The following is a 108,938-nucleotide window of genomic DNA, read 5'->3' on the forward strand; positions in this document are numbered from 1 at the left end:
TTCTCCTTGTCCGCGCGCCCACTCAGGCGTTCCACCCCGCGTAGCAGGGCGCTGTGATCGAGTCCGCCGTCACCGTTCGCCTTGGCGGCGGCCACCAGCTGGGCGACCAAGGCGCCCAACGGAACCACGACCCCGGCTTCGCGGGCCGCGGCTGTGACGATGCCCATGTCCTTGTGGTGCAGGTCGATTCGGAAGCCGGGCTGGAAGGTGCGCGAAAGCATGTTGTCCTTCTTCTGCTCGAGCACCTTCGACCCGGCCAGCCCGCCGCCGAGTACGCGCAGCGCTGCCTCGGTGTCCACGCCGTACGCCTCGAGGAAGAGGACGGCCTCGGACAGGGCCTGGATGTTGGCGGCGACGATCAGCTGATTGGCCGCCTTCACGGTCTGGCCGGAGCCACTGGGGCCCACGTGCACGACAGTCTTGCCGACCACGTCGAAGATCGGTCGTGCCGCCGCGAAATCCGCTGCGTCGCCGCCGACCATGATGGACAGCGTGGCGCCGACGGCACCCGCTTCGCCGCCGGAGACGGGCGCGTCCAGCAGCCGGAAGCCCCGCTGCGCCGCCTGTTTCGCGAGTTCGACCGTGACATCGGGCCGGATGCTGGAGAAGTCGATGATCAGCGCGCCGCGTTCGGCGCTGTCGAACACGCCCTTTTCCCCGGCCAGCACGTCTTGCACATCGGGGGAGTCGGGCACCATCACGCAGATCACCTCGGCGCCGTGTACGGCGTCGGCGATCGAGGTGGTGGCGCGTCCGCCCGCCGCGACCAGCGGTGCGGCCTTGTTGGTGCTGTGGTCGTAAGCGGTCACCGAGTGACCGGCGGTGGCGAGGTGAACGGCCATGGGACTGCCCATGATGCCGAGTCCGATGAAAGCGATTGTGCTCATGCGATATCCCTGAAGTTGTTGCGTGACAGTGGTTATGCGGTGGCCCCGCGACGTTCGCGGGGCAGCCAGGCGAAGCTGTCGGCGGAGTCGCCCGACGGCTTGTATTCGAGTCCGACCCAGCCGCGGTAGCCGCCGGCCTCGAGCGCACCGAGTTGCTGGTCGAGCGGCAGGTCACCGGTGCCCGGTTCGTGCCTGCCGTTGTTGTCGGCGATCTGCACGTGGGCGATGCGGGCGGTGTGCGCGGCGATCACCTTGTCCACGTCGTCACCGTTGACCGCCAGGTGGTAGAGGTCGGCGAGCAGGGCGATATTCGGTGCGCCGGTGGCGGTTTGCACCCGGTCTAGTACCGCGAGCGCATCCGCCGCGGTGCGCAGCGGGTACCGGGTCGCGCCGCTGACCGGCTCGATCAGCACGGTGCCGTCGATCCGGGCCGCGGCCGCGGCGGCCAGCGCGAGGTTCTCGGTCGCCACCGCGTCCTGTGCTTCGGCGGACGCCTCGTCGAGGCGATTGCCATAGAGCGCGTTGAACATTCGGCAGCCGAGTCGCTCGCCGATCGCGAGGGTGGCGTCGATGTTGTCGCGGAACTCGGCGGACCTGGCTGGCCAGGACACCAGGCCGCGGTCGCCGAGCGGCATGTTGCCGGCCGCGAAGTTCAAGCCGACCAGTGCCACGCCCGCGTCGGCGATCGCGGCGACGAACGCGTCGGCTTCCCGGTCGCCGGGTACGGCGCTGTCGAACGGCCACCAGAACTCGACCGCGTCGAACCCGGCGGCCCGGACCGCCGCGGGCCGTTCGAGCAGGGGCAGTTCGGTGAACAGGAGTGAGCAGTTGACGGCGTAGCGCAGCGAATGACCCACGGGGTACCTCCCGAGTAAATTCCGCTATACGGAAAAGAACATCTGTTATGTGGAATATGCTAGGAGTCCGGCGCACGCCTAGTCAAGGAAATGCGCAGCGTTCGGCGGGTCTCGGTCGGCCAGGCGGCCTCGGTAGACTTCCGCCATCCGGAAAGATGGAGGTGGCCCGGTGACCGCAGCGAGCGAAGCCAAAGGACGGACCGGCGGCGTCCAATCGATCGAGCGCGCTTTCGGCCTGCTCGAGACCATGGCCGACGAGGGCGGGATGATGGGCCTCTCACAACTCGCCACGGCGTCCGGTCTGCCGCTGCCGACCATTCATCGCCTGGTGCGCACGCTCGTCGACCTGGGCTATCTGCGCCAGGAACCGTCGCGCCAGTACGTCCTCGGTCCGAAGTTGATCAAGCTCGGCGAGAGCTCGGCGCACATGCTGAGCGTCCGGGCGCGCCCGCAGTTGGCCCGGCTCGTGGACGAACTCGGCGAGTCCGCCAACATGGCCATGCTCGACGGCGATCAGATCGTGTACGTCGCGCAGGTGCCGTCGCGGCATTCGATGCGCATGTTCACCGAGGTGGGTCGCCGGGTGCTGCCGCACTGCACGGCGGTCGGCAAGGTGCTGCTGGCCGGCATGCCCGCCGAGCAGACCCGAGAACTGTTGCAGCGCACCGGCATGCCGCGCTACACCGAGCACACCATCACCGATCCGGTCGAGTTCGCCGCGCAACTGGCGACCGCCGCGCAGCACGGCTACGCCATGGACGAGGGCGAACAGGAACTCGGCGTGCGGTGCGTCGCCGTCGCGGTCCCCGACGCGCCCGCCCCGTTGGCCATCTCCATTTCCGGTCCGGTGGGCCGGATGTCCGAGGAACTCGTCGAGCGGGCGGTGCCGCTGCTCACCGAGGTGAGCCGGGCGCTCTCGGCCGACCTGAGCTGAATATCGGGTGCCCGCGCGCGACGGTCGTTGTTAGCCTGCTTGCCTCAGCTTGCCTGTCCGAGCACGAACCCTAGGAGTCCTCGGTGGTCCACGACGATCGGCCCGCGTCACCGTTCAGCGTCCTGCCGACGCGCATCGACCTGCCCGCGGCCGAATCGTCGATCATCGAATGGTGGCGGGCGCAGCGCATTTTCGCGCGCAGCCTGGAACGCACCGCGGACGGGCCACGGTGGGGGTTCTACGAGGGCCCGCCCACGGCCAACGGGTCGCCGGGCGTGCATCACGTCGAAGCCAGGGTTTTCAAGGACGTCTTCCCGCGGTTCAAGACCATGAAGGGCTATTCGGTGCCGCGGCAAGCGGGTTGGGACTGCCACGGGCTGCCGGTCGAGCTGGCGGTGGAGAAGGAACTGGGCCTCAACGGGAAGCCGGAGATCGAGAAGTTCGGTGTCGCCGAATTCAACGCGCGGTGCCGGGAATCGGTGATGCGCCATGTCGGCGAGTTCGAGCGGATGACCGAACGCATGGGGTACTGGATCGATCTGGCACATCCGTACACCACCATGTCGCCGGAATACGTCGACAGCGTGTGGTGGTCGTTGCAGCGGATCTTCGAGCGCGGACTGCTTACCGAGGACTTCCGGGTGGCGCCGTACTGTCCCCGGTGCGGTACCACGCTCTCGGATCACGAACTGGCGCAAGGGTATGAGACCGTCACCGATCCGTCGGTCTACGTGCGCCTGCCGCTGGTGGATCCGGTGGCCGGCCTCGGCGGTGTCGATCTGCTGATCTGGACCACGACGTCGTGGACGCTGCCCGCCAATACCGCCGTCGCCGTCCATCCGGCGGTGAACTACGTCGTCGCGCGCACCGACGCCGGGACATTCCTTGTCGCCGAGGCCCTTTCGGCTGCCGTGCTGGGCGAGGGCGCGCAGCGGCTGGCCGAGGTGCCCGGCGCGGAGCTGGCCGGCCTGCGCTACCGCCCCGCCTTCGACCTGGTCGATATCCCGAACGCGCATCGGATCGTGCTCGCCGACTACGTGACCACCGCCGACGGTACCGGCCTGGTGCATCAGGCCCCGGCGTTCGGCGCCGACGACCTCGTCGTCTGCCAGGCCAACGGGCTGCCACTGGTCAATCCGATCGAATCCGACGGCCGGTTCTTCGGCGACCTGCCACTGATCGGCGGGCTGTTCTTCAAAGACGCCGATCCGGTGCTGATCCAGGAACTCCAGCGACGCGGATTGCTGTTCCGCCGCACCGATTTCGAGCACAGCTACCCGCACTGCTGGCGCTGCCACACCCGGCTCATGTACTACGCGCAGCCGTCCTGGTACATCCGGACCACCGCGGTACGTGAGCAATTGCGGCACGAGAACCAGCGGACCAACTGGTTCCCCGAGACCATCAAGCACGGCCGCTTCGGCAACTGGCTCGACAACAACATCGACTGGGCACTGTCCCGCAGTCGCTACTGGGGCACGCCACTTCCGTTGTGGCGCTGCGAGAACGGGCACGTCACGGCGGTCGGTTCGCGCGCCGAACTCGGCACTCTGGCGGGCACCGACACGGCGAGCATCGATCCGCACCGTCCGTACATCGACGCCGTGACCTTCGCCTGTCCGCAGTGCGCGACCACCGCCATCCGCGTGCCCGAGGTGATCGACGCCTGGTACGACTCGGGGTCGATGCCGTTCGCCGCCCTGGGCTATCCGCACGTCGAAGGGAGCGTCGCGGCGTTCCAGCGCAACTATCCGGCGCAGTACATCTGCGAGGCCATCGACCAGACGCGCGGCTGGTTCTACACCATGATGGCGGTGGGCACGGTGGTGTTCGATCGCTCCGCGTACGAGAACGTCGTGTGCCTCGGGCTCATCCTGGCCGAAGACGGCCGCAAGATGAGCAAGCATCTCGGCAACGTGCTCGCCCCGGTCCCGCTGATGGACGCGCACGGCGCCGACGCACTGCGCTGGTTCATGGCCTGCTCGGGTTCGCCGTGGTCGGCGCGCCGGGTCGGCCCGGGCCCGCTCGACGAGATCACGCGGCGCCTGCTGATGACCTACTGGAGTACCGCGTCCTTCTTCGCGCTCTACGCGAGTAACTCGGCGTGGCAACCGGATTCGGCACATCCGGTGGCCGAGCGTCCCGTGCTCGACCGGTGGATTCTGGGTGAACTGCACACGCTCGCCGTGGAAGTGGATGTGCGGCTCGAGTCCTACGACACGACCGGCGCCGGTCGGCTGCTCGCGGAATTCGTCGACGCGCTGTCGAACTGGTACGTGCGGCGCTCACGGCAACGATTCTGGGACGGCGAACAGGACGCTTTGTCCACGCTGTTCGAATGCCTCGAAGTCGGCACGCGGCTGCTGGCTCCGTTCATCCCGTTCCTCACCGAACGCGTGTGGCAGGACGTTGTGCGACCGGGTCTGCCGTCGGCCCCGGATTCGGTGCACCTCGCCGAATGGCCCGGTGCCGACCGGGCTTTGATTGATCCGGTGCTGGCCGAGCAGGTGCGTACCGCGCAGGCGCTCGCGGAGGCCGGCCGGGCGGCGCGTAAGGCGAGCAAGGTGCGGGTGCGGCAGCCGCTGGCGCGGGCGTTCGTCGGCCTGCCGCCCGGCACCGAGCTGCCGCGCGAGCTGCTCGACGACGTAGCGGACGAACTGAACGTCAAGAGCCTGCAACGGTTGCAGTCCGCGGCGACGGTGCTCGACATCGGCGTGAAGGCGAACTTCCGGGCGCTGGGCAAGCGTTTCGGTAAGCAGACCCAGGCCCTCGCCGACGCGATCCACCGCGCGGACGCGGCCGATCTGGTCACTCAGCTGCGCGACAACGGCTCCGCGACAGTGGACTTCGACGGCGCACCGGTCGTGCTCACCGCGGGTGATGTGCTCGTCTCCGAGCTGCCGCGCAGCGGCTGGGTGGTCGAATCCCAGCGTGGTGTCACCATCGCACTGGACACCGAGATCACCCCGGAACTCGCGGCCGAGGGCAGCGCCCGGGATGTGGTGCGCGTCGTCCAGAACGCCCGGCGCGAAGCGGGACTGGCGGTCGCCGACCGCATCGTGCTCACCGTCGCCGCGGCCGCCGAGGTGGCGCAGATCGTGCGACAGCACGAAAGCTTCATCGCGCAGGAGACGCTCGCGACCACGGTGGTGTACGCAGATTCGGTCGAGGACGGATTCACCGGCACCGTAGGCACTTCCGCCGAGATCGCGGTACGGGTCGAACGGGCCTGAGCTAGAGGCGCGCCTCCTGCCGCAGCTGCACGAACCACGCCACCTCGTCGGCCGAGGCCATGTTCGGGTCCGCGAGGCGATGGCGGACACCGGCTACGAAGCCGGCGGCGACCGCCTCGTCACCCGCCGCCAGCAGCAGGGCGTAGCGGATGACGTGGGTGCGCTGGGGAGCGCGGCCGAAGCGGATATCGAAACCGTACTGCTCGCCCAACTCGTCGGCGTGCTGCACGATATCGCGCCAATCGGCGTCGATCATCGGATAGTTCGAGCGCTGTGGACCGCTCAGGCTGCCGATCAACTGGCGGTCGTACAGGGACGCGACGACCTCGGCGGCGTCGATCACCGTGGCGAGACCGCACAGGTCGGCCACCGTGTCCACGGCATGCCCCCGATAGGTGAGTGCGGCGGTGGGGGCGAGTTTGGCGGTGAAATAGGTGGCGAGTTCTTCCGGCCCCCAGCCGTCGCCGTAGGACTTCAGCTCGGAATACGAATCACCGGTGCGGACATCATCGATCAGCCAGTTGAGCAGGGCGGCACGTCCGCGACCGGCCAGCGCGCGGGCGGCGGGCTCCGGATAACCGGCCATCGCGGCGCCGAGCGAGGCGCTGTCGTGAAACGTGCCGACGCCGGGCAGCGCGAACGGCGTCAGGGCCCGCCGCCCGCGGCCGGCGGATTCCTCGGCGCTCGGCGCTGCGCGGTGCACGGCCGGGGCCCTCCCGGCGAGCCACGCCTCGACCTCGGTGAATCCCCAGCGCCGCAGCGGATCTCGGGTCAGCAGGCCGTTCAGCAGCCGCTGCCACCGGCTGCGCATCGCGGGCCGCAGCGCCAGGTCGTCCAGGGCGGCCAAGGAGATGTCGCGGGTGTTCACCTCGGCGTCGATGGTGCTGTCCGCCAGCTGCCTGCCCGCGTCGTCCTCGAAGTAGCCGCGGCCGACGAGCACCCGGTAGAGCACCATGCCGACACTCCACCAGTCGTCCTCGACCCGCCAGCGTTGCGGCGCACCCGGTGCGCTGTAGGCGGCGGTGCCCTGGCCGGTGTTGGTGATCTTCGACCGGCCGCCCAGATCCACCGCGAGGCCGAAATCGGCGAGCACCAACTCCAGCGGTAGATCCGAACGCACCAGAATGTTGCGGGGATTCACGTCCCCGTGCACGAGCGTGCTGCCGTCCGGCCGCTGCAACGCGTGCAGCTTCGTCGCGAGCTGGCGCAGCACCTCCACCGCGAGATCCGCTGCGCCACCGTGCGGATCACGCTGCCGCAAGAAGCTGTCGAGCGAGCCGAAGCGGCAGTACTCCATCACCTCGAAATGGATGTCCAGGTCGCTGCCGCGCTCGAAGACGCGCACCGAATGTTCGGCCCGGAAGCTGTCCCGATACTGCGGCGCCTCGAAATCCACGCGGTAGCGGGGCACCTGGTGGAAGAGCTTGATCGCGAAGTCGTGCCCGTTGGTGGCCCGGCACAGCCACACCGTCGCCTCTCCGCCGCTGCCGAGCTTGCGCTGCACGGTGAATCGGGAAGCCAGCGTGGGCGGCAGGGGCTGGAACGCGTCATGCGGACTGCTGTCGATCCGGGTCTGCGGCGCGGGTGGGCGCGGGGCGGTCTCGCTGTGCGCGGCGCCGCCGGGATGATCGAGCCGGGTCGGCGGCGCACTGGTGCCGGTGCGATCCAGTCGTGTCTCGGGCGCCGCGCGCCGACCGGAACCGGGGGCGTCCATGCGTGTTTCGTCAGCCATCGTCGTCTCCTTCGCCGTCGCAGGCCATGACCTGCAGGACGGTCACGTTGTCGCCACCGCCGCCCGCGAGGGCCAGATCGCGGAGTTGTGCGGGCAGGTCGGCCGCGCCTCCCGCGAAGAGCCGTTCGATCGCTTCGGTTTTCGCGTAGTCGTCGAGGCCGTCCGTGCACAGCAGCAGGCCGGGGTCCGGGGGCAGGCGGCAGTCGAAGAACGCCGGATCGAGCAGGGTGCGCCGGCCGCCGCCGAGTGCCTGCTGCAGCCGATTCGAGTGGGCCGCACGGTGGTCCAGCGTCAGCTGGGCCAGATAGCGGCCCTCCAGCCGATAAGCGCGCGAGTCACCGACATTGAACACCAGCGCGGACCCGTCCGGGTGCACGGTCACCCCCGCTACGGTGCAGCCCATGCCGCGCAGTTCGGCTCGTTGCTCGCCGAGGTCGTCGAGGTCATCCGAGATCCGTTGCAGCAGTGCGCCGATGACGGCTCTGGTCTGTTCGGGACCGGCCGCCGCGGCGACCGTCCCAGGCGCGGTGAGGGATTCGCAGGCCAATCGGCTGGCGGTCGCGCCCCCGGCATGGCCGCCGAGCCCATCGCAGACCACGAGTGTGGTGGACCGGTCGATGCTCAACTCGGTGGCGAGCGTCGCGGGCATCGCGCCCTGCAACGCCCAACCGCCCCAGCCCAGCGCGTCCTCGTTGTGCGCGCGGGTCAGTCCGCGGTGGGTCACCGCGGCGATCCGGATCCGCATCAGGGCTCCCATTCGATCGTGACAAGCACGTCGGCGGCGAGCCGCAGGGTGTCGCCGCGGTCGATCGGATGCTCTTCGTGCTGTGGTATCCGGACGTCGTTCACGAACGTGCCGTTGGTGGAGGTGTCGGTGAAATACAGGCGATCGCCGTCGTAGCGCAGCTCGCCGTGGAAGCGCGAGACATTGGTGTAGTTCTCGAAAACCACTGCGGCGGGGAAACCTTCGTCACGGCCGATGCCCACGAGCTGACCGGGCAGTATCCGCAGTCGCGCGCCCGAGGCGAGGACGAGTTCGAGCGGCCCGCCGCGCGAGGGGGTTTCGGGCTCCGGTGGTGTCGACGTATCCGGCAGGTCGTGGCCGCAGTTCGGGCACATCAGCGTCGGTGCGCCGCGGCTGCCGCAGGCGGGACAGGTGACCTCCTCGCCGGTCAGATCAGCCATGACGCGTCGCCCAGTTCGATGTCCTGTTCGGACAGCGCCGCGGTCAAGGCCGCCATATGGCCCGGCAACGGAATGCCCACCAGCCGAATGGTTCCGCTGTCCACGTGCACGCCGAGTTCCCGGCGTTGCGCGGCATAACTCGTGAAGTCCGGTCCGAGGTAGCGTTCGCGGCCGAGGTCTGTCAGCACGTGTACATGCTGGTTCGACGAGCCGCGCAGCGGCTCGCACCCCGCTTTCGCGGCGACGAACGGCTCGCTCACCAGGACGTCGACGGCGTCGAACACCCACCCGCATTTCGCGCGCAACCATTTCGCCGAGCGACCGGAGAACAGCAGGACGTCTAGCGGCGCACCGGTTTCGGCGTCCCGGCGCTCGATTCCGGCCAAGAGGGCACGCAATGGCTCGGGTTGGTCGGTGGGTTCGCCGCCGGAAATGGTCACGCCGTCCAGCGGTCCCGGAGTGTGCCGCAACCACTCGAGGACCCGCCGCACGTCGCAGCGCGTCGCTTCGTCGGATGGCCAGGTATCGCGGGCGAGGCAGCCACGACAGCCGATCGTGCAGCCTTGGAACCAGACACCCGCGCGGGTGCCGAAGCCCAGATTGCGCACCGGATAGTGCAAGCGTGACAACAACATCGATGTCATCCCAGGGTCACCGTCCATCCGTCGTCCGACTCGGCAAGGTCCGTCACCGTCGCCGCGTCGGTACCGGGCGGCAGGTCGAACAGCGCCCGCGCGAGCGGATTGACCAGCAGCGCCTCCACCGCGGCGGCCACCCCGCCACCGCCGAAGTCGAGCCGGGTCAGCGCCGCGGCCAGCAGCTGCTTGCGGACCGCGTCCTCGACCGTCACCGTGATGCCGGTGGTGGCGTGCACCCGGTCGATGACATTCGAGACGAACTGCGGAACCAGCTGCGCGGCGGTCTCGTCGGAGATGAAATCGAAGATCACCACGTCGTCGCCGATCCGGCGCAGCAACTCCGGCCGGCCGATCTCTTTGGTGAGGTAGTCGGCGATCGCCGCTCGGATGGTCGATTCGACCGTGGTGTACGGCGTGCCACGGGCCACGATCGGCACCCGCTGCCCGGTCGAATCCGTCCGGTACACACCGAGATTCGAGGTGAACACGATGAGCGTCTCGGAGAAATACACGGTCGACCCGCTGCCATCGGTCAGCCTGCCGTCGCCCAGGATCTGCAGGAACTTGTCCAGAATCCGCGGCGCCGCCTTTTCGATCTCGTCGAACAGGATCAGCCGGAAAGGCTGCTGGCGCACCGCGTTCGTCAGTTCGCCGCCGGCGCTGTGCCCGGTGTATCCCGGTGGCGCGCCGATCAGCCTGGCCTCGGTGTGCTCGGCGGAGAACTCGCTCATATCGAACCGGACGAACGCGTCGGCGCGGCCGAAGACGAGTTCGGCGATCGACTTGGCCAATTCGGTCTTGCCGACTCCGGTCGGTCCGGCGAAGAACAGCACGCCTTGCGGGCGGGTGCCGCTGCCCGCCGTGTGGGCGCCGGTCAGTCCCATCGCCGAGCGGATCAGGATGTCGACCGACTTGCGGACGGCGACCGGCTGGCCGAGCACCTTCGCGCCGAGCAGTTTGGTGCCCATCCGGATCCGCTGCTTGAGCGCGGCGTCCTGCCAAGGGTTTTCGGGTATGCCGACGCGGAAGGTGCGGATGGCGTCCTCGATCCGCTCGGCCGGGATCCGCCGATCGATGGCCAGGCGGTTGATCTCCTTGATCGAGCGCAGTGTCAAACCACTGGTCTGCCCGGCGTAGCTGTCGACGACGGCCTGGTACTGCACCGAATCCCGCACGGGCGCTTCCGGAAGCGACGAGAGGAGCAGCGAGACCACCGCGCGCCGTTGCGCGAGCCCGGCCGCCGGAATGGAGACCACGCGGGCGAGCTGGCCGCTGATCATCCAGTGCGGCAGGTCGTTTTCCCGGTCCAGCAGCCAGAAGACCGTGTTGTACAGCGATGTCCGGTGCGGTCCCGGCACGGTGCGCCGGGGCGCGCCGGTCATCAGCCGCTCCGCGGTGATGAAGACGCGGTGCAGTTCCGCACTGCCCAGATCCGCTGCGGGCACCAGCCGGGAGGCCGAGTCGATGATCAGGCAGCAGGGGCGTTCGGAGAGCACGACATCGTGCAACACCCGGCGCAGCAGCGGTAGCGGATCGGTCGGTGTCCGGGAATTCGACGAGGCGGCGGCGCCGACGATCGCGGCGGCCACGCCGCCGTCGTCCATCATGACGCGCGCGCCGTCCACTGGATCGAGTGCGATCACCGACCGATGTCCCGCCTCCGCCAGCACGCTGCGCAGCGCCTCCGGCACGCTGACCAGCCTGGTCGGCGTGCCGTCGGGACCGGGCAGCAGCACCAGATCGCGCAGCGCGCCGGTGACCATGATCTGCGGGTTCGCGGCCAGGGCCACATCGATCTCACGCAGCCAGGACGGTAGCGCCTCGACCCCGGGGGAATTCATTGTTCGGCACTCCGTTCCACGGCGGATCGGCGGACGGTCGCCGTCGCTGCAGGCACGACCTCGACGGCGGCCAGTCCCGCCCCCGATTGCCGGAATCGGTCGGGTACGACGCCGTGGGCGCGTAGCCGATCCGGCAGCGCGCGCAGGTCGGCACAGATCTCGGCTTGCGCGGGCAACGTGACTTGCTGGGGCTCCGCGCCGGTGTGCACGGTGCGAATGTCGATCTCCCCGTCGACGATCCGCGCCCGCACGCCCAACGTCGCCGATCCGGGCGCGCTGAGCACGATCGATCCGGCGGTGTCCATGGCGACGGGCGTGACCGCGTAACCGAGGTCAGTCAGCGCCTGCTGTACCGCGTCGAGTACGAATCGGCGCTCGCGCGTGGCGTCTTCGAGTGCGATCCGTGCAGCGACGAGTGTGCGGGCCTGTTCCAGCTCGGCCGTCGGGTCGAGCCCACGGTCGAGCCGGTCTTCGGCGCTGTCCAGTAGCCCGGAGACGGTGCTCGCGTCGGCCAGTTCTGTTGCGGCGGTGCGCAGTTCCGCAAGTTGCTCGCGGTCGGCCATTGTTCTGCGGGTTGCCGCGTTCGCGGCGGCGATACGCGAATCGAGGTCGCTGAGCAGCATTTCGGCCCGCGTTGGGTCGGTGCATCGGAGCACGTCCGCGCCCGCCCGCGACAGCTCGGGTGCCGGGGCGAGCAGCGTGGTGAGCAGCCGTTCGACACGGGCGGACAGTCGAGGGCGGGTGGGCGTATCCGGCTCGGCTCGCTCGATTTCCGGCTCCACGGGCTGAGTTCGAGCCAAGTCGGCGAGCGCTGCCGCCACGTCACGGCCGATCTGGTCGGCCCGCTGCCGGGTCTGTGCCTGCTGGATCGCGGGTTCCGCCGCGACGAGGGCGGACTCCCATTGTTCGCACGCCGCGTTGATCTCCGCGGACGTCGTGTACCGGCCGGTGGGTGCTTGCGGCGCGGGAAGGCCGACCGCGGTGCACCGTTCGGACACCCGGGCGGCGCGCGCGCCGAGCACGCGCAGCCGCCGCTGCGCCTGCGCGCACAGGATGTGTTCGGGCACCACCTGATAGCGGATGGCGGCACTGCTCATCGGCTACCCGCTCGCTCGCGTGCCACGGTAGATCCCGTAGGCCAGGTGCCCCACCACGGCGAACGCCGACGGTAGCCACCAGGCCCCGGCCCCCGCGCCGCTGAGCGCCTGCAAGACGAAGAGCACCGCGCCCGCGGCGAAACCCCATGTGGCGAACGGAGATACGACCTCCTGACCGACCGGATACGGGAACTGGAACGCGAGCACCGAGAGGGCGGCCACGGCGCTCAGGAGTGCGATCGACACGTACAGCCAGAGGGAGCCGAAATCGCCGAATGAGACCCTGCGAACGTCGTAGGCTGCGAACCACACCGTCTCGGCGATGTGCTCGCTGAACGCGGCCGCCATGGCCCCGAACGCGGAGACCAGGAACGCCGTGATCACCGCCCGGATCGCGAGCCGACCGGCCCTGATCAGGACGCGGCGGCGCAGGTCCCCGGCGTGACGCTGCCGGGCTCGCAACTGCTCGGTGACCCGCGCGGCACGGCGCTGCTGTTCGGCCGTCGCCTCGTCCCGTGCGGTATCGGCTGCGGCGTCCACCAGCAGGACGAGCGCGAGCATTCGATTCGACAGCATGGAAACGGCTAACCGTGCGGGGGAGTGGTGCGCGAGTACTGCATGGCTCGGCCTTTCGTCGGCGGCGAACGGTCGCCACGGGGCGTTGCCGTCGATTCTCCCGCTGCGCAAGGGGCGTCGTCAGTCGTGCGATCGACCGACAGCGGCGTCGTGCGCCTGGCTCGGCTCCGCGGGTTCGCGCGCGGGCGCGACGGTACTGGTGAGTGCCGCCCAGACGATCGGCGAACAGGACGCCGCACCGGTGTCGCGCCAGGCGCGCAACTGGTCACGCTGCCAACGCGTCAGTGCGGCAACGGGATCGGGGCCGTTGTGCGCGTCGTCGACGCGCAGTGCGAGTTCCGTGGTCGGGCGTCGCGTGGGCGGCAGACCGAGACAGGCGCGGAAGGCGGCATCGGTGGGCAGCACCCAGCGGGTGGTGGTGACCAATTCCGCGCCCGCGTCCAGTGCGGCCATGATCAAACCGAAGGTCTCGGCGGACCGGAAGTCGACGCCGCCTTCGCACGCGATGATCGCGACCCGGCTCGGCATCGGCCAGATCTCGTGGCCGAACTGCGGGCGGGTCGCCCCGTAGCGGGCCCACACCTCGGGGTCGTCGGAACGGGTTGTGCCCAAGAGGAAATCGAGTGCGCAGAGCGGGAGATGCGCGCCGCGTGTGTCACCGGGGGCGCCGCCCCGCGGCGTGGCCAGGCCCCATACCCCGCCCGGCTCATCGGGCGGTCCGACGACATCACCGAGATGGATTGCCGCGGAACCCGGTTCGTTCGGCTTCGCCGAGACATGGCCGAAGTACAGGAATCTGGAGCAACCCTTGATCAGTGCCGCACTGAGTTGCACCCGGGTGACTTCGCCCTGCACCGGCACCAGGGCAGGCACAGGTCGCGGGGCGCGGTCCTGCCCGCGGCGGCGGTGCGTATCACGGCCGGGCGTGCGGCGCTCGCGCACGGCCCGGCCCCCGAACGCGCCCAGCGCACCGAGGTCGTCCGGGTGGCGGAAGACGTTGTGCAGCGCGGGTTGCGCGCTGGTGGGCAAGATGGGGTCGATCACGTGCAGTGGCGGCAGCTGCCGCTGCTGTGCCCACGGCACCGGCGGCCTGCTGCGGGCGACATGCAGCGTCGCGGGCGGGTCGTAGACGATCTCCGCGATATCCAGCAGCCGCCGGTCACCGTCGAGCACGAGCAGTTCCCACGGCACCTGGGCGAGCCGGGCACTCGGAGCGACCCTGATCCGGATGCGCCGACCGCCGGCGTATCCGGCCAGCCGGGTGCGCACATCGCGAGGTAGCAGCGCGTCGGCGAGGCGCGTCGACAGATCGTGTTCGGTGGCATGCGCGGCGAAGGCGCCGACGGTGAGCGCACGCCGCACGGCCTCGGGCTCGGACTCTTGCCGAGCCTCGCTGCCGTTCCCCGTCGCGAGCGGGCGCGGGTGTGGCAGTGCGTCTTCCAGGGTGCCGAGGACCCTTTCCCGTTGTCGTGCATCGAGTCGGCAGACGGTGGGCGTGCGCGTCGCGTCCAACCAGGTCCACGACAGGTAGGTGTCGCCCGCATCGGCGGCGCGTACGAGCAGTTCGATCTCCGCGGCCGGGTCGTTCACGCGTGCCCGTCCTGCGGATCGTCGGCCGGAACCTGCTCGGCCAGTAGCGGTTCGGTCCCGGGCGCGAGAGGCAGCGCTCTGCCTTCCAGTGTCGAGATATAGCCATCGATGGCATCGAGGCGTGCGTCGAGCTGGTCACCGAGCAGTTCGTCGTCCGAAGAGATGCGCGCGGCCAGTACTTCCAGCCGATCCAGCGCGTTGTTGGTCAGCGATCTGGCGCGTACGAGCAGACCCTCGGCGCGTCCCCGCAGTTGTTCCTGTACCGCGTCCGGCGCGTCGGGATCGGTGGCCGCGGCCGCCGCGACGGCCCCGCGGTGGGTGGACCACGCGTCGATCATCAGACGGTCGATCGAGCGCAACGCGCGCCCGGTGGGCGTGCAGCGCAGGACGCCCGGCCCCAGGTCCGCCGAGAAGACACCGAAGACAGGGGCGTCGCCGTGTCGTCGGTGAAATTTGAGTTCGGCCACCAGCATTCGTTCCCGCACCTGCATCGTGGCGGTGCACAGCAGTCGGCCGCTGTGCCCGTCGGCGGCATACGCGCGCAGGACCCCCGCCTCGCGGCACAGCGGGTCCACCTGATCCGCGAGGGGCGCGTGCACGCGGACCGTCTCGTGGCCCCCGTCTCCGGTGCGCGTCGTGGTCCGCACCCGGATCTCCGGTTCGCGCGATCCGGACCAGCCCAGGATTCGCGCGGGCACCGCGAGCAGATCCACTTCCGCCGGCGACTGCGCCGGTGTCACGTCGGGCTCGGTGCCGCCGCCCAAGGTGAATGCCGGAGCTGAATCACCGCTTCGCGCAAGCCATTCGAGCAATGGACCCAGTCGCCGCGCCGCATCGATGGTTTGTCGGCGCGCGAGCCGTTCGGCGATCGCGGTCACATCCGTGCCGACATCGATACCCGCGGCCGCTCGTTCGCACTGCTGCGCAACGTCGTTGAGGGTGGCCGCGGCGGCCGCGGTGAGTTCGCCTGCCAGGCTCGCGGTGGCGAGCGCGTCGAGCACCGGCGCGGCCCAGCCCAGCGTGGCTGCCGCCAGCGCCGTATCGCCGACGCCTTGATCGGCCGCGGCGGCATCGAGCAGCAGCGCTCCCTCGTGCAGCGGTGCCGGAAACCGTTGCGACACAGCGGCTACCAGCGCGCGGCGGGTCCATGCCGGACCGAGCCGCAACGGGGTGTCCGCGGCGGCGCCGATCCCGGCGCGGACCTGCGCGACGAGCGCGGTCACGTCCTCCGTGCAGGCGGTAGCGAGCGGGGCCGGATCCGCCTGTGCGGCAACGGACCAGGCGAGGACCGTCCCCGGGGCGGCGGCGTCCACCGTCACGGACACGCCGGGCCCGACCGCGACCGTGACCTCGGCGACCGCCGCCACCGAGGTGGACCGCCACACCGCGGGCGGTGGTCCGAGCGGTATCGGGACGCCGCCGACACGGATCGTCGGGGGTGGTCTGTCCGGTCCGGTCATGCCCCGTCCCTCGACTGTTCGACCGCCCACCGGACGGCATGCAGGAGCACATCCGCGGCGGCGGCGGGGTCCATTGCCAGCGCGTGATCCGGGCGTTGCGGTGCCCAGGCCGCGGCGCACCAGGCGGTGAGTGCGGCGGTGTCACCGATCAGGAGTTCGGCTTCGAGGCCGGGCAGTCCCAGCAGCCGCAGCACGAGGTCGTACTCCGCCGCCGCACCGATACCGAGCGGGATCTCGGCACGGTGCCGGACCAGATACGTCCGCAGCGCAATGAGCAATTCGTCCCGGGCCGTGCCGTGATCGGCCGTGTCCGCGGCCGCATGATCGTCGAACTGCCCGTGTGACTTCATTTTCGCCTCGCCGCGCAGGAGCCAGCCCAGGCGCGCGTAGAACATGCGCCGAGCATCCTCGTCGGTCATGGCGCAGCCGCGGCGGATCGCCCGCAGCAGCGCGCGGTGGGTGCGTGCCCTGGCCTCGGTCAGGTGTTCCGACCGGCGTTCGAGGTGGACGGGCGGTGGTACGCCGGCCAGGGTGTGCCGCCGGATCGCCGCGACGACATCCTCGTACTCCCCGTCGACGAACCGGAGCAGGTCCTCGGTGCGCGCCGACGCCTGCGGTGCGGTAGGCAGATCCCGGTCGTACTCCGCGATGAGGCGGTCGGCACTGTCGATCAGCTGTGCGATGAGCGGTTCGACCGCGTCGAACGGCAGCCCGAAGCGATCGGCGACGGCGACATGGTCACGGTCGAGCATTCGCGCTTGATCCAGTACGCCGTCGGCGAAGGCGAGGACCGCCGACTGCCGGTGCGCGGCACGGTGTTCGACGGCGTCCGCGGCGACCTGCGTCACGAACGACGTGGCCACCTGTTCGGTGCCGAGCACGCCGGGTTCCGCGGCGGAGCCACGCACGAGGCGGAGGTGGACCGCGGTGCAGGCCGTCGAGCGGGCTTGTTCCCGGAAAGGATCGCGCAGCTTGTTCGGAATTCCGGCCGGACGCAGCGCCCAGGTCGCGTAGTAGTACGAGACGACGTAGCGCGCGAGCGGATCGGCGAAGTCGCCGTACAGGTTTCGGACGCGCCGCCACCCGGTCAACTCGCTCGTCGGTGGCGCACCCGCGCAGGCGGTGGCCGCTCGGCCGTAGCGGCGTGCGACCCAGGCGGGTTTCGACAGATCCAGCGACCAGGCGTTCACCTGATGGGTCAAGCACTTTCGGTCCACGGGGACCCGCGCGGCCGATGCGCGCACCCAACGGTCTACGAAGGCACGCCGCGTGTCGAATTCGTCGGTTTCGGTGGTGGTTGCGGGCAATTCGGCTACCACACCGCCACCTCCCCCGGACGCTCGATGGGCGCATAGGCGGCGTCGGCGGCCGCCAGGTATGGGGCGAGCGCCACATGCCCATCGGGCATGCGCAGCCGCGGTGGCGGTCGCATCGGCAGGATCGCGCCGGAGATCAGCGCGGCCGCACCGCTGATGCCGGATGCGGCCAGGTTCTGGTCGATCGTCGTATCCGACATGTCGGTGCCCGAGACTGCGAGCGCGGCGAGGGTGGTCTGCAGGTCGCCACCGTCGTCGGCCGAAGGATGCTCGGCCACATGGGTTCCGGAATTGATCGTGGTCTCGATCAGATCGGCCAGGAGTGTGGTGTCGCCGAGTTGGTCCGCCCAGTGGAATATTCCGGCGAGGAGCACCGCGTTCATCTCGCGCCAGGAGATGCGAGCTGTGGCGGAGGCGAAACCGAAGCGCTGGGCGTCGACGAAAACGGCTGCGGGCAAGCCTTGTTCGAGCGCTGCGCGCACGTCGCCGGATTCTGCGGCGGCCGCCGCGCCGATCAGATCGCATTTGGCGGCGGTGACCACGTCACCGATGTCGAGGGTGACCTGTCGCGCAGCTCGCGCACGCGCGAGCGCGGCGTCGTAGTGTCCGGAGATCAGTTCGGCGCAGCCGAGATTGAGCAGCCCGACGGCGTGGTAGCGACGATTGGCGGGATCGGCGTCGAACACCGTGAGAACGGATTCGGTCAGCTCGGCGCCGATGCGGTGGTCGCCCTGCATGATGAGGGCGCCACCCAGACTCAGCCGGGCGACCGCGGCCTGGAACAGCAGCCCCGAGCGAGTCAGCTCCGCCGCGGCCGTGCGGAACGCGTCCGCTGCCTGCCGATAGCGACCGGCCCGCATGTGCAAGCCGCCGATGAGTGTTTCGGTATTAGCGGTGTAGGGGTGGTTTTCGAATTCACGCAAACCGGCACGGCCGCGCTCGAGTACTTCTTCCGCTTCGACGCTTCGTCCGGTCTGGTAATACACGAGACCGAGGTGCAGATCGGCGGTGGCGATCTCGGTGCGGAGCCCGAGCAGGACATAGGCCTTGCGGGCGCGGATCAGCAGATCCTCCGCCGCAGCGTAGTGGCTCAGATGGTATCGGCAGAGACCGCTGAATTCCAGACACTGGGCGGCCAGCGCCCACTCCTGCGCTTGCTCGGCACCGGTTCGGGCCTCGTCCAGCATCGTCAGCGCCGCGGTGAAATCACCACCGCCGTGCACGATCAGCCGACTTTCCTCCATGAGACAGGAGCGGAGCAGTTCCTCCGAGTCGGCGTAGTGGCGTGCCTGCGCGAACAGGCGCCGGGCTTCCGGGATGCGCCCGCGATGACCCTGCACCACACCGGTATTCAGGAGGCACTGGGCGTAACGCGGGTCGTCGCGATGATTCTCGAAGACCGCGGTCGCGTGGTGGAGCAACTCCGTGGCCTCGACGAAATCGCCCATCGAGATTCGCACCGTGGCGAGGTGCATATCGCATTCGGCGACGTCGAGCAGTTCGCCTGCCGCCGTATGGTGTTCTCGTGCACGCCGATAGGCTGCCGTGGCGTCCTCGTAGTCGCCGCAATTCTGCAACACCATCCCTGACATCACCTCGGCGGCTGCGGCGAGGCCGGGCTCATCCGCCGCCACCCACTGCGCGCGCACGCCGGTGAATTCGAGGATCGCCGCGCGCAACCGGCCCGCGCGCAAGTGGAGTTCGCCTGCCCGGAAACGGGACTGCCCCGCCTGCAAATGCCTGCCCGCCGCCGCATACCCCGCGCCGGCCGCGCTGAACGCGGCGGCCGCATCCTCCTTGCGTCCGTCCGCGAGGTACAGCTCGGCGAGTTCCTCATCGCAGTTCGCGGCCCCAGCAGCATTCCCCTCGACTGTTGCTGAGGCCTTCGCGCGAACGAATTCCTGCTCCGCCGTGGCGGTCTCGCCCAACTCCCGGCACGCCAGCCCGATGGCGTAGGAGCAGGCGCCGGTCCGCGACAGCTCCCCGGCGCGTTCGTAAAGCTCTCGGGCGGTGCGATGTTCGTCGCGGACCCGGTGCGCGTCCTCGATTTCCATCGCCGCCTCACCGCAGGACTCCCGGCATTCGGCGGCCTCGACGATCCGATCGACGGCGAGGTAGCGCTCGGCGGCGCGCCGCCACACGATCATGGCTTCGTGGAACTGGCCCGTGTCGGCGAGCGCGCTGCCGAGGATCGCGTCGCAATCGGCCTGCTCTTCGAGATCGCCGAAACATTCGAGCCCGGTGGCGGCCCGGCGCAGATACGGCACCGCGCGCTCGGGCTGTTCGAGCACATCGAAGCCGCGGCCGGCCATTTCGGCGCATTCGACAGACAATTCTGTGAGCGGACCCTCGGCGAGCAGATCCGCGGCCCGCGCATACGCGTCGGTTGCCTGCTCGACCTGTTCCGATTCCGCATGCGCGGCGCCGATACCGTAGAGGCATTCGGCGATGCGTTCAAACTGCTGCGTGCCGTCGCATTCGGCCAGCGCGGCGGTGAACGCGCCGATCGCGTCGGCGGCTTTCCCGTCGTCGAGGAGAGCGAGACCGTGCAGGAAAACGGCGCTCGGCCATGGTGGTTCGAGCGAAGGACCGGTCATCGCTTCCAGTAGCCGCCGTGCGAGTTGCAGACCAGCCCGGTGTTCTTGCAGGTGTCACAGTTCATATGGCCGAACACGTTGGAGCCGCCGCCGCGACCTTTACACGACTGGCAATCGTTCAAGTGTTTCGAGCATTTCTCGCACTGCATGACGGTGTCTTTCTCGTTGCTCCGAGCCGGATTCGGCGAATATCGAGAACGATACGGAGCAGGTACGGCAGGCAGTATCCGCCGAACAGATGAATCGGCCGAATCAACCAGTGCCGCCGCAAGATCCGGGCGCTACCCGTAAGGGCGCACCACGTCGGCGTTGCCGTGGCGGCGGCACCAGCTGACGATGTAGCGCATGTGCAGTCCGCACCAGCGGGCGACGGCGGGCAGCGTCATCGGCACGAGCGGATCGTGTTCGTTTCGCGCCCGGATGATCGGCCCCAGATAGTGATTGGTGACCTTGTTCGCGGTGTTGAGGCCGACACCGGCGACGTCGGCCAGGGAGGCGAGGTCGACCGCGCCGCCCGCGGCAATCGCGCCCGCGAGGCGGGCGGCGGTGTTGCCGCGCCTGCCCTCGAACATTTCACACAGTGGGTGCGGCAGGGTCGTCGCGCCCGGCGGCGGTGGGCGGCGGCCGAGGGCGGCCGTGCGGATCGCGGCGAGCAACGGCTCGACGCCGGCCGACTTCTGGCACACCGCGGCCACTTCCGGACGCCTGCGGGCCTCCTCCAGATGCTCGCGTTCCATGCTGTGGCCCTGGGCGGCCAGTATCACCGGGGCGACCCGGTCGGCCTCGTGCATCGTGCTGAGCACGTCGAGGCCGTCGAAGGCGAGTTCGAGGGCCAGTTCGGGGCGGTTCCACACCAGGTCGGTGAGCACGACGTCGAAGCGGACATTGTCCATGATGTGCCGGCGGACGTCGTCTTTGTCGACCGCGACCGCCACGGTCGAGCGGGGGAACACCGAGCCGATCACGGGCTCGATCACCCGACCCAACGGCGATGCCACCAGGATGCGGTAATCCATGCCGGCGATCATCGCGCGCGCTCCCGGATCGAGCAAGAAGTTGCCGGTATGTCGCGCGCAGTGGTGTGTCCATGCTCGAAATCGCCACAGGCAGGCAGTATTACCCGCTGTATCCGCCGCGAGTTTCGCGCATTGTTGACGGGCGTCGATGACATCGTTTCGGTGACATCGCCACCGCCACAACCTCATCCGTTCGTCGCAGCCTCGGGAGCATGCGACGCGCGGCCCTCTGCAGGGAGCACCGATGTCCGAACCGCTCGGCTACCCGGCCTACGAATGCCCGGCCCTGAGCCCGCGCGAAAAACAGGTCTTGCTCGTCTGGCTGCGCTGCGACTCCAAAGCCGCCGCGGCCCGCACCCTCTACCTCTCCGTAGCGACGGTCAACACCCACATCGCCCGCATCCGAGCCAAATACGCCGCCGCCGCCCGCCCCGCCCCCACCAAAGCCGCCCTCTTCGCCCGCGCCATCCAGGACGACCTCGTCACCCTCTCCGAATGGTGAACCCCCGTTGGCCCTTAGCGGGTGCGTTGGACGCGGGGTTCGGTCCAGATGGGGGTGGGGGATTCGTAGACGGTGCCGTCGGAGCCGAAGACCAGGAAGCGGTCGAATTGGCGGGCGAACCAGCGGTCGTGGGTGACGGTGACCACGGTGCCCGCGAAATCGGCGATGCCTTGTTCGAGGGCTTCGGCGGAATGCAGGTCCAGGTTGTCGGTGGGTTCGTCGAGCAGCAGCATGGTGACGCCGGACAGTTCGAGCAGCAGGATCTGCAGCCGCGCTTGCTGACCGCCGGACAGGTCGTCGAAGCGTTGTTCGGCGGCCTGCACGAGGCCGTAGCGGTCGAGCACGCGGCTCGCGACTTCGCGGCCCATACCGTCGCGATGCTCGTTGCCGGTGTGCAGGATTTCCAGCAGGGTGCGATCGGCCAGGTCCGGCCGGGCATGGGTCTGCGCGAAATATCCTGGCCGGACGCGCGCGCCGAGGGCGGCGACGCCGGTGTGCGGTACCGGCGCGAGGTCGAGATCGCCGACCGGACGATGTCCGGCATCGGGATCCGTACCGCCGGTCGCGAGCAGGCGCAGGAAGTGTGATTTGCCGGATCCGTTGGCGCCGAGCACCGCAACGCGGTCGCCGTACCAGATCTCCGCGTCGAACGGCCGCATCAACCCGGTGAGCTCCAGCTGTGTGCACACCAGTGCCCGCTTGCCCGTCCGCCCGCCACGCAGACGTACGGAGACGTTCTGCCGCAACGGAATCGCCTCCGGCGGCCCGGCCGCCTCGAACTTGGCCAACCTGGTCTGCGCGGCGTGGTAGCGCGCCGCCACGCCGTCGTTGTACTTCGCCTTCTCCCGTAACCGCAGCACCAGAGCCCGCAGCTTCGCGTGGTCTTCGTCCCAGCGCCGGCGCAGTTCGGCCAGGCGCGCCGTACGATCTTCGCGCGCTTGGTGATAGCTGGCGAAGCCACCGCCGTGGATCCACGAGCTCGCCCCGCTGACCCCGGGTTCGAGGGTGACGATCCGGGTGGCCGCGTTCGCGATCAGCTCCCGGTCGTGACTGACGAACAGCACGGACTTCGGCGACGCGGCGATCGTGCGTTCCAGCCACTGCTTGCCCGGCACGTCCAGGTAGTTGTCCGGCTCGTCGAGCAGCAGCACCTCGTCTGGGCCCGCGAACAACGCCTCCAGCACCAGGCGTTTCTGCTCGCCGCCGCTCAGCGTGCGCACCGCCCGCCATTTGGCGCGGTCGAAGGCGACGCCGAGCGCGGTGGTGGTCACGTTGTCCCAGAACGCCTCGATCTCGTAGCCGCCGATGTCACCCCAACCGGTCAGCGCATGCGCGTAGGCCAATTGCGTTGTCTCGTCGTCGGTTTCGATCAACGCGTCCTCGGCGGCGTCGAGCGCCCGTGCGGCGGCCCGCACCGGCGGCGCGGCCACCGAGAGGAGCAGGTCGCGGACCGTCGATTCGTCGTCGATCTGTCCGATGAACTGCCGCATGACGCCCAGCGATCCGGACCGGGTCACCGCGCCCTCGTCGGCCGCGACATCGCCGGCGATGATCCGCACCAGCGTCGTCTTACCGGTCCCGTTCGGCCCGATCAACGCGGCCTTCACGCCCTCACCGATACGAAAGTTCACCCCGTCGAGGAGCTGGCGTCCATCCGGGAGGAAATATTCGACATCGGAAACGTCTACGTGGGCCACGGGGTTCCAGACAACCCTTTCCCTCCGATCGCCGCAACCGAATTTCGCAATGCGCGCCGGTACCGGGCATCGTGTGACACCGTCTGAAGATGGGATCGAAAATGCGGGTGCTCGCGGTGGCGGTGAGCGTCGGTGTGTCCTTGACGGGGGTGACGGCCTGCGGGTCGGACAGCGACGGCGATTCGCTGACGATCACCGCGAACGCGATCAATTCCGCCGGCGGAAAGAACGCGGCCGAGGCGAAGTGGATCGAAGACTGGGTCATCCCGGAATTCGTGGCACAGCAGCGAGCCAAGGGCGTCACCGTGCGGGTGAAGTTCCAGGCGACGGGGGTGCCCGACGAGGACTACAAGAGCCGCATCGCCAAGGATCTGAAAACCGGCACCGGCGCGGATGTCGTTTCGCTGGACGGGATCTGGGTCGGTGAGTTCGCCGAGGGCGAGCAGATCGCGCCGCTGGACGAACTGGTCGGCGCCGACAAGGTCAAGGCCTGGGACGGCTGGCGGCAGATGCCGGAATCGGTGCAGCGGTTGCTGTCCTACAACGGTGCGCAGTACGGCATCCCGCAGGAGACCGACGGGCGGGTGCTGTTCTTCAACCGAAAGCTGTTCGAGCAGGCAGGTTTACCGGCGGACTGGCAGCCGGCCAGTTGGGACGACGTGCTCGCGGCGGGCCGCAAGCTGAAAACGGTGCCGGGTGTGATCCCGGTGCAACTCGACGCGGGCACGAGTTTCGGCGAGGCGACGACGACACAGGGCGTGCTGCCTTTGCTGGCCGGCGCGGGCAGCGAGTTGTACGAGGACGGCAAGTGGGTGGGCAACACCGCGAAATTCCGTCGGGTGCTGGAGTTCTACCGAACACTGTACGGTGAGAAACTGGGCGACGCGCAATTGCAGCAGGACGCCAAGGGCCGGGAGAAGAGTTTCGAGAAGTTCGCCGCGGGACAGGTCGGCATCCTGTTGGAGAGCGACTATTTCTGGCGCGGTGTGCTGAACCCGGCCGGGGGCAGCGTCCCGATGGCAGACCGTGACACCGCGGTCGGCTGGGCGCGCATTCCGGCGAGCACGCCGGGTGCCGGGGTGCATCGGCAGGACTTCGTGAGCATGTCCGGTGGCGGCGGCCGGGTGCTCAATCCGAAGAGCAAGAACATCGAACTCGCCTGGGAGCTGTTGCAATTCATGAACTCGCCGGCGGCGTTCGCGCAACTGCTTGCCGCGGGCGGTCCCCGGATCACCGCGCGCCAGGACGTGAATGCCGATGTGCTGAGCAGTGATCCGCTGCTGAGCTTCGTGTCCCAACAGGTCTTGCCGACCACGTCGCTGCGCCCCGCCCTACCGGAATACACCCGGGTGTCGAAGGCGATGCAGCAGGCGACGTTGGATGTGATCACCGGAACGAGCCCCGCCGACGCCGCCGCCGAGTACGGCGCCGCGGTGGCCGAGGCGGTGGGCAGGGACAAGGTGGCCGGTGACTGACAGGGCCGCAACCGATTCCGATGTGGCGGGACTGGGACGCTGGAAGGCGAGCGCGTTCGTCACACCGGCACTGCTGCTGATCGCGGCGTTCCTGGTATTCCCGGCGCTGTGGCTGCTGTGGATCGGGCTGACCGACCTCACCGTGTCCGGGCGCACCTCCGTGCACGTCTCGGTGGTGGGACTGGACAACTACGGAAAGGCGCTGACCGACCCGCTGTTCGGCAACAGCGTCTGGATCACCCTGCTTTTCGTGTTCGGCTCGGCGATCATCGGACAGAACTTCCTCGGCTTCACCCTGGCCTGGTCGCTGCGCGACGTGCCGCGCTGGCTGCGTGCGGTGGTGGAGAGCCTGGTGCTGCTGGCGTGGATCCTGCCCGCCAGTGTGGTTGCGGTGCTGTGGATTGCGATGCTGGACCGCGACGAAGGAACGGTGAACCGGCTGCTGGACAGTCCCGGTTACGCCTGGATGATCGAGCACCCGCTGGTCGTCATCATCGTGTTCAACATCTGGCGCGGCACGGCGTTTTCCATGCTGCTCTATTCGGCCGCGCTGTCCACCGTGCCGCCGTCGCAGTTGGAGACCGCGCGCCTGGCCGGGGCCTCCGGCCCACAGGTGTTGCGGGACGCGGTGTTTCCGCACGTGCGCGGGCACGTCCTGACCAACACCCTGCTGATCAGCCTGTGGACGTTCAACGATTTCACCCCGTACCTGCTGACCCGTGGCGAACCGAACCATCGCAGCGAAACCCTGCCGATCTTCCTGTATCGGCAGGGCATCGATGACGGCGCACTGGGTTACGGCGCCGCTGCCTCGGTGCTGATGCTGCTGATCAATCTGGTGCTCGCGCTGTTCTACCTGCGACTGCTGCGGCGGAGGCCGACATGAACCCCGGCCGGATCGTCGCCCGGATCGGCTTCTACACCTTCGTCGCGGTCGTGACCGGCTGCTTCGCGCTGCCGATGCTGTGGCTGGCGTCCGCCCCGTTCGACGCGACTCCCGGCTATGCCCCGCGGCTGCCGGAAGAGCCGACCCTGGAACACTTTTCGGCGCTGTTCGACAACGACCTGACGATGGGATCGTTGTGGAACTCGGTGCTGCTGTCCGGTGCCTGCATGGTGCTCGTCGTGGCCGCCGCGGCGCTGGCGGCCTACGCACTGTCACGCGTGCGGATTCCGGGCCGGGACGCGCTGCTGTACCTGCTGCTACTGCTGTCCAGCGTGGTGACGGGCACGGCGGCGATGGTGCCGATCTTCCTGATGATCTGGAAGGTCGGGCTGCTGGACCGCCAACTCGGCGTGGTGCTGGTGTTGTCCGGGGGCCTGCTGCCCGCGGCGATTTTCATCCTGAAGGACTTCATGGACTCGGTGCCCCGGTCCTACGAGGAATCGGCGCGGGTGTTCGGCGCCGGTCCGCTCCGGATACTGCGCGACATCGTGATTCCGGTGGCGCGGCCCGGCCTCGCCACGATCGCGGTGTGGACCGTCGTGAACGTGTGGGGGAGCTACCTGGTGCCGTTCCTGCTGCTGCGCGATCAGGACAAGCAGCCTGCCGCCGTGGTGGTGCGCACCTTCTACGACGAGGGTGGTGCGGCGCAGCTCGGGCCGATTTCCGCGTTCTCGCTGTTGTATTCGATTCCGGTTGTGCTGATGTATCTGTTCGTCAACCGGCGCTACGGCTTTCGGCTGCACGGAGGGATCAAGGCTTGATGGCGCAGATCGAACTGGTGGAGCTGACCAAGGAATTCGCCGGTGGTGTGCGAGCGCTCGACGGCTTGTCCTGCACGATCGAGGACGGCGAGTTCTTCGCACTGCTCGGCCCTTCCGGGTGCGGCAAGACCACCTTGCTGCGCACCATCGCCGGACTGGAAACCCCGACCAGCGGCCAGATCCGGATCGGCGACCGGGATGTCACCCGGCTCGCGCCCGGCCGCCGCGATGTGGCCATGGTGTTCCAGGACTACGCGTTGTTCCCGCACATGTCGGTGGCGGACAACATCGCCTACCCGTTGAAGGTGCGCGGCGCCGACCGGCGCAGCCGGGTCGCGAAGGCGAGCGAGACCGCGGATCAGCTGTCCCTGCAGGGGTTGCTGGCGCGGCGGCCCGCCGAACTGTCCGGCGGACAGCAGCAGCGGGTCGCGCTGGCCCGGGCGATGGCCTGCCATCCGAAGGTGTTCCTGTTCGACGAACCGCTGTCCAACCTGGACGCGCGGCTGCGGCTGGAAGCGCGGACCTTCCTCAAGAAACTGCAACGCGAGCTCGGCGTGACCACGGTGTTCGTCACCCACGATCAGGCCGAGGCGCTGGCACTGGCCGATCGGATCGCGGTGCTCGCGGCCGGGCGGATCCGGCAGCTCGGCACGGCCCGCGAGGTATTCCGCAGGCCCGCGGACACTTTCGTGGCCAACTTCATCGGGTCCACGCCGATGAACCTGATCCCCGGCGAGCTGATCGGGTTGGCCGATTCGGTCATCTGGGGTGCGCGGCCCGAGTACCTCGACTTCTCCGGCACCGAGGTGGCCGGGGCACTGCACGGACAGGTGTCGACGGTCGAGCATCTCGGTGCGACCGCACTGGTCACCTTGACCGGGGACGGCTACACCGTGGGCGTGACGGTGCCGGAGGCGGCGGAGCCGGAGCCGGGTATCGAAGGCTGGGTTGTTCCGCAGGCCGATCGAGTGCTGCTGTACGACGCGGAATCGGGGCTGTTGCTGCCGTGACGCCGAAATTCTGTGGGGTGTCCGGCGATCGGGCCGCTAGTCTCGGGACATTATGACAACGCAAGCCCCGGTGGGTGCCGAGCCGCCCATCGATGATCGGTACGACGAATTCCTGGACGGGGTGCGGCGGACGTTCGAAGCGAAAACCGCCGACAGCGCCGCGCTGTTCACGGTCGACACCGGTGATCTGTTCGACGTATTCCTCGGCGCGCTCACCCCGGAACTCGCCGCGGCGAACACCTGCGGCGCCTGCCGGGCGTTCCTGCGCCGCTACGGCGGATTGGTCTGCGTCGGTACGGACGGAACCGCGAAATCCGTGCTGTGGTCGGCGAACGATATTCCGCCGAGCTATGCCCGCGCCGTGGCCGCGCTCGCCGATACGGTCGAGGGCAGGCCGATCACGTCGCTGTTCCGGTCCAGTGCGTCGAGTTGGGGCTGCGCCGAGCGCGGTTCGTGGGCACATCTCGCGCTCACCCCCGCCGAGCACCTGGTGCATCGGCCGACGGCGCTCGTCTCGACGGGCCAGTATGTCGCGGCGAAGAACGCCGACCGGGAAACACTCGGACGCGCCCTCGTCGAGTTCCCGGCTCCGGTCGTGAAAAAGGCGGTGGCACTGCTGCGCACCGAACAGCTCTACCGCTCGGACGCGATACTCGGTGCCGGTCAATGGCTTTCGGCAGTGCACAAGCAACTCGACGCGGTCCGGGGGCACGGCGCGGATGGGCACCGGCAGCGCGACAATCTGGTCTGGCTCGCCGCCGCGACGGCACCTGCGGGGTTCTGTCATGTCAAGAGCGGCATGATCGGCACGCTGCTCAGCGATCTCGCGGCGGGTCTGCCGTACGAGCGCGTCGAGCGGCGTTTCGCGGAAAAGATGAACCCGCTGCAATACCGCAGGCCCACCGCGGCCCCGACGGCGGCGATGATCGCGCGCGCCGAAAAGGTCATCGGCGAACTCGAGGCCGCCGGATCGCTGGCCCGTCGTTTCGCGAAACTCGCCGATGTGCGCCCGATCTGGACGGTGCGAACCCATCGTTCCGATGGGGTTTTCGGGCATCTCGTGCCTGCCGAAAAGCGCCGGGGTGGCGCAGATCTCGACGTCGGTCCGGTGGTGCTCACCTGGACGAAGTTCGCGCGCACCGTGCTGCCGGACGCGGATCGGATCGAGTACGAAGTACCCGGTGCGGCAACCAGTTACGGTGCGATGGTGACCGCGGCGGATCCGGCCGCGCCGCCGATCGTGCAGTGGGATTCGCCGGGCCGCCGCAACCCGGTGACCTGGTACGTCTACGTGAACGGTTCCCCGCCGAAGCAGTGGGGACTGCGCCCCGGCGAGCACCGCGACGTGACCGCCGTGGTCCCGCACCCCGCTACCTGGTATGTCGAAGACGACCGCACGGCTCGCGAACAATCCGTGCTGTTCGCCCTCGCCGGTGCCACCGACACCGGCTACACCAACGGCGCGGGGTTCTTCCCGGAGTTCCTCCAGAGTGAACTACACGAGATTCGTAAGACTTTGGAGGCGCATACGCAGCAGGCGGTCGTCGCGGGCAAGGACGACGCCGAGGTCTGCGGTCTGCTGATGTCGAAAGGCGGCAGCCTCGGGCACACCTTCCGGGTCACCAGCGCCGGAATCCGCACGCGCTACACCATCGATCGCTGGGACTGAGCCGACGCGGAAATCGCTCGTTCAGTCGCTGGCGTGTCCGCTGCGGGCCGGGCAGGCCGGCGCCTCCTGCGCGTCGAGATCGGCGAAGTACCGGGCACAGGGGCGTAGGCGGCGGGCGTCGAGCACCATCCAGGTGCCGAGCACGAGCTGGGTGAGGCCGCGCCAGACGTCCTCGAACCGATCGCGCGCCCGCAGCCCGATCAGCATGGTGCGCAACATGATCGGTGCCGGTGGCCGTTCGGCGGCCAGCAGCAGGCACGGGGCACGGTGCGGGATGGAGCGGGTGTGCGAGACCGACGAGTGCAGGCGGTAGTCGTCCAGCACCGTGCGCGCGACCGCGCGCATCGCGATCGGTGACAACCGCCAGGCCGGGCACGGGCGATTGGCGGCGACGCCGAACGGGATGTGGTGAGTGTCCTTGGCGCGGTGCGTGGTCCACCGATCGGGATCGAAGCGGTCGGGGTCGAGGTGGCCGGTGCGCTCGAACTGCTGATAGTTGAAGCACAGCACCGTGCCCGCGGGGATCGTGCTCCCGTCGCCCACCGCGATATCGTCGGTGGTGATCCGGTGCGCGATGCCGAAAAGCGGGAACTGGCGCAGGGTTTCGTCGAGCACATGCTCCAGGTACGAGCTGCCGGGCTCGGCCAGGATGCGGCGCTGCACGTCCTGGTGCCGGGCGACGGCGAGTAGCAGATGCGCCATGCCCTCCGACATCTGGACGACGGCGGTGTTGAAGAACGCGCCCTGCAGGTAATACGCGTGCTCCCGCGGGCTGAACAGGGCGGGCAGTCGATGCGGCACCTCGCCCGCCTCGATCCGGGCGAGCAGGTAGCGGGTGAGCCGGTCGCGCCGGCGCAGATGCCGTAGCCCGGTGCATTTCAGCGACGTCACCACATCGTCGGCATTGCCGACGATGAGGTCCCGGGCGGCCCGCGGGCACGGTTCGCGAAAGACCAACTCGTAGAAGAACTCCGCCCAGATCGGCATCATCAGGTCACGCAGGCGCACCAGTGTCACCGGTCCGGTGGGCAGCTCTGCGAGGATCCGGCGGGCGCAGCGTGCGGCGAGCTGCTCTATCTCGGCGGTCGGCAGGGAGAGCACCGCCCTGGTGGTGCGTGCCGCCTCGGTGTAGCGGGGGCCGTCCTCCAAATGTTCCTGATGTACTTCGGGACCCGGTGCCAGCCAGTACCAGAACAGATCCGAGAGGGCCGCACCTCTGCTGCGACCGTTGGCCGCCGGATGCTCGTACAAGCGCTGGAACAGCTCCGGGCCGCCGCGCTCACCGGGGAGGGTGATCTCGTTGCCGCCGTTGACTTTCGCGAAGATCCAGACCCGTAGGGCCACCACCGCCTGTGGCAGCCGACGGGATACCGCCCAGAGTGCGCCGGTCGTCGCGAGTAGTAACGTCGTTCGCCTCAGCACCGCGCCGCCGCCCCTCGGACCGTCACCAGGTCGGTGTCCAGTTCGGACAGCGCCGCCACGCCGCACAGGGTCAATGTCTGCTCGACTTCCGTGCGCAGGGTGTCCAGCACCTCCGCGACGCCTTTGTCGCCGCCGACGGTCAAGCCCCACAGCACCGGTCGCCCGAGGCCCACCGCTTTCGCGCCCAGCGCGAGCGCCAGCACGACATCCGAGCCGCGGCGGACGCCACCGTCCAGAAAAATCGGGATCCGGTCGGCCACACCGGCGGCGATCGCGGGCAAGGCGTCCAACGTCGCGGGCGCGGCATCGAGTTGGCGGCCACCGTGATTGGACACCAGGATCGCGTCGGCGCCGAACTCGATCGCCAGCCGCGCGTCTTCGGGGTGCATGATCCCTTTGAGCACCAACGGAAGTGCCGTCACCTCGCGCAGCCACTCCAGGTGGTCCCAGGTGAAGGTGGGTGACATCGCGATACGCCGGAGCCCGTTCGCCCCCGTGCCGGGCAGGCCGCGCATGTTCTCGGCACAGAGCCCGGCGGGCAGGTCGTGGAAGCCGTTCCGATCGTCTCTGGTGCGCAGCCCCAGAGCAGGGGAGTCGACGGTCACCACCAGTGCCGTACAGCCGGCGCGCTCCGCTCGCCGCACGAGTTCGGTGGTCACCTCCGGCTCGGGCTGCAGGTACAGCTGGAACCACACCCGCGCGTCCCGGTCGATCTCGCGGGCCGCGGCGGTGATCGCGCCGATGGCCACGGTCGCGGCCATGCTGGCGATCAGCACGAGCCCGGCCGCGGCGACCGCCCTGGCGGTCGCGCGTTCGCCCTCGGGATGGGCCAGGCGATGAAACGCGGTGGGCGAGACGAACACCGGCATCGCGCTCGGATCGCCGAGCAGGGTAGTCGCGATCGACCGGCCGCTGGTGTCCCGCAACACCCGCGGCAGCAGTGCCAGGCGGCGAAAGGCCTGTTCGTTGTCGGCCAGCGCGATCTCCTCGCCCGCGCCGCCCGCGAAGAAGTCGTAGTGCGCGGGCTCGAGCAACTCCTTCGCCCGCTGCTCGAGCGCGGCAGGCGGGCAGGTCACCGCGTCGGCTCCGGGGCGGGCAGCGCGGTCGCCAAGAAGTCGAACAGCGGCTTGCGGTGCACCGTTTCGTGCGTCCACTCGTTTTCGAGGTTCTCCGTGATGTGGTGTTCGGCGATCTGGCGCCCGTCGCGATACTGCCGGACGACCGGGTGCAGGTACCGGCCGTCGAGGGCGTGTTCGGCGTCGGACTGGGCGATGCGCCGCGCGTTGATGTCGAACGGATCGAAGCGGTCGTGATCCTTGCCGTACTCGAGGGTGATCGCCAAGTAGGTCTCCACCTCGCCGAAATCTCCTGTCGCGATGGCTGTTCCGAGGTAGTCGACCGGTAATTCCGGCCAGTACCGCGCCTGCGCGCCGGGGCCGACCGTGACCAGATCGCCGAGGAAGCCGAACATCTGCCACAGCGCCGAGGTCCGGTTCACCCGCTCGAGGATCGCCTCGCCGACGTCGGCCGCGGTCGTGCCGAGTTCACGGTGCGGCCAGATCTGCTGGTGGTGTCGCTGTTCCAGGATTCGGTGCAATGCCCGTGTCCCATAACGGAACCCGTGAATGAAGCCGCTGGTGGACTGCTTGAAATCGCGCTCCTGCGTGATCGTGCCCGCGAAGTACAGCCCCGGTACCGTGGTCGACTCCCACGCCGGGGTCTGGGCCGGGAACCGATCGTTGATCGCCAGTTCCGGCCAGCACTCCGGGGCGAAGATCGAGGCGTCGAACCGGAACCCGGTCGCCACGATCACCCGGTCGTAGCGGATGCCCTTGGTGACCTCGTCGGCCCGGGAGAAACTCACCGTCACCAGATACGACCCGTCCGACTGGCGCGCGATATCGACCACGTTGCCGTCCAGGATAGCGTTCTGCGACTTGAGCTGATAGGTATCGAGGAAGTTGTTGTTGACCGCGCGCAGATGGCCGACGAAGTGGGTCTGCCAGGCCAGCCGCACCGAATGCGGTCCGGCGACATGGATCAGCGCGGTGGTCTCGGTGAGGTTGTCGGCGGTCTCGAAGGCCGAGTTGCCTTTTCCGATGATCAATACCCGCTGATCGGTGAAATCCGCCGGGTCGACCGATACTTCGCTGTACAGCTCTGCCGTCTCGATACCAGGGATATCGGGCACATAGGGTTTCGAGACGCCGGTGGCCACGATCAGCCGGTGTGCGCGCAACACCTCGCCGTGCTGATCGGCGACCTCGAACAGATCCGGTCGGCTGATCCGTGCCACCCGGGTGTCGTAGCGGATCGATAATCCTTGTCGCACAGCGTAATCACGGAGATAGCGGACCATATCGTCCGCCGCCGGGAAGAAGCGTCGCGAGTAGTCCTTGAACGGCGGGCCCGGCAGCAGCGAATTCCAGTCCATCCGCAGGTTCAGCTCCGGATCGTCCCAGCCCGTGTGCACCTTGTTGATCGAGATCAGCCGGCGGTGCCGGGGATACCTGGTGAAGAACGTGCCCGCCGCGGGCCCGCCCTCCACGATCAGGTAGTCGCGGCCCGCCTGCTGTAGGTGGTGACCCATTTGGAGACCCGCCGGTCCCGCGCCGATGATCAGGTAGTCGAGTTCGGACAACGTCTCCTCCAAAATGTCTGGCGTTACCGTGGATACAGCTCCAGTAAGGCCTTCTTGTCCGGCTTTCCGCTGGCCGCGGTCGGGGCTTCTGGTACCACCGTGTAGGACTGCGGCACACTCGATTCCCCGAGTTCGGCGCGCACCAGGGCGGACAGTGCGATCGAATCCGGCGTACGGCCCGGACGCGGTACCACGAAGGCGTGCACCGCTTCACCGCGACGGTCGTCCGGCGCACCGACGACGTAGGCCTGGTCGATATCCGGGTGCCCGGCCAGCAGCCGTTCGATCGGACCCGCGTACACCGGCAGCGCGTCCACGATGATCACGTCCCGTGCCCGGCCGGTCAGATAGAGGTAGCCGTCCGCGAGGTAACCCAGGTCTCGGGTGCGCACCCAGCCGTCGACGAGGACGTCGGCGGTTTCGGCCGGGTCGCCGAGGTATTCGGACATCATGTACTCGTTGCGGACATAGATCTCGCCGTCCCGGATGTCCACCGCGACGCCGGGGAGCGGGCGACCGACCGAAGCGAGTACGCCGCTGTCGATTTCGGCGGGTGTCAACGCGGTCAAGCCGCCGGTCTCGGTCTGCCCGTAGGCCTGATGCACCACTGGGCCGAGCGCCCGCGCCGCGTCCGCGAGGCGATGCGGGGCCAGCGGCGAACCCGCCACCACCATGGCGCGCAGGCTGCTCGTGTCCCTCGGGGTTGTGCGCAATGCGTCCAGCATCTGGTAGAGGCGGGGCACGTTCATGATCGTGGCGGTGATCCGCAGTCGCTCGATCACCTCTGGAAACAGTTCGGTATCAACAGGTTCCGGGATAACCGCGGTGCCGCCACCCAATAGGCACAGGGCGAGATAGTCCTGCACCACCGCGCCGGCCAGGGTGCCGAACAGCAGGTAGCGCTCGGCGCAGGCGGCGAGTGCGGCCGTCTCCGGGCTCCAGGTCGGCTTGCCCCACGACCAATGCGCGGACATCGCCCGGTAGGTCTGCGCGCAGCCCTTCGGCAGGCCGGTGGTGCCGCTGGTGTAGGCGACACGGGCGATGTCATCGGAGCGCGCCTCGACCGTCACCGGCTGCGCCGGGCCCGCCAGCAGCGCGCGCACCTGCTCGTCGTCCAAGACCGCGTCCACCCCATTGCTCAGCACATGCTGTAACTGCCGCGCACTGAGCCCCGGACGCACGCCGACGACGCGGCAGCCGAGGGTATAGGCCGCCAAATATGCCGCCAGCGATTCGGCGCTGACATCCACCCGCATCGCCACGCCGCGACCAGGACCGAGCCCCCGCTCCCGCAACCCGTTCGCGACACTGCCGATCATCGTGAGCAGCTGTCCTCTGGTTACGGTGCGCGCACCGTGCTCGACCACGACTTTCCCCGGCTCCACCTGCAATGCCCGCACGATCGACCCGGGAAAGCTCACCCGACCATGATAAGAACTGCACGGTCGGAATAGTTTGATATTCAACAAGTTTGGCCACTTCGACAAGGGAACCTGACCGTCGGCGCATAATGTGGTCCGCCCTGTCCGATGAGTTTCGCGCGTCCGGGAGGTCTGTTCAGTTATGCGAAAACTGATCTATTCGTTCACCGTCTCCCTGGACGGTTTCGTCAACGACCGGGACGGCAAGATCGACTGGTCGGATCCCGACGACGAGCTGCACCAGTTCCACAACGACCGGTATCGCGAGATCGAGATCTCGCTGCACGGTCGTCGCCTGTACGAGTTGATGGCCGAATACTGGCCGCACGTTCCCGCGGACGCGTCGCCCATCGAGCGCGAGTTCGGCCGGCTCTGGACGGACAAGCCGAAGGTGGTCTTCTCCAGGACGCTCACCGAGGTCCAGTGGAACAGCAGGTTGGTGCGGGAGCACGCGGTCGAGGAAGTCCGCAGGTTGAAAGCCGAGGGCGACGGGGTGATGGAGGTCGGCGGCGCGGAGCTGGGCGCCGCGCTGATCCCGCACGGCCTCGTGGACGAGTACTGGCTGTTCGTCAGCCCGGTGGTCCTCGGCGGTGGCACACCGCTGTTCCCCTTGCTGGACAAGCGAATCCAGCTCCGTCTGGCCGAAACGAAGCAATTCGACAAGGTGTTGCTGCAGCGCTACGTGCTCGACTGACGCGACCACGCGGCACCGAACCGCCTCAGCTGCGAGTGTCGCGCAGCCAGCCCCGTACCTCGGCCAGCGCGGTGCCGCCGCTGTCGTCATCGATGCCCGCGGCCAAGTCGGCGACGGAGACCTCGGCGAGCGCGCGCGACCACGCCTGCTGGGCGGCGGCCATGGTGCGCGCGATCGCGCACGGACGCGCACACTGCCCGGCGGGAATACCCAGTGGTCCACGCTGCCGGATCTCCGCGCAGCGGTAGGCCGGTTCGGTCCCGTCGATCGCCTGCGTGATGTCGAGCACGCTGATCTGCGCCGCCGGTCGGGTGAGGGTGTACCCGCCGACCTGACCGGCGGTGGACCGGACGATACCCGCTCGGGACAACGCCTGAAGCTGCTTGGCCGTGTAAGCCGGTGGGGTGCCGTGCAATTCGGCCAGCCGGGCCGCCGGTACCGGCTCCTGGCTCTGGCTGAGCGTGACACAGCTGTGCAAGGCCCACTCCACACCGTTCGACATCTTCACGACCCCATCCTACCGATCTCGGACATGAGATATCCGAGATGTGATAGAACTCGGATAGAAAATGTCCGAGATCAACCTGGGGTACCTCATGACAGGGATTGCATCCCGCACCGCGCTGGGAGCCGCCGCAGTCGCGTTGTTCGCCGCCGCCGCGAACCTGCGCCCGGCCATCGCGGCCGTCGCGCCGCTGGTGGACCGCATCCAGACCGACCTGGATCTGTCCGCGACCGGCGTGGCCTTGCTGACCACCGTTCCCACACTGGCGATGGGCGTGTGCGCACCGCTGGGCGCATACGTGGGGCGTCGCTTCGGATTGCAGCGTGGAGTGCTGCTCGGGCTCGCGATCATCGCGATCGCCACGGCGGCCCGTTCGGCCGGCGCCTCCACCTGGCTGCAATTGAGCAGTGCGGCGATCGTGGGGGCCGGTATCGCGATCGCGCAGACCCTGTTGCCTGCCGTGGTCAAGACGCGTTTCGCCGATCGGGCCACGCTGGTGACGGGCATCTACACCGCCGGTCTCGGGCTCGGCGGAGCGGTCGCGGCCGGTGTCAGCGCGCCGTTGGCCGACCTGCTGGGCTCCTGGCCGGCAGCGCTGGCCTCATGGGCGGTCCTCGCGGTCGCCGGGTTGGTGCTGTGGTCCGGTGCGAAAGGCGCGCTGGGACTGGAAGGCGTTGCTGCCCTTGCGGGTCCGGCGACCCGGGGACTGCCGTGGCGCAGCGGTCCGGCGTGGCGAATCACCATACTGTCGGCGGTCAACTCGGCGTTGTACTACTGCGAATTGGCTTGGGTCGCACCGCTGCTGCACAACAGTGGGGGCTACAGCGCGGCCGCATCCGGCGTCATGCTGACGGTCATGATCGCCATTCAGGTCGTCGCGATGCCGGCCGTGCCGATGCTGCTCGGCGAGCGAGCGGACAAGCGTGGCGGCCTCGCGGTCACCATGATCGTCACTGCCGCAGGCTTTCTGGGCTTGGCCCTCGCGCCGGACACGGCGACGTGGGTGTGGATCGTCGCCCTCGGCGTCGGGCACGGCGGCCTCTTCACGCTCGTGCTGACCATGCCGGTGCTGATGGGCCGCGATCCCGGTGAAGCCGGACGGATCAGTGCGCTGGCGTTCTTCGTCGGCTACGGCAGTGCCGCGGCGGCTCCCGTGCTGGTGGGCGTACTACGGGACAGCACAGGCGATTTCCGGCTCGCATTCGCCCTGCTGGGCGGGCTCGGCCTGCTCACCCTGCTGCCTATTCGCCGGCTACGACCCGCCCTGAATCGAAAGGCTTGAACGATGGAATTCACCGAAGTATTGCGCGGCCGCCGGATGGTGCGGCACTACCGGCCCGATCCGGTGCCGGTGGAGACACTGCGGCAGGTGGTGCGGGTCGTCCGCCGTGCCCCCAGCGCCGGATACAGCCAAGGCCATCGACTGGTGGTGATCACCGATCCGGTGCTGCGCGGACAACTGGCGGCGGTCGCGGAGCCCTGGTATCTCGAACACGGTCATCAACCGTGGATCTCGCAAGCCCCGGTGCACATCGCCCTGGGGATCCGAGAAGCGTCCTATCACGAGCGCTACACCGAACCCGACAAACTCACCGACCACACCGAAATCCCTTGGCCCGTCCCGTTCTGGTGGTTCGATGCCGGCGCACTGTTCACCCTGCTGCAACTCGCCGCGATCGACGCGGGACTGACCACCGGCTTCTACAGCCCCGCCCCGCCCGACGAACTCGACGCCCTGGCGAAGATCGCCCAACTACCAGACGACGTCGCCCTCGTCGGCATCCTCACCCTCGGCTACCCCGCAGACCCGCACGCCGCACCCGACCGTCGCCTCGCCGACCGCCGCAAACCGCTCGAAGAATTGGTCGTCTGGCGGGACTGACAGAATCAGGAGGGGTGATGGGCGGCGATCGCGAGATCACCGAGCGGGCGCGTAGGCCGTGGTTACCGTTTGGCTGAGATCGCCATGAAGCTGTCGTGGCCGCCGCTGCCTGCTGGATGCATGATCGCGTCATGCCTGTCGATCCGGTGATCCTGTGACTGCCCTGCCCGACCTCGACCGTCTCGGCGGCCTGCGGTGGGCTGAGCGCACCCGCGGTGTGCTGACCTGGCGTGAGCAGCGTCAGTTCCTCGGCGCAGCCACCAAGATGATGGCGACCGCTCTATCGGGTCGAATGAAGCTCGCGACCCGGGGAGCGCCCAACACCGCAAGCGCGCTGGACACTGTGGACTTTCGACCGCCGGACAGCAAATTCGCTCGTGCGGTCATGGCGGCGTGCGCCGAGCAGAGCCCGACAGTGTCCGCGCACTCGTACCGAACCTGGATATTCGGCAGCGCGTTGAGCGCAATCGACGCCACGCCCATGGATTCCGAGTTGTTCTTCGCGGCGGCGCTGCTGCACGATCACGGAATCGAGCAACCCGTCCTGGGCGAGGATTTCACGTTGCGAAGCGCCGCCCGTGCGCGCTCCTGTGCGCACGGCGCGGGATTGCCGGAGCGGTCGGCCGTTGAATTGGCCGATGCCATCACAGCGCATGTCATGCCGGGTCTGACGAGTGATCGCGACGGAGCGCCGGCGACCTACGTCGGCCAGGGGGCGATGCTCGATCTCGCGGGTTTGCGTGCCGAGTACCTGACTCGGGACTTCCGGGCAAAGGTCGCCCGCGCCTACCCGCGAGACCGATCGGTGGCGAACGAGATCGCGCTGATTCGCAACGAGAGCCGGCTCAATCCACGTAGTCGAATGGGACTCGCTTACCGTCTGGGAATAGCTACGGCACTGCGCATGTCCCCGATGAGACGTGATTGATCCGGTAGGTCAGTGCGCCGCGCCGCGGCGGCCGGTGACGAGGCCGACCAGGAACAGCAAGATCACCGCGCCGCCCAGGCAGGTGAAGAAGCTGAACCACAAGCCACCGCCCGCCAGGTCGACCCCCAGCAGTTTCAGCAGGAAACCGCCGAGTAGCCCACCGACGACGCCGACCACGATATTGAGCAGGATGCCTTGCTGAGCATCGGTTTTCATGATCTTGCCACCGATCCATCCGGCCAGTCCGCCTAGGACGATCCAGCCGATGATGCCGAGTCCGAGCATCGCGAAATCCTTTCTCTTTCCGGGTAACGGTTAGTTCTGGCCCCAGTGTGTCGCCTCGGTCATGTATGCGTATACGGCGGCGGCGTTGTGGCAGAGGGCGAATGCGTTGGATTGGATATCCGGGTACGCGTTCATGCAATTGATCCGAAGTTCATGATAGAAAGCCGCGTTACACGGGCCGTATCCGACGTCACGCCACCCCTCGGCGCGCTTCTGGTCGACCACGTCGTAGCACATGTCGTGCCGTGCGCACGGTCCGGCGAAGTTCGCGCTGCCGAACTGGTCGAACGACGAGGTGCAGTAGTCATGTCGGGCAACCGGTTCCAGGGTTGGGTTGTAGACGTAGTCGGCCGGTATATCGATGTAGGGCAGCGCGGGGTCCGGATCACGCTTGTCCCGGGACGGCTCCGGCTGGGACGACCAGAGCGTGCCCAGCCGGGCATCCAGCGGATATTGCTGCGTGGGTGTCGCGTTCGCGGTGGACGTGGCGGACGTGATCAGCACTGCCGCGAACCCGGTGAGGGCGAGAATGCGTCTGATCCTGGAAGTGTTTCTTTTGCTCATCGATACCCCTCTGTCTGTGCCGGGCGCGGAATGCGCAATCGCATCGCCGAATGGGATGCGGACTCACCTTCACCCGCGCCCTGTTATTCGACAACCAGGCGGATTCGACAATGCCGAACCGGCTCGTCTACGTGCGAATTCCTCTCGATATCGGGAGAAATGAACAGTCCCCGAAAAATTGCGACAGTGCAGGGGGTGTTTCGGTCCAGGGGCGAAAGGCCTTTGTTCCTGGGGAAATTGCCTCGATCGAAGCCGGAAATTGTCCTATCGCACCGTGCGGGTCGGTGACGGCAAAGGCGCGGCCCATCGCAGGGTCGTGCCGCCTTCGGCTCGCCGCTCCAGTCGGCAACTGCCGCCGTGCTTTTCGGCCCGCACCGCGAGGTTCGCCAGCCCACTGCGATGCGTGATCTCGGCGGGTAAACCGATTCCGTCGTCGGAGACCTCGATGGTGATGTCGTCACGCACGCCGAGTTCGACCGAAATCGTCGTGGCCGACGCGTGCCGGACCGCATTGCTGAGCGCCTCGCGCAGCACGGCTTCGACATCGTCGGACAACGGTGGCGTAAGAACGGTGACCGGTCCGGCCAAGTGCACTCGCGTCCGTATTCCGGTGTCCTTGGTCATCTCCGAGACGATGCTGTGCAGCCGTTTTCGGTAGGTGGACGAATCAGCGGCGGTGTTGGTCTGCAGGTCGAAGATCGAGTGCCGGATATCGTGCACGATCGTCTGGATATCGTCGACGCTTTCCGCGAGGCGGGCCTGGGTTTGCGCCGACTCGGTGCGCCGGATCGTGTTCTGCAACGAGAGTCCGACGGCGAACAGTCGTTGAATGACCTGATCGTGCAGGTCGCGCGCGATCCGATCACGGTCGGACAAGACGTCGAGTTCGCGCATGCGCCGTTGCGTATCCGCCAGCTGCAGAGCGAGCGCTGCTTGATCGGCGACGGCCGCCATCATCGACTGGGCGGCGGTGTCCAACTGCGGCAGGCCCGCGGGTCGGACCGTCGCCAATACGCCGACGACCGAAGGGCCGGCCTGGAGCGGAAGTATCAGTGCCGGTCCGAGTTTCGCGACGTTGCCGAGGGCCGTCTCGCCGGCCAGCGTGTCCACGGCGACTGCCAGGCCCTCGCGAAAGGACCGGCCGACCGCGGTCGTACGCACGGGTTCGCGCCGGCCGATCAACCGCTGAGCACAGCTTCCGGCCGCGGCAACCACGACCAGCTCGGTCTCCTCCGCGACTGTGCTCGAGTCGGCCGCCAAGGCCAGGAGGGTGCATGCCGATTCGGTGAGCGCGAGCGTGCGCTCGGCGACCAGTTTCAACACTTCGTGATTCGCCCCGCCCGAGAGGAGTTCGGTGGCCACATCGCGGGTGGCTTCCAGCCACTGCTGTCGTATCCGAGCCTCTTCATAAAGGCGCGAGTTCGCGATGGCGATGCCCGCCGCGGCGGCCAGCGCCTGTACGACGACTTCGTCGTCTTCGGTGAACTCGCCGTCACCCACCTTCTCGGTGAGATACAGGTTTCCGAATACTTCGTTGCGCACCTGGATCGGTACGCCGAGGAAGGACCGCATCGGCGGATGATTCGCGGGGAAACCGACCGAGGCGGGATGTTCGGAAAGATCGGCGAGCCGGATCGGTCTCGGTTGTTTGATCAGCAGTCCGAGTACTCCGTGACCATGCGGCAGATCACCGATCATGACGCGGGTGCGATCGTCTATGCCTTCGTAAACGAATTCGGTGAGCCTGGCGGCGGGCTGATCGGATTCGAGCACGCCGAGTGCGCCGTAGCGGGCGTCCACCAACTCCAGGGCCGCGTGCACGATCGAACGGAGTGTGTCATCGATATCGAGTCCCGAGGTGACGATCAGCATCGCTTCGATGAGCCGATCCATCCGATCTCGGGTATCGACGATCTGCGCGATGCGCTCCTGCACCTCTTCGAGCAGTTCGTGTAATCGGAGCTGGGACAGCGTCTCGGTGACCGGAGGCAACCCGCTCGTCGCTGGTTCGGTGAACCGCATCGGCACGTTCTGGCTCCTTCGCGGTCGGGCTCGACTGATCAGCCCGGTCTCTTGTCTTGGACGTTCAATTGCGAGGCGAGTACGGCCGCCTGCGTGCGCCGTTCGAATCCGAGCTTGGTCAAAAGCCGTGAGACATAGTTCTTCACCGTCTTCTCGGCCAGGAACATGCGGCCGGCGATCTGCCGGTTGGTCAGTCCCTCGCCGAGCAGCGACAGCAGGGCCAGTTCCTGCTCGGTCAGGTCGGCCAGCGGTCCGGATCGTTCTTCGGCATCGGCGCGGAGTTTCGCCATCAGGGTGGCGGCGGCGCGGTTGTCGAGTAGCGATTTGCCCGAACCCACGTCGCGGATCGCGCTGATCAGTTCGAAGCCCTTGATGTCCTTGACGACGTAGCCGCCCGCGCCTGCCAAGATCGCATCCAACATCGCTTGCTCGTCGGTGAAGGAAGTGAGGATGAGACAACGGAGTTCGGGATCCGCGGACAGCAGTTCCCGGCACAGTTCGATGCCGTTGCCGTCCGGTAGGCGCAGATCCAGCACGACCACATCGGGTCGCTGCGCCGGAATCCGAGCGAGGGCCTGGGAGTAGGTTCCCGCCTCGCCGGTGACTTCCATGTCGGGCTGTTGACCGATGAGATCGCCCACGCCGTGTCGCACGATTTCGTGATCGTCGACCAAAAACACACTGATCATGATCGAACTCTCCCTTCGCCTTCGAGCCTTACGCACGCCGCGCGCCCGGGAAATGTGAATAGTGCCCTTGGTTCGAGGGCCAAAGACCCTCGATCGGCGCGACCAGAGTCGTTCGGCGGCCGAATCCGATCGAACGCGCAGCCGAGGTCCTCGCTATGAGGGTCGTCGGACCCTTCTTCGCGGCACGACCGTATGCGACCGTCATGGCACCCGAACATAAAGGAAGTCGGTATGGATCATGGAATGCCGGACGCGGAAACCGTACGAGCGGCACTGAGACTCGCGGTACGGGCACCGTCGGTGCACAACATTCAACCGTGGCGGTGGCGGATCGGGGACAGGTCGGTGCATCTGTTCCTGGATCCGGACCGGGCGATACCGTCGACCGACCCGGATCAGCGCGATCTGCTGCTGAGTTGCGGTGCGGCACTGCATCATCTGCGTATCGCGTTCGCGGCGCTGGGCTGGTCGGCGATCGTGCATCGCCTGCCGAATCCGGACGAACTGAATCATCTGGCGGCGATCGATCTGGTCGCGCATCGTCCGACGGCCCAGGATGTCGAACTCTCGGCGGCGATTTCGCGGCGGCAGAGCGACCGCAGGCAATTCAGTTCCTGGCCGATTCCGGTCGGATACTTCGGCTTGCTGATCGAACGCGCCGCGGGCCTGGGTGTGCTCGTGCGCCGGGTCACCGACCGGTCGCGGGACCGGCTGCTCGAGGCCATGCGGATCGCGGCCGCCGAACATGCGCTGGATCCCGACTACCGTTTCGAACTCGCGAGCTGGAGCGGACGACACGGGTCCGCGGATGGCGTGCCGGCCAGGAGCACTCCGCGTCCGCGGCCCGACGCCGAGGTCCCGGCAAGGGATTTCACCGAACCGCGGCTGCTCGACCAGGCTCGAACGCCGGACACCGCCGACCTGCTGGTGCTGGCGACGTCGGCCGACGATCGAGTCTCGCGCCTGCGGGCCGGCGAAGCCATGAGCGCAGTCCTGTTGACCGCGGCGAACATCGGGCTGGCCACCTGCCCGCTCAGCGAGCCGCTCGAACTTCCGTTGCTGCGCAGCCGGGTTCGGCTCGAAGTGCTCGACGACAGTGCGCACGCGCAGGTCGTGATCAGAGTCGGTTGGGCGCCGACGAGCGCGGACGCGTTGCCCGTCACGCCGCGTCGCGCCATCGACGAAGTGGTGGATCCGTTCGACGTTCGGTGAGTGCTCCCCGGCAACGGCGTTATCGGTGGGTTGGTGTGCGTGTCTTGGCATCCTCGTGCCTTGCCCCGGCAGGCAGGGACGATTCCGGCTGGCGTGGGTAACGCCTACGGCGGGTTCCTGTTTCGTGGCCGAGTGCCGGGACGGGTCCCGGCCGCGAGTCGGCTCCACAGGCGTTTCTGCTCTCCGCCTGCCCAGCGGCGAGAATTGTGCGGGCGGCACGGTCGGGGTGGTGCGGACCGGGCCCGGGTGACGGCGAAACTTTGCCGAAGCGCCGACCGTAGCGAGCGGCCTTCTGACATAGCATACGGGTGAAGACGATCCAGCTGTCGTCGTCGGTCGAGCGGGTTCGGCGCGACGGAGCCTTGGCGCGGTAGGGCAGTCCCTCGATGTACACCGCTTGGTTTTCACGGATGATCGCTGTCGACTGCTTGTGCGCCCAGTCGCGCCGGGTGTCGTGCAGTGCCGCAAGGGCTTTGGCGACCCCCAGCCGAGCCTTGACCTGATTCTTGCTGCCCGGCTGCTTTCTGGACAGTGTTCGCTGTGCCCGGTCCAGTCTGCGTTGCGCCCGCCGGAGGAATTCCGGGTGCGCGATCGTGGTGCCGTTGCTCAGCACCGCTACGGTGCACGTCCCCCGGGCGATGCCGACCTGAGCTGACTGTTCGGGCAGCGGGTCGGCGGCGGATTCGACCACGAAGGAGACGAAATAGCGGCCTGCGGTGTCTCTGATCACCGTCACCGACGTCGGTTCCGCGGGCAGCGGCCGTGACCAGACCACTTTCAGCGCACCGATTTTGGGCAGCCGTAGCCGACCTCCTGCGGTGACCGCGAAGTGAGCGTTGCGGGTGAATCTGATGGATTGCCGATCATGGCGGGACCGGAACCTGGGGAGTCCGACGGTGGGGCCCAGTCGCCGACCGGTCGCCGAGGCGAAGAAGTTCCGGTAGGCCGTGTTCAGGTCTGCGAGAGCTTGCTGAAGGACCACCGCCGACACGTCTGCGAGCCATGCACGTTCGGCGGTCCGCTTGGCCGCCGTCAGTCGTCGTGACAACTCCGCGTCCGATATCCAGCGACCGGCCGCGGAGGCCCGTAGGCGCGCGTCGAGGGCATCGTTGAAAACTACTCGGGCACAACCGAAAGCCCGGGCGAGCGCGGCCTGCTGCGGCTCGTCCGGATAGCAACGGAAATTGTAACGCAGTTGGACGGAGCGCATCGGTCACCTCCCTCTGACTGATGTCTGGGCCGGTGGCAACCATGAAATTCGCGCACCGTGGATCGACGTTCTCACGATAGGCAAACGTTGCGTCGTAGGAAAAGGGGGAATGGTCCATCACGCGGGGACTTTCTGTCCTGACCGCGTGGGCCGTACGCCTCTGCCGATAACCGTTGGGTAAAGCCAACATGAATGCCATGGGAATGCCAGGTACTCGCATCGCAGTGATATTCGCTACGGCCCAGGGGTCCACCCGCGACATCGCGGAATACTTCGGCCAGGACCTGTCTGCCCGCGGCGCCGAGGTCGTCGTCGCGGGCGTCAACCACGCGCCGCAGCTCACCGGGTTCGATGCGATCATCCTGGGCAGTGCGATTCATCATCGTGAATTCCTCCCACCGGCAGCGTCGTTCATCCGCGCGCACGCGGATATTCTTGCCGCGAAACGGGTCTGGCTGTTCAGTGTCGGCCTCGGGCCCGCGCTCGTCGGGCCGATAGGCCGGCGGCTGGGCCGGAAGGTGCCCAAGGAAATCGCCGCACTGCGCGCTTTGATCGCACCCGAGGACTATCACGCTTTCGCCGGTCACTACGAACGGGCCGGGGTCGACTTCAAGGCCCGCACGATCTATCGGGTCCTCGGCGGCATGCGGTACGGGGACTTGCGCGACTGGGCCGAGATAGCCGCATGGTCGGCGAGAATCGGGGAGTCGCTCGGGCTGCCGCAGACCGCGGTAACCATTGTTCGCCCCTGAATTCGTGCGCCGAGTCGTGTCCGCGGCCGGCGCCGCCGACGGCAGAGCGGTGCTCACGGTCCGGCTCTGTGTGAGCACCGCGCCGCCTCGGCTACCGCACCAACTGGAACTGCTCGGTGACGGAATCGATTGCCGCGCTGACATCGGTCAGGCCTTGCTGTAGCTGCCTGGCCACCGGCTCGACTGCGGCCGAGACGGGTGCCGCGGCGTCCTGGCGCTGCGTGTACGCGAACCCTTCGAGGTCGTTCAGGTTCTGCTGAGCGAGACCCTGATTGGCTTGCGACGCCGCGGTCGCCGCACCGATCGCGGCACCGAGACCGGCGCCGATCGCCGCGCCGACGGGTGCGGCAACGGCCGCGGTGCCCAGCCCCACGGCGGTCGCGACCCCCGCACCGGCGCCTGCGCCGATAGCGGTGCCCGCCAGTGGTCCGACGACAGCTCCGGCGATGGTTCCGGCCACACCGCCGACGATGCCGCCGATCACCGCGCCGGGGATGCACCCGACGATCACGGCCGGCAGCCCGACGACGCAGCCGAGTGCCATGCCGGTGAGTGTGCCGATCGTGGCGGCGCCGACGCCGCCGATCACCAGACCGGCGCCGGCACCGATGCCCGCGCCGATCGGCACCGCGGCCAGGCCGGTACCGAGTCCGGTGATCGCTCCGACGGTCGCGCCGACCGCGGCGCCGCCGATCCCGCCGATCGCCGCACCGTCGGCCGCGCCGTCGAGCGTGGCCGCCGACAACAGTTCCCGCCGGCGCTGGTCTACCAGTGGAAAGTATTCGGGCTTGATGACGGTATCGCTCAGGACCCCATTTGTTCCCGGTTCGAAATCGGTGCCCCGGCCCTGGCCGACGTTGTCCCAGGGGGCGACGACGGGCTGTGCGACGTCTGCTGCGGCGGTACGGAGGAGCGGGTCGGCAATGTGCGCCCCGGGCTCGGCGGAAGCAAAGCACTGGCCTGACGCAATTCCTGCCGTTGCTACGACAGACACGATTCCCATTCGCGCAAAGCCATGTCTCGCGGACATACGTTCTCCTTTGGTTCGATCATTCGACTGCTAAGCGACACCGAGAATTCGCGTAGCCTGTGCGGCATCACGGACGATCGTTGGAATTCTCGAATGAAATTCCGAGAACTGATGCCGAGTGACAAGCGAACCATCGGGACTGTTCCTTGAACAGAAGTCGCGAGTCATGTGAAACCGGGACATCACGTCCACGCACTTGTGACCCCCGTCCCATCCTGATATTGCTCGGCGGTGTTGCGTTGCGCCGCTCGGAGGTGGGTTAAGCACAGTCGAGGTCGGGACGATGTGGGACAAAAGTCACGAATACTTTGCCCTTCGGCCGGACACCGTCGTGACCTTTGCCCGCAGGATAATTCATCGAATTCCGATACGTTAGGTAGCGAGTAGACTCGGGCAGCTCGTGGCTCAACCAGTTCGGATCGGGATCTGTGCAGAATCCGTCGCGGAATGCGAGACCTGTTGTCCGGCTGTGCATCGGGTGCAGTGCTGGCTGTCGGGAATTACTGCCGACGGAGGGGTTTGTGGCGTGACTAGAGTGTTCCTGGTCGATGGGCATCACATCGTCCGGCGCGGGATTGCCGACCTGATCGGAGCCGAACCCGACCTCGAGCTGGTCGGGGAGGCAGAGACGGTGTCCCGGGCCATCGAAGACATCCTGCGGCTGCGTCCTGATGTGGTCGTGCTCGAAATCCGGCTGCCCGATGGTGACGGCATAGCGCTATGCCGTGAACTGCAGAATCACGGGCTGGGCGCGCAGTTGCTGATCCTCACCGCGTTCATCGACGAGAAGTCGATGCTGAACGCCATCCGGGCTGGGGTCAGCGGCTACGTCATCAAGGACATCGGCACCGTGGAGTTGGTCGACGCCATTCGTGAGGTCGGGTCGGGCAAATCGTTGCTCGACAACCGCGCCGCCGCCGCGCTCATGTCCAAGCTGCGCGCGGACGGCGCCGCGCGGCGCGGTCCCTTCGCGCATCTCACCGCTCAGGAGCGAACGCTGCTCGAACTGCTCGGCGAAGGACTGTCGAATCGCCAGATAGCGGAACGAATGTCGCTGGCGGAGAAGACGATCAGGAACTACGTTTCGCGCCTGCTGACCAAACTGGGGGTCGAGCGGCGAAGTCAGGCAGCGGTGCTCGCCCTCGAGCTGCGGCCTTCCAACAGTGTGCGATGAACGGTCGCCTCGCGATCTACTTGGCTGCCTGCGGAGTTCGCTATGAGCAGCTGCGGCCGGGCTCGCCCGGTGTACCGACGGTGTCGATCGTTCCGCCGTCGCCCTGGACGCAGGTGGATCATGGATATTTCCGTGACGTCTATTCGATGTGGGCCCGACCGCCGATCGAAGGCTACAGCTGGGTCGACAACGCGGTGCTCGTACTCGTGCGACTGACCCCTGGCGTCGATCATGTCGAGCTGCTCACGCACGCGGTGTCCGACGCGCGCCGGCTACCCGAGTGGGTCGAGATCTATGTCGACGAAGCGCGGTACGAGGGTTTTCCGTCTTGTCTCGTCGCGGGCACCTATGTTGCCGAGTCGCTACGACTGCGGGCCGACACCCGATACATCGTCATAGGTGACAGCGGTTGTCAGTATCTGGTGCAGCTCACCGTCACCAGCCGATTGCCCTCGACTGCCGAGGCTGCTCGGTGGGCATCGAAAGATTTCGATCAATTCAAAGGTTGGTGGGTCGCCCTGCCTCGACAGCGGGCGTCGTAATTGTCGCCGCGGTGATCGCGCCGGCTCGTCATGTAGGAGATAACACGTTGACGAATACCATTGTCGCCGAAACACGCGCTCCCGGTGCCGCCGAGGCGAGCGGCATGAACGTTTTGATAGTCGTGGAGTCTTGTTTCGGAAACACCGCGCGGATCGCGGAGGCTGTCGCCGAGGGGATTCGGGGGCGCGGCGGGAGCGTCACGGTGGTCGGCACGCAGACCATGCCTGCGCTCGACGACGTCGATCTGTTGCTGGTGGGAGCGCCTACGCACAATGCGGGTCTGTCGACGCCGACGTCACGTCGTCAAGCGGAAACCCACGGTGCGGCCAGGGCCGTGACCGGTGTGCGGGAGTGGCTCGATGCGCTGCCCGCGCGGCTGAATGTCCGTGCCGCGGCGTTCGATACCGTCGCAGGCCGAAGCATTTTCACCGGGTCTGCGGCGAGACGGATCGTGCAGCGACTGCAAGGGCACGCCTGCGATATCGTTGGGCGCGAGAGCTTCCTGGTCGTCTCCCGGGTGGGGCCGTTGGCGGGCAACGAGTCCGCTCGGGCCGAGCGCTGGGGTAGCGAGCTGGCCGACAGATTGTCGCGCTTCGGAATGCGCTGAGCAGCCGGACCCGTTGTGGCACAGCGGCAGTCGAGTTCGTGCTCGGTTGCCGCTGTCGCTGTTTCAGGTGGTCGAGGCGCGGCTGGAACCTGAGCTCGGCACGCCACCGGCCACTGCGCACACCGCGTTGAGCACGACCGCCTGAATCGGAAGGGTGGTGACGTAGCCGGGTTCGACCACCCACACCGGCGACCAGCCGAGTTGCCGATCCGAATGCGGGAGCATGATTCGGTTTCCGCGCGCCACGATCATGACGCCGAGTTCGTCCAGTCGCCGGACGAGGTCCGGCTCTAGTGTGTCGGCCGGGTAGCGGACGAGGAACCCGACCCGATTCGACCTGGTGTGCAACATGACCGGGGCGGTGTGCACTGCCGCGGAGACCTCGTACCCGAGTATTCGTGGCATGGTGACCATCCCGAACCGGTCGTCGGTGAGCAGACACGGATGGGATCCGAGCAGGGTCACCGGTAGGCCCCGGTCGCGATATGTCGTGCAGATCCGCTGTGGGGTAGTGCAGTTCGCGAACATCCAGTCGGTATCCCTCGAATCGTAATGCCCGTCGGTCCGCCGGCACGGTTCAGCGCGTGACCTCGTCGTTCAGCCGGAACTGCCGGCCGGTGATCGCATGCGCGTCGATGCGGACGTATTCGTATTTCGGCGTGGAGATCCACGGTCGGATCGCCAGCGTGTCCGCATGGTGCACATCGCGCGCGATGCTGATCTGCTCGGCGTGCCCTCTGATCACAACACTCCAGGCCAGTTGGGCCTCGGGGAGTATCTGGTCCGCCTCGAACAGCACCGACGAGTTGATGGTGAGTTTGAGCAGTTTGCTGCCGGGGGCGGTCCGGAAATAGATTTTCCCGCTGTCGACGGCGTAGTTCACCGGGAAGATGTCCAGTTCGCCGGACGTGTTCACGACGATCCGGCCGAGCTGGGTCTCGTCCAATTTGTCCCAGCACTCAGCGACCGTCAGCTCCTGCACCAGATCTGAGGTACGGACAAGTTCGGCCATCGGCTCGCCTCTTTCTGCTCGATCAGCAGTCCACTCGAGAAGCTATCTCCTTATCCGCTTGTTGGGCAGAGTAATTCGGCTCTATTGGACCGGCTTACCAACAGCGTTTTACAGGACATAAGTCCTGTCCGGCATGACGAGAATCACAGACTTGAAAATGTGGGAGTTTCGGCCCTGCCGAGGTGTGCCATTCGGCTCTCGATGTGGGAATGGCGATATCCAATTCTACGGGTATGAGATCTTCGGTGGTGCGGTGTTGAAACAGTCGGCACAGCTACTCGAGCGCGAGGCGGGAGAGTGGGCGGGGAGCGGGAGTTGTGCACAGAGCGATCCGGAAGAATTCTTCCCCGAGGCCGGTGAGACCTCGCTGCTTGCGGTACGCATTTGCAGCCGGTGTGAGGTGCGCGAATCCTGCCTCGAGTACGCGCTGGAGCACAGCGAGGTCCTGGGTATCTGGGGCGGGCTCACCCGTCGGCAGCGGATCAAGCTGTCGCGCCTGCGCGCGAGTCCGGATCGATCGCGCGCGGCGGGAACGGAAAAGGGGGTCGGCCGTTCTCGTGCGATCGAGATCGTAGTGACTTCGATGGATGGCGCCGGTCGTCATACCGTTGTCGATTGCCGGTGACGATCGGCCTGTATTAGGTGGCACAAAGGCCCTGGTGCCACGACTATCGTTGCGGATAATCGGGTTACATGAGCCTTGCCGAACCGACCCGGATCGAAGTGGCCGCCGTGGCATCGGTAGCGGAGCCACGCCGGTTGTCCGTCGCTTGTTCGAGCAGCGCGTGGGGGCTGCTGCTGGCCGCCTCGGCGGGTTGGCTGGCCTCGTTCACGCTGACGGTGGAGCGGTTCAAACTCTTTGTCGATTCGGACTATCGGCCGTCGTGCAGTATCAACCCGATTCTGTCGTGTGGGTCGGTGATGGCGACACCACAGGCGGCCGTTCTCGGTTTCCCCAATCCGATCATCGGCGTCGTCGCGTTCTCGGTAGTAATCCCGCTTGCGCTGCTGAGCGTGGCCAGAATCGCGCTGCCACAGTGGATCTGGATCGGCCTGTGGGTCGGCACGGCCTGCGGTGTCGGGTTCGTGTGCTGGCTCATCTTCCAGACGCTCTATCGGATTCACGCGCTCTGCCCCTACTGCATGGTGGTGTGGGCGGTAGTCACCCCCATGCTGGCCGTACTGAGCAATCAGCTCAGCGAAGCGCTGCCTCGCCCGATACGTGCAATAGTCGACTGGCGCTGGACTGTGGTCGCGCTTTTCTGCACAGCCGTTGTGCTGCAAGTCTTTCTAGCGTTTCAGGACTACTGGCTGTCGCTCATCTGAAGGTGCCGTTCCGCCGGCGCCCTCCGCGTGCCGGAGATTCCGTTCCTGGTCAATAGGACGGCGGTTGGTAGGGAAGGGTGGGTGCCAACAGGGTGAGCAGGCCCAGGACGATGGGCAGGAGAGCCGCGAGGTAAATGAACGTGTAGCCGACGATGTCGCGTGCCTTGAGGGACAGTACGCCGAGGAGCGGGAGCATCCAGAACGGGTTGATCAGGTTCGGCAGCGCCTCCGCGGCGTTGTAGATCTGGACGGTCCAGCCGAGGTTGACGTGTGTGTCGTTCGCTGCCTGCATCACATACGGTGCCTCGATGATCCACTTGCCGCCGCCGGAGGGGATGAGGAAGCCGAGGACGACGGAGTAGGCGCCGATGAGCAGTGGGAAGGTGGTCGCGTTGCCCGTGGCGGTGAACAACGAGGCGAGGTGGTGGGAGATGGAGGTGCCGGAGCTGTCGGTGGCCCTGGTGAGAATGGCCGCGGTCCCGGCGTAGAAGGGAAATTGAATGAGGACACCGCCGGTGGCAGGCACGGCTTTGGTGACTGCGGCGAGAAATCGGCGGGGGCGCCAGTGCAGCAGCATGCCGAGGCCGAGGAACAGCAGGTTGTAGGTGTTGAGCCCGGAGATCGCGACCAGCGGGTCCTTGGCGGCGAATTCCTGGATCGCCCACCCGCCGACCAGGACGACGACCACGATGGTGAGCAGTGGGCTGTATTCGAGCCATTCGCCGGGACGCGTGCGCGGCACGTCGTCTTCGACCGGGTCGCGGGGATCGATGCCGAGATCGGTGGCGGTAACGGCGGTGTCGGCGCGGGGTGCGGTCAGAAACGCGATGGCCACACAAACCGTGACGACGACCGCGGCCACAACGAGTGACTGCCAGGTGAAAATGGTGTCCCGGAACGGGATGACGCCGGTGATGGGCAGCAGCGACTGCGGGATGCTGGCGGGGTTGGCCTGTAGTTGCGCGGCCGACGAGCTGAGGCCGAGCGCCCAGCTCCCGCCGAGGCCGAGGTAGGCCGCCGCCGACGCGGCCCGATAGTCCATGCGCAGCTCGCGGCGCTCGGCGAGCCGCCGGACCAGCAGCGCGCTGAAGATGAGACTGAAGCCCCAATTGAGCAACGCCGACAGCAGGCTGACCGCAGCGACGACGGCGATCGCCGCCCGCGGATTGCGAGGCACGCGGGCGAGCCCGGTGATGGCCCGCTGGACCGGCCGGGCGGTGGCGACGACGTAGCCGCCGATGGCGACCATCGCCATCTGCATCGTGAACGGGATGAGGTCCCAGAAGCCGTTGCCGAAGACCGAGGCGACCTCGGCGGGTGCGGAGCCGATCGCCACCGCGGCGATGGCGACCACCGCGACGATGAGCAGTGCGAAGACGAGGGTGTTGGGGAACCACTTCTCCGACCAGGCCGCACTGCGGGTGGCGAATCGGGCGAGCCGGCCGGCCGGTGGGTCGGCGGCGAGCTGGGAATCGGGCACAGACATGCGAACTCCTGAGTGGTCAACCGGCGTGCCGGAGGACGTGGTGGTGGACCAGCGTCGCGGCGGTCAGGTCGGCCAGGGCCGTGCCGACTGCTTTGAACACGGTGATCTCTTGGTCGTTTCGGCGACCGGGCGCCTCATTTCGACAGAGCTGGGGCAGCGTGGCGGTCACGTCGTCCCGGGTGATGACGCCGGTGGCGAGTGGCTGGGTGAGGTCGCCCGATTCGTCGAGCGCGTTGTCGCTGTCGACGTAGACGACGCCGCGGGTCAGGCAGGCGTCGTCGGCTTCGCGCATCTCCGGCCGGAAACTGCCGACCAGGTCGAGATGCGTGCCGGGACGCAGTAACTCACCGCGGATGATCGGGCTGGTGGCGAGCGTCGCGCAGGAGATCACGTCGGCGTCGGGCACCGCGGCGTCGAGGTCGACGGCGACGTGAGCGTCCGTTCCGGCGGCCCGCAGCCGTGCGACCAGGGCTGCTGCGGACGCGCGGTGTTGATCGTGGACGAGCACGGTGGGGATGTCGAGGACCGCGGCGTGTGCTGCGGCGAGGAGCGAGCCGATGTGCCCGGCTCCGACGACGAGATGGACTCGGCTGTCGGGGCGGGCCAGATAGGACGAGGCCAGCGCCGCGGTGGCGACGGTGCGCCGCCGAGTGAGTTCGTTCCCATCGATGACCGCCAGGTGTTCGCCGGTGTCCGCCCGGGCCAGGACGTAGGCGGAGGACAGGGCCGGGCGACCGTGCGCATTGTTCTCGGGGAAGACGTTCACGAGTTTGACGCCCAGCAGCCCGTCGGCCTGCCAGGAGGGCATCAGGAGCAACGTCGACCCGGTGGTCTCGTCGATCTGATGATGGTGGCGCGGTGGGGTGGTGGCGCCGCGGGCGAAACCCGCGCGCAGGGCTGGGATCAAAGTGTCGAACGGCAATGCGGCGACGGTTTCGGCGGCGGAGACGATGAGCACGGTCGAACCTTTCGGAATCAGGCGTCGAGCACGACGTCGGAGGTCGGCATGGACTGGCAGGTGAGGCAGTGATCGTCGGGCAGCTCGCTGCCGATGGCGACGAGGTGTGCCACTGTGCCGTCGAGCACCCGGACCGCGCAGCTCTCGCATTGGCCGACGCGGCACCCGCTGGGCACGGACAGACCCGACTGCTCGGCGAGCTGCAAGAGGGTGCCGTCCGATTTGCGCCACGTCACGTCCCGGCCGGAGCGGGCGAACCGAACGGTCGCGGTCGCGTCGTCGCAGATGCGCACCGGCACAGGTGCCGCGTGGAACTTCTCGGCGAAAATGTCGAATCGGGGAACACCTCGGGCCACCAGACCGGCGGTCAGTTCGTCGAGCATGTCCTCGGGGCCGCACAGGTAGAAACGCGCTCGCCGGTCGATCAGGGCGGGGTCGACGTCGGACGCCGATACCCGCCCTTGCCGGTGGTAACGGTCGTCCGCGCCCGGCCGGCTGTAGTGGTCGATCACGCGCAAGGACGGCAGATGCGCGGCGAGGGCGGCGATCCGGTCTCGGAAGGGGTGGCGCACACCGTCCCGGTTGCCGTAGTGGAGCACGACCTCCGGGGTGGCGGACGGGGCGAGAACGAGTGTTTCGAGGTAGCTGAGGAACGGAGTGATCCCGATGCCTGCGGCCAGGAGCACGATCGGGCGGGAGTGGACGAGGGGCACGGCGAAGCCACCGGTAGGAGGGGTGACGAGCAGGCGGGTGCCGGGCCGGAGCCGCTCGTGCACGGCAGTGGAGAAACGGCCGCCGGACACCCGACGCACCGCTATCGTGTACCTCTCCTGAGCAGCCGGTCCGCCGGGTCCGGTCAGCGAGTAACTGCGGGTCAGGTCGGGTTGATCGGGCCATGCGACGGTGACGTGCTGCCCGGCGCGGAACGCGGGTAACTGTGCCCGGTCTACGGGCCGCAACTGCACCGCCAGGATCTCCTCGGTTTCGAGTTCACAGTGGTCGATCAGGAACTCCCGTTGCGAACGCCACCGTTTCGAATGCGCGAGCTGGACGTCGCAGGGCACCGCGCGCAGGCCGACGGAGCCACTGATCGGATCGCGGCTTCCGTCACCGACCAGGAGGTTGTAGTTGGTGCCGTCACCGGCGAGCGGATCCGCACCGGGCAGGGCGAGGTCCGAAGCGGCCTGCCACCAGCCGTATTCGGCGACGACGACGTCGCGGTGCAGGTCCGAGTCGATCCGTGCGCGCATACCGACGGTGCCCCGCGATGTCCTGATCCGCACCCAGTCGCCGTCGCAGATCCCACGAGCGTCGGCGAGTTCGGCGCTCAGCTCGACGATCGGATCGGGGAAGCGTCTACGCAGCGAGGAGATTCCGCGGTGCTGGCTGTGACAGAAATAGCCGTTCTTCGCGCAGGTGAGCACCAGCGGATAGGACGCGTCCGGTGTCGGCTGCTCGGCCACCGGTACTGCGGATTGCCCGTGCTGGGCGAGCATTTCGGAGTAGAGCTCGACCCGGCGGGTCGGGGTCGCAAACCCGGTGACCGTTCCGTCGGCGGACTCCTCGGCGTATTTGCGGTAGCGGCCGGGTAATGGCAGATCCCTCCCGCCGGGGCTTTCGCGCAGCTCGGCCGCGGTGACCGCGAGCGGAGCAAGCTGATGGTTCCAGCCGTCCTCGATGCGTCCGTGGAAGAAATCCGCGCCGTGCCCCAACCGGACGGCCAGGTCGAACACGATCTCGGTGTCCGAACGCGACTCGCCCACGGGTTCGACCATCCGCGGCCGCAACTGCACTCGCTGCTGAGCGGCGACGCTGATCTCGAACCCGGCTCTGATCGCCTCGCGCTCCCAAGGGGTGTTGACCGGCAGCAACAGGTCGGCGAAGCGCGCGGTCGGGTTCTCGAACAGGTCGAGATGAACCGCGAAGTCCAAGCTGCGCAAGGCGTCTGCGGTCCGCCGCGGATCAGGCTGAGTCAGCAGCAGATTCCCGCCGAAGGACACCAGCGCCCGTACCGGATATGGCTCACCCTGGAGCACCGCTTGGCAGAAGTCGCGGGCATTGATCCAGCCCTGCGCCGGCGGTCCCAGCGGGAAGCTTTCGAGGCCAAGGGCTTTCGCGCGCTGGGCGGCGGCGAGCTGGTCGGGGCCGGTGACCGGATTGACCGGCAGTTTGGGCAGCAACACGTTGCCGCCGGGGGCGTCGTAGCTGCCCGTGAGCGCGTAGAGGGTGGCGATCGCTCGCTCGGTCTGGGTCGCGTTGACATGCTGACCGACCCCGGACCACGCCGCGTACGACACCGATCGCGCCGCACCGAGTTCCGCGGCGAAGGTCTCGATCGCTGCCGGGGCGACCGTGGTCACCGCCGCGGCCCGGTCGACAGGCCAGGCGGCGCAGGCAGCGGCGTAGCGGTCGAAGGCGGGCGCACAGTCGACCGGTCCGCCTCGGGTGACCACCCGCCATCGGCCGCGCAGGGCGAACCGTTCCACACCGCTCGGCGCGTGGGTGGTGTCCAACGGCTCCGCCCGCCCGGACACCTCGTCCCACACCACATATCCCGGCACCCCTGGATACAGGTCCGAAGCTCGCAGGAACTCGCCGGTGTCGAGCCGGACCAGCAGCGGCGCATTCGTCCACGATCGGACGAATTCCTCGTCGTGGCCGCGTCGGGCGAGTAGTCGGCCGGCCACACTCAACGCGAGCGCGCCGTCGGTACCGGGGCGCACCCGAAGCCAGTGGTCGGCCTGCAACGCGCTGGTCGAGCGGCGCGGGTCGACGACCACGAGCCGTGCCCCTCGGGCTCGCGCCCGGGCGAGTGCCGCGGACTGCGCCAGCCAGGATTTGGCCGGGTTGTGGCCCCACAAGACGGCGAGGTCGGTGTTCGCGTAGTCCGGACCCGGCAGTCCGCTCCCGAAGGTGAAGGCGTGTGCGAAATCCTTGTGCCAATTACAGATCTCGGTCGAATACAGCGTGTTCGGGCTGCCGAACACCCGAATGAATCGCTCGACCCAGTCGATGGAATCCGACATCGGCGTGCCACTCGGGGAGGTCACCGAGAACGCGACCGCTTCGGCGCCGCTTTCCGCACGGATACGGTCCAGGTTTTCAGCGACCTCGGTCAAGGCTTCGTCCCAGCCGATCTCTCGCCAGCGCGGGTCGGGATCGGATTTGGGCGTGGTCCGTCGTAGCGGCCGCCGCAAGCGCTCGGGGGAGTACACCAACTCGGGAGCGGCCCGGCCCTTCGGGCACATCGCCGCACCGGTGGGATGTTCCGAATCCGGTCGGACATCGCGCAATACGCCGTTCTCGACCGTGTAGACAGCGCCACACCGGGAGCGGCACAGCGTGCAGTAGCCGCGCACCTCAGCCATCATGTTACTCCTTAGTAACCGGCTACCGGTTACCGATTGCCGGTGACAAGTAAGATGCGGGAAAGGGGCGGGGAAGTCAAGGCCGAGCGTCGAAAGGCAGGTAGTTGACCGAGGACGGAGCAGTGCGACTGCAGCACACCAACTTGCGGGACCAAGTGCTCGAAGTCGTGCGGCAAGCGATGGTGTCCGGTGAGCTCCGGCCAGGAGACATCTACTCGGCCGCGGCGCTCGCGACCCGGCTGGGGGTATCCAGCAGTCCGGTCCGGGAAGCGATGCTGACGCTGGTCACGCAGGGCTTGATGGAGCCGGTGCGCAACCGGGGTTACCGCATTGTCGCAATGACCGAGCAGGATCTGGACGAGATCTACGAGCTGCGTCAGTTGCTGGAGATCCCGGCCACGCTCGCCGCGGGCGCGAAGATCGAACCCGAGGACCTGGACCGGCTCGCCGGTTTGGCCGGGGATATCGAAAGCGCGGCCCGGGCCGGTGATGTCGCCGGCTTCCTCGAGGCAGACCGGCGGTTCCATCTGGACCTGCTGGCACACGGCGGAAATCGCCGGCTGGTGGACAGCATCGCCACCCTGCGGGATCAAACGCGTCTGTACGGATTGGACAAACTAGCCGAGGGCGGGCGGCTGATCGGGGCAGCGGTCGAACATCGAGAAATCCTCGCCGCCATCTCGTCGCGCGATTGGCCCGAGCTGGAAAGCCTGATGCATACGCATCTGCGCCACACCCGCGCGGACTGGGCGAGCGGCTGAAAGGAGCTGAAAGCAACGTGGCCGCAACGCTTTTAGTGCAACATTGAGCGTGTGGTACCCGGCTGCGGAGTTCGGTACCACCTAGTCGGCGCAGGAGACGGTCATGGTTGAAATCAATCTCGTTCTATCCGCCCGAGACCTGCCGGACACCGACACGATAGGTGAGACGGATCCCTACCTGAAACTCTATGTTCAGCGCGCCGGAGCTTGGGTGCTGGCCACCATGACCGAGATCCACAAAAACGACTTGAATCCTCGCTACGCGCCCTGCGTCATCGAGGTGGACGATAGTGAACGGTCCGCCCTGCGCATCGAGGTGTGGGACCACGATCGGATGGGCAGCGACGAATTGGTCGGCAAAGTCGAACTCTCGGTGGCCGAGTTCCTGCGCGCCGGAGGAAACGTCACCCTGGCATTGCCTGGCGGAGGACAACTCAACGTCCTGAAGCGGTGATGGGGCGACGGCGCGGCGTCCGTTCGCTGCGGTGGCTCAGCGGCTCGCGGGCGGTTGGCGGTCGGTCGGGGTGAGGAGGTCTGAGCGCACGTCGAAGACGAACGGTACGTTGTCGGGGCCGCCGGACAACCACCATGTGCTGATCCCCGGCTGCGGATCGTCGCTGAGCCGATGGACAGCCCTGGCGGGCAGCTCACAACCATCGCCCTTACCCAAACTCTGTTGCACCGCAGCACCTTATCGAGATGACGTAAACCGCCGCGGGACAGCGCAGTCGATCGACCTGCGGTCACAAATGCGGTTGGCGAAGATTCGGTCGGCGAGAAGAATCGAGCCGTGACGAAGACTGTGACGCTGATCAGATCCGGCAAGCTGGCCACTGTTGCCGAATATGCTTATGCCGCTACGGCTCAGGCGGAGGCGCGGCTGATCTTTCTCGCCGGTGCGTGCCCGCTGAACGCCGACGGCAGCACCGCGGCGGTGGGAGATTACGCGGGACAGGCTGCGAAGGCGATCGAGAACCTGAAGATCGCGTTGCACGAGGCCGGTGCCGAACTCGAGAACGTGATCAACACGCGGGTGCTCGTCGCCAGTTCCCGGCAGGGAGATTTGGTCACGGCCTGGGAGGTCGTGCGGGACGCGTTCGCCGAACACGATGTGCCGAGCACACTGCTGGGTGTCACGGTGCTCGGCTACGACGACCAGCTGGTGGAGATCGAAGCGGTGGCTGCCGTCGTGGATTAGTAGGTAATGGTACTATTCCGAGAATTGACTAGTACCATTTTTGCCTCGGAGGGTGGATGGCGCTCAAACACGCTGTGCTGGCGGTGCTTTCACGGGGTGATTCCTCGGGGTATGAGCTGTCGAAGGCCTTCGAAGTCGGCGTGACGAATTTCTGGCACGCGACGCCGCAGCAGGTCTATGCGGAGCTGACCAAGCTGGAAGAGTCGGGGTTGATCAGCGGTCGGGACGTGATCGGGCGCGGGCGGCAGACCAAGCGGGTCTTCACGGTGACCGACAGCGGTCGGGACGAGCTGTCCGCGTTTGTCGCTGTGTCGTCGAAACCGGGCGCGATCCGGGAAGATCTGGTCGTCAAGGTGTATGCGTCGGAATTCGCGGAGGCCGAGGTGCTGGCCGTCGAACTCGAGGAGCGGGCCGAACGTTCCCGGACCAAAATGGTGGTGCTCGACGCCATTTTGGCCGACCTGTTGGGCGACGACGACGAGCAGACCCATTTGAGTACCTCCGAGCATCCCGGCCGATACCTCACCGCGATTCGTGGCCGTGGCTTCGAGGCGGAGAACTACGCGTGGTTCCGTTGGGCCGCTGCGGTTTTGCGTGCCCGTGCGGCGGGTGAGCCGGTGCCCGCGCGTTCGGACCCGCAGGCGATATCACGGCTCGTCGGGGATCCAGGAGGCGTGGAATCCGTAGGGCACCCGGGTCGGTAGCGTGATCCGGGCGACCGGTGGGCCCGAGAAGTCGGTGGCGTCGAGCACCACCAGTTGTGATGGGGCGGTACCGATTCCGGTGACGAGCGAGAGCAGCCAGCCCTCGTCTTCGCCGTATCCGCCTGGGGCGGCGACGAAGTCGGCTTCACCGGGCACCTGCGTGGTGCCGAACCGGTGGGAGCTGCTGGTGCCCGCCACCGTGTCGTATTTGACGAGTTCGTAGCCGTCGGGGCCGTTTCGGCGCGGGTAGCCCACCGCGTAGACGTCACGACTCGCGCGACCGGTGTGATCTGCGTTGATGGTCGGGAACTCGACCGCGCGATCGTCGAGTTGATCTTCGCGCACGATCCGGGTCGCGGGATCGAGGGTCCAGCGATGCAGGAACGCCTCGGGCAGTGGGTTGCGGTCATCCAGATTGCCCGGAACATGCTGGACGTAGCCGCCGAGCCGAGCCCAGCTGACGTCCCAGCCCTGCGGTACAACGCGGTTGCCTTCCAACACGATTCGACCGTTGTCGTCTTCCCGCGCGTTCGCGGTGTGGATGATCCAGCACGGGTCGACGGTGATCCAGACGATGTCGGCACTGGCACCGTGCTTGGGCATGATCCCGATGCGCGGTTCGTGGGTCTCGCTCCAGTGCATCGGCAGCGGATTGCGTCCGACCTGATCCGGGTCACCGACCACCGGCAGGTCGAACCAGATCACATAGTTCTGCGTGATCGCGAAATCGTGCATCAACGTCACGGCCGGGACCTCGATCGGCACGCTGCGCAACAGCTCGCCGTCGGGGGAGGCCACGTGATAGACCAGGTGTGGCGGTGTAGGGCGATACGCGTCGAAGAAGTGCAGTTCGCCGGTGGCCGGGTCCACTTTCGGATGCGCGGTCATCCCGGTGGCCAGCCGCCCGCCGAAGTCGTACGGGCCGACGGTATCGAGTTCGGCGTCGACCTCGTAGGGGAGCATGCCCTCCTGAAGTGCGAGTATCCGCCCGGCGTACGGCACGACGTGCGTGTTGGCCGTGCCGACCGACAGATCCCGGGCGGGGTCGAACAAGTCGTAGCCGTCGGGTGGCGGTGTGGTGCGAATCCACCGATTGCGGTACCACTCGGCGCGGCCGTCGCGGATCCGGATGCCGTGCAGCATGCCGGGGCCGGCCCACAAATGGCCGGGATCGGCGCCGGGCGCGGGATTCGGGCCGTTGCGCAGGTAGCGGCCGCACAGTTCCGGCGGTAGGGCCCCGGTGACCTCCAGATTCCGTGCTTCGGTCGCGACGGCCACGGGCTCGAGGATGCCGGACAAGTAGCGAGGGGTATCGAGCGATGTCATAGTCCACTCTCCTACTACTCAAGGAGTTGATTAGTAGTATGTGATAGTAGACGTCGACTTGCTTATTCGACAAGGGGTGTGAGTCTCGCTACGGCGATGACTTTCGCTCTGCCGGTGCTGGCGACCGAGCCGGTGGCGATGCCGGCATTCGACCTTTGTCTGAAGTGCGGAGCGGGGCCCGGTCGGTTGGCAGATCCGGCGGGACCCCGCTCATCGGGTGCGCAGTCGAGGTGCTCGAATTGATCATGGGCCACGGGCTCCGCCGGGCAAGGGGCGTCGGAAATGTGCCCGTGACTGCGGGCATCACCTCCTCTATCGCCTCGTAAAGTGGTTGCATCATGCTGCCATTACGCCACATATTGCTTCATATATGGAACGGGTATCGCAAGGGCGGGCGGGTCGGGATGTGGCATGGATCGAGGATCCGGGGGCGTGGCCAGGTCCCCGTTAGGCCTGGCCACGCCCTCCATCACCCTTTCGGGGGCGCGCACTCCGATTCGCGCTCCCGAAGGCTCGGGAATTCTGTTCAGATGTGGAGCATGCTGATTCAATATCGCATTGTGTACGGGTGCCCGGCGATATCACCTCTCGGGAGTGGGCCTTGGGCGCTCCCGTCTGCGATCGCCCGCAGGAGCTGCTTCGCTTCGCTTTGTCGGCGATCGGATGGATCGCTGAGATCTACGGAAGCCACGATGCCGTGTGTGATGCCGATGCGTAGTGCGTCGTGGGCGCACGACCGCAAGGCTGGGCAGCTCGTACAGATCACCTGTGCAAGCAATACGTGAGCCGGGCGATCGTTTCCTTCTGGGAAGAAGACTTCGGGGTCAACGCTCTGGCAGAGACGTTTTGAGAGGGTATTCTGCTCCACTATCGCCGACCCGGATAAAACGCCGATTTGCTGCGCGGGGCAGATCTCGTGGTCTGTGGGTAGGCGATTGCAGCTTTGCCCGACTTCTCTATCAGAGAATCGAGGGAAAGGGTGCCCTTCGGTGCCGTGAACAGGAGGAGGAAGGCAAAGCAGTAGACAGCGGCGAACGCACCGCCGTTTTCCATCGGGCGCCAGTTGAACATGTCTGGCGACAATATGTGCATATGCTCGAACAGGTATGCATAAGCCATCGTGCCCGCGCCGAGCAGGGCGGAAGCGCGTGTCAGCAGGCCTGTTGTGACCGTGATTCCCAGCACGAGTTCGAAGATGCCGGCCCACCAGTAAGGCCAATTCAAGAAGGGTTCGGGGTGTCCGGAACCGGTGGGCGAGCCGGACCACCAGCCGAACAGCTTCTGGGTCGCTTCGAACAGGAAGACGACGCCGAGTCCGACGCGTGCGGTGGTGACGATCGCGCTGGTGGGACTGTGGACACTCGTGGTCCGGAAGCTGTGGGACAAGGCGCACTCCTGATTCGAGTCGGCGACATGTGATGCGAGCCCGTAGAAGGGGACCCCGGCGGCGATCCCCGCGAGGACGCGATGGGGAGGGAATCGCACCGTTCGAAGGCGGTCGTTGCAACTGTAGTTCGTATTGAACCGAAAATGCAACACGTACGACGCGCTCTCGGCGGTGCGCGTGCACGTCATCGCATCTGGGCCGCCTTAGGCAAGGTTCGGGAGCCATCCTTCGGGGGTGGCCATGGACCGATGCTAATGCATCGAATATGGCATATTATGGTGCGTATTTGAAACAAGCCTCGCTGCGCCGAATCGGGCGAGTAGGAACGAGGAGGTCGCCGCATGAAGATCAGAAATACTCGGCTGCTCACACGTCGGAGTGCTCCGCTGTTGACGGCCGTGCTCGGGCTGGTCGTCGGCTGCGGGCCGGAGAAAACCATCGAGCACGATTCGCCGTATTCGTTTACCGTGTCCGGCACGCTCCGAGTACATGACGACGCCACCGAACCGTGGCGGACTCGGCTACGGTCGGGCTGCCTGCACGCTGGAGAGCTGTTGTGGGTGACGACCGGCTCCGGTGACCGGGTCCTCGCCCTTTCCCAGCTGGGCACGGGAGCGCCGGTACCTGGTCAACACGTGTGTGAATACGCGCTGACGGTCCATCAGGTGCCCATCGGCGTCGGGGTGTATCAGATCTCGCTCCCGGCGATAGCGGCGTCGAAACTGTTCACCGAACCGGAACTGCGCACCGGGGTCGATATCGATTTCCATCAGGACAGCCGGAACTGACTATCTCGCGTCGGTGCTGGTGACAAGCTCGGGCGTAGTACCCCGCGGCGGAGCTTGTTCTTTGTGAGGCTGCCGGCCCGACGGCCACCAGTTGATTCGGCCCATCCATTGGACCAGCCCCGGGACCAGCAGCATTCGGACCAGTGTTGCGTCGATGAGTAGGGCGACGATCATCCCGATGCCGAGGAAGCGCATGGGGGTCAGGGGCGAAAGGGTGAACGCGCCGGTGATGACGACGAGCAGGGTCGCCGCGGCGGTGATCACCCGCGCGGTCTTCACGACGCCGGTGCGCACCGCGCTCGCGGTATCGGCGCCCGCGTGGTGCGCTTCGGCCATCCGGGAGAGCAGGAAGACCTCGTAGTCGGTCGACAAGCCGAATACGACAGCGATGATCAACACCATCATGCCTCCGGACAGCGGCCCGGTGCTCACGCCGAGGACGCCGGATAGATTGCCGTGATAGAAGATCCAGCTCAGCACCCCGAAGGTGGCGGCCAGGCTGAGTGCGGCCATCAACACCGCCTTGATCGGCAACATGACCGAGCGAAATGCGAGCAACAGCAGCGCCATGGTCGCGGTGACCATGGCCGCGATCATGAGCGGCAGTCGAGCGACGATGGCATCGACGCCGTCGACGACCGTTGCGGATCCACCACCCACCAGCAACTCGGTGCCCACGGGAACGTCGACTTGTCTTATCCGGGTAACCGTTTCGTTGGCTGCCGGCGTGCGATCGGGAGCCTCCAGGGCGGCGTGCAAGATGACCGCGTCGCTGTCGCCGCTCATCCGTAGCACCTGACGGACACCCGGCACGGTGCCGATCTGCTCGGATATTGCGGCCGATGCGGAGACATCACCGCGAATGAGAACGGTCGCGCCGCTGTTGGCGAAGGGGAAGCGCGTCGTCAGGTCGTCGACGGCGTCGCGCATGGAGTTTCCCGCAGGCAGCGCGGTGTGATCGACCTCGCCGAGCCGTACGCCCGCCAAGGGCGCGGCCAATACCAGCAGCACGGCGGTGACTGCGACGACAACGAGCCGCGGGCGCTTCAGTACCGCACCGACCACACGATCCCAGAAGCGTGCGGCACGCTGTTCGCCTCGTTCGAACGCGTCGGCGCGCCAAGTCCAGCGCGTGATCCTCGGTCCGAGTATCAGCAGTGCGGCGGGCAATACGATCAGGGACAACAGAGCAGCGAGGAGTACCGCGGATATGGCGCCGAATCCGAGCGAACGCAACGCGGCCTGCGGGAACACGAATGTCCCCGCGAACGCGCAGGCCAGCAGCAACGCCGAGAACGTGATGGTTCGCCCGGCGGTAGCCATCGCTCGGCCCACCGCAGCGGGCACCGAGCAGCCCGTCGCGAGTTCTTCTCGATACCTGCTGACGAGAAAAAGGCCATAGTCGATGGCCAGTCCGAGCCCGAGAAGGGAAACGACGTTGACTGCGAACACGCTGACCTCGGTGTAGCGCGCGATTAGCCCGATCGCGCCCAAAGAACCGAGCACGGTGAGTATTCCGATCGCTACTGGCAAAGCGGCTGCGACCACCCCGCCGAAGACCAAGACCAGAATGGCGAGCGTCACCGGCAGCGAGAGGGATTCGGCGCGAATCAGGTCATGACGGGATTGCTTGCTGATTTCGTCCGCGAGTGCGCTGTAGCCGGCGAATCGAGTTTCTACGCCCGGAACCCGCAGCGCTGCCGCGATGTCAGGGTATGCAGTGATGCGCTGTGTATCGTCCCCTGCCAGGAACACCACAGCGAGGGCCTGGGCGCCGTCCGCGGAGCGGAGCGCGCCTTGCCGTGGCGGGACGTTGTTCCAATAGGTTTCGACCCGTCGGGCGAGATGCTCGGGGGCGATGCGGTCGACTGACTGCGCGACCCGGGGGCCGAGGTCTGCCAGTGTCTGCCCCTCCGGCACCGTGTAGACGGCGATCACATCGGGGTTCTGCGAACCTGATTTCGCCCGAACGACCTGGTCTACCAGAGCGGATTCGCTACCGGGGTCATCGAAACCGCCGATGCTCACTGTGTTCTGCAGGTTCAGTCCGAATAGTCCGAACAGCATCGTGCAACAGACCGTGACGGCGAGCGCGAGTTTCGGGCTCGCCGTCACGGCGCGCGTCAACGTGTTCATGCGGAGGAGGAAGCGCGCTGCAGGACACCTTCCTCCAGCGCCACGGTGATTCGGTCGAGCAATGCCTCCAACCGACTCTCGATGCCGCGCCCGTTGCGCGCCGACACCGTCAGCTCTGTCAGACCACCCGCTTCGGTCATCGCGAACAGCAGCGGCATCGCCACACTGTGTTGCGGCAGGGCTCGTACAGTTGTCGCAACGAATTCCGGTGTGCTCAGTTCTTCCAGATCGAACCGCCCTAGATGAGATACGGCCGCGGAGACCAGGTTTCGACCGAATCGTGCGCCTAGCCAATTGCTGGCGCGCAGGATGGTGCGCGCGACCGGAGCGGGTGCGGCGGCGATCGAACTGTTGCCGATCTGATCGAGTTCTCGGCGCTCGGCGAGCCCGGCGCGCTTGTCCGCGTTGATCTGGACCCAACTCTGACCGGGCGCGACGTCGAGGAACAGGGGAAGCGCCAGATTGGCGGTCGAACGCAGTTCGGGGGCGTGTCTGCGGAGGTCGACCGGCATCATGATGCGCTGTGTCGACCCCGCCTCCGTGGCGAGGACCTGAGCGACGCGCGCCAGGGCCCCTGACCCGGCTACTTTGATGGAGCGGTGCCGCAGTAGGTGTTTCGCTCGATCGCGGTTCTGGCGTCCGTGCCCGACGGGGGAGCGGAAGCGCGGAATCAGCAGGGTCGGCTTGCCGGTCGGACCCAACTCACGCACGAGTCCTTCGTCGCTGATCGGATCCGCCATCGCCAGTGGCGGTTGTCCACGCAACGCGCGGAAGACATTGGTGGCCCACAGCACTACGCCTCTGCCGTCCATTACGCCGTGAAATGCTCGGAAGATAACGGTCACCGGTCGAGCGGTCAGCAAGAGGATCTCGCACGTGGATTCGGGGCGCGGTCCGATGGGGCTGGTCAGCACCGGATCTTCCTCCAGCCGCGCACCATTGAGCTTGTGCCCGGAGACTTCGCGGACTGCCGGGGGCACACCGCTGTCCACCCAGTAATCGCCGTCGCGTACCAGCCGTGCACCGGGGCAAGCATCGGCGGCGATCTCGACGGCCGCACGTAACTGCGCCGCATCGATCGTGCCTTCCCCCTTGATCTCCAGCTGCATGAGAAACGGTGGCGCCATCTCGCGCATCGGAAAGTACATACGCTCGATGGAGGAGATAGGGCGGCAAAAGGTGGTGCTCATGTCGGACTCCTCTTGGTTCGATCACCGCAGTCGATGATTGAGTTGGTTTATCCCGCCCGCGTTGTCGAGCCATTCCAAGAATTCGGTAAGGCCTCGATCGCGGCCGACGAGGGGGCGGTAGCCGAAATCTCTTGCTGCGGCGCTGGTGTCGTAGGTAGCAGTGCGGGTGAGTAACGCCACTGTGTAGCGCGAGAGCGGGGGTGACCAGCGGCGAGCGACCGTAGGGACGCACCGTAGCGCCTCTATTGCCACCACGGCGGCTCGCACGAGGCGAGGGTCCGGGGTTCGGCTCGGCGGTGGATAGCCGAGGCGCCCAGCGACCTCGGCGAGAAATCGCCACACGTCGGTCTTTTCCCGGTCCGCTATGAAATAGGCTCTGCCGCCGACATTTTCCGAGTTCGCCGCCTCGAGGCAGGCGTCGACGATATTGTCGATATGGCACATCGAGGCGTATACGTCGCGGCCGAAGGACAGGTCGGGGAGTTTCCCCGCTGCCGTACGCTCGAGTAGCCGGATGATCGGGCCGGACCGGTCGCCCGCGCCCCAGATCGCGCGCGGCCGCAGCGCGCAGGTGCGGAAACCCGGTGTGTCGGCGGACAGTACGGCTCGCTCCGCGGCGGCTTTTGTCTCCGAGTACAGGTTCAGGTATCGCTTCGGGTATGGCACCGACTCGTCGATGTCGATTTGATCGCCGTCGTCCCGGTCCATCAGCGCGCTCGGACTCGAGATGAAGACGAACCGGGTGGTGCCGCTTCGGCGCGCTGCGGACAACAATCGTTCGGTGCCACGGACATTTTCGTCCCAGAACTGGGCACGTGTGCCACGTTCGTCCACTCGTGCCGCGGCATGGAGGACGATATCGGCACCGCTGATCGCTCGCGCGATTGACGAGGCATCGCCGAGATCGCCGAGCACGACATCGATTTCATCGCGACAGGTGATATCGCGTAGATCGCTCGTCGGTCGAGCGAGTATCGAGACGTCGTGCTCGCCGTTCTGAACCAGCTTGTGCACCAGTGCGCCGCCCAGGAATCCAGAGGCGCCGGTCACCAAGACTTTCACCGTGCCCTCCGATGTTGTCGCCGGGTCATGCCGAAAATTTGCGTCATTACGGCGATTTCGAGTCGAGAGTGATCGCTCGAGGCGGTCGCTCGTAACGCCGACGGGATTTGGGCTGCGTGCACCACGATGCTGAGAAACGCGTCTGCCGACCACAGTGCGCGCAATGCTCGGCTCTCGGGCGTGTGCCCGGCGACTGCGGCAATCGCGCCGATCAGCAGGAATCCCCAGCCGAGTAGTGGGATGGCCTGGAGCGCATGCTTTTTCATCGTCCGTCGGCCGATCGCCGCCGGGCCGCCCAGTGGGCCAGTTGTTCGCGCCCGATCTTGGCGTTGTGTCGTATATCGACCGGAAAGGACGGGTGGAAGCGAAACTCGGTGATCGGCGTGGTGAGGTCGAATTGTGCTCTTCTGGCTCGTAGGGCTGCTTCCACGGCCGGTCGGTTGGCGCCGGCCTCCAGCTCGACGCACAACACGGGATGCTGAGCGCCGACGCGGCCGATCCCCACCAACGCGGTCCGTGCTACGCCGGGGACCACATTGAATATCTGTTCTACCTGTACCGTGAACATCGGCCCCGCCGAGGTCTCCACGCGCTGGCTCTTGCGGCCACAGAACCAGATCCGGCTGTCGCCATCGATCCAGGCCAGATCGCCGGTGCGGTGCCAGATTTCCGAGCCGTCGGTGATCTTTCCGGTCGTGTTCGCGGCCGGCGGCCAGTAATAGCGGGTGCTGACGTTCGGCCCGGACACCACCAGCTCGCCGATGCCGCGAGTCGCCGCCAGTTCGCTCGCCCGAGCCTGCGCGTCCGCCCACGTGGGGATAGGGTCGTCGGTGACCGCGACGATCCGTGCCCGCACGCCGCTGGCAGGCCTGCCGAGACAGGTGCCGTAGCCGATGTGCGCATGATCTGAAGGGCCGCTGAACAGTTCGCGCGACTCGATGGTGGCCATGGGCAGGGCTTCCGTCGAGCCGTAACCTGCGAACACCTGAGCGTGCGGCTCCAGGACCGCTCGCAATCCGGCGACGCACCAATCCGGCACCGGTGCGCCGCCGGAGAAAACGCTCCAGAGCGACGGCAGCCGTGCGCGGCTTCGACGAAGATGCGCCAGCAGCGGAATCAACACCGCGGGTGAGGCGAACAGGGTGCGAACGCCGAATCGAGTGATCGCGTCCACCACATGCGCCGGGTCGGTGCAGCCGACGCGGCCGGGCACCAATGGTGGGAGCACGCATCGGGATCCGAGTAAGAGATCCAGCAGCCCGACCAAGGGCAGGGTGATCAAAGACGTGTCCGGGGGCACTCGATCACGAGCGTCGTGGACTTGATCGACCATCGCGGTCAGGTTGCCGTGGGTGAGCTCGACGGCTTTCGCCGGACCGGTGCTACCGGTGGTGAACGCCACCAACAAGGGTGCGTGGTCGGGGGCCGGTAGTCGCGGGTGCGGTCTGCTCGCCGCAGGCGTTCTGCCCCACTGCGACAGCGTTTCCCCAGTCCAGATCCAGCGTCGTCCCACCGTCACCAGTACACGCACGCTCCGGAAATAGTGGCGAAACGCCACCCGCGCAGCGTGCGCGCGGGGCATGCCGATAAAGACCTCTGCGTCAGCACATCGCAGGCAGCGGAGCATTCTGCGTACCCCCATGCCCGGATCTATGACGACCGGCACCGCGCCGATCTTGAACAAGCCGAGCATGATCGCGTACAGCTCGGGGCCGGGCAGTACGAGCACGATGACTCGGGTGCCGCTGGAAACCCTTGCCGCGGTGAGTCGTTCGGCGACGACATCGGACCAGTTGTCGAGTTCGCGGTAGGTGAGGGCCCGGTAGTTCGGCAGCGCCCGGCTGCCTCTGCTGGTCGCGAAGAGGAGAGCTTCTCGCTGCGGGTCGGCCGAGGCGGTGGCACGGAAGTTGTCGACCGTGCGCCAGTAGGTGCCCGCCGTCACGCGTGCGCCTCGATCCGATCCGGTAATCGGTACCGTACCGCCGCCGCCGTCGGCCCGGCGCCGGCCGCGACGAACAATACCTCGCTGAAACCGTTCAGCGATTCGTCTTGCACCGCACTGTCATAGGCCAGCGGCAGCGCCGAGGTGTGCGGATCACCCGCGGAGATGTCCGGAGTGCGGGTTTCCGTTATTCCGAGCCGCTCGGCCAGTCGATGTGGGAATTCGGCGGTAGGCGTCGAGGCGATCAATACCGTCGTCGCCGGATCGATCGCCGGCCCCTGGGCGAGCGCGGTACGTGCGACCTCGTCGGCTACGCGCAGCAGACGTTCCTCGAAGTCGGGTGCATGCTCGACCGTCATCCGGCTGCGACCGCTCCGGCCCATGGTGTCGACGTCGACGTAGGACTCGACCGCAGGGTCGCCTCGGCCCACCACGGTATGGACATGGCCGAAAGCTTCAGGACCGTCGGAGAGTTCGAGCAGTAACGCTGCCCCCGCCGTGGCATAGGGGAATTCGTCGTCGCCCACCGACCTGGACAGTGACGGATGGGTGTCGCCGGAAACGATCAGCACGTACTCGGCGCTGCGGGTTTCCAGGATGGACTGCGCCACCTGCACGGCATCGAGGACGCCGACCGCGCCGTTCATCAGATCGAACGAAAAGGTCCGTGGGTCGCCGTATGCGTAGTCGAGACCGATACCGGCTGCCTTCTGGATCAACGCCGACATGGCCGGCTCGACAGTATTGAAATCACGGAAGACCCCGACATTGATCAGGACGCCGACTTGGTCGGGCCGCAATTCCGCTCGCTCCAGGCTCTGTCGCGCCGCCCACCCGCTCTGACCGATACTGCTGAAAGTGTCGCTGCCTTTGCCGGTTCCAGTCGACTTGATGCGTACGCCCATGGCTGCGACCTCAGACTTTCAGAGAAGAGATGGTGGTGGACAGGAACCCTCCGACGACCCCGGAGGCGGCGGGTACCATCAACAACCTCGAGCCAGCGGGAATCTCGCCTCGGCTCAAGTAGTCGTGCAGCACGATGAAATGTGAAGTAGTAGAGGTGTTTCCGTACTTGGAGAGGACGTTGAGGTCCGTCGGCATCGGGGCGCCGAACTCACGCTCGGCTATCGCGTTCATGAAAGGAACCGCAGCGGCACCGAATTGGTGATGGATGAGGAAGTCGAACTTCTCCGCTGCGAAGGTGGTGCGCTGAGCCGAGTAGTAGGCGCGTTGTGTATCGGTCCACAGCAGGAACCGTGCCTCGTTGTGCATCTGCCGGTTGTCGGTGTAGAGGGCGATACCCTGGGACTTGTCACTGGGCATGCCGAGGCACAGGTGGGAGAACTGCGCGGCGGTTGCCAGTTCGATGTATTCGATGCGATCCCCGTCATCGACCGCGCGGTCCAGAACGACCGCGGCCCCGGAGTCGCCGACCGTCAAAGAAGCGAATTGGAGATCGTATTGCTCGGAGATCTCTTCGACGGCGGTGTCGGAGATCGGAGTGATCGCTTCGCCGCTGACGACCATCCCATTGCGAACGAGCCCGGCACGGATCATTCGGTCCAGAATGTACGTACCGGTCATCATCCCCGCGCAGGCATTGGACACGTCGAAGGTGGTCGCCGTGGTGGCACCGATGCTCTCGGCGATCGTCGAGGCCAGAGAAGGCTGCATGTACATTCGGGTGGCGTGTCTGCTGCGCGTGATCGAGGTCGAGATCACTACGTCCAGCTCGTCGGCGGCATACCGCGATCGGGACAAGCAATCGTCGGCAGCCTTGACCGCGAGGGCACAGGAATCCTCGTAGGAGTCCGGACTCGTGTCGTGCACCCGACGCTCCGCGATGCCCGTGACCTTTTCGAGGTCGAACGCCGGCGGCGTCTTCAGCCGGGAGAGCAGTTCTGTCGTCGTGACGCGCTTGTCGGGCAGGTAAGCGCCGAGCGATTCGAATCGAGAATGGGGCACGGGTGCTCCTTGAAGTTCGAGAGGTATGTGGCGGGCTGGTGCCTCAGTCCGAGCCGTCTGGGGCTAGGCGTGACAGTGACATGATTATGCAACATACTGTCCCAAATTCACCACGGTCAAGCTGATTGCGCTTCGATGTGATCCGAGCTACTCGACAGTCTCGGGGGTGAGATGCTTGGCGAAGCAGCCGCCTTGACCTGCTAATTTATTCCCTATGTCGCCCGCCGCTGCGAAAATGATCCCAGGCGTGCGCTGTCGCTTCGAGACTGTTGATGCAGTTATGAAACATAAATTACTGCTACCGTGGCTGCGTCACGCAGGGTCATCGGAGGTCGCGCGTCGTGAGCAGCAGGTGGTCGAAGCGAGTGCGGGTAGTCGGCGCGGCCCCACCGAAGCGGGCCAATGAGGCGACGAGCTCTTCGGCCAGGATGCGCAGTTTGGTGTTGGTCTCCTGGGAGCGCCAGATCAGCACCCGAAAAGCGTGCTCGGCGGAGAGCCCGTAGACGAGCATGAGTGCACCCTTGGCTTGTTCGATCGCCTGTCGGCCGGCGACCAGACGTGGCAGGGTTTTGTCGAGGGTCTCTCTGCGGGTCTCTTCGAGAGTTCTCGTGACATCTATGTAGTAGCCGGCGGTGCCGACGGCGGTGCCGTTGTCGTCGTCCCATCGCTCGCCGACGACGAGGACATGGTGTACATCGCCGGCGGTGTCGATGATCCGGTGCACGCGACTCAGCGCCCGACCGGTTTCGAGCATCGCCGCCAAGGTGTCGGCGACCGCGGTGTGGTCGTCGGGATGGTTGTGCGTCAGCAAAAGTTCGGTGGGCGGCGCCATCGTTTCGGCTGGGTATCCGTAAAGTGCGGCTACCTCGCGCGACCATTCCCATCGTTGCTCGCGCAGCCGGAATCGGAACCTGCCTGTCGGGGCCATCGAACGATTCCACATGGAACACCTCCGCGTGGTCGTCGGTTTCGGTGACTCGCCTGCTGGTCGAAATGTGCGGGAGTGCACCATGCGGTGGGGGGTGCACTCCCGCACATCGTCGACCGTCGCGCTATCTCAGATGCGGGAGCCAGGCGGAGAGGTAGGGCACCTGGCGGCGGGTCGATGGGGAGGTCGGCCCTGTCCGGCAACTGTGCTGCGACGGTCGCTGCGCCGATCCCCGGGTGATGGGAGCTGTCGCCCGGGGATCGGGCATGCCTTGGAGCATGAGTGTCATTGCGATCGAGCGGGTCTCGCGCAGTGTGCGAGATGTTCCGACAACGAAATCTAGTGTTGCGAAATTGGGTCGCACTGTCAAGTCGGATGCTGGGGGTACAACCATGATGATGCGTTCTCCCGCATGGAATCTGCGCGGTACGGCGTAGGGGGCGTGTTTTCTTCGTGGTGCAATGTGAATCACAATCGACCCGGTGTGCTCGGCTTCTCGGGTTTCAATGCACGCACGGAATCGTCGCACTGCCCAGTTGTGTGCCGAAGGCGTCGCCTATGTCGGGGGCCCGGGCGGTCGGCCCAGGGTCGGCTCGGGGCCGCAGGCCGGTGGGCATCTCGAAGTCGTCGTCCAGCACGATCTCGACATGGCCTGCTCCGACGTGATCGGCCTCGGTTACCGGTAATTCGCCCAGCAGCTCGGCCAGCTGACGGGCATCCGACGAATTGCCGGGGGGATGGAGGACCCCTGATCTGTGGCCCACTCCGTTGCTGGTCGTGCCGACCTTGTAACCGTGTGCAGAGAGTGCCGCGGCCAGTGCTGCGGCTGCTCCTTGCGTCTGTCCGGCGTTGATCACGTCGACGGTGCTCGTCGGCTTCGGTTCCGACGTCTCGATCTCACCGAATGCTTCGCGAACATCCCGGCGGATCTCGGCCGCATCCACGATGTTGACGTCCTGGCCGTCGATGACGTCGTATCGCAGGATCGGGAGGGTGCGGAACTCCACTGTTTCTGCCTTGTCGCTGAGCGCGGTCAGGAACTCGGTCACGTCCCAGCCGTGGGACAGCACGATATTGCGGTGGGCTACCTGCATAAGTGCCGATAGCTTTGCGATATCGGTGAAGGTTCCTGTGCGGCGCAGGTCCAGGGCGACAGAAGTGAGAAAGGCCTGTTGTCGATGCGTGCGGTCCAGATCCCCGTTCGGCAGGCCGTGCCGCTGCCGGACGAAAGCCAGGGATTGGGCGGCGTCGAGCCGTTGCCTGCCTGCGGGAAAATCGGCACCCGAGAACGCGGTGTCGTGTGCTGGACTGCGTAAGCAGACCTCGACGCCGCCTAATGCCTTTGCCAGGTCGTAGAAGCCGGCGAGGGTCACTTCGGCGAATCGATCGATCGGCACTCCGGTCAGGTCGCGGACGGTTCTGACGATGGATGCTCGTCCGGCCTCGCGACCGGCGCGCTCGAGCCTGCGTTCATCGTGCTCGCCCTCGGCTCGCATCCGTGCTTGGACGGCTGCCTTTTTCAGCCCGTATGCTTCCTTGATCTTCGCCTTCCGATAACCCGGAATGTCATGAACCGGGACGAAGTCATCGCGCGGAATGGAGAAGGCGGTGATCTTCTTCAGATCGGCGGGTAGGTGAATCAAGATCAGTGTGTTGGCGTTGTACCCCCCGTTGTCGCCGTCGCCCGCATGTAGGGGAGCCAGGATCTCCGGGGCCAGATCGGAGCCGTCCTGATCCTTGCGGGTATCCAGGCCGATGAGGAGGATGTTCGTGGCACCGTCGAACGAGCGAGGTGCGTCCGCGGTGATGGCCGCCGACCGCGCGAAGCCGTTGGCGAACCGATGGGCGATCGTCCAGCCGATTCCGGTCGCCGTGAACACGGTCGCTGCCAACACCGCCGCTATCGCTTTCGAGGTGAGACGGATCTTGCGCGCTCGCTCGGCGCGTTGACGGATCAGCCGTGCGCGACGCGCTCGCGCGCGAGGTCCGGCCATGGGGCTCACGTCGGCCGCAGGGCCGGCGGAGCGCGGTGACCGGCGTGTCGATCGAGAGCCGGGCACTCGCGCGTTCGTGCTGTCGGATATGGCATCACAGTGCTTGCGGGGCCTCGTTGGCCGCATTGTCCAGGGGCCTCCTTCGTCGTGGCCGAATACGTCCAGAGCGACGCGCGTGTCACGACAGACGGGTCGTGGTGAGGTCCGAGGGACGGCACGACGTGCGAAAGGCTCGGCACCCCAGTCGGTTTCGAACGGGATGCATTCCCGTAGGGATTTCGGAACGTATTCGGCCAACAAGCTAGCAAGATCGTTGCGATGATGCAACGAAGTGTTTCCCTATAGGTTTAGGGGTGGCGCAGATGGCGGCGGGGTTGGTGCTGTTCGACACGCGTGGACGTCGGCTTCTCCGAACTTGCAAGTTGCCTGAGTTGACATACTGTTCGTAATTTGAAACAGTACGTGTCAATATTGCAACCTGCGCTGTAGCGAAGGTGTCGGCGACAGCTCGGCCGCGGAAACGCCGGCCGGATGATTGAGGGGTGAGCGGATGCAAAATCGGATCTCCATCACGCGCGACGAGTTGGCTGCCCGCGGAGTGGATCTGGCATTGGAGACAGGCGCCAACCGGGTCGCCGTCTACGACCTTCTGGCGCGATTCCGTATTTCGCGGGAGGTCTTCTACTTCCATTTCAAGAGTATGGACGAGTTGTACGACTTCGCCGTCGACGCCAGTCGCGACGAAGTGGCAGGATTGATCGAGCGTCGGGAAAGTCTTCGCGGGCCCGCCGCCGCCGCGCTCGTCGACATCTGGTTGGCAGTGCTGTTCGGCACCGATAGGCATCGTTTGATTGTGTTAGGCGAACCGGAAACGGAAATTCCGTCGGCGCAAAATGTGTACGGACAGTTACTGGTCACCTCGCATCGTCTGCTGCTTCGGGCGATTCGCGAAGGAGACCTGCGATGTGCGGAAGATGCCTATAACGCCGCAGTGCTCATGACCCGGATAATGCTGATGCCTTCGATCGTGACCGAGGGGAGGGGCGTCCCCTCGGCGGCGGCACTGGAGCGTGCGATCTCGATCACCGCCCACGATATCGGTATCCGAACGCGGCAACCATACCTACGCGAATATCTTGTGCGCCGTCTGTTGCTCTTACGTGGTGAGCGCTGGAGAATCGCCCATCTCGATCGCAGATCCGCTACGGCCACGGCGAGAGTGGCCGGCCCTTTCGGCGAGCGCATCCATGGCAAGGGCCTGACCGCGAAGACGCGGACGGATTGTTGAGGGGCGGGTCGATGCAGAGCAGAATTTACATCACGCGCGAGGAGTTGGCTGCGCGTGGAGTCGGCTTGGCGTTGGAAGCGGGCGTCGGCCAAGTCGCGGTCCGTGACTTACTGGCGAGGTTTCATATTTCGCGAGAGGTCTTTCACTTCCACTTCAAGGATATGGATGATCTGTTTGACTTCGCTATTCTCTCCAGCTGCGACGATGTCGCCGACTTGATTGAACGTAGAGAAAGCCTCCGAGGCCCTGCTGCGATTGTCTTGATCGATATCTGGCTGGCGGTGTTGTTCGGTACCGCTGCGCAAAAATTGATCGTATTCCGCGGTGATCCCGGGTCGGAGTTGCCGTCGGCGCGTCGCAATGTCTACGGGCAACTCATCGCCGCCTCGCATCGCTTGTTGCTGCGTGCGATCCGCGAAGGGGACCTGCGATGCGTTGCAGATGCCTACAGTGCCGCTGAGCTTGTGCAACGGATAGTCTTGAAGCCTGCGATCACCGTCCAGGGGAGGAGTCTCCCCTCGGCGCCGGCGCTGCGGCGAGCTATGTCGATCACCGCTCGCGATATCGGCATCGCCGCATGTCAGCCGTATTTGACGGAGTACCTCGCGCGCCGATTGATGCTCGTGCACGGCGAGCGATGGAGGGTGGTGCAGCTCGATCGTTGATCACCGCGGTAGCAGTCGATGTCCTGGACCGTTTCGTGCACGAAATCGAGGATTTGGATGGTCATCAAAAAACTCGACGATAAGCGAATGTATCGGGCCGGGTGATCGCACTCGACCTGGCAAGTTCTGTAAGCCACCGTGTCGCTCAGGTGGGCCGTTTCAGCTCTCGCGTGTCGTAAGGAACTATCTTGGTAATGTGCTACAAAGGCGGCATGATGCGCCCTCGCTTCATTGCACCGCTCATCGCCGCCCTGGCGGTGAGTGCTGGTTTGGTCGGTTTGCCGTCCAGTGCCGCGCAGTCCGGATCGGTGCCGTACCCGGTAGATGACCCATTCTATACGCAACCGCCGTCGCTGGCGGATGCGGAAATGGGCGCGGTGGTCGACAGTCGTGAAGTAGCTCTGGATGGGTTCCTGGCCAAGCGAAACTACACTGCTTGGCAGCTGAAATATGTCAGCCAGGACACGCAGGGCAACCCCTGGACGGCGGTGGCCACCATTATCAAGCCGCAGGACGCCATCCGTGGCAGGCTGTTCACCTACATACCCTGGATCGACGCACTGGATTCCCGCTGCAATCCGTCCTATCAACTTCGCGCTGGACTGCCATACCAGAGCACCACCGGCATGATCACGGAACTCATGAATGTCGCGAATCTGGTCGATCGCGGCCTCACGGTAATGATCCCGGATAATTTAGGTCCCTTCAACCAGTTCGCGGCGGGTTACGTGGAGGGCCGGAGTGTCCTCGATGGAATCCGAGCTGCCGAGAATTTCGGCCCCGCACAGCTTCCGGGTTCCGATACCCCCGTTGGAATATTCGGCTACTCGGGCGGAGCGCGCGGAGCGGAGTTCGCGGCGGAGCTGGCACCGGAGTATGCGCCCGAACTGAACTTGATCGGCACTGTCGCGGGTGGGTTGCCGGTGGATATGGCCAGTGCGGCTGCATTGATGAACGGCGGACCGTTCGCGGGTATCAATCTGTCGTCTTCGTTCGGCATCGACCGCGCATATCCAGAACTGAACATCCCCGCGCTGTATGCGGATCCAGGTCTCGGCGCACGGTTGGGCGGGCTCTGCGCGGCAGAAGTTCTGGCCGGCCATGCTTTCACCTCGGTGCAGGACTATTCGGTGAATCGTGCCTGGCCGCTCGCGGAGCCGGGCGTCGCCCGCGTGCTCGAGACGTTGCGCGCAGGCAATTACGGTACGCCGACGACGCCGGTCTACCTCTTCATGGCGATCGATGACGAGATCGCCCCCATCCAAGATGCCGACGACCTGGTTTCCCGCTACTGCGGTAAAGGCGTGGATGTGACGTATGTGAGATACCCGGTGGTCGAGCATGTTGCCGCCGAGCTTGTCGGCCTCGATACCGCGATGCGTTGGTTGGATGATCGGTTCGCCGGCTTGCCCGCCGCCAATACCTGCGGTGCTCCCGGCCAGGCGCTCACCGGCTGATCCGGCCGGGCGCGGGAATTGGGCGGCGGCGGTGTGTCGGCGCCGCCCGAACCTCTTACGCGTCCCGAGTCTGGAACACTATGATCCGTGAGCGAGCGCATGGAACGATTTCTCGAATGGCGTAACAGTGTTGCGGGCGGTGATAGTGAGCGAGCTATTGCAGCAAGGATGGGAATCGGCAACAACCGGGTCGGCAGGCACTTGCGCGAAAGCGACCCGCCCGTGGCCGAAACGGTCATCGATTTTGCCAGAGCTTATGGTGTCAACCCGGTAGACGGCCTGGTAGCGGCGGGTCTCATCGATGAGGGCGAAGCGTTGCGCGCCGCGGCCAGTGCGCCGTTGCGGTCTGCTACACATCTGCAACTGCTCGAGGAGTTGGTTCGCCGCGAAAAGGAGCGATTGCGGTCCGACGCCGAGAACGACAGCAGCAGCGAATCGGGCGCCCAGCGCAGGCGTTGGCGGCGTGACACCAGTATCGCGGAAGGGTTGCTTACTTGAGCGCAGTCGAGATCGGTTGTTTCGCCCTCGCGGCGACGATGGTGGTGCTGCGACTCACCAGGTGGCGCAGTGTCCCGCAATCCCGTCCGTTCACTGTCGCATTGACCTTGCTCGTACTCGGCGTCGCGCTCCGTCGCCCGGAGATGTTGGACAGCAGCTGGCTGGACTCTCAGACCGCCGCTGACATCCATCTCGCCAACTTCACCGATCTGCTCGGCGACCTCCTGGTCGCCACTGCCGCCTGCTACATCGGAATCCTGGTCGCCCGTGCGTGGGGCCTGGATCATGTGGTGCCCTGGATCGCGAGAGGGGTGGCCGGGGCCGTATTGCTCATGGTGGTTCTGTGGTCGATTTCGAATGCGCCGACCACTCCGGTCAAATTCGTCGGTAACCTCGGCGGGCCGGCAACAGCGTATTCGTACGTGGCCGCGACAACCGGGCTGCTCGCCCATCTCGCCATTGTGTTGACCATCGTCGTGGTACGAGTACCAGCCAAGATGCGCGTAGCGCTGCTGGCGCTCGGCTCGGCCGCATTGCTCGGCGTCGTCAGCAATGCGCTGCGCATCGCGAGTCACCTCGCCCAAGGTGAAGTGGCGGCGGCGCGAGAGCGGGTGGATTGGCCGATTTCCCTCACCGTCATCGTGTTGTATTCAGTGGCGGGCCTCATCGGGTACCTCATGACCGCGCCCAAACGTGCGCGCCGCGGGGGGCACGATCGTCCGGGTCACGGTCCGGCGCCCGCGACGCCCTGAGTGGCTGCTGAGGCGCCTGTGCGGGGGAGTCGGGACGACGTTCATGGGAGCGATGCCGCACCCGGCTCAGGAAACCGTGCCCAGTAGAGGACTGCATGCTCACACGGCACGGGTTGCTGATGGTTGGGGTCGAGCGCGTTGGACACCAAAATCGCCGCGCGCCGGGAGCCGGCAAGATGGGCATGATCGACCACATGAGTCGGACAGCCTTCCTGGACAACGACATTGCGGGTATCCGGCGCGGTCGGCATTTCGCCGACGAACGGATCATCCAGGCGGGTGATGATATTCACGTACTCGATGCCCGGAACATACGGCCCTCCGTTCGCATTTATCGCGGCGATGAACTCGGAATCCGGCGCGAGCTGTCCGCAGGCGGCGCAGATCGGCAGTTCTCCATCGGGGATGCCGAGGCCGCGGGCGAACTGCGTGAGCACGTCGTAGCCGAGTAGACCCGCGCCCTGCCAGACCGGTCCGAGCGCGATGTATTTGTCGATCTTGGCCGCGCCACCGAGATATTTGGCATAGTAGTTCGGCATCAGGGTGCCTTGAGAGTGTCCGATGATATCGACCTTGCGGGCGCCGGTCGCGGCGAGTACGCGGTCTACGAATGTGGCCAACTGGGCTGCACTGTCCTCCATCCGGAGCATGCCGCCCAGCGAACTGAGCGGCCACTGGCCGGGTAGCGTCCCATAGGTGAGCGCGAACACGCAGTATCCCTGGTTTTTCAACATCGGAGCGTAAGCGGACCAATTGGTCTGTCGAGAGCCGCCTGTGCCGTGCACGAGTACTACCGGGTTAGGGTGCGCGGGTGCCGGGGTGCAGTCGAAATCATTGGTGCCCGGTTGTGATCCGCCCGGGTTCGCGAGCTCGTCGCCGATCCCGGCGAAGAACTGATACCGCTCTGGCAGCGCAGTAGCCGCCGCGGTCGGCGCTGCGGTGGTACCCATCAGTGCGACCGCCGCCGCGACCCCGAGAGCTCGGCTCATACGGCGCAGCGTGGTGGCTGCGGAGAAGGGTGTCATCGAGACGACTTCCTTTCGATGTGGCGTATTCTGCTGGTAGCCAATGTGTTTCGTATTCCGATGCTGCGCGGGGTGATCGCTTGGTGGCGCTGGAATACGGAGGTGAGATTCGTGGTCGCCTATGAGTGTTTCGGTAATGGGATAATGCTGCGCCGGTGCAATGTCGGCTGGCTGGGCCGGGCGGGATGTGCGTATATGCTGTCAACCAAGGGTTTCGCTCGAATCTTGCACCGGAAACCGACTGTAGTATTGTTTCGATTATGAATCAAGTGATGCCAATCATGGAACACGCCATCCACGCTCTTTCTGGCGTGGCGAGTTATGGAATCGACCCGGTTGCGGACACGATGAGTCCAGGCTTGGACGTCCCGCGAACCTCTGCGGGGTATCTGTACTGAGCAGTTCGATCGAGATGCGACCTGGATCGTCACAGACACGACGAGCGAGTGTGAACGGTGCCGATCGAGGCGTATGTGCGGCAACCCGCGAGTCGTCGCCGTTACCGTGTCGCCCACCTACCGGGCCGGGACGGGCATGGGTGTACGGGCGATGCCCTGGGATGTTCTGTCACATATGGCTGTTCGAAACAGGCGTGACGGAGGTCCCGGGCAGTGGCGGCGCTGCCGCGCGGCACGAGGCGTCGAATCGCGCGGGCGGCGCACACAATCGGCCGGGCCGCCGCAGCCTCGAACTCAGGCCGGCGTTCTGTCGTGACAGGGCAAGGTCTGCGGCCTCCCGCCGACCCTCGTGGCCGGGTTATCGGTGGGGATCCCAGTCCATCCACGCTTCGACGATCGCACCGTCGTGGATACGGAAAATGTCGATGTGACGTTCGGGATGGTTTTCGGGGTCAGGAGCTCCGGTGGCGGTCAATGCCGCGAGGAGGCTCCCGCTGACCACAGAGTCGATCTCGTAATACTGTCCGGCGGTTTTGGCATGTTTGCGGCGAATCATCGCGAGTACTTCCTGTCGGCCGCGGTATTTGCCTGCGAGCAGGTTGTCGTCGAGTTCGTAGCCGATGACATCCGCGGCAAGGGTGTCGGCGAAGGGGGAGAGATCGTTGGTCACGAGTGCGGTGCGGTAAGTGGCAAACACTGTCTGCGGTGACATCGTGTGCTCCTTGGCATCGAGGGGAGACGATCGTTGAAGAAGCCGACGCTCGGCGTCGGGGCAGTGCGCCGAGATTTCTGGAGGCAACGTACGGAGCCGCGTCGATGACCGCGGCTCGCCGCTATTCGTTTCGTACGTGATCGAATTGCTCGTTGATGCAGTGATTGCTTCGACGGATCGGATAACCCGTCGGTCCTGTCAGGTGGGCGGTCATGACGTAACCGATGAGGCCGGACACCGAGTACAGCAGGATCATCGCAGCCGAAAGGGGAGCGTCCAATCGGTCCCGCAAAGTGAGGAACACACCCCCGACGCCATGGGTAGCGATTCGCAGCAGATTGTCGACCATGCCGATGAGCGCTGCCGTGGCGAGCGGCATCAGTGCGAGGCGGATTCTACGATCGGCGCGGACCACGAGGATTGAGACGAGTACAGCGCAGTTGGCTGTCAGGAGGGTAGTGGCGGCGACATAGGTGTAGATCAACGCGGGCCCGCCGAGATCGCCGACATATTTGGTCGGGGTGCGCGGCGCGTTCGAGATAGCCCACAGGATGGTCATGGCCAGGGCTGTCGCGATGATGCCGTATAGGAGCCAGGGCCGCACCCGGCTCAGACCCCACGCTTGCAGGACCACACTGCCGATGTATCCGGCTGCGGCCGCGAGCAGAAGATCGCCGAGCAAGTCGGTGAAGTTCGCCAGATGGATATCGGCGGTATGGGTCGTCTGCAGACACTCGGCGGCCAGCAGGGCCGGATGCCGCAAGGCAGCACCGATCAGAAGTAGCGTCAATGCGACGGTGAAGGGCCGCGATTGCGGAAGCGACCGCCAGCGGGTCGACCGCAGCGCGATCGTTGCCACTGCGATGAGGCAGCAGCCCAAATAGATTGTGAGACCCGCACTCACGTTGCCAGCCCTTTCGTCACAGCGGCGGCGTCCCAGCGCTCGATGCCCGCATCCGGTGATGGACAAATCCTCGACTGGTCCGCATGCCTCTCGGCTCGGATGTCGATCGTTATGGTCAGACGACCAGCACGTCGAGGGTGGTGAGGGTCATCTGTCCGATCCAGCCGCAACAGTATGCCGAAGCTCATCCCGATAATGCAACATGATGTGTCGAACGCAGCATCATTCGAGCGTGGGGAATCTCGGCCTTCGTGGCGGGTGGATGTCCATCATGGTGTCGTTTCGGGTATGCGACGAGATCGCGGAGCGCGGCGAGTTAGGCAAATGTGCTGCTAGAAGCGATGTGTGAGGTGTCCTTTGTTGGGTTGAGTGTCCATGGTCACCCGCTGCCGTCTTGACCTTGTGTTTCGAATATGGAACAGTCTGTTGTAGATCAGGCGCAATTATCTCGCCTGCTGCGGGTCGATTTCGGCGCGGTTGCACCTCGTCGAGCCTGCTGCCGGTCCCGATGACACGGCAGCGGCGATCTGCCTGGAATGCAAGGAATGTGAAGACGCAGTGAGATACGAAATTCCCCGCGGGGCGAGCTCGGGGCAGGGTGTACGCAAGGTGTTGGTCTCGGGCACGGCGGCCGTGCTTGTGTCGTTGACCGGCGGTGGGCTTGCTCTCGCCGCGGAGGCCCCGATCGCAGGCGGCGGTGGAGTCGGTGTCTCCCAATTGCAGTCTGCCAACGGCTCGCGAATCGTAGACGTGGCTTCGGATAATGGCCGGAACTTCCGGGTGACCGTGTACTCCGCGGCGATGAATCGAAACATTCCTGTCGAGGTGCAGCACTCCCCGGCCCCTGGCAAAGCTCCTACGCTCTACCTGCTGAATGGCGGTGGCGGAGGAGAAGATGCTGCGACTTGGCAGCGGCAGACCGATGTGCTGGATTTTCTTGCGAGGCGTCACGTGAACGTCGTCCAGCCGGTCGGTGGAAAATTTTCCTACTACACGGACTGGGACCGGCCTGACCCGGTACTCGGTGTCAACAAATGGCGCACTTTTCTGACTGAAGAGCTGCCGCCGCTTGTCGATGATCAGTTCCGCGGCAGCGGGGTCAACGCGATCGCGGGTCTGTCGATGGCGGCAACCTCGGTGCTCCAGCTGGCCACCGCTCGGCCCGATCTCTATAAGTCGGTCGCGGCGTACAGCGGGGCGCCCGGGATCAGCGATCCAGTCGGGCGTTCGCTGGTCGAGACGGTAGTCAGTGCGGGCGGAGGTGACGTGACCAACATGTACGGCCCCCCCGGCAGCCCGGGGTGGGCGGCCAATGATCCGTGTGTGCAGGCGGAGAAATTGCGTGGAAAGCACATATTCATATCTGCGGGAACCGGCATGCCGGGAATTCACGACCAGCTCGGCGATCCCCATTTGATCGCTCCCGGACCGATAGCCCTCAGTAATCAGATCATTGTGGGCGGACTGATCGAGACGGAAGTCCATAAAAGCACCATCAAGTTCCGCAACCGTCTCGAGAGCCTCGGTATATCGGCGACCTATGACGTGGATAGGAGCGGTTCACACTCCTGGGGTTACTGGCAGGACATGTTCAAGGAGTCCTGGCCGGTACTCGCCGCAGGTCTCGGTGTGCCCAGGTGATTCGTCGGCGGGCTGAAGGGGATATTCCGGCAGCGTCGGAGTGCTCGACGTCCAATGTATTCGTCATTTAATTTTAGATAGTCGCAACTATGTTGCCAATTTGAATGCGCTCGATTCGAACCTGTAGGACATCGTCGAATCGAGCTCGAATGGAGGAGAAAAAATGATAGGTAGCCTCGCAGCACTGGCCTCTCTGCCGCTGGTCGGTAGCGCATTGGGATCCGTAGGGGCAGGCATGCTGGCCAGTTTGGTCCCGCTCGGTTCGGCGCTCGCGCTGGGCACGCTCTTCTGAGCAATCTTCACGAGTAGGTTCCCGCACGATTGGAATCGGGCCGTACTTTCGGCACTCTGCCGGTGTTTCCCGTGATAATCGCAACTTCTGTTGCATTTCGAATAGAACGCTCATTTCCGGCACTGCTGTGGTGGCATTGAGCTCGAATGAAGGAGATTCTGATGGGTAGTCTGGGATCCATGATCGGGCTTCCGTTGTTGGGTAGCGTGGGCTCTGCGGCGCTCGCTGCGATTCCGCTGAGCGCTATGCCGTCCTGAGGGTAGTTCGGCTGCTGTACTGAAGGACGCGTTGTCCCATCCGGCCGGGCTGCCGGGTGGGACAACGTCGTTTGGCCTGTTGCGATATCTATGTGCCGAGGAGCTGCCTGAGGATCGATCAGCCGGATTTGCGGACGCCGCGTGGCACGTAGCCTGCGGCGATTGCTTCTAATTGGCTTTGCCGCGAGCGATCCACTCGATCCGAAAGGTATCCCAGGTCGACGGATGCGACAATGCCGTGCGTGATGCCGAGGCGAAGCGCATCAGCCGCACAGATCCGAAGCGCAGGGCATTTTCGGCATATTGCTTGGGCAACTTCTACGCGCTCGTCCCGATTTCCTCTTCCGTCTGGGAAGAAGATCTCCGGATCTTCACCTTCGCAGAGGCGTTGTGTGAACATTGCGTGGTCCTTCTGTCTGAAGGGGAAAGGCGGCCTTGCGTCAGGTCGAATACCGTCTGACAAAAAAGTAGCTGTCGGAGTCGATCTCGGCGGCCTGTCTCGGACGCACGGTGCCTACGGGATCGCGGTCCTCGGAGTGAGTCAAGGATAGTTCATAGTGAACCGATAATGCAACAGCATATGTCCACTGGCTCCTGGCAGGGCTATCGATTCCGGCAGTTATGCGGTGGAGTCGGGGTAAGTGCGATGTACATGTGCAACATCGTGTTGCTGTATCGTAGAACCTTTGAGGGGGTGGGGGAGGCGACTCTCGCCGTATGTCGGTGCGGGTACTCGCCCGCCTACTTGATTAGTCGCATTCGTGCGCCGGAGGGGTGCCCCGCGACCTCGAGACATCGGATGGTAGTCCTATTGTATTTCGTGGATGCAAAGCTTGTGATTTTCCTCACGACATTTAGCAGATGCGCGACTTTCAGCGCTTCCCAAATGGCCGGACTTGTTGTCAGGTAGAAGGTTTCAACCCTGAAATGTCGTCCGACATATCTCGCTGCCCAGGCTGTGTGATACAGACTTCTGCTGTTTTATCGAAACTCCTCAGGGCCGTCTAAGGTAGATCTGTTTTCCTTGAGTTGCGCCGCGCTCCGGCGCAGTAGAAGGAAGGAGATTGCATGCAACTCGAGAATAGGAAGACGCGTGGAAAGATCGCCGCGGCAACGCTGGCAGCGGCCGTTGCCATCGGTCCTGCCATAATGGCGATCCCGGCCACTCCCGCACACGCCGCGCCGACCGCCGGTACGTCAAGTGAATCCTCTCCTGGGGTGACTACCGCGCCTAAAAAAGATCCGAGTCCGAAGACTGATCGGGATCCCAAGAAGGATCCGACTCCGAAGACTGGACCAACCCGCGAGAAGGAGATCCCCAAGCCGGACCGGGAGCGGCCGAAGGGTGATGCGCCGAAGTTGGGTGGGATCGATGAACCCAGGAAAGATCGTTTCGGTAAGAATGGTTACGACGCGTTCGGGCGCGACCGTAACGGTTTCGATCGCAGCGGTTACGATCGCGACGGCTACGACCGATTCGGGCGCGATTGGCGAGGCTTCGATCGTAAAGGCTTCGATCGATTCGGGCGCGATGGGCGTGGTTTTGATAGCAGAGGTTACGATCGCGACGGCTTCGATCGATTCGGGCGCGATTGGCGCGGCTTCGATCGTAAAGGCTTCGATCGATTCGGGCGCGATGGGCGCGGCTTCGATCGTAAAGGCTTCGATCGATTCGGATACGATCGGGGTGGCTTCAACCGCGACGGCTATAACAAATTCGGCGTCGATCGCTTCGGCCGCACGAAGGCCGAAAATGAGCAGTCGGCCCAGAGTCGGCGCGCTCCGCGCCCGCCGGCGGGCCCTGCCGTCCCGCCAGTTCAGAAGCCGCTGCCCGCGCACGTGGAGCAACTCTTGAGCCAGCTGCCGGAACCCGTGCAGCAAGTGGTCCGTCCACCGGTGCAGCAGCTGTTCCAGGTGCTGCCGTTCTGAGTGGGTATCTCGGCAGGAGGCTACGTCCGCGGCCTGGACGTCCGCCCGTGCGGCGACTCAGCTCGGCCCCGTTGTCATGTCGAGCTGAGTTCGCGGTACGGCGAGTTTCGATTTATTGTAGAAAGTCATCCGCGGTTCGTGGATCGCACGTCGAATTCAATGGAGATCGGTCCTCGATAAAAAGATTTGTTGCCGAGGGGGCCGTCGGGTAGCTTCAGGGGACAATAGGCGGGTCGTTGAACGATGCCGCTCGGTGCAGTGAGCAGTGTCGAAACCCCGGGGCCGGCGTGGATAAAAGTGGCAGAGCTGGACTTCTGGATGCCGAAAGGGTTGAAAGATGTTGTGCAGCGAACGATCTCGGACGGCCTTGGCATCGCTTGTGATTGCCGTACTCGCTACCGGCATGGTGCTGAATGGCCCGATTGCAGGTATCGCGAAGGCTCAGGGCGGAGCCGGCGTTTTGCCCGACGCTGACACGCTGTTCGCGGCGCGGGCCGCGGACGGGTCCAGCATCGTGGACGCCACTGTGCTGCATGATCGCCACATTCGCCTGCGGATCTATTCCGCTGCGATGGACAGTGAAGTGGTCCTCGATGTGCAGCGGCCCGCCGACACGGCTACCCCTGCGCCAGTACTGTATCTCTTCAATGGATCGGACAGCGGCGATCGTACGAATACCTGGACCGATAAGACCGATATTCTGGACTTCCTGGCCGATGCGCACGTCAACGTAGTTCAGCCCGTCGGCGGAAATTTCTCTTACTACACGGACTGGCGCGCTCCCGATCCGGTACTGGGAGTGAACAAATGGAGGACGTTCTTTCTCGACGAAGCGCCGGCGCTACTGAGCGATATCTTCAGTGTGACTGGAAAGAACGCAGCGGCCGGGATCTCCATGTCTGGCACTTCGGTTCTGCAGCTGGCGACTGCACGACCGGGCCTCTACAGCGCCGTGGCGTCCTACAGCGCGTGCGCTCAGATCAGTGACCCGATCGGCTACAACTTCGTCCGGACCGTCGTCGACGGCTACGGGCGAAGCAACACGCTGAATATGTATGGCCCAGAGGGTGACGAGATGTGGGCCGAGAACGATCCGCTACTGCATGCTGAACTGCTTCGAGGTACCGGACTGTTCATTTCCTCGGGCAACGGTGCGCCTGGTCAGTACGATTTTCCAGGCGACGATTTTGTCGGGAGCGACGGCCCGGACGGTCCGCTGCGGCAACTCACTATCGGTACGAGCCTGGAAGCGATCACAGCCTGGTGTACGCGGAATCTGAGCGACCGTCTCGAACAGCTCGCGATCCCTGCTGTTACCGATCTCGACCCTGATGGCACTCACTCATGGGGCTATTGGCAGGACGCTTTCAAGAAGTCTTGGCCGACGCTCGCAGCCGGGCTCGGTATTTCGCACTGACACCCGAAATAAACGGTAAGAGGCCGTCGCCGTGGGGTCGGGGCGTGTTGCCGGGCCGGGATCACCGGCCCGGCAACACTTCCCTTCACCACCCTCGGAGGCCTGTTTGTGCCTTCGAAGGGATGCTGGATAACTCGTGGACGGAGAAGCTATCGGTGCGCGGCCGCGGACGGTTCGGTACCGGCGCCGATACCCCAGCCGGTCAATGCGCCCAGCCCGGCGCCGGGAATGGCGATGACGGGGCCGCCGACTGCCGAGCCGGTCGCGCCGCCGAGCAACGCGCCGACAATGGCGAAAAGGGTGCGCCGGTCGTGCAGCTCGGGAGTGGGGGCCTGCATGAAATCACCGACAGGCTGGGCGTGCTGACCGACCGCCGCAGTATCCGGGGTGGCAAGGCTGTTCGGGCTCGCGAAGGCTGTGGCGGCTCCTGCCACGACACCGGTGGTCATCGTCGCGCCGATCAGCGTGCTGGCGAGGATCTTCCTCATAGTTGTATCCTTAGTGTGAAGGGAATTGTTCCTGACCGCCTGCGAGTTGCAGCTCCTTGGGCGGTCTTCTGCTCAGGCCCTGTGAGCCGGAGCAGCTTTTCGGCTGGCCACGTCGTACATCTGGCCAAGAGTCCGCACACGAGGTGGAGCGGAGCTCTGATTCAAATACACCACAATGTGTTGCATATGAGCAACGTGATCTGCGCGATACATGACTGTTCATAGCGGCATATTCGCAGTTCAAAGCCCATTTTTGCACAGCTGCTTGTTGCGGACTCGTGACGGACTGTCGTATGTAGGAGTGGCTAGGTGCCGATTTTGAGACGGTGACCACGCCGTCCGAGGATGCGACCAGGCTCGGCGTTGGATTGCGGCGGGCTCGGGGATGTAGCTCGCGCGCTCGGAAGGGGGTCTCCGATCTCTGTCGGCCTGGTCGTGTAGTGCGGTCCGCCACACTGCTGGGAAATAAATACGTACACTTGTATTGTTAGTTGGGTCGGTCGGCGACAAGGAGCGGTGATGCTCAGTCGGAGAACGGCGCTTTGCGGACTGCTCGGTGTCGGTGTGACTGCCGGGGCGATCTTCGAAGGCCGAAACCTTACGTCCAATGACAGGAGAATCATGAGTCCAGAGACCAAAATGCCAGTCACCGTGCTGGGCTTGGATGCGGTAGGAATCGCTATCGCGCGAGCGTTCGGCGACCTGGGACACGAAGTGACCGTGTGGGACGATGCGGACGGGGCTGCCGAGGTGACCGGTGTCAAACGAGCGGCAACTGTCGACGACGCCCTCGCCGCGGGGGGAATCATCGTGTTGTCCGTGCTCGACTACGACAAGGTCCGGGAAATCCTCTGTGCGCCTGGACACCAGCGAGCGCCGGGCTGCGTGATAGATATCGTCTCCGGCACCTCGGCCGACGCCGGCGACGCGGCCGCGCTGGCCTCCCAGCGTGGGTTGGAATACCTCAACGCAGCAGTGTTGGCATCTCCGCACGAGTTCGACACCGGGGGCACGCGTGCGGAGGCGTTGATTCTGTTCAGCGGTGGGTCTCGAGCGGTATTCGACGCGTACCGGGACACTCTGGTGAGTCTGGCCGGCCAGAGCAGCTATCTGGGTTCCGACCCCGCGGCTGCGTCGGTTTACAACCTCGCTCTGCTGACGGTGATGTGGGGCACCTTGCACGGCTATCTGCACGCACAAGCAATGTTGAGCAGCATCGGTGTCGATGCCGCCACTTTCGCGCCGCTTGCTACCGGCTGGATTGCCTCGCTGCCGCCGGTGATCGACGACTTCGCAGCCGACATCGATTCGAAGGCTTATCCGCCGACGCACGGCGAGGTCTCCTTTCACCTGAACAGCATTCGTCACGTTGTTCAGGAGGGGGAGTTGCGCAATGTCTCCGCCTCACTTCCGGCGCATTTGCAGCAGATGGCTGAGGCCGCCATGGCGGCCGGTCGGGCAGACGACGGTTACGCGAGCCTGATAGAACAATTCCGTACGCGGTGAAGAGGCCGGGTGCGGGTCGATCCGACGGAGCATCGCTGCGGTCGGGCATATGCCCAGCGGGCGATGGATTCGGAAGGTAGTTGGTGGAACGCGAGGACGGTCGACGCCAACGCGGTCGCCAACGCTATGAGCTGGTGATGGAGGCGGCTCTCGGCATCATTCGCCGTGGGCTCGCCACCCTCACCATCCGTGCCGTCGCAGATGCCGCCGGCGTATCGATCGCGTCGGTGACTTACCACTTCCCCTCCCGGGATGAACTAGTCCAGGCGGTGTGCGCTGAAGCGATGGCACGTGACGTAGCCGCGACAGGTCGTGTGATGGACGAGCTGCGGGCAGACCGGAACCTGTTGACCATGAGCGCCGAAGATTTCGCGGACTGGTTGGTAGACCTCATCTATGATCCGGCGAGTTGGGCGGTGCCGATGTTCGGCATCTACCTGGAAATCAGCCGCCAACCTGAGCTCGCGGGAGTCTGTCGGGCGTGGGAGCAAGCGATAGTGGATTTGCTGTCCGGTCTGCTGTCGGACGCGGGAGCACCGAATCCGGTCCAGGGCGCGCGAATACTTGCCGCGAGCTTGGACGGCATACGGTTGCCGATGCTGGCGGACGCCGGCGAGGCATCGCGCCTCCTCGATGCGGCAGACCTCGCCTACCTTTTGACATTCTTGCTGGCTCGTTGAGGGGCCATGCCGCCTCCGCGTAACACACGATTCGCTCCCAGCGTGTGTCAGCCGCCGAGCTTCATGGGCAGGTGACACAGCGAACTGCATTTGCGATGTTCTGGTTTGTGATAGTCCAGGACCGGTGTTGCCCCCGCTCAACCAAGCGGGGGCAATCTTTGGCGGGGCTTCGATATAAGGATCGCGGGCCGACGCCCAAGGTGTCGCGAAAGCGGGTGCCATGGCCACCCCACGATGCCGGGCAGTTTTCAGGGACGGCTACCTCGCCGAGTGAATCTACCTGAAGGAACCTACGGTAGTGAAGGTGGTTTGGCCGGGTGAAACGGACCGAGACATTCCTTTACAATTCTTCTCTTTGTAGACCCGCACGGTTCTTGTGGTGTCGTTCTCCACCTTCTTCAGTCCCGTCACGATGGGAGTCCGGCAAAGGCCCGAGCCTGAGTAGGACATGCCGCCGATGTAGACCTTGTTGCTGACGGGCTTCGCCGTGGCCAGTGGAGCTGCGACGATCAAAGTCGCCAAAGCTGACACGCCAGACAATACGATGGCTTTACGTCTCATGGATTATTCCTTTCCTGTCATGGGGTATGAGTGCGGCGGGCATCGTCCTGTGGCGCTTGGAGGCTTTCCCCTCGCCACGCTGATGGGGCAGGACTGCATCCGTAAGCGCTCTCCGCTTGGCGAAGCACGCTTCCGCAGGTATGATTCAAATATGCCACGGATATGTGCAGATCTGCAACGTAATCTGTGTCATATCGCGGTCTAGCGCCTGGTAGCGATAGAACATCACCTTTGGGGCCGGACTGGATCTGTATCAGACTTGCGACGGATGTCGGGACCGGCACCGGGGGGCGGCCGCTGCGCACTGGAGTTCGTGCGGGTCCGTTGGCCACGCCATACAAGACCGTCCAGTTTCTTACTTTAGGCTCCATCGAGATGTGCCCGAATCGAGTCGAGGAGGAGAAGAATTGCTTACGAACTGGCGTCCTGGAGCGCTCATGGCAGCCTGTGCTTTTGCTGTGCTGGCGGTGAGCATGCCGTCACTGCTTGCGCACGCTGCGCCCGGCCCTGGCTTCGATGACGTCAGGGGGAACCGGTCGGGTGTTCAGGATCGACAGCAGGTGTTGAACTTCTGGACTGAGGAGAAAATCGAAGTCGCTCGAAAGATTCGAGACGTCGGCTCCACGCATGGCGTTGTGGAAAATACTGTCACCACGCAATTCAAACCGGGTGTGAGTTTCGAGGACACTTTCCGTGCGCGAGCGACGGGTCTGCTCGTCTTCGATACCCCAGAAGGCCCCAGTCACTGTACTGCGTCACTGTTGAACACCCCCGCAGGAAATGTACTTGTCACCGCGGCGCACTGCATCGCGACTTACGCCGACAATCCCGGCGATCCCGCGCGGCCGCAGAGACTCGTCTGGGTCAAGAACCTGATGTTCATACCAGGCTACGATGCTCGACCGAATCGCCCGGCGGGTGTGCAGCAGGAGCCCTTCGGGAGATGGGTGATCGAACGCGCCCTGATTCCCACGCAGATGGTCGAGGCCGGCCCCGCACCCTACGACCCGGATCTTGATGTCGCTGTCTTGACCGTACACAAGGATTCAGACGGTCGCCGATTGGGCGAAAAGATTGCGGGTGTCAGATATCGAATCGCGGAGAAGGCCGAGCAAGGCCTTCGCTTGACCTCTCTCGGCTATCCCGGCACCGGAAAGTACAACGGTACACATCAGTACGCATGCAGCGGTCCGGCTGTGGCAGCTAGAGGTGCTTATGTGCTGAAGGACTGCCTGCTGGCGGGTGGAATGAGTGGTGGTCCCGCATTCATCGACAGCTCGGACAATTACCCGACGCAAAGGACGCAGATAGTCGTCGCGGTCACCCATGGGGAGCATCAGGAATCACGCTCCGGAAAGGACACTTTGGTTACCCGCTTGCGGCCCGCGACGTTCGGTGCGCTGCTCGGGGAAGCCGACCCGAAGGCGTCGGTCGACTGATTCGGTTCGTATACACCGAAACCGGTGGTGCCCCAACATCACGGCGGCACCACCGGTTGACCACTCGGCGGTGACCATCATGGATGGTTCAATCGCCGCTTCGGCATCAACTGGACAGCACGTATCCCCAGGGGCCACCGAGAAGCGCGCCGATGCCCGCTCCGAGAGCGAGGCCTGCACCCGCAGCCAGCGGGAGCAAGGGGAACAGGGCTCCGCCTGTGGCGACGGTCAGTGCGCTGCCGAGCAAAGCGCCCGCCGCTCCGCCCACGATCGAGCCGGATCCTGCGCCCATCAGTCCACCGAGCTGGGAAGACCCGGCCACAGTACTGACCCGTGCGTTCTGGGCCTGACCGCTGATGTCATGGGCACGGGCGGACTTCGCGTCACCTTCGGCAGCACGTGCGGGAATGCTCGCGACGGCAGTCCGGTCGGCAGCAACTGCCGTGGCCCTATGTGCCGTCGAATTCCCCGGGCCAGTCGTGAGGCCGGTCGTTGTCTGGTTCGAATCGAGGGTGATGCTGTGAGCGGTCCGACTGGGCTGCTCTGGTGCGGCCTGCGCGGTCGTGTAGGTCAAGGTGGTGGCCGCGGCTGCCATGAGCGTCATTGCCGCAAGGCTTCGGGTTCGCATCGGTGCTGTTCTCCTTGTGCGTGAATGTCGCGGCGGCGGTAGCGGCTGCCGCTCGCGAGGTGGCGGTTCGGTCGGGTCTCCGTCGCGAGTTACGTCATCCGGGTTCACCTGCTTCCGTGGTGAGTGCGCGGCTCGATCCGCGCCACTGGATCCCACGGTAACGCAACATTCTGTGTCAGAAATGAGACGATTGTCTCTCGATACGAGCCAAGCTGAACGCGCTCCGGTCGGGCGGTGCGCCTTCATTACGATGGGCCGAGGCCAGGGGGTACGCCGAGATTCGCCGTTCGGCTTGCTGCAGTCGGGTGGCGGCGGGGTGCTGGTACTGACGGCGGCGCTGTGGACAGTCTGAAAATGATCAGTGTCTTATATTTGGAAGATCGTGTTCCAGATTTAAAACCTACGAGAAGAGTGCTGTGCTGCTATTGCAATGTTTTGACCAGCAGTTCGACGTTGCGATCCTGTGCGCTCCCCATCAAACTCGTGGACCTGTGGATGTCGTTGAACGACAGCTCGCGGTACAGCGAAGCCAACCCCGCCGGAGAGAAGTCGCTGTAGTCGACCGCGTAGGGGCTCATCGCCTCGAAGAGTGTGGACAGCAGCGAAACCGTCCCGTTGCTGTTATCGGTCACTTCGATAATCCGCCCCAGCTGAGGAAAGTCTATGTGCGAGGCTGTATTGATCTCCCAGAAGCCCTGTTCGGGGGTAGGGCCAGGCCAGGGAGTTATCTGGTTCCGGTGAGTGTGACCGTTGATCCAGGCAAGAACATTCGGGAAACGCTGCAGAAGTTCGATCAAATGTGTCCCGCTGAACCGGATCTCGTCAGGACGCTCGGGATCCGGCGTCAAGTTCGCCATCGTGTCACTCGTGTGGTGGCTGAAGACGACGAAGTACGTATCGGTCGTGGACTCGTGGACGAATTCACCTCTGGCGTCGTAGAACCGGCTGCTGCCGGCCCGCAGCGTATCTTCGAGCCATCGAAATTGTGCCTGCCCGAGCGAGCCGTCGACGAACCCTGCTCGGTTGGTCGAGTCCAGGCTGATGCCGACGACCCGCGGTGCGATCTCGAAGGAGTAGTAGCCGATGCCCGTCTTGCCGGCGTCTGCGGCGAATCCGTGCCCTACCGGCCCGGGGCCCGTATGGACCGGGTTCAGATGCGCGGCGATGTATTCACGAGGTGTGAGCGGTCGCCGGCGAGGATCCGAAGTGACCAGTCGAGGCGGAATGGACAGAGTCGACAGCGCCGACACCAGAGCCGCGGGATCGGTGTTGATTCCATCGGCTACGGCACGGGTTGCGGCCGCACCCGGTGATGCATATTTGAAGTTGCCGGTGTACATCTGATCCAGTGGTGGAATGCCGTACCGCGCGACGCCGCTGACGGAATTGTCATGGTTGCCGAAGACGCTGTACCACGGCGTTTCGAGGCCTGGACTGGTTACCGGTTGAACGGCCGCCTCGAGCAGGCCGGGTATGGCGGGGAAACCCGCAGCTTTGTACTGATCGGTGAGGGATGTTTCGGGGTTCCAGTACAGCTCGCTGCCGAAATTCTGTACACCTTCATAAATGCCGGGAACGCCGGTATTCGCGGCTACACTGCCACCGTTCAGAACGGTCAGATACCACTCGAGTTCGGCGAGTTCCATATTGTCTGTGTTGTCGCCGGTCGAGACCACTGCGTCGAACGCCCTGCCGGTATGGGGCCCGAATCGCAGGGAATTCACTCGGCGCACGAGGGCGATGAGCCCTTGCACCGTCAACGTCTCGTGCGGTCGAAAGGCTGACCCGTTGATCGGATGAAGGTACTCGAAACGCGCGGGGCACTGAGCATCGATGATATGGACATCGGTCATCTGCACAATCGATGCCAGGGGAGTGCGGCGAATTTCGCGGCCGACCTCAGCAGGAGCGAGTTCGTGTCGGACGATTGTCGGCCAGCCGGGGCCGGTGCCGAGTCGTTGATATCCAACGTCACCGAGCGCCGTGGCCGCCGCGTCGATTGTCGTCCCGACGCCGCCGTTCAGCGGTGGCGCAGCCGCAGCATATGCCAGCGCGGGCAGCTTGCTCATCGCCACCGCACCGACAAGGCCGGTGAACTTGAATATGTCCCTGCGGCTGTACCGTTCCATCGCTGAACCTCCAGGCGAGTAGCAAGCGAATTCTTCTTCGTCGGCTTCGGGGATCGAACGGAGCGGGTGAATCCATTGTGGAAAGCAGGATGTTGTACCTTAACAAGTCATGCCACCGGCCGCGCACCCGGCCGGTGAGCGTTGCGTGACTCGGCTGTGGTGTCATGCTCAGAGTTCCACGCTATCGATCAGTGCCGCCCTGCCGCCTATCCCACCCGCTCGCCGCGGAACGGCCGTAGATATGTGAAGGTAATCCCAGGCTCTGGGGGAGCCAGGCCCGGATGGAGATCCTCGACAGATATGCCCCAAGTATCTGCCGCACTTCGGGGTTCGAGCGTCTGGTGGAAACTGCGCGCGATGGCTCGAACGCACTGATGTCGTTTCATTGATCACCGCGCACACGGACGCGACCGGCCGAAACCGGTTAAAGGCAAGGGGAAACAAGAGAGTTCGACGCGACACAGCGAGAGAAGTCGGCCCGGCGGCACTGCCGGAGCATCGAGTCTGGCAATCACTCAGCGACAAAACTCTACCCTCCCGTGAGGGGAGAGTTGCAACCCGAGAAAGCCGACCAGTGGCGCACACCTCACCACCCGTGGGCGGCGCATCGAAGCCGGCCCGCCGCAGGTATCTCCGATGGGCGCTATCGCGACAGAGGGTTTGTCACCATGTCACGGGGAGTTCGATCAGTCCACCGGTCAGGACGTCGGGGCGGGTGCGGAGTTGTTCGATGTCGGTGGCTAGTCGCATCGTCGGGAATTTCGGGATGAGGTTGGCGAAGACGGTGTGCAGTTCGATGCGGGCCAGGGGTGCGCCGATGCAGTAGCGCGTTCCGTGGCCGAAGCTCAGGTGGCTGCGGCCACGACGGGTGATGTCGACCCGGTCAGGGTCGGGGAAGACGGTCGGGTCGTGATTGGCCGCACCGTTGTCGAGCAACACGAGGTCTCCGGCCTCGATGGTGACGCCGTGGATCTGGAAGTCGGTGCGCGCGTAGCGCGGGATGCCGCCTCCGCCTTTTCCCGGGGCGCGCAGGATCTCTTCGATCGCGGTGCGTTGCAAGCTCGGATCGTCGTGCAGGGCTTGCCATTGGCCGGGTGTGGTGAGCAGCAGCAGGGCGCCGAGGCCGATCTGCACGACGGTGGTTTCGTGGCCGGCGAACAGCAACGCCATCGACAGTCCGGCGGCTTCGACGTCGGAGACGCCGTCGGTCACGGACAGCCGTGAGATGACGTCATCGCTCGGGTGGCGTCGTTTGCGTGCGACCAATCCCATTCCGTAGCTGAATAATTCGGCCAGGCCCTGCTCTGATCGAGTGCGGTCGGTGATATTGCCCGCGGCTTGGGTCCAGGCACGGAACTGGTCGCGGTCCGCATAGGGCACCCCGAGCAGTTCGCAGATCACCAGGATCGGCAGTGGTTCGGCGAGCATGGCGTGCAGGTCGGCGGGCGGCCCCTGCGCGGCGAGCTCATCGAGCAGCCCGGCAGCGAGGGTTTCGACGCGGTGGCGCAACTCGCGGAGGTGTTTGGGTGAGAAGTGAGGTTGGAGCAGGGCGCGCATGCGCGCGTGGTCGGCGTGTTCGGTGGCGAACTCGCCTAGCGGGCCGCCGAACAGCGCCGACTCACCGGCCCTGGCCGCGGCCTCGGGGTGCGGATGGGAACGTCCGAGGCGTTCGTCGTCGAGCAGCTCGCGCACGGCGTGGTAGCCGGTGACCAGCCACGCGGCATCACCTACTGCGGTGCGGACGCGGTGAATGGCCCCCTGGGACAACAGTTCTCGCAGCTGTGGAGCGACCTGGAGGAGTCGTTTCTGCTCGAACGGCAGCTGGACGAGTGCGTTCATGGCGGCCTCGATATGCGCTGGAGTTGTTTAAGCCATCTTATACAAGGCTAGTTGTACATTAGGCTCGGAACAACAGGAGGTGTTGGTGGCCGAGCGGGTGAGGACCGAGCGCATGCCGCGTGCGCAGCGGCGTGAACAGATTTTGGCCGCGGCGACGCGGGCGTTCGCGCGTGGCGGGTTCGCGGCGACCAGCCTGGACGCGGTGGCGGCCGAGGTAGGGGTCACCCATGTGATCCTGTATCGTCACTTCGCCTCGAAAGCCGATCTCTACCAGGCGGTTCTGGACCGGACCCATACTCGCCTGGCCGAGCATGTCGGCACCGAGGACTTCGACGACGGAAGCATTCCCGCGCTGTTGCGTGCCGCTGCTGCCGATCCCGATGGCTTCCGGCTGTTGTTTCGTCACGCGGCCCGGGAACCGGAGTTCGGTGAGCAGATCGATACCCTGCGCGCGACCTCGATCGAGATCGCCGAACGTCAACTCGCCCAAGACATGCCAGACATCGATGTGCGGTGGCGTAACTGGGCGGCGCGCCTGCTGCCGACAATGACTCTCGAAGCGGTCATCGCATGGCTCGACGCCGGTGGCCCAGACCCCGACCGGGCGGCCGAGCGCATCAGACGCGCCGTCGACGGCGTGATCCGAGCAGCCCGCGAGAACTGCGACTGACCGGCACGCCGGGCGTTTACCGAGGCAGGGTTTGGGTGACGCGCCACAACCGGCGCGGCAGCTCACCTTCCTCGAAGGGCTCGATGTCGCACAATGTCCAGCCGTCGGCGAGGTCCTCGACCAGTGCTCGGTCGAAGAAGTGGACAGCGAAACCGCCGTGTTCGTAGATGTCGTCGCCATGGGCGATGCCTGCTCGGTAGTGGGCATCGCCGGTGTGGCGCACGGTGTAGACGAAGCTGCCGCCCGGGCGCAGGACTCGGCGGACCTCACCGACGAGGGCGTGTACTTCCCTGGTGGACAAGGCCATACACAGCAGCATGTGCGCGAAAACACCGTCGACCGAGGCATCGGTCAACGGCAGCCTGTTGCGAACGTCGTGCACGAGCGTGGTGATGCGCGCGGTGAGGTCTTGTTCGCGGGCGCGCTCGTCGAGTTGGCCCAACCCGACCGAACTGACGTCGGTCGCCGTGACCTCGAAACCTTCCCGGGCGAAGTGGAGAGCGTCTCGTCCGTGACCGGCGCCGAGTTCGAGCACGTGCTTTGCGCCCGCGGCCTGGAACAGCCCGGCGGCATACACTGCCGCAGCCGACGGGCGCTCGCCATACATTCCCGGGTGCGCGCGATAGGTGGATTCCCAATGTCGGTCTTGGACCTCGGCCAGTCCGGGCAGGTCGTTCACCATGTGTGCGCTCCGTTCTGTTGTCTGTGACCAGCGAGAAAACGCTCAGTACCTCCGATGCCGGCCCGACGGTGAGTCGCCCGCCGAAGCCCTGTTTGTTCGCTCGGTGTCGACGGCGTGGGTGAGTCTCGCCTCGTGTACAGCGAATCCATGGGCCGTAACGGCACGCGGTGCCGGCGCGTGTGGAAGCACCGGTCACTACTGCGGGAAGCGGGCGCCGCGAAACGAACCAGCGTCGCGCGGTTCGAATAAGACGATCATGGTGGGCGCAGAGGGGATCGAACCCCCGACCGCTGGTGTGTAAAACCAGAGCTCTACCGCTGAGCTATACGCCCTCGACCTTGACGGCCGGGTTATGAATTTAGCGTGGGGGTGGGGGTTATCCCAAGCCGACTGGTCAGGGCCCTTTTTGCGGAAGGGCTAGGAGTCCAGGGCGGCGAGGGCTTTCTCCCAGGCTGCTTGGTCGCGGGGTTCGCCGGGGGCGTTCATTTCGGCGAAGCGGATGAGACCTTCGCGGTCTACGACGAAGGTGCCGCGGTTGGGGTAGCCGGATTTCTGATTGAAGACGTCGTAGGCCTGGGCTACGGCGCCGTGCGGCCAGAAGTCGGACAGCAGGGGGAAGGTGTAGCCCTGTTCGGCGGCCCAGATCTTGTGGGTGGGCGGCGGGCCGACGGAGATCGCGAGGATCTCCGCGTTGTCGTTCTGGAACTTGGGCAGCTCGTCGCGCACCTTGCACAGTTCACCTTGGCAGATGCCGGTGAAGGCGAGCGGGTAGAAGACGATGAGCACGTTCTTCTTGCCGCGGTAGTCGGACAGGCTGACGTCCTGGTTGTTCTGGTCCTTGAGCGTGAAATCCGGCGCGACAGTGCCAACTTCGAGCGGCATCGCAAATCCTCCATCGTGTCGGTTTTCCGCCGGGCGGCGTGTTCACCGCCCGGCGACACCATAGCGAAAGGTGGGTCAGCGCTGCTTCGAGGGCGCCTTCGGTTGCACCAGGCGGCTGCCCGCCCAGGTTCCCAAGCTGATCGCCGAAGTCTGAGTCAGACCGGCGGTCGGTGCGGATTCAGCGATTTCGCTCGGTTCCACATGGCCCGGATGTCCGGTCTTGGGCGTGAGTACCCAGACGAAGCCTTCGTCGGCGAGTGGTCCGATCGCATCCATCAGGGCGTCGACCAGGTCACCGTCGCCATCGCGCCACCACAGCAGCACGACGTCGATTACTTCGTCGGAATCCTCATCGACGAGCTCGCTGCCGATCGACTCCTCGACGTCGGCCCGCAGGTCGTCGTCGACGTCATCGTCCCAGCCCAATTCCTGGACAACCATGCCGTGTGTAATGCCAAGCTTCTGAGCGTAGTTCTGCGCGTCCGCCGCGGCGACCACGGTGGTGTCCTCCTCAACTCCCGACAATAGGTAGTTGCAAGCGAACATGGTTATGGCTCTCAGCGCAAGCCGATCGACAGAAATAGGCCCGGAATGTCGCGAGAAGATGTGCGCTTCAGCGTTTCGGGCAGGCGTCGCGGACGGCGTTTCGCGCGTCGTTGACCCGCCTGCTCGCGTCGTTGAGCGGGCCGACCGGCGCGGTGTAGGTCATCTTGCGGGTTTCGGCCGACAGTGCGCGGGCGGCGTTGACGTAGTCGGTGAATTTGGCAGCCAGATCGGCAGGCATGGCGTCCTTGGCGGTGCTGATCCCGGTCTCCACCTTGTTCGCGGCGTCATCGAGGGTTGACGCGGCAAGTTCTCGTTTGGCGGCGTAGTCGCCGGCGTTGGCGTCGTGCGCGTCGATGAACTCGTTGTACTTCGACACGCCGACGCCGGTGGTGGTGGGGAACTGGGCGCAGTTGTCGCCGATGGCCTTGGTCTGCGCGGCAGCCCGTTTGGAGGAGGTCGCGGCGGCCGAGGAGGCGGCTGCCTCGGTCTTGTAGGCGGCCAGATCGGCGGTGTTCGGATTGGGCGTACCGTGGACCCGGTTGCCGCAGCCCGCGACGACCAGTCCGACCGCCACTGCCCCGGTCGCGCAGATCAGTCCGAATCGGCGTGGGTCCAGCGTTCTCACTCGTCCTCCCGGTCAGGTCTGATCAACGTCGAAAAACTACAGCGGCCCGGGCGCATAAGTGAGCGCCGCGAGCCTACGCCGCGCCTCCGGGCACGGCGGAGCCGAGCGTCGGCGAGGTGCAGCCGTGAGCGAGCGTAGCGAGTGAATCGGAGGCGCAGCGGCTCCATGTTGCCCAGCGCACGGTACTGGAGTTCCTGCTGACATGATGACCTGGGGCACACCACCGGGCAGGATGGAGGGTGCGCCCGAACCTTTCGTAGAACGAGTGGTACGCAGACCCACGCGACGCCACTCAGGGATACCGACGCCATCCGCATGTCCACCCCTGTACGAGGAGCAGATTTGACCGACCTGATCCACTCTTCCGCTCCAGCGCAATCCGCTGGATCCGATGCCGCCCCCGCTCCCGCCGCAGGCCGCGATCCGAACGGATCGTCAGCTCCGGCTGGACGGGTGCGGGTTATCCGCGAAGGGGTGGCGTCCTACCTACCGGACATCGACCCGGAGGAAACCAGCGAATGGCTCGAGTCGTTCGATGAAATGCTCGACCGGGAGGGCCCGGGTCGAGCGCGTTACCTCATGCTCCGCCTGTTGGAGCGGGCCGGTGAACGGCGTGTCGCCATCCCCGCCTTGACTTCCACCGACTACGTCAACACGATCCCCACCGAGAACGAGCCGTGGTTCCCCGGCGACGAAGAGGTGGAGCGGCGCTTCCGCGCTTGGATCCGCTGGAACGCCGCGATCATGGTGCATCGCGCCCAGCGTCCCGGAATCGGTGTGGGTGGCCATATTTCGACCTACGCGTCCTCGGCGGCGCTGTACGAGGTCGGCTTCAACCACTTCTTCCGCGGCAAGGACCACTCCGGTGGCGGCGATTCGATCTTCATCCAGGGGCACGCCTCGCCGGGTATCTACGCGCGCGCCTTCCTCGAGGGCCGGCTCGGCACCGACCGGCTCGACGGCTTCCGGCAGGAGTACAGCCACGGCGGTCCCGGTCACGGGCTGCCGTCGTACCCGCACCCGCGGCTGATGTCGGACTTCTGGGAGTTCCCGACGGTGTCGATGGGCCTGGGCCCGATGAACGCCATCTATCAGGCGCGGTTCAACCACTACCTGCACGACCGCGGCATCAAGGACACCTCCGATCAGCACGTGTGGGCGTTCCTCGGCGACGGTGAGATGGACGAGCCGGAGTCGCGCGGCTTGGCGCACGTCGCGGCGCTGGAGGGTCTGGACAACCTGACCTTCGTGGTCAACTGCAACCTGCAGCGGCTGGACGGCCCGGTGCGCGGCAACGGCAAGATCATCCAGGAGCTGGAGTCGTTCTTCCGCGGCGCCGGCTGGAACGTCATCAAGGTGATCTGGGGCCGCGAGTGGGACGCGCTGCTCGGCGCGGATCGCGATGGCGCACTGGTGAATCTGATGAACACCACCGCCGACGGCGACTACCAGACCTACAAGGCCAACGACGGCGCGTACGTGCGCGACCACTTCTTCGGCCGGGACCCGCGCACCAAGGCGCTGGTGCAGGATCTGTCCGATCAGGACATCTGGAATCTCAAGCGCGGTGGCCACGACTACCGCAAGGTGTACGCCGCCTACGCGGCCGCGATGGCGCACAAGGGCCAGCCGACGGTGATCCTGGCCAAGACGATCAAGGGCTACACCCTCGGCAAGCACTTCGAGGGCCGCAACGCCACGCACCAGATGAAGAAGCTGACGTTGCAGGACCTCAAGGACTTCCGCGATCTGCAGCGAATTCCGATCAGCGACGCGGAATTGGAGAAAGATCCGTACCTGCCGCCGTACTATCACCCGGGCATGGAGGCGCGGGAGATCCAGTACATGCTGGATCGCCGCAAGGCGCTCGGCGGTTATCTGCCCGAGCGTCGCACTACAGCAAAGCCGCTGCAACTCCCCGGTGACGAGGCGTACAAGTCGGTGCGCAAGGGCTCCGGCAAGCAGAACGTGGCGACCACGATGGCGCTCGTGCGGCTGATGAAGGAGCTGTTGCGGGACAAGGAGATCGGCAGGCGGATCGTGCCGATCATCCCCGACGAGGCCCGGACCTTCGGTATGGACTCGTGGTTCCCTTCGTTGAAGATCTACAACCGCAACGGGCAGTTGTACACATCGGTCGACGCGGAATTGATGCTTGCCTACAAAGAGAGCTCGGTCGGGCAGATCCTGCACGAGGGCATCAACGAGGCCGGTTCGACCGCGTCGTTCACCGCCGCGGGCACCGCGTACGCGACGCACGGCGAGCCGATGATCCCGCTGTACATCTTCTACTCGATGTTCGGTTTCCAGCGCACCGGCGACGGGCTGTGGGCCGCGGCAGATCAACTCGCGCGCGGATTCGTGCTCGGAGCAACCGCCGGGCGAACCACACTGACCGGTGAGGGCCTGCAGCACAACGACGGCCACTCGCTGCTGCTCGCCTCCACCAATCCGGCGGTGGTCACCTACGACCCGGCCTTCGCCTTCGAGATCGCGCACATCGTGCGTGACGGCCTGCGCCGGATGTACGGCGGCGGCGCACCGGAACCGCTCCCGTACGCGGTGCCCGGCACCGATACGCGCAAGGCCGACGGCGGTTTCGGCGGCGAGGACGTCTTCTACTACATCACTCTCTACAACGAGCCGTACCAGCAGCCGGCCGAGCCCGCCGACGTGGACGTCGAGGGCCTGCTCAAGGGCCTCTACCTGTACCAGCGCGGGGGAGGGGGCGACGTGCGCGCCCAGATCCTGGTCTCGGGCGTGACGGTGCCGGACGGTCTGCGCGCGCAGGCGCTGCTCGCCGAGGACTGGGGTGTGCAGGCCGACGTCTGGTCCGCCACCTCGTGGGGCGAGCTGCGGAAGGAGGCGCTGCAGAAGGAGATCGCCGCGCTGCGCTTCCCCGACGAAGATCACGGTGTGCCATATGTCACCGAGGCGCTCTCGCGGGCCGAGGGGCCGTACGTGGCCGCGACCGACTGGATGCGCGCGGTGCCGGACCAGGTGCGTAAGTGGGTGCCGGGCGAGTTCGTCACGCTGGGCACCGACGGTTTCGGCTTCTCCGACACCAGGGCCGCGGCGCGTCGCGTGTTCAACGTCGACGCGCAGTCGATCGTGGTGGCCGCGCTGTCGGGGCTGGCCAAGGCCGGAAAGATCGACCCGGCGAAGGTGATCGAGGCGGCCGCGAAATACCGCATCGATGACGTCGACGCCGCGCCGAAGAACGCCTCGAGTTCCGACGGGGACGGCGAGTAGCGGACGATTGAATGGTGGACCGTAAACCGCCGCGGCCGCGCCGGATCTCCGAGGGCTCGTCCGAGCACGAGGTGTATCTGCCGACGGGCGCGCTCTCCCCGAACCGGCAAACTCGCGACCCGCTGCCGGACACGCTGCTCAAACGGGTGAAGCAGTTCTCCGGACGCCTCTCCACCGAGGCGGTCGGGTCGATGCAGGATCGGTTGCCGTTCTTCGCCGATCTGGACGCCGCGCAGCGCGCCGGCGTCCAGATGCTGGTGCAGACCGCGGTGGTGAACTTCCTGGAGTGGTTGCAGGACCCGGACAGCGATATCCGGTTCAGCCTCGACGCGTTCCAGGTGATCCCGCAGGATCTGGCGCGGCGGCTCACGCTGCGCCAGACCGTGGACATGGTCCGGGTGGCCATGGAGTTCTTCGAACAGTGGCTGCCCGCGCTCGCGCGCAACGACCGGCAGCTGGTCGCGTTGACCGAGGCGGTGCTGCGATACGGGCGTGAGCTCGGTTTCGCGGCCGCCTCGGTGTACGCGAGCGCCGCCGAATCCCGGGGCGCGTGGGACACCAGGCTGGAAGCGCTGGTGGTCGACGCGGTGGTCCGCGGCGACACCGGCCCGGACATGCTGTCCCGGGCCGCGACGCTGAACTGGGACGCCACCGCGCCCGCGACCGTGCTGGTGGGCACGCCGCCGCCGGAGCACGGCATGTCGTCGGTGGGCTCGGTGCACGCGATCGCGGCCCGGCACGGCCGCGCGGCGCTGGCCGTGGTGCAGGGCACCCGCCTGGTGATGGTGGTGAGCGGGCACCTGGGTGAGTCGTCCTATATATCCCCGTTCCTCGCGGATCTGCTCGCCGAGGTCTTCTCCGATGGCCCCGTGGTGATCGGCCCGACCACCCGCACGCTGGGCGCCGCGCACGCCAGCGCGGTCGAAGCGCTGGCCGGAATGGAGGCTGTGGTGGGCTGGCGCGGTGCGCCACGCCCGGTGCATGCGACCGAATTGCTGCCCGAACGCGCATTGCTCGGCGATCGAGCTGCGGTCGAGGCGTTGAACGAGTATCTTGTCCTTCCGTTGGCCGCGGCGGGATCGGCGCTGGCGGACACCCTCGAGGCCTATCTGGATTGTGGTGGCGCTGTCGAGACTTGTGCCCGTCAGTTGTACGTCCATCCAAATACCGTTCGCTACCGCCTCAAACGGATCGCCGAAATCACGGGTCGTGATCCGATGAATCCGCGGGACGCGTATGTGCTCAGAATCGCCGCCACAGTGGGTCGTTTGACACGAACCCGTAACGAATCGTCAACACCTACCCCAGAGGCCACTCATCTCGCCCTGGGCAACGAGGGGCTGTAACGGAAATCGTGGGTTGTTCGATCCGAACAGCCCACATGCCGTTTTGTGGGAGTCCCACAAAACGCGGCGGCAAGCTTCATTCGCGTCGACATCTCCTGCGGGGTGCCTCACAGTGTTCTCTTAGGGAGTGATCGCGTTGTTCGCCCCTGGACAGGGGTCCCAGACTCCCGGCATGCTCGCGCCTTGGCTCGACCTCCCTGGCGCGCATGACCGGCTCACTCTCTGGTCCATGGCCGCAGGCCTGGACCTGGTCCGCCTCGGCACCACGGCGACGGCCGAGGAAATCACGGATACCGCCGTGACGCAGCCACTGGTCGTGGCCGCCGCGTTGCTCGCGTACACGCAAATCCCCACGGATTCACTTCCGGCCGCTACCATCGTCGCCGGACACTCGGTCGGCGAACTCGCCGCCGCCGCGGTCGCCGGGGTCATCTCGCCCGACGACGCGGTGAAACTGGCCGCCATCCGCGGAGCGGAAATGGCCAAGGCGTGCGCGTTGGAGCCGACCGGCATGTCCGCGGTGCTCGGTGGCGATGAGGCCACCGTGCTCGCACGACTCGCGGAACTCGACCTGATTCCGGCCAACCGCAACGCGGCCGGGCAGATCGTCGCCGCGGGTCGGCTGGACGCACTGGCGGAACTGGCCGCGAACCCGCCGGAGAAGGCGCGGATTCGCGCGCTGCCCGTCGCGGGTGCGTTCCACACCGAGTTCATGGCCTCGGCGCAGGACGCTGTGACCGATGCCATATCGCAGATCGTGCCGAACGAGCCGAAGCGGCTGCTGCTGTCGAACTTCGACGGTCAGCCGGTCAGCTCGGGACGTGATGCGATCAACAAGCTCGCGGCCCAGGTCACCAGGCCCGTCCGTTGGGATCTGTGCACCGAAACCGTAAGGCAGGCAGAGGTTTCCATGGTGGCGGAGTTGCCGCCGGCGGGCACCCTTGTCGGTATCGCGAAGCGGGAGCTGAAGGGCACGCGCACACTGGCCCTGAAGACCCCCGAAGACCTCCCCGCGTTGGCCGGGGTGAGCATCTCCGGCTAGCTTTTTCCGGCAGCCATGCATCGGTATGCACGGTTGTGACCGAGCGGACGTAACCATCGCCCGCCTCGATCCGAAAAAAACAGGTACGAGCCCTACAAAGAACAAGAAGGGAGCCACGAAGTGGCCGCTCTGACCCAGGAACAAATCGTCGAGGAACTCGGCAAGATCATCGAAGAGGTGACGGGTATCGAACCCTCCGAGGTGACGATCGAGAAGTCCTTCGTCGATGACCTGGACATCGACTCGCTGTCCATGGTCGAGATTGCGGTGCAGACCGAGGACAAGTACGGCGTGAAGATCCCGGACGAGGATCTGGCCAGCCTGAAGACGGTCGGCGACGCGGTCGCCTACATCCAGAAGCTCGAGGCCGAGAACGCTGACGCGGCCGCGGAGCTCAAGGCCAAGTTCGACGCCGAGTAGGGCCGACACTGTGACCACTCCTTCCACCTTGAACGGGAATTTCCCCAACGTCGTCGTCACTAGCCTGGCGGCGACCACGTCGATCGCGGGTGACGTCGATGCGACGTGGAAGGGACTCCTCAACGGCGAGAGCGGTATCGACGTTCTCGAGGATTCCTTCGTCGAGGAATACGACCTTCCGGTCCGCATCGGCGGTCACCTGAAGGTCCGGCCCGAGACCCTGCTCACCCGAGTCGAGTGCCGACGCATGGCGTACGTCGAGCAGCTCGCGACCGTGCTCGGTCGCGAAGTCTGGCGTAACGCGGGCAGCCCGGAGGTCGACCCGGAACGGCTGGGTGTGGCCATCGGAACCGGGTTGGGTGGCGGCGACGCCCTCATCGACTCGGTGGACAAGCTGAAGAACGGTGGCTATCGCAAGATTTCGCCGTTGGCTGTGCAGATGGTCATGCCGAACGGTCCTTCGGCCGTTGTCGGCCTCGAATTGAAGGCCAGGGCAGGAGTGGTCACTCCGGTCTCGGCATGCTCGTCTGGCTCCGAGGCCATCGCCAACGCATGGCGGATGATCGTCATGGGCGATGCGGACATGGTCGTCACCGGTGGTGTCGAGGGTTACATCGACTCGGTGCCGATCGCGGCGTTCAGCATGATGCGCGCCATGAGCACCCGCAACGACGACCCGAAGGGTGCCTCGCGTCCGTTCGACAAGGACCGCGACGGTTTCGTCTTCGGTGAGGCGGGCGCCCTGATGGTCATCGAGACCGAAGAGCACGCCAAGGCGCGTGGGGCCACCATCCACGCTCGCCTGCTCGGTGCCGGTATCACCTCGGACGGCTTCCACCTGGTTGCCCCCGCCCCGGACGGCGTCGGCGCCGCACGGGCGATGAAGCGGGCGATGCAGACCGCGGGTCTGACCGCCAAGGACATCACCCACGTCAACGCGCACGCCACCGCGACACCGATCGGCGACACCGCCGAGGCCAACGCGATCAACCTGGCCGTCGGCAAGCACGCTTCGGTGTACGCCCCGAAATCCGCACTGGGCCACTCGATCGGCGCCGTCGGCGCACTCGAGTCCGTGCTGACCGTGCTCAGCATCCGGGACGGCATCGTCCCGCCGACGCTGAACCTGGAGAACCAGGATCCGGCCATCGATCTGGACGTGGTGCACGGCGAGGCGCGCCGGCAGGAGATCGAGTACGCGATCAACAACTCCTTCGGTTTCGGTGGGCACAATGTCGCGCTCGCCTTCGGTCGGGCCTAGCCGCATCGACTGAGACTGCTCGAACGATCCCGGCGGGATCTGCCGCTTCGACGGCCAGATCCCGCCGGGATCGCCATTTTGCAGCCGCGTCAGCGGCCTTTTCCTGAAGGTTGAGGGAAGAACGCGATGACAACCATGGCTTCCGCGTTGCACCAGGCGACATCGACCGATCCGCGGGATCCGCTGGGTCGGCTGCAGCGCTTCTTCGATCCCGGCACGCTGCTTCCGCTGCACCCGCGCGACAAGTCCGGCGTGCTCGCCGCGATCGGCGAGGTCGACGGCGTGCGCACCGTGGCCTACTGCTCCGACGCCACCGTGATGGGTGGCGCGATGGGCGTCGAGGGCTGCAAGCACATCGTCGACGCGATCGACACGGCCATCGACTCCGGCGTTCCGGTCGTCGGCATCTGGCATTCCGGCGGCGCCCGGCTGGCCGAGGGCGTCGAGGCCCTGCACGCGGTCGGCCTGGTCTTCGAGGCCATGGTGCGCGCCTCCGGCCTGGTACCACAGATTTCGGTGGTGGTCGGCTTCGCCGCGGGCGGCGCCGCCTACGGTCCCGCGCTCACCGACATCGTGATCATGGCGCCAGAGGGCCGCATCTTCGTCACCGGACCCGACGTGGTGCGCAGCGTGACCGGCGAGCAGGTCGACATGGCCACCCTCGGCGGCCCGCAGACGCACGGCAAGAAGTCCGGCGTCACCCATATCGTGGCCGACGACGAGGCCGACGCGGTGCATCGGGCGCGGCGGCTGGTGTCGATGTTCGCCGAGCAGGGCGAATTCGATCTGGTGGCGGCCGCGCACGGCGACGTCGACCTCAAAGCGATGCTGCCGGAATCGCCCAAGCGCGCCTACGACGTGAAGCCGATCATCCACGAACTGCTCGACAACGTCGACGGCGAAAGCTCGTTCGAGGAGTTGCAGGCGGGCTACGCGCGCAGCATCGTCACCGGTCTGGGCCGGTTGAGCGGGCGCACCGTCGGCGTGCTCGCGAACAATCCGATCCGCCTCGGTGGCTGCCTCAACTCCGAAAGTGCCGAGAAGGCAGCGCGTTTCGTCCGGCTGTGCAACTCGTTCGGCATCCCGCTCATCGTCGTCACCGACGTGCCCGGCTACCTGCCCGGCGTCGGTCAGGAGTGGGAAGGCGTGGTGCGCCGCGGCGCCAAGCTGCTGCACGCGTTCGCCGAGGCGCGCGTCCCGCGCGTCACGCTGGTGACCCGCAAGATCTACGGCGGCGCGTACATCGCGATGAACGCGCGCTCGCTGGGCGCGACCGCGGTGTACGCGTGGCCCGGCTCCGAGGTCGCGGTGATGGGCGCCAAGGCGGCCGTCGGCATCCTGCACAAAAAAGCCCTGGCCGCCGCCCCGGAGGACGAGCGGGAAGCGTTGCACGAGCGGCTCACCGCCGAGCACGAGCGCATCGCCGGCGGCGTCGAACGCGCCATCGCGATCGGCGTGGTCGACCAGGTGATCGACCCGGCCAAGACCCGCAGCATCATCGCCGCCGCGCTGGCCGCCGCCCCATCGCGGCCGAGCAGGTTGAAGAACATTCCGCTGTAGACGACCGCGTAACTGG

General features: G+C 65.9%; 98 protein-coding genes, 1 tRNA gene and 1 pseudogene. 43 read left to right on the forward strand and 57 right to left on the reverse strand.

Annotated elements, in window-relative coordinates; all coding sequences use genetic code 11:
- Together TY25_RS06040 and TY25_RS06045 are read right to left on the reverse strand one after the other, a co-directional pair.
- Nucleotides 1-923: 2-hydroxy-3-oxopropionate reductase (locus tag TY25_RS06040; RefSeq protein ID WP_236639097.1), on the reverse strand; the 923-nt coding region annotated here is incomplete at its 3' end.
- Nucleotides 920-1,744: a hydroxypyruvate isomerase family protein gene (locus tag TY25_RS06045; protein ID WP_042254779.1), complete on the reverse strand. Its 825-nt coding sequence runs from the start codon at nucleotides 1,742-1,744 to the stop codon at nucleotides 920-922. The genes TY25_RS06040 and TY25_RS06045, both read right to left, overlap by 4 nt.
- A 169-nt stretch (nucleotides 1,745-1,913) precedes the next feature.
- Between TY25_RS06045 and TY25_RS06050 the strand changes: the two genes are divergently transcribed.
- Together TY25_RS06050 and ileS are read left to right on the forward strand one after the other, a co-directional pair.
- Complete coding sequence (locus TY25_RS06050; protein ID WP_042254780.1) at nucleotides 1,914-2,678, forward strand: IclR family transcriptional regulator; 765 nt, start codon at nucleotides 1,914-1,916, stop codon at nucleotides 2,676-2,678.
- Nucleotides 2,679-2,761: 83 nt separating this feature from the next.
- Nucleotides 2,762-5,911 carry an isoleucine--tRNA ligase gene (ileS, locus tag TY25_RS06055; protein WP_042254781.1) on the forward strand — a complete coding sequence of 1,050 codons (3,150 nt, stop codon included), beginning with the start codon at nucleotides 2,762-2,764 and terminating at the stop codon, nucleotides 5,909-5,911.
- Nucleotide 5,912: 1 nt separating this feature from the next.
- Here the strand turns inward: ileS and TY25_RS06060 are convergent, their stop codons facing one another.
- The 12 genes from TY25_RS06060 to TY25_RS06115 form a co-directional block, all read right to left on the reverse strand.
- Entirely contained in the window at nucleotides 5,913-7,643 is a 1,731-nt protein-coding gene (locus TY25_RS06060; RefSeq protein ID WP_081868701.1) for a protein kinase domain-containing protein, read from the reverse strand.
- Nucleotides 7,636-8,388, reverse strand: a complete 753-nt coding sequence (locus tag TY25_RS06065) for a PP2C family protein-serine/threonine phosphatase (RefSeq protein WP_042254783.1) — start codon at nucleotides 8,386-8,388, stop codon at nucleotides 7,636-7,638. The genes TY25_RS06060 and TY25_RS06065 overlap by 8 nt, the downstream gene beginning before the upstream one ends.
- Nucleotides 8,388-8,828, reverse strand: a complete 441-nt coding sequence (locus TY25_RS06070) for an FHA domain-containing protein (RefSeq protein ID WP_042254784.1) — start codon at nucleotides 8,826-8,828, stop codon at nucleotides 8,388-8,390. Before TY25_RS06070 ends, TY25_RS06065 begins: the two co-directional genes overlap by 1 nt.
- Nucleotides 8,816-9,463, reverse strand: a complete 648-nt coding sequence (locus TY25_RS06075; protein WP_236639093.1) for a 4Fe-4S cluster-binding domain-containing protein — start codon at nucleotides 9,461-9,463, stop codon at nucleotides 8,816-8,818. The genes TY25_RS06070 and TY25_RS06075 overlap by 13 nt, the downstream gene beginning before the upstream one ends.
- 5 nt (nucleotides 9,464-9,468) lie before the next feature.
- On the reverse strand, nucleotides 9,469-11,307 hold the full coding sequence (locus TY25_RS06080; protein WP_042254787.1) for an AAA family ATPase: 1,839 nt from the start codon (nucleotides 11,305-11,307) through the stop codon (nucleotides 9,469-9,471).
- Nucleotides 11,304-12,404: a hypothetical protein gene (locus TY25_RS06085; RefSeq protein ID WP_042254788.1), complete on the reverse strand. Its 1,101-nt coding sequence runs from the start codon at nucleotides 12,402-12,404 to the stop codon at nucleotides 11,304-11,306. Before TY25_RS06085 ends, TY25_RS06080 begins: the two co-directional genes overlap by 4 nt.
- A 3-nt stretch (nucleotides 12,405-12,407) precedes the next feature.
- Entirely contained in the window at nucleotides 12,408-12,980 is a 573-nt protein-coding gene (locus tag TY25_RS06090; RefSeq protein ID WP_146154043.1) for a hypothetical protein, read from the reverse strand.
- 120 nt (nucleotides 12,981-13,100) lie between these two features.
- Nucleotides 13,101-14,570 carry a CHAT domain-containing protein gene (locus tag TY25_RS06095; protein ID WP_042254790.1) on the reverse strand — a complete coding sequence of 490 codons (1,470 nt, stop codon included), beginning with the start codon at nucleotides 14,568-14,570 and terminating at the stop codon, nucleotides 13,101-13,103.
- A complete protein-coding gene (locus tag TY25_RS06100) occupies nucleotides 14,567-16,030 on the reverse strand; it encodes a hypothetical protein (protein WP_042254791.1) in 1,464 nt (487 codons plus the stop codon). Before TY25_RS06100 ends, TY25_RS06095 begins: the two co-directional genes overlap by 4 nt.
- Nucleotides 16,027-17,349, reverse strand: coding sequence for a hypothetical protein (locus TY25_RS06105; RefSeq protein ID WP_042254792.1), 1,323 nt, complete (start codon nucleotides 17,347-17,349; stop codon nucleotides 16,027-16,029). Before TY25_RS06105 ends, TY25_RS06100 begins: the two co-directional genes overlap by 4 nt.
- Nucleotides 17,343-19,943, reverse strand: coding sequence for a tetratricopeptide repeat protein (locus TY25_RS06110; protein ID WP_042254793.1), 2,601 nt, complete (start codon nucleotides 19,941-19,943; stop codon nucleotides 17,343-17,345). The genes TY25_RS06105 and TY25_RS06110 overlap by 7 nt, the downstream gene beginning before the upstream one ends.
- 281 nt (nucleotides 19,944-20,224) lie before the next feature.
- On the reverse strand, nucleotides 20,225-20,971 hold the full coding sequence (locus TY25_RS06115) for an MSMEG_1198 family transcriptional regulator (protein ID WP_042254794.1): 747 nt from the start codon (nucleotides 20,969-20,971) through the stop codon (nucleotides 20,225-20,227).
- Nucleotides 20,972-21,203: 232 nt separating this feature from the next.
- On the opposite strand from TY25_RS06115, the gene TY25_RS06120 reads away from it, so the two are divergent.
- The gene (locus TY25_RS06120) at nucleotides 21,204-21,461 is read left to right on the forward strand and encodes a LuxR C-terminal-related transcriptional regulator (RefSeq protein WP_042254795.1); all 258 of its coding nucleotides are present in this window, start codon (nucleotides 21,204-21,206) and stop codon (nucleotides 21,459-21,461) included.
- Nucleotides 21,462-21,475: 14 nt separating this feature from the next.
- On the opposite strand, the gene TY25_RS06125 is transcribed toward TY25_RS06120, so the two are convergent.
- Nucleotides 21,476-23,158: an ABC-F family ATP-binding cassette domain-containing protein gene (locus tag TY25_RS06125; protein WP_042254796.1), complete on the reverse strand. Its 1,683-nt coding sequence runs from the start codon at nucleotides 23,156-23,158 to the stop codon at nucleotides 21,476-21,478.
- An 89-nt stretch (nucleotides 23,159-23,247) separates the two neighbouring features.
- Here TY25_RS06125 and TY25_RS06130 point away from each other — a divergent pair, with 89 nt between their 5' ends.
- Genes TY25_RS06130 through TY25_RS06150 form a run of 5 tightly spaced genes read left to right on the forward strand, consistent with a single transcriptional unit; the run spans nucleotide 23,248 to nucleotide 29,019 of the window.
- A complete protein-coding gene (locus TY25_RS06130; RefSeq protein WP_226887457.1) occupies nucleotides 23,248-24,633 on the forward strand; it encodes an extracellular solute-binding protein in 1,386 nt (461 codons plus the stop codon).
- Nucleotides 24,626-25,519: a carbohydrate ABC transporter permease gene (locus tag TY25_RS06135; protein WP_042254799.1), complete on the forward strand. Its 894-nt coding sequence runs from the start codon at nucleotides 24,626-24,628 to the stop codon at nucleotides 25,517-25,519. Before TY25_RS06130 ends, TY25_RS06135 begins: the two co-directional genes overlap by 8 nt.
- Entirely contained in the window at nucleotides 25,516-26,340 is an 825-nt protein-coding gene (locus TY25_RS06140) for a carbohydrate ABC transporter permease (protein ID WP_042254800.1), read from the forward strand. The genes TY25_RS06135 and TY25_RS06140 overlap by 4 nt, the downstream gene beginning before the upstream one ends.
- Nucleotides 26,340-27,350, forward strand: coding sequence for an ABC transporter ATP-binding protein (locus tag TY25_RS06145; RefSeq protein ID WP_042254801.1), 1,011 nt, complete (start codon nucleotides 26,340-26,342; stop codon nucleotides 27,348-27,350). The genes TY25_RS06140 and TY25_RS06145 overlap by 1 nt, the downstream gene beginning before the upstream one ends.
- A 52-nt stretch (nucleotides 27,351-27,402) precedes the next feature.
- Entirely contained in the window at nucleotides 27,403-29,019 is a 1,617-nt protein-coding gene (locus TY25_RS06150; RefSeq protein WP_088606950.1) for a DUF8224 domain-containing phage-derived protein, read from the forward strand.
- A 21-nt stretch (nucleotides 29,020-29,040) separates the two neighbouring features.
- Here TY25_RS06150 and TY25_RS06155 read toward each other — a convergent pair whose 3' ends face one another.
- From TY25_RS06155 to TY25_RS06170, 4 genes are all read right to left on the reverse strand, one after another.
- Complete coding sequence (locus TY25_RS06155) at nucleotides 29,041-30,363, reverse strand: cytochrome P450 (protein WP_226887456.1); 1,323 nt, start codon at nucleotides 30,361-30,363, stop codon at nucleotides 29,041-29,043.
- Nucleotides 30,364-30,434: 71 nt separating this feature from the next.
- Nucleotides 30,435-31,517: an alpha-hydroxy acid oxidase gene (locus tag TY25_RS06160; RefSeq protein WP_042254803.1), complete on the reverse strand. Its 1,083-nt coding sequence runs from the start codon at nucleotides 31,515-31,517 to the stop codon at nucleotides 30,435-30,437.
- Entirely contained in the window at nucleotides 31,514-33,082 is a 1,569-nt protein-coding gene (locus TY25_RS06165) for an NAD(P)-binding domain-containing protein (RefSeq protein ID WP_042254871.1), read from the reverse strand. Before TY25_RS06165 ends, TY25_RS06160 begins: the two co-directional genes overlap by 4 nt.
- 23 nt (nucleotides 33,083-33,105) lie before the next feature.
- Nucleotides 33,106-34,503, reverse strand: a complete 1,398-nt coding sequence (locus TY25_RS06170; RefSeq protein WP_081868702.1) for a class I adenylate-forming enzyme family protein — start codon at nucleotides 34,501-34,503, stop codon at nucleotides 33,106-33,108.
- A 142-nt stretch (nucleotides 34,504-34,645) separates the two neighbouring features.
- Here TY25_RS06170 and TY25_RS06175 point away from each other — a divergent pair, with 142 nt between their 5' ends.
- The gene (locus tag TY25_RS06175) at nucleotides 34,646-35,197 is read left to right on the forward strand and encodes a dihydrofolate reductase family protein (protein ID WP_042254804.1); all 552 of its coding nucleotides are present in this window, start codon (nucleotides 34,646-34,648) and stop codon (nucleotides 35,195-35,197) included.
- A 25-nt stretch (nucleotides 35,198-35,222) separates the two neighbouring features.
- On the opposite strand, the gene TY25_RS06180 is transcribed toward TY25_RS06175, so the two are convergent.
- Entirely contained in the window at nucleotides 35,223-35,705 is a 483-nt protein-coding gene (locus TY25_RS06180; RefSeq protein WP_042254805.1) for an RrF2 family transcriptional regulator, read from the reverse strand.
- 88 nt (nucleotides 35,706-35,793) lie between these two features.
- Between TY25_RS06180 and TY25_RS06185 the strand changes: the two genes are divergently transcribed.
- The 3 genes from TY25_RS06185 to TY25_RS40355 all read left to right on the forward strand — a co-directional run bounded on the left by TY25_RS06185 (nucleotide 35,794) and on the right by TY25_RS40355 (nucleotide 38,512).
- Nucleotides 35,794-36,984: an MFS transporter gene (locus tag TY25_RS06185; protein WP_042254873.1), complete on the forward strand. Its 1,191-nt coding sequence runs from the start codon at nucleotides 35,794-35,796 to the stop codon at nucleotides 36,982-36,984.
- Nucleotides 36,985-36,987: 3 nt separating this feature from the next.
- Nucleotides 36,988-37,584 carry a nitroreductase family protein gene (locus TY25_RS06190; RefSeq protein ID WP_042254808.1) on the forward strand — a complete coding sequence of 199 codons (597 nt, stop codon included), beginning with the start codon at nucleotides 36,988-36,990 and terminating at the stop codon, nucleotides 37,582-37,584.
- Nucleotides 37,585-37,738: 154 nt separating this feature from the next.
- Nucleotides 37,739-38,512: an HD domain-containing protein gene (locus TY25_RS40355; RefSeq protein ID WP_052382837.1), complete on the forward strand. Its 774-nt coding sequence runs from the start codon at nucleotides 37,739-37,741 to the stop codon at nucleotides 38,510-38,512.
- Between the two features lie 9 nt (nucleotides 38,513-38,521).
- Here TY25_RS40355 and TY25_RS06200 read toward each other — a convergent pair whose 3' ends face one another.
- The 4 genes from TY25_RS06200 to TY25_RS06215 all read right to left on the reverse strand — a co-directional run bounded on the left by TY25_RS06200 (nucleotide 38,522) and on the right by TY25_RS06215 (nucleotide 42,072).
- A complete protein-coding gene (locus tag TY25_RS06200; RefSeq protein ID WP_042254809.1) occupies nucleotides 38,522-38,797 on the reverse strand; it encodes a GlsB/YeaQ/YmgE family stress response membrane protein in 276 nt (91 codons plus the stop codon).
- A gap of 30 nt (nucleotides 38,798-38,827) precedes the next feature.
- Nucleotides 38,828-39,361, reverse strand: coding sequence for a hypothetical protein (locus TY25_RS06205; RefSeq protein WP_146154042.1), 534 nt, complete (start codon nucleotides 39,359-39,361; stop codon nucleotides 38,828-38,830).
- A 264-nt stretch (nucleotides 39,362-39,625) separates the two neighbouring features.
- Nucleotides 39,626-41,383, reverse strand: coding sequence for a GAF domain-containing sensor histidine kinase (locus TY25_RS06210; protein WP_042254813.1), 1,758 nt, complete (start codon nucleotides 41,381-41,383; stop codon nucleotides 39,626-39,628).
- A gap of 38 nt (nucleotides 41,384-41,421) precedes the next feature.
- Nucleotides 41,422-42,072, reverse strand: a complete 651-nt coding sequence (locus tag TY25_RS06215; protein ID WP_042254814.1) for a response regulator — start codon at nucleotides 42,070-42,072, stop codon at nucleotides 41,422-41,424.
- A 231-nt stretch (nucleotides 42,073-42,303) separates the two neighbouring features.
- On the opposite strand from TY25_RS06215, the gene TY25_RS06220 reads away from it, so the two are divergent.
- On the forward strand, nucleotides 42,304-43,284 hold the full coding sequence (locus TY25_RS06220) for an Acg family FMN-binding oxidoreductase (protein WP_042254815.1): 981 nt from the start codon (nucleotides 42,304-42,306) through the stop codon (nucleotides 43,282-43,284).
- A gap of 19 nt (nucleotides 43,285-43,303) precedes the next feature.
- Here TY25_RS06220 and TY25_RS06225 read toward each other — a convergent pair whose 3' ends face one another.
- Nucleotides 43,304-44,494, reverse strand: a complete 1,191-nt coding sequence (locus TY25_RS06225; protein ID WP_042254817.1) for an RNA-guided endonuclease InsQ/TnpB family protein — start codon at nucleotides 44,492-44,494, stop codon at nucleotides 43,304-43,306.
- A 173-nt stretch (nucleotides 44,495-44,667) separates the two neighbouring features.
- Here TY25_RS06225 and TY25_RS06230 point away from each other — a divergent pair, with 173 nt between their 5' ends.
- Complete coding sequence (locus tag TY25_RS06230; protein ID WP_236639094.1) at nucleotides 44,668-45,246, forward strand: flavodoxin domain-containing protein; 579 nt, start codon at nucleotides 44,668-44,670, stop codon at nucleotides 45,244-45,246.
- A 91-nt stretch (nucleotides 45,247-45,337) separates the two neighbouring features.
- Here the strand turns inward: TY25_RS06230 and TY25_RS06235 are convergent, their stop codons facing one another.
- On the reverse strand, nucleotides 45,338-46,240 hold the full coding sequence (locus tag TY25_RS06235; RefSeq protein WP_146154041.1) for a hypothetical protein: 903 nt from the start codon (nucleotides 46,238-46,240) through the stop codon (nucleotides 45,338-45,340).
- A gap of 562 nt (nucleotides 46,241-46,802) precedes the next feature.
- Here TY25_RS06235 and TY25_RS06240 point away from each other — a divergent pair.
- The 3 genes from TY25_RS06240 to TY25_RS06250 are packed head-to-tail and all read left to right on the forward strand — an operon-like array spanning nucleotide 46,803 to nucleotide 48,600.
- Nucleotides 46,803-47,450 (forward strand): response regulator, encoded by a 648-nt coding sequence (locus TY25_RS06240; RefSeq protein WP_042254819.1) that lies wholly within the window; start codon nucleotides 46,803-46,805, stop codon nucleotides 47,448-47,450.
- On the forward strand, nucleotides 47,447-47,992 hold the full coding sequence (locus tag TY25_RS40360; RefSeq protein ID WP_052382839.1) for an LpqN/LpqT family lipoprotein: 546 nt from the start codon (nucleotides 47,447-47,449) through the stop codon (nucleotides 47,990-47,992). The genes TY25_RS06240 and TY25_RS40360 overlap by 4 nt, the downstream gene beginning before the upstream one ends.
- 47 nt (nucleotides 47,993-48,039) lie before the next feature.
- Nucleotides 48,040-48,600: a flavodoxin family protein gene (locus tag TY25_RS06250; protein WP_081868711.1), complete on the forward strand. Its 561-nt coding sequence runs from the start codon at nucleotides 48,040-48,042 to the stop codon at nucleotides 48,598-48,600.
- Nucleotides 48,601-48,663: 63 nt separating this feature from the next.
- Here the strand turns inward: TY25_RS06250 and TY25_RS06255 are convergent, their stop codons facing one another.
- Together TY25_RS06255 and TY25_RS06260 are read right to left on the reverse strand one after the other, a co-directional pair.
- Nucleotides 48,664-49,065 (reverse strand): hypothetical protein, encoded by a 402-nt coding sequence (locus tag TY25_RS06255; protein ID WP_146154040.1) that lies wholly within the window; start codon nucleotides 49,063-49,065, stop codon nucleotides 48,664-48,666.
- A 112-nt stretch (nucleotides 49,066-49,177) separates the two neighbouring features.
- The gene (locus tag TY25_RS06260) at nucleotides 49,178-49,612 is read right to left on the reverse strand and encodes a pyridoxamine 5'-phosphate oxidase family protein (protein ID WP_042254822.1); all 435 of its coding nucleotides are present in this window, start codon (nucleotides 49,610-49,612) and stop codon (nucleotides 49,178-49,180) included.
- A 253-nt stretch (nucleotides 49,613-49,865) separates the two neighbouring features.
- Between TY25_RS06260 and TY25_RS44415 the strand changes: the two genes are divergently transcribed.
- A complete protein-coding gene (locus tag TY25_RS44415; protein ID WP_063602705.1) occupies nucleotides 49,866-50,237 on the forward strand; it encodes a WhiB family transcriptional regulator in 372 nt (123 codons plus the stop codon).
- Nucleotides 50,238-50,305: 68 nt separating this feature from the next.
- On the forward strand, nucleotides 50,306-50,938 hold the full coding sequence (locus tag TY25_RS06270) for a vitamin K epoxide reductase family protein (RefSeq protein ID WP_081868704.1): 633 nt from the start codon (nucleotides 50,306-50,308) through the stop codon (nucleotides 50,936-50,938).
- 49 nt (nucleotides 50,939-50,987) lie between these two features.
- On the opposite strand, the gene TY25_RS06275 is transcribed toward TY25_RS06270, so the two are convergent.
- From TY25_RS06275 to TY25_RS06285, 3 genes are read right to left on the reverse strand one after another with little or no spacing between them, the layout of a single operon-like run.
- Nucleotides 50,988-52,424 (reverse strand): TIGR00366 family protein, encoded by a 1,437-nt coding sequence (locus TY25_RS06275; protein ID WP_042254823.1) that lies wholly within the window; start codon nucleotides 52,422-52,424, stop codon nucleotides 50,988-50,990.
- A 16-nt stretch (nucleotides 52,425-52,440) separates the two neighbouring features.
- Entirely contained in the window at nucleotides 52,441-53,382 is a 942-nt protein-coding gene (gene lhpI, locus TY25_RS06280) for a bifunctional Delta(1)-pyrroline-2-carboxylate/Delta(1)-piperideine-2-carboxylate reductase (RefSeq protein ID WP_081868705.1), read from the reverse strand.
- Nucleotides 53,383-53,399: 17 nt separating this feature from the next.
- Nucleotides 53,400-56,753 (reverse strand): molybdopterin-dependent oxidoreductase, encoded by a 3,354-nt coding sequence (locus tag TY25_RS06285; protein ID WP_236639095.1) that lies wholly within the window; start codon nucleotides 56,751-56,753, stop codon nucleotides 53,400-53,402.
- 119 nt (nucleotides 56,754-56,872) lie between these two features.
- Between TY25_RS06285 and TY25_RS06290 the strand changes: the two genes are divergently transcribed.
- Together TY25_RS06290 and TY25_RS06295 are read left to right on the forward strand one after the other, a co-directional pair.
- Nucleotides 56,873-57,511: a GntR family transcriptional regulator gene (locus TY25_RS06290; RefSeq protein WP_081868706.1), complete on the forward strand. Its 639-nt coding sequence runs from the start codon at nucleotides 56,873-56,875 to the stop codon at nucleotides 57,509-57,511.
- A gap of 103 nt (nucleotides 57,512-57,614) precedes the next feature.
- Entirely contained in the window at nucleotides 57,615-57,965 is a 351-nt protein-coding gene (locus TY25_RS06295) for a C2 domain-containing protein (RefSeq protein WP_042254824.1), read from the forward strand.
- 36 nt (nucleotides 57,966-58,001) lie between these two features.
- On the opposite strand, the gene TY25_RS42445 is transcribed toward TY25_RS06295, so the two are convergent.
- Complete coding sequence (locus TY25_RS42445) at nucleotides 58,002-58,193, reverse strand: hypothetical protein (protein ID WP_146154039.1); 192 nt, start codon at nucleotides 58,191-58,193, stop codon at nucleotides 58,002-58,004.
- A gap of 108 nt (nucleotides 58,194-58,301) precedes the next feature.
- On the opposite strand from TY25_RS42445, the gene TY25_RS06300 reads away from it, so the two are divergent.
- On the forward strand, nucleotides 58,302-58,709 hold the full coding sequence (locus TY25_RS06300; protein ID WP_042254826.1) for a RidA family protein: 408 nt from the start codon (nucleotides 58,302-58,304) through the stop codon (nucleotides 58,707-58,709).
- 56 nt (nucleotides 58,710-58,765) lie between these two features.
- Nucleotides 58,766-59,413 carry a PadR family transcriptional regulator gene (locus TY25_RS06305; protein WP_042254827.1) on the forward strand — a complete coding sequence of 216 codons (648 nt, stop codon included), beginning with the start codon at nucleotides 58,766-58,768 and terminating at the stop codon, nucleotides 59,411-59,413.
- Here the strand turns inward: TY25_RS06305 and TY25_RS06310 are convergent.
- The 3 genes and pseudogenes from TY25_RS06310 to TY25_RS41160 form a co-directional block, all read right to left on the reverse strand.
- Nucleotides 59,357-60,739 carry a carotenoid oxygenase family protein gene (locus tag TY25_RS06310; protein WP_042254828.1) on the reverse strand — a complete coding sequence of 461 codons (1,383 nt, stop codon included), beginning with the start codon at nucleotides 60,737-60,739 and terminating at the stop codon, nucleotides 59,357-59,359. The two genes, TY25_RS06305 and TY25_RS06310, sit on opposite strands and share 57 nt — an antisense overlap.
- A 547-nt stretch (nucleotides 60,740-61,286) precedes the next feature.
- Nucleotides 61,287-61,607: a WhiB family transcriptional regulator gene (locus TY25_RS44635; RefSeq protein WP_162184186.1), complete on the reverse strand. Its 321-nt coding sequence runs from the start codon at nucleotides 61,605-61,607 to the stop codon at nucleotides 61,287-61,289.
- Nucleotides 61,608-61,690: 83 nt separating this feature from the next.
- A pseudogene (locus TY25_RS41160) lies at nucleotides 61,691-62,077 on the reverse strand (DoxX family protein); the annotation flags it as partial.
- Between the two features lie 390 nt (nucleotides 62,078-62,467).
- Here TY25_RS41160 and TY25_RS06320 point away from each other — a divergent pair.
- Nucleotides 62,468-62,914, forward strand: coding sequence for a hypothetical protein (locus tag TY25_RS06320; RefSeq protein ID WP_146154038.1), 447 nt, complete (start codon nucleotides 62,468-62,470; stop codon nucleotides 62,912-62,914).
- Here the strand turns inward: TY25_RS06320 and TY25_RS06325 are convergent, their stop codons facing one another.
- The 8 genes from TY25_RS06325 to TY25_RS06365 all read right to left on the reverse strand — a co-directional run bounded on the left by TY25_RS06325 (nucleotide 62,915) and on the right by TY25_RS06365 (nucleotide 74,017).
- On the reverse strand, nucleotides 62,915-65,050 hold the full coding sequence (locus TY25_RS06325) for an MMPL family transporter (RefSeq protein WP_042254831.1): 2,136 nt from the start codon (nucleotides 65,048-65,050) through the stop codon (nucleotides 62,915-62,917). It lies immediately after the preceding gene.
- Complete coding sequence (locus TY25_RS06330; RefSeq protein WP_042254833.1) at nucleotides 65,047-66,240, reverse strand: hypothetical protein; 1,194 nt, start codon at nucleotides 66,238-66,240, stop codon at nucleotides 65,047-65,049. Before TY25_RS06330 ends, TY25_RS06325 begins: the two co-directional genes overlap by 4 nt.
- Before the next feature lie 21 nt (nucleotides 66,241-66,261).
- Entirely contained in the window at nucleotides 66,262-67,455 is a 1,194-nt protein-coding gene (locus tag TY25_RS06335) for an NAD-dependent epimerase/dehydratase family protein (protein WP_226887454.1), read from the reverse strand.
- Nucleotides 67,456-67,564: 109 nt separating this feature from the next.
- Nucleotides 67,565-69,244 (reverse strand): fatty acid CoA ligase family protein, encoded by a 1,680-nt coding sequence (locus TY25_RS06345; RefSeq protein WP_042254836.1) that lies wholly within the window; start codon nucleotides 69,242-69,244, stop codon nucleotides 67,565-67,567.
- Nucleotides 69,241-70,149: a beta-ketoacyl-[acyl-carrier-protein] synthase family protein gene (locus TY25_RS06350; RefSeq protein WP_042254837.1), complete on the reverse strand. Its 909-nt coding sequence runs from the start codon at nucleotides 70,147-70,149 to the stop codon at nucleotides 69,241-69,243. The genes TY25_RS06345 and TY25_RS06350 overlap by 4 nt, the downstream gene beginning before the upstream one ends.
- Nucleotides 70,150-70,159: 10 nt before the next feature.
- The gene (locus tag TY25_RS06355; protein WP_042254838.1) at nucleotides 70,160-71,209 is read right to left on the reverse strand and encodes a 3-oxoacyl-ACP synthase III family protein; all 1,050 of its coding nucleotides are present in this window, start codon (nucleotides 71,207-71,209) and stop codon (nucleotides 70,160-70,162) included.
- 322 nt (nucleotides 71,210-71,531) lie between these two features.
- Complete coding sequence (locus tag TY25_RS06360) at nucleotides 71,532-72,221, reverse strand: PAS and ANTAR domain-containing protein (RefSeq protein WP_369405379.1); 690 nt, start codon at nucleotides 72,219-72,221, stop codon at nucleotides 71,532-71,534.
- Nucleotides 72,222-72,640: 419 nt separating this feature from the next.
- A complete protein-coding gene (locus tag TY25_RS06365) occupies nucleotides 72,641-74,017 on the reverse strand; it encodes an LCP family protein (protein ID WP_226887452.1) in 1,377 nt (458 codons plus the stop codon).
- Nucleotides 74,018-74,681: 664 nt separating this feature from the next.
- Between TY25_RS06365 and TY25_RS06370 the strand changes: the two genes are divergently transcribed.
- The 5 genes from TY25_RS06370 (at nucleotide 74,682) to TY25_RS06390 (ending at nucleotide 78,791) form a co-directional block, all read left to right on the forward strand.
- A complete protein-coding gene (locus TY25_RS06370; RefSeq protein WP_042254840.1) occupies nucleotides 74,682-75,419 on the forward strand; it encodes a TetR/AcrR family transcriptional regulator in 738 nt (245 codons plus the stop codon).
- A gap of 11 nt (nucleotides 75,420-75,430) precedes the next feature.
- A complete protein-coding gene (locus TY25_RS06375; protein ID WP_042254841.1) occupies nucleotides 75,431-76,084 on the forward strand; it encodes a TetR/AcrR family transcriptional regulator in 654 nt (217 codons plus the stop codon).
- Between the two features lie 194 nt (nucleotides 76,085-76,278).
- Nucleotides 76,279-77,541 (forward strand): lipase family protein, encoded by a 1,263-nt coding sequence (locus tag TY25_RS06380; protein ID WP_042254842.1) that lies wholly within the window; start codon nucleotides 76,279-76,281, stop codon nucleotides 77,539-77,541.
- A gap of 87 nt (nucleotides 77,542-77,628) precedes the next feature.
- Entirely contained in the window at nucleotides 77,629-78,039 is a 411-nt protein-coding gene (locus TY25_RS06385) for a hypothetical protein (RefSeq protein ID WP_146154037.1), read from the forward strand.
- Entirely contained in the window at nucleotides 78,036-78,791 is a 756-nt protein-coding gene (locus TY25_RS06390; RefSeq protein WP_042254845.1) for a hypothetical protein, read from the forward strand. The genes TY25_RS06385 and TY25_RS06390 overlap by 4 nt, the downstream gene beginning before the upstream one ends.
- A gap of 41 nt (nucleotides 78,792-78,832) precedes the next feature.
- Here TY25_RS06390 and TY25_RS06395 read toward each other — a convergent pair whose 3' ends face one another.
- The 3 genes from TY25_RS06395 to TY25_RS06405 all read right to left on the reverse strand — a co-directional run bounded on the left by TY25_RS06395 (nucleotide 78,833) and on the right by TY25_RS06405 (nucleotide 81,785).
- Nucleotides 78,833-79,816, reverse strand: a complete 984-nt coding sequence (locus TY25_RS06395) for an esterase/lipase family protein (protein ID WP_226887451.1) — start codon at nucleotides 79,814-79,816, stop codon at nucleotides 78,833-78,835.
- Between the two features lie 756 nt (nucleotides 79,817-80,572).
- The gene (locus TY25_RS06400) at nucleotides 80,573-80,926 is read right to left on the reverse strand and encodes a nuclear transport factor 2 family protein (RefSeq protein ID WP_081868708.1); all 354 of its coding nucleotides are present in this window, start codon (nucleotides 80,924-80,926) and stop codon (nucleotides 80,573-80,575) included.
- A 121-nt stretch (nucleotides 80,927-81,047) separates the two neighbouring features.
- Complete coding sequence (locus TY25_RS06405) at nucleotides 81,048-81,785, reverse strand: hypothetical protein (RefSeq protein WP_042254848.1); 738 nt, start codon at nucleotides 81,783-81,785, stop codon at nucleotides 81,048-81,050.
- Between the two features lie 657 nt (nucleotides 81,786-82,442).
- On the opposite strand from TY25_RS06405, the gene TY25_RS06410 reads away from it, so the two are divergent.
- The gene (locus TY25_RS06410; RefSeq protein ID WP_081868714.1) at nucleotides 82,443-83,471 is read left to right on the forward strand and encodes an alpha/beta hydrolase; all 1,029 of its coding nucleotides are present in this window, start codon (nucleotides 82,443-82,445) and stop codon (nucleotides 83,469-83,471) included.
- 163 nt (nucleotides 83,472-83,634) lie between these two features.
- The gene (locus TY25_RS44420; protein ID WP_256656729.1) at nucleotides 83,635-83,763 is read left to right on the forward strand and encodes a hypothetical protein; all 129 of its coding nucleotides are present in this window, start codon (nucleotides 83,635-83,637) and stop codon (nucleotides 83,761-83,763) included.
- A gap of 375 nt (nucleotides 83,764-84,138) precedes the next feature.
- Here TY25_RS44420 and TY25_RS41480 read toward each other — a convergent pair whose 3' ends face one another.
- A complete protein-coding gene (locus tag TY25_RS41480; RefSeq protein ID WP_042254849.1) occupies nucleotides 84,139-84,420 on the reverse strand; it encodes a WhiB family transcriptional regulator in 282 nt (93 codons plus the stop codon).
- A 668-nt stretch (nucleotides 84,421-85,088) separates the two neighbouring features.
- Between TY25_RS41480 and TY25_RS40365 the strand changes: the two genes are divergently transcribed.
- Together TY25_RS40365 and TY25_RS06425 are read left to right on the forward strand one after the other, a co-directional pair.
- Nucleotides 85,089-85,949 (forward strand): hypothetical protein, encoded by an 861-nt coding sequence (locus TY25_RS40365; protein ID WP_146154036.1) that lies wholly within the window; start codon nucleotides 85,089-85,091, stop codon nucleotides 85,947-85,949.
- A 367-nt stretch (nucleotides 85,950-86,316) separates the two neighbouring features.
- Complete coding sequence (locus tag TY25_RS06425; protein ID WP_226887449.1) at nucleotides 86,317-87,366, forward strand: alpha/beta hydrolase; 1,050 nt, start codon at nucleotides 86,317-86,319, stop codon at nucleotides 87,364-87,366.
- Between the two features lie 149 nt (nucleotides 87,367-87,515).
- Here the strand turns inward: TY25_RS06425 and TY25_RS40370 are convergent, their stop codons facing one another.
- Nucleotides 87,516-87,854 (reverse strand): hypothetical protein, encoded by a 339-nt coding sequence (locus tag TY25_RS40370; RefSeq protein WP_052382843.1) that lies wholly within the window; start codon nucleotides 87,852-87,854, stop codon nucleotides 87,516-87,518.
- 519 nt (nucleotides 87,855-88,373) lie between these two features.
- Between TY25_RS40370 and TY25_RS06435 the strand changes: the two genes are divergently transcribed.
- Together TY25_RS06435 and TY25_RS06440 are read left to right on the forward strand one after the other, a co-directional pair.
- Entirely contained in the window at nucleotides 88,374-89,360 is a 987-nt protein-coding gene (locus TY25_RS06435; protein ID WP_081868709.1) for an imine reductase family protein, read from the forward strand.
- 83 nt (nucleotides 89,361-89,443) lie between these two features.
- Nucleotides 89,444-90,040: a TetR/AcrR family transcriptional regulator gene (locus TY25_RS06440; protein ID WP_146154035.1), complete on the forward strand. Its 597-nt coding sequence runs from the start codon at nucleotides 89,444-89,446 to the stop codon at nucleotides 90,038-90,040.
- Between the two features lie 276 nt (nucleotides 90,041-90,316).
- Here TY25_RS06440 and TY25_RS42450 read toward each other — a convergent pair whose 3' ends face one another.
- The gene (locus TY25_RS42450; RefSeq protein WP_146154034.1) at nucleotides 90,317-90,601 is read right to left on the reverse strand and encodes a hypothetical protein; all 285 of its coding nucleotides are present in this window, start codon (nucleotides 90,599-90,601) and stop codon (nucleotides 90,317-90,319) included.
- Between the two features lie 437 nt (nucleotides 90,602-91,038).
- Between TY25_RS42450 and TY25_RS42455 the strand changes: the two genes are divergently transcribed.
- Nucleotides 91,039-92,040 carry a trypsin-like serine peptidase gene (locus TY25_RS42455; protein ID WP_115347034.1) on the forward strand — a complete coding sequence of 334 codons (1,002 nt, stop codon included), beginning with the start codon at nucleotides 91,039-91,041 and terminating at the stop codon, nucleotides 92,038-92,040.
- A 106-nt stretch (nucleotides 92,041-92,146) separates the two neighbouring features.
- Here the strand turns inward: TY25_RS42455 and TY25_RS42460 are convergent, their stop codons facing one another.
- From TY25_RS42460 to TY25_RS06460, 3 genes are all read right to left on the reverse strand, one after another.
- Nucleotides 92,147-92,332, reverse strand: a complete 186-nt coding sequence (locus TY25_RS42460; protein WP_146154033.1) for a hypothetical protein — start codon at nucleotides 92,330-92,332, stop codon at nucleotides 92,147-92,149.
- Between the two features lie 758 nt (nucleotides 92,333-93,090).
- Nucleotides 93,091-94,797 (reverse strand): TIGR03767 family metallophosphoesterase, encoded by a 1,707-nt coding sequence (locus tag TY25_RS06455; RefSeq protein ID WP_042254856.1) that lies wholly within the window; start codon nucleotides 94,795-94,797, stop codon nucleotides 93,091-93,093.
- 663 nt (nucleotides 94,798-95,460) lie between these two features.
- Nucleotides 95,461-96,636, reverse strand: coding sequence for a cytochrome P450 (locus TY25_RS06460; RefSeq protein WP_042254857.1), 1,176 nt, complete (start codon nucleotides 96,634-96,636; stop codon nucleotides 95,461-95,463).
- An 85-nt stretch (nucleotides 96,637-96,721) separates the two neighbouring features.
- Between TY25_RS06460 and TY25_RS06465 the strand changes: the two genes are divergently transcribed.
- Nucleotides 96,722-97,306 (forward strand): TetR/AcrR family transcriptional regulator, encoded by a 585-nt coding sequence (locus TY25_RS06465; RefSeq protein WP_226887448.1) that lies wholly within the window; start codon nucleotides 96,722-96,724, stop codon nucleotides 97,304-97,306.
- A 16-nt stretch (nucleotides 97,307-97,322) separates the two neighbouring features.
- On the opposite strand, the gene TY25_RS06470 is transcribed toward TY25_RS06465, so the two are convergent.
- The 5 genes from TY25_RS06470 to TY25_RS06490 form a co-directional block, all read right to left on the reverse strand.
- Nucleotides 97,323-97,988: a class I SAM-dependent methyltransferase gene (locus tag TY25_RS06470; protein ID WP_042254858.1), complete on the reverse strand. Its 666-nt coding sequence runs from the start codon at nucleotides 97,986-97,988 to the stop codon at nucleotides 97,323-97,325.
- A gap of 257 nt (nucleotides 97,989-98,245) precedes the next feature.
- Nucleotides 98,246-98,320, reverse strand: a tRNA-Val gene (locus TY25_RS06475).
- Between the two features lie 85 nt (nucleotides 98,321-98,405).
- The gene (locus TY25_RS06480) at nucleotides 98,406-98,870 is read right to left on the reverse strand and encodes a peroxiredoxin (RefSeq protein ID WP_042254860.1); all 465 of its coding nucleotides are present in this window, start codon (nucleotides 98,868-98,870) and stop codon (nucleotides 98,406-98,408) included.
- Between the two features lie 75 nt (nucleotides 98,871-98,945).
- The gene (locus tag TY25_RS06485) at nucleotides 98,946-99,368 is read right to left on the reverse strand and encodes a DUF3052 domain-containing protein (RefSeq protein WP_014982991.1); all 423 of its coding nucleotides are present in this window, start codon (nucleotides 99,366-99,368) and stop codon (nucleotides 98,946-98,948) included.
- 115 nt (nucleotides 99,369-99,483) lie between these two features.
- Nucleotides 99,484-100,041, reverse strand: a complete 558-nt coding sequence (locus tag TY25_RS06490) for an Rv2240c family protein (RefSeq protein WP_036561873.1) — start codon at nucleotides 100,039-100,041, stop codon at nucleotides 99,484-99,486.
- A 342-nt stretch (nucleotides 100,042-100,383) separates the two neighbouring features.
- Here TY25_RS06490 and aceE point away from each other — a divergent pair, with 342 nt between their 5' ends.
- From aceE to TY25_RS06520, 6 genes are all read left to right on the forward strand, one after another.
- Nucleotides 100,384-103,293 (forward strand): pyruvate dehydrogenase (acetyl-transferring), homodimeric type, encoded by a 2,910-nt coding sequence (aceE, locus tag TY25_RS06495; protein WP_042254863.1) that lies wholly within the window; start codon nucleotides 100,384-100,386, stop codon nucleotides 103,291-103,293.
- Between the two features lie 11 nt (nucleotides 103,294-103,304).
- Nucleotides 103,305-104,639: a PucR family transcriptional regulator gene (locus TY25_RS06500; RefSeq protein WP_014982994.1), complete on the forward strand. Its 1,335-nt coding sequence runs from the start codon at nucleotides 103,305-103,307 to the stop codon at nucleotides 104,637-104,639.
- Between the two features lie 127 nt (nucleotides 104,640-104,766).
- Nucleotides 104,767-105,681 (forward strand): ACP S-malonyltransferase, encoded by a 915-nt coding sequence (locus TY25_RS06505; RefSeq protein ID WP_081868710.1) that lies wholly within the window; start codon nucleotides 104,767-104,769, stop codon nucleotides 105,679-105,681.
- 120 nt (nucleotides 105,682-105,801) lie between these two features.
- On the forward strand, nucleotides 105,802-106,101 hold the full coding sequence (acpM, locus tag TY25_RS06510; protein ID WP_014982996.1) for a meromycolate extension acyl carrier protein AcpM: 300 nt from the start codon (nucleotides 105,802-105,804) through the stop codon (nucleotides 106,099-106,101).
- A 10-nt stretch (nucleotides 106,102-106,111) separates the two neighbouring features.
- Nucleotides 106,112-107,362, forward strand: coding sequence for a KasA/KasB family beta-ketoacyl-ACP synthase (locus TY25_RS06515; RefSeq protein WP_042254865.1), 1,251 nt, complete (start codon nucleotides 106,112-106,114; stop codon nucleotides 107,360-107,362).
- A 126-nt stretch (nucleotides 107,363-107,488) separates the two neighbouring features.
- Nucleotides 107,489-108,922, forward strand: coding sequence for an acyl-CoA carboxylase subunit beta (locus tag TY25_RS06520; RefSeq protein WP_042254867.1), 1,434 nt, complete (start codon nucleotides 107,489-107,491; stop codon nucleotides 108,920-108,922).
- The last annotated feature ends 16 nt before the right edge of the window (nucleotides 108,923-108,938 follow it).

The sequence above is a fragment of the Nocardia brasiliensis NBRC 14402 genome, from assembly GCF_000308475.2.
GTDB lineage: Bacteria > Actinomycetota > Actinomycetes > Mycobacteriales > Mycobacteriaceae > Nocardia > Nocardia brasiliensis.

Excerpts from the sequence above, each read along its gene's own strand:
- TY25_RS06470 (WP_042254858.1), bottom strand. The coding sequence starts at position 97,988 with ATGGTGAACGACCTGCCCGGACTGGCCGAGGTCCAAGACCGACATTGG.
- TY25_RS06100 (WP_042254791.1), bottom strand. The coding sequence starts at position 16,030 with ATGACCGGACCGGACAGACCACCCCCGACGATCCGTGTCGGCGGCGTC.
- TY25_RS06500 (WP_014982994.1), top strand. The coding sequence starts at position 103,305 with ATGGTGGACCGTAAACCGCCGCGGCCGCGCCGGATCTCCGAGGGCTCG.
- TY25_RS06200 (WP_042254809.1), bottom strand. The coding sequence starts at position 38,797 with ATGCTCGGACTCGGCATCATCGGCTGGATCGTCCTAGGCGGACTGGCC.
- TY25_RS06220 (WP_042254815.1), top strand. The coding sequence starts at position 42,304 with ATGGATCATGGAATGCCGGACGCGGAAACCGTACGAGCGGCACTGAGA.
- TY25_RS06310 (WP_042254828.1), bottom strand. The coding sequence starts at position 60,739 with ATGACATCGCTCGATACCCCTCGCTACTTGTCCGGCATCCTCGAGCCC.
- TY25_RS06285 (WP_236639095.1), bottom strand. The coding sequence starts at position 56,753 with ATGATGGCTGAGGTGCGCGGCTACTGCACGCTGTGCCGCTCCCGGTGT.
- TY25_RS06080 (WP_042254787.1), bottom strand. The coding sequence starts at position 11,307 with ATGAATTCCCCCGGGGTCGAGGCGCTACCGTCCTGGCTGCGTGAGATC.
- TY25_RS44420 (WP_256656729.1), top strand. The coding sequence starts at position 83,635 with ATGATAGGTAGCCTCGCAGCACTGGCCTCTCTGCCGCTGGTCGGTAGC.
- TY25_RS06175 (WP_042254804.1), top strand. The coding sequence starts at position 34,646 with ATGCGAAAACTGATCTATTCGTTCACCGTCTCCCTGGACGGTTTCGTC.
- TY25_RS06325 (WP_042254831.1), bottom strand. The coding sequence starts at position 65,050 with ATGAACACGTTGACGCGCGCCGTGACGGCGAGCCCGAAACTCGCGCTC.
- TY25_RS40365 (WP_146154036.1), top strand. The coding sequence starts at position 85,089 with ATGCAACTCGAGAATAGGAAGACGCGTGGAAAGATCGCCGCGGCAACG.
- TY25_RS06350 (WP_042254837.1), bottom strand. The coding sequence starts at position 70,149 with ATGGGCGTACGCATCAAGTCGACTGGAACCGGCAAAGGCAGCGACACT.
- TY25_RS06065 (WP_042254783.1), bottom strand. The coding sequence starts at position 8,388 with ATGCGGATCCGGATCGCCGCGGTGACCCACCGCGGACTGACCCGCGCG.
- TY25_RS06140 (WP_042254800.1), top strand. The coding sequence starts at position 25,516 with ATGAACCCCGGCCGGATCGTCGCCCGGATCGGCTTCTACACCTTCGTC.
- TY25_RS06455 (WP_042254856.1), bottom strand. The coding sequence starts at position 94,797 with ATGGAACGGTACAGCCGCAGGGACATATTCAAGTTCACCGGCCTTGTC.
- TY25_RS06070 (WP_042254784.1), bottom strand. The coding sequence starts at position 8,828 with ATGGCTGATCTGACCGGCGAGGAGGTCACCTGTCCCGCCTGCGGCAGC.
- TY25_RS06520 (WP_042254867.1), top strand. The coding sequence starts at position 107,489 with ATGACAACCATGGCTTCCGCGTTGCACCAGGCGACATCGACCGATCCG.
- TY25_RS06275 (WP_042254823.1), bottom strand. The coding sequence starts at position 52,424 with ATGTCTGTGCCCGATTCCCAGCTCGCCGCCGACCCACCGGCCGGCCGG.
- TY25_RS06205 (WP_146154042.1), bottom strand. The coding sequence starts at position 39,361 with ATGAGCAAAAGAAACACTTCCAGGATCAGACGCATTCTCGCCCTCACC.
- TY25_RS06210 (WP_042254813.1), bottom strand. The coding sequence starts at position 41,383 with ATGCGGTTCACCGAACCAGCGACGAGCGGGTTGCCTCCGGTCACCGAG.
- TY25_RS06330 (WP_042254833.1), bottom strand. The coding sequence starts at position 66,240 with ATGAGCACCACCTTTTGCCGCCCTATCTCCTCCATCGAGCGTATGTAC.
- TY25_RS06130 (WP_226887457.1), top strand. The coding sequence starts at position 23,248 with ATGGGATCGAAAATGCGGGTGCTCGCGGTGGCGGTGAGCGTCGGTGTG.
- TY25_RS06075 (WP_236639093.1), bottom strand. The coding sequence starts at position 9,463 with ATGTTGTTGTCACGCTTGCACTATCCGGTGCGCAATCTGGGCTTCGGC.
- TY25_RS42455 (WP_115347034.1), top strand. The coding sequence starts at position 91,039 with ATGGCAGCCTGTGCTTTTGCTGTGCTGGCGGTGAGCATGCCGTCACTG.
- TY25_RS06090 (WP_146154043.1), bottom strand. The coding sequence starts at position 12,980 with ATGCTGTCGAATCGAATGCTCGCGCTCGTCCTGCTGGTGGACGCCGCA.
- TY25_RS06395 (WP_226887451.1), bottom strand. The coding sequence starts at position 79,816 with ATGACACCCTTCTCCGCAGCCACCACGCTGCGCCGTATGAGCCGAGCT.
- TY25_RS06120 (WP_042254795.1), top strand. The coding sequence starts at position 21,204 with ATGTCCGAACCGCTCGGCTACCCGGCCTACGAATGCCCGGCCCTGAGC.
- TY25_RS06380 (WP_042254842.1), top strand. The coding sequence starts at position 76,279 with ATGTGCTACAAAGGCGGCATGATGCGCCCTCGCTTCATTGCACCGCTC.
- TY25_RS06225 (WP_042254817.1), bottom strand. The coding sequence starts at position 44,494 with ATGCGCTCCGTCCAACTGCGTTACAATTTCCGTTGCTATCCGGACGAG.
- TY25_RS06435 (WP_081868709.1), top strand. The coding sequence starts at position 88,374 with ATGCTCAGTCGGAGAACGGCGCTTTGCGGACTGCTCGGTGTCGGTGTG.
- TY25_RS06270 (WP_081868704.1), top strand. The coding sequence starts at position 50,306 with ATGAGCCTTGCCGAACCGACCCGGATCGAAGTGGCCGCCGTGGCATCG.
- TY25_RS06260 (WP_042254822.1), bottom strand. The coding sequence starts at position 49,612 with ATGGCCGAACTTGTCCGTACCTCAGATCTGGTGCAGGAGCTGACGGTC.
- TY25_RS06360 (WP_369405379.1), bottom strand. The coding sequence starts at position 72,221 with ATGGTGCACTCCCGCACATTTCGACCAGCAGGCGAGTCACCGAAACCG.
- TY25_RS40360 (WP_052382839.1), top strand. The coding sequence starts at position 47,447 with ATGAACGGTCGCCTCGCGATCTACTTGGCTGCCTGCGGAGTTCGCTAT.
- TY25_RS06305 (WP_042254827.1), top strand. The coding sequence starts at position 58,766 with ATGGCGCTCAAACACGCTGTGCTGGCGGTGCTTTCACGGGGTGATTCC.
- TY25_RS06085 (WP_042254788.1), bottom strand. The coding sequence starts at position 12,404 with ATGAGCAGTGCCGCCATCCGCTATCAGGTGGTGCCCGAACACATCCTG.
- TY25_RS06150 (WP_088606950.1), top strand. The coding sequence starts at position 27,403 with ATGACAACGCAAGCCCCGGTGGGTGCCGAGCCGCCCATCGATGATCGG.
- TY25_RS06295 (WP_042254824.1), top strand. The coding sequence starts at position 57,615 with ATGGTTGAAATCAATCTCGTTCTATCCGCCCGAGACCTGCCGGACACC.
- TY25_RS06110 (WP_042254793.1), bottom strand. The coding sequence starts at position 19,943 with ATGACCGGTCCTTCGCTCGAACCACCATGGCCGAGCGCCGTTTTCCTG.
- TY25_RS41480 (WP_042254849.1), bottom strand. The coding sequence starts at position 84,420 with ATGTTCACACAACGCCTCTGCGAAGGTGAAGATCCGGAGATCTTCTTC.
- TY25_RS06320 (WP_146154038.1), top strand. The coding sequence starts at position 62,468 with ATGAAGATCAGAAATACTCGGCTGCTCACACGTCGGAGTGCTCCGCTG.
- TY25_RS06185 (WP_042254873.1), top strand. The coding sequence starts at position 35,794 with ATGACAGGGATTGCATCCCGCACCGCGCTGGGAGCCGCCGCAGTCGCG.
- TY25_RS06145 (WP_042254801.1), top strand. The coding sequence starts at position 26,340 with ATGGCGCAGATCGAACTGGTGGAGCTGACCAAGGAATTCGCCGGTGGT.
- TY25_RS06370 (WP_042254840.1), top strand. The coding sequence starts at position 74,682 with ATGCAAAATCGGATCTCCATCACGCGCGACGAGTTGGCTGCCCGCGGA.
- TY25_RS06215 (WP_042254814.1), bottom strand. The coding sequence starts at position 42,072 with ATGATCAGTGTGTTTTTGGTCGACGATCACGAAATCGTGCGACACGGC.
- TY25_RS06480 (WP_042254860.1), bottom strand. The coding sequence starts at position 98,870 with ATGCCGCTCGAAGTTGGCACTGTCGCGCCGGATTTCACGCTCAAGGAC.
- TY25_RS06400 (WP_081868708.1), bottom strand. The coding sequence starts at position 80,926 with ATGTCACCGCAGACAGTGTTTGCCACTTACCGCACCGCACTCGTGACC.
- TY25_RS06190 (WP_042254808.1), top strand. The coding sequence starts at position 36,988 with ATGGAATTCACCGAAGTATTGCGCGGCCGCCGGATGGTGCGGCACTAC.
- TY25_RS42450 (WP_146154034.1), bottom strand. The coding sequence starts at position 90,601 with ATGAGACGTAAAGCCATCGTATTGTCTGGCGTGTCAGCTTTGGCGACT.
- TY25_RS06375 (WP_042254841.1), top strand. The coding sequence starts at position 75,431 with ATGCAGAGCAGAATTTACATCACGCGCGAGGAGTTGGCTGCGCGTGGA.
- TY25_RS40370 (WP_052382843.1), bottom strand. The coding sequence starts at position 87,854 with ATGAGGAAGATCCTCGCCAGCACGCTGATCGGCGCGACGATGACCACC.
- TY25_RS06115 (WP_042254794.1), bottom strand. The coding sequence starts at position 20,971 with ATGATCGCCGGCATGGATTACCGCATCCTGGTGGCATCGCCGTTGGGT.
- TY25_RS06460 (WP_042254857.1), bottom strand. The coding sequence starts at position 96,636 with ATGAACGCACTCGTCCAGCTGCCGTTCGAGCAGAAACGACTCCTCCAG.
- TY25_RS06060 (WP_081868701.1), bottom strand. The coding sequence starts at position 7,643 with ATGGCTGACGAAACACGCATGGACGCCCCCGGTTCCGGTCGGCGCGCG.
- TY25_RS42460 (WP_146154033.1), bottom strand. The coding sequence starts at position 92,332 with ATGGGCGCAGGATCCGGCTCGATCGTGGGCGGAGCGGCGGGCGCTTTG.